Below are 112900 nucleotides of genomic sequence, written 5' to 3' on the forward strand. Positions count from 1 at the left end.
GTCGCGCTGCCCGATCTTGGCCGCGGCGCCCAGGAAGTCCGTCAGCGACAGCACGTAGACCAGCGACGTGTCCTGGAACAGGATGATGACGCGCGTCAGCAGCGCCGGCACCATGTTGCGCAAGGCCTGCGGCAGCACCACATAGCGCATGCCCTGCCAGTGGTTCAGGCCCAGCGCCATGCTGGCCGACACCTGGCCGCGGGCGATCGACTGGATGCCCGCCCGCATGATTTCGCAGAAATACGCGGCCTCGAACAGCGTGAACGTGATCACCGCCGAATTGAAGGCGCCCACCCGCAGGGGCGTGGGCGAGCCCACGATCCACGCAGCGATGTACGGCATCAGGAAATAAAACCAGAAGATCACCAGCAGCAGCGGGATCGAACGCATCACGTTCACGTAGATGCCCGCCGGCACCGACAGGAATTTGTAGCGCGACAGCCGCATCATCGCCAGGATCGTGCCCAGCGCCAGGCCCATCACCGCCGCCAGCACCGTCAGCGTCAGCGTGAACGTCATCCCTGTCTGGAACAGGTAGGGCAGCGAGCCCCAGATCACATCAAAATCGAACTTGCCCATGCTAGCGCCCCAATCCCGCGGGGACGTTCCGGGACGCCGACCCGATCAGGCCGGGCACGGCGACATGGCGTTCAAGCATGCGCATGCCCAGCACGACGATGCCGTTGATGATCAGGTAGATCACCGTCGCGGCCGAGAACGCCTCGAAGATATGGAAGCTGAACTCCGCCATGGAACGCGCCTGCCCCGTCAGTTCGAGCAGGCCGATGGTGAGCGCCACCGAAGAGTATTTGATGGTGCCCATGAATTCGGACGTCAAGGGCGGCAGCACGATGCGGTAGGCCTCGGGCAGGATGATGTAGCGGTACACCTGCGCTTCAGTCAGGCCCAGCGCGGTGCCCGCCTGGAACTGCCCGCGCGGCAGCGACTGGATGCCGGCGCGCAACTGCTCGGCCACCCGCGCCGATCCATAGAACCCCAGGCACAGCACGGCGGGCACGAACTGCCCCCACGGCTGCGGCATCTGCTTCATGGCCAGGCCCCAGGCGTGCGGCAGCAGCTCGGGCAGCACGAAGTACCACAGGAACATCTGCACCAGCAGCGGAACGTTGCGGAAGATCTCCACGTAGGTCGCGCCGACGGCATTCATCAGCCGCGACTGCGCCGTGCGCATCACGCCCAGCCAGGACCCCAGCAGCAGCGAGAAAACCCATGCGGTCAGCGCCAGCGCAAGCGTCCAGCCCACGCCGATCAGGATCGTTTCCAGGAAGGTATGCACGCCGTCCGGCGACATCTCCAGGAAGACGCTCCAACTCCAGTTGTAATTCATGCCCAGGCCCTTGATGGCGACGCCGGCCGCGCCGGGCGGCCGGTGTCAAAACTTCGATGTGCGCCGCGGGACGGCAGGCGCCCCGCGCGCAGACTGCTTACTCGTAGGCCTTGGGATCGCCCGAGTCGGTCGGCTTGGCCAGGGCGCGCTTGAGGGCGTCGCTCATGGGGTACTTCAGGTTGATCTGCTTGGGCGGGATCGGCGCATTGAAGTACTTGTCGTACAGCGCGGCGACCTTGCCGGTCTTGATCAGGTCCAGCACGGCGTCGTCCACGACCTTCTTGAAGGCCGGATCGTCCTTGGGCTGCATGATGCCGTAGGGCGCCATTTCCAGGCCCTTGGTGCCGATCACGAAGGCGTCGGGGTTCTTGGACGAGGCCACCGCGCCGTAGGCGATGCCGTCATCATTGGCCGAACCCGCGGCGCGGCCCGATTCCACCATCAGGATGGTTTCGGCCGTGTCCTTGGTGGGCGCCATGGAGATGCCCAGGTTGCCCTGCGCATTGAGCTGAGAGATCAGCTTGAACGTCTGGCCGCCCGCCTGCGCCGCGATGGTCTTGCCGCGGAACGACGCCAGGTCATTGGGGTTCACGCCGCCATCCTTGCGCGCCACCAGCACCACCTGCGCCACGAAGGTCGTGGGCGCGAAGGACACCAGCTTGTGGCGGGCTTCGTTATTGGTGGTATTGCCGCATTCCAGGTCGATCGTGCCGTTGGCCAGCAACGGAATGCGCGTGGCGGACGTCGTGGGGTTGTAGCGGACTTCCAGCTTGGGCAGCTTCAGCGCGGCCTTCACGTAATTGGCCACTTCCTGGCAGATTTCCACCGTGTAGCCGATCGGCTTCTGGTTGCCGTCCAGGTACGCGAACGGCACCGAGGTCTCGGGATGGCCGATGGTCAGAACGCCGGTTTCGCGGATCTTGTCCAGGCGGCTGGGGCCTTCGGCATGGGCGGACGCGGCGCTGCCGAGCAGGGCGGCGGCGACGGAGATCGCGGCAAGTGCTTTCATGTGATTCCCTTGGCGCCGTGCGTGCGGCGCATATTTATGTTTACGATCGGCGGTTCCAGACTGGTTGGCGACCGCCGCGTCCCGCGATGAGCCCCGCGGCTGGCAAAAAGTATCAACTAGCAGTATGGTTTTATCCAGTTCCAATCAGGTATTCCTCTATACGGATTTGATATGGCCATTCCACGGATGGGCTTGCGACACATCGAGGCGTTCCGCGCCGTCATGATGACCGGCTCGATGACGGCCGCGGCGCGGCGCGTGCATACCTCGCAGCCGCACGTTAGCCGCTTAATCGCGCAATTGGAAGCAATCACCCAGTTTCCCTTGTTCGACCGCAACGGCAGCCGCCTGAGCCCCACGCAGGACGGGTCGCGCTTCTTCCAGGAAGTGGAAAAGACCTTCATCGGACTGGCCGGCCTGGAGTCGGCGGCCGCCAGCATCCGTTCGTTCAGCGCCAGCCGCCTGAGCGTGGCGGCCATGCCGCGCCTGGCCGGCGGGCTGCTCGCGCGCATCGTCGCGGCCTTCAAGACGGAATATCCGGACGTCATGGTGGCGATCCATTCCGGAAACGCCAGCACCGTCCACAACTGGATCAGTTCGGGCTTTTGCGATACCGGCCTGGCCATGCTGTCGGGCGACGCCCCCGGCATCCAGGTGGAGCCCGTCCTCACGATGAATTGCGTGGCGGTGATGCCCCGCGGGCACCGCCTGACCAAACTGAAGAAGCTCAAGCCGGCCGACTTCGCCGGCGAACCCTTCATCGCCTTTCCCAGCGGCACGCCGCTGCGGGAACGCATCGACGCCGTTTTCAAGTCCGCCAAGGTCGAGCGTCACACCGTGGCCGAAGCCGGGCTGGGATCGTCGGTATGCGCGCTGGTGGGCGCGGGGCTGGGCGTGGCGCTGATCAACCCCCTGGCCGCGCGCGAGGAATACGAAGCGAACGGCGTCGAGGTCCGCCCGTTCAGCCCGGCGGTGCCGGTCACGGTTGCGCTACTGTACCCGCCGTATCACACGCGCACCCGCCTGGTCACGGTGTTCTCGCGCTATGCGCATCAGCTGATGCAGGAAGAGATGGGGGATCTGAAGGCGCGCCCGCCGCGGTAGCCATACGCTGCGGTGATGAACGTCGAGACGGTGTCTGGAGGTCTTGCGATGAGGTGTCCGACACCCTATGAGACACCGCCGCAAGCCGGCGACCGTCTCCCCAGCGTGTCAGACACCGTTGCCGCAACGGCATGCGGCATTTCGCCGTCACCCTAGGCGGGCGTCACCCGCCCATCACGGTGCAGCATCACAAGCTCACCCGTATCGCCCCGCATGGTCCGTACCGGCTCGCCCTTGTTCCACTGCTCGACAATCGCCGGCGGGCCGTTATAGACGCCCGCCGCCGTCTGCAGGGATTCCGGCGATCCGATCCAGGCGTAGACAGGTTCATGCAGCCAGTCGCCAACGGCGCTCGCCACGCCCACGTAGAGGCCGTCCACGTTGTGAGGGCAAGGCGCCTCGCCCGCGTGCAGCACCAGCCACCCATACCCGCCGTCCCACGCCAGCCCGAACGTCAGCACATGCCGGCAGGCCAGCACCTCGCGGCCCTCGGCCATGTCGTAGACGCCCTCCGCCCACGTCTCGTCGCCATCGTCATCGCGACCCACGTTCGCCAGGATCCGCGCATATCGCCCCGCCTGACCATCTGGCGCGGGCTCCAGGATGCCAGGCCGTGCCGACGGCAGCCAGCTCACCTCGCCGAGATCGCTGTAAACCATCGGCACCCGCACGACGCCTTCGCCATCCACCACGCCGCGTCGCGCATCCTGCGTCAGCACGCTAATCCGCATCAAGCCGTTTTTCCACGGCTCGGCGGCATCCGCCGCGGTATCCAGCGGCGCCAGCGCGGCAAAGCTCGCGTCCAGCACCGGGCGCCCCGACGCGTCGATCAGCCCCTGCATCCCATCACGCTCGGTGATGAACGCATGCAGGTCCTCGTCCCAATAAACGTCGTCCCACTCGGGCGCCGCCACCCAATCGCCACGCCGGTCGACGAGACCCCACGCCTGCGCCTCGAACGCGGGCGCCAGGCCCCCGGGGCAGAACGACCCCGCGTCCTCAAAGCGAGGCGTGATCGCCCAGCCGCCCGACTTATCCACAAAGCCCAGCCGATCCCCCACACGCGCCACCACCAGGCCTTGCGCGCAGTTCCAGGCCTCGTCCAGCGACGGCGGCAGGATTTCATGGCCATCCGCGGCGATCAGACCGACCTTGTCGTCGACCTGGACGCTCGCCACGTCTTCTTCAAAATCCCACACCGCGTCAAAGCGCGGCGCCACCAGCACGCGCGCGACGTTCTCCGCGACCTGCAGCAGCCCGGTGCGTCCTTCGCGGCTTATCCACAGCACGCCTTCATCGGACGCGCCGCTGGGCCAGATCGCATCCCACTGAGGCGCCATCACCGGCAGCCAGCAATCGTCGTCGTCGTCGGATCCGGATTCCGGATCGACCGCCCGCAGCCCCCACAAGTTGTCCACACGGTAGCGGTACAACCCGCCGCCGAGCCACGCGCCCTCATCGTCGCCACCCTCGGCCACGTAGTCCTCGAAACTGACCGTGCGAGCCGGCTCCTGTTCATGAAAGTAGGAATGCGACAGCCCGCCAAAGCCAAAGCGCCAGGCCCAGCCGGAGTCGTCGCCGGCGTCCTGCACGTCCAGCAGCTGGCAGATGGCGGCCACGTCGCCCGCCCGCATGCCTTGCTGCAACGCGTGCCAGCGTTCGTCGCACAGAGTTCGTGTCTGGTGAACGTAAGCCTGCGCGCCGCCCGCGTGCAGCCACGACAGTTCATTCAGATTCGCGCTTATCCACAACTCGCCTTCGCCGTCGTGTTCATCGATCAGCTCGTCCAGGTACCGCACGGCAGCATCGAACTGCAACACCAGCGGCGCATCGTCACGCTCCGCGTGCGACCGCATGAACGCCGCCAATTCACCCAGACGCGCGCAGGCGGCACGCGCATCGGCGGCAATGCCCGCTCCGTCGCCGTCGACATCACCAAGGAGGTCCTGGTCATCGGGCGCCGCACCGGGCTCGCCATTGGCCAGCAGCACCTGCCACAACGTCGGCAGGTTGCCGTTCGCGCTCGCGATCTCCGAGGGCGGCGCGCCTTCATCCTCGTCCGAGCACAGATACAGCCAGGCCCGATTTCCCATCTTCACTTCCTTTTATTGCAGAGGCGCCCGGGGCGCGTGATTGGTGACACCCGATCGCCGGATCCGGAAAGCCGAAGGCCAGCCCGGATCGGGCTGGCCTTCGATGTGCAATCACCTTCAATCCGCACGGCCTGTCGTCAGGTCTTCCTGACCGAAGTGTATTCGCGAATTCGCCGCGGGCGGATCTGCTGGCGTTCATTCAACCCGCGCTGCCGCCACCACCTGAGACGCAGCCAGCGCAACCGCCTTCTCAAAATTCTTGCCGTTTTCATTGGCAATGGCCTCTGCCAGTTTCATCATCATGGACATCAAAGACGAGTTCAACACCGCCACTTTCACCTGAAGGGCGGCCGTCAGCGCCGCCTTCTGCTTTTCATCCATGGTGGCTGACTGAACATCGCGCAACTCCTCCAGCGCTTGCGCAAGCTGCTTCTCCAATTGCGCGATCTGCTCCCTGAGCGACTCAAGCGATTCGCCTCCGTTCTTGGCGGGATCAGACTCCTGGCTCTGTTGCGCCGCCGACGTGTCGGCCGACGACGCGTCAGCATTTGTCTGCGACTCCGGCTCCGTGGCGCTGACTTCATTCACTTGAGTAGCGGGAGGGGGAGAGGGGGGTTCGTACCGCGAAACGACTGGCGTCGAACTGGCACTGCCGATCTCTACTATCATTTTTGGTGTCTCTGAAAATGCGGCTCGGAAAGCGGTTGAGGCGAACGCTCCCGCACTCGTCCGAACCACAGTCAAGGCAAAGGCATCCTGCAACACGCCAAAAATTCTAGTAGCGGGTCCGGGAAGCCAATGGCCGTTCTGCGCCACGGTGATTGCCTGGTTGCGCCACCTCTGGCTGCAGCCCCCGACCCTGACATCAGCGGCGCGGGCTCTCCACGACATGCCGGTGGCGAACCTAGGCCTGCCGGCGAAACTCGCCGGGCGTCAGCCCGCAGAACAGACGAAACTGCCTGACAAAATGCGATGCATCGCTATAGCCGCACCTGCGGCCAATCTCCGCGACACTCAAGGCGCGAAAGACACGACTGGAGAGCATTCGCTTCGCCGTCTCCAGGCGTATCTCGGCGATCGTCCGCGGAATTGATATCCGTAATCCGGACGTGTGCCGATACAAGGTACGCACGGAGATGCCCAGATCTGCCGCCACGTCTGCAGCCTTGAGATGGGATTCAACATGGCGGTCGAGCAGAACCTTCGTGATGCGTTCATACACACTTCTGGCGGCGCTGCGTGTCATGTCCGGAGCCTCCTCCACAGCAAGGCCGACGAGGGCGCCGAGTTGATCGACGAGCGTGCCCTGCATATCAACCGCTGCGCTCGCAAACTGCGAACATAGCTGCCGGACAAACGCGCATAACACACGAGACCAGCCCGTCGACGCATCCAATCGCACGCCGACGTGATCCTCAGGATCGGCTATCCACAGGCTGATCCAGGTGCTCGGAAAGCCCAGGGTAAAGACCTCCGAGTCATCCGGCAGGCGCAGCGTGTATTCCCGGCGGGAACTCAACAGAACAAGATCTTCAGGCTGCAAGCGTTGCGCCCGGCCACGAGTTCCCAACGACCACATGGCGCGGTATGACCCAACGAGGAAATAGCGCTCATGACGATCTTTGGCGATGTTGGCCGCAGTACGCCGGACCGTCACGCCCACGTTGGTTTCGGTCTTGCTGATGCGCAACACACCCATCTCACGCGATCGAAGTTCCGCCCGAAAGTGCGCATCGTCCGGGATGGTGATGTCGACCTTGTCGATTGACTGGCCGACCGCGTCCATCCAGTAATTCTTTTTGTGCGTCGCGGGAACGGTATCGGTCGACCACAACTGGACCAAGGCATCTGGATCATTCATGGGAAATTTCGTCTTGCCAACATCGGCATGCGCATCGCGCGGATGATCCCGCGCACCGCATGCCCGCTGCGCGCCTCAAGCCGTAACGACCTTGCTTCTGGGGTCATCCATGATCTGCCGCGCGACTTCATACCGGATTCCCTGCCGATCCAGAATCCGGACATGCTTGACGACATGCGCCAGCGCCGCAAGAAACGAAGGCGCGTGTTCGTGACGCTCGTAGGCCGCCTCATCCGCCCAGCCTTCCACCAGATGAAACAGGTTGGCGTCAGTCAGATCCGCGGCAAAGGCGTAATAGACGCAACCGGGCATTTTTCGGGCGGCCACCATGTCGGGAATGACGGCGTCAATGAATGACTGCCGGTCTTGCGGATGCACGCGGTAATAGGCCGCCACCACCACCGCTGTCGGCAGGTCTTTGTCATGGTCGGCTGGAGACTGGCCATGGTCGGGGAACTGGGCGCCGTAGGCGCCGGGTTGATGGGAGAGGTTCATATCAATCCTGTCGATGGTTCGTGTGACGGTTCACTGACCGGGATGCTTGGGATTCCACAGCCTGAGGCGGCTGCGGCGCTCGTATCCCTTGCCATTCGGGTAGCTGACGAGTTCCATGTCTGAACCCCAAGGCGAGCGAAAATGGACCCATGTCTCCCCTTCGGTATCGCCCGATGTCATCGTGACGGGTTTACCCAAAATGGTGATGCCTTGGGCCTTCAGATAAGACACCGCGCCCTCGATATCGTCGGTGTAGAACGCGATATGCGAGGCGCCGATATCCTCGGCACGAGGCATGGTCTTGCTGCCCCGCGAATTCTTGTATTCGAACAACTCGATGTTCGACCCTGCTCCGCAACGCAGCATGGCAATCGTGACGCTATCGGCGCGGGGCGCGAAGCCCGCAGCATCGGCCGGCGCCGACGGATCCAGCTGAAATGGCCCGATTCGGGTCACGGGTTCGCATCCGAAAGCGCTATCGAAGAAGGCCTCCGCCTGCTTCAGGTCGGGCACGTTGATACCCACGTGATCCACACCCGCGACCCGGATGCCAGCCGCCTGCGATGCCCCGCCTGCCAGAACGCCAATCGCGATGAAGCAAGAAGCCAGTAGTTTCATGATGCGTATCCCTCTTACGGACGATCGAGAAAGACGTGGGCACTCGCAAGCTTGCCGTCTTTGATGGTGAAGATGTCTTCGCCGTGCACCTGATCCGGATTGCTGCGCGGACCATAGCTCCAGACCACGCGGCCGACACCATGATTCCAAGTAATCGGCGCGGGCGAGAACCGGAATCCCGCATGGGCGCCTTGCAACTGCGCAATCAGGCGGTTCACTTCCGCGTAACCCGTAGCGACGCCGCTTTGATCGGCCACGAAGAAATCTTGCGTGTACACCTGGTCAAACTTCAATTCGCGGGAGTCGGAATTCGCGTCGTTCCATATCGAAAAATGGATGTCGATCAAGCGTTGCGCCACATCGGCGGCGTCGTGCATGTCGGGTTTCATGGGTGATATTTCCTGTGCGTGCGTATAAGGCGCGCCGCACATCGCAGCCAGCGCCAGTACGCAATGAGTCAAGGATTTCATGCTTGGGATGTCGCTATCGGAAGCGCAATGCGCTCAGACCTGCGCCATCCCGCCGTCGACAAACAGCTCGATGCCATTGACGAAGCTCGCCGCGTCGGAAGCCAGAAACGCCACGGCCTTGCCGATCTCTTGGGGTTCACCCAGGCGGCCCAGCGGCACCTGCGCGGCCAGATGATCGAACAGCCCCTGGCGGGCTTCGTCGGGAACCAGGCCGCCCAGGCCCGGCGTGCGGATCGGGCCGGGGCTCACGACGTTCACGCGGATGCCGCGCGGCTTCAGATCCAGTGCCCATGAGCGCGCGAAGTTGCGCACCGCCGCCTTGCTGGCGCTATACACGCTGAAATTTTCCGTGCCCTGGATCGATACGGTCGACGCGGTCAGGATTACGGAGGCGCCATCGACCAGCAACGGCAAGGCCTTTTGCACGGTGAACAAGGTGCCGCGCACGTTGGTGCCGAAGATGCGATCGAAATGCTCTTCCGTGATCGCGCCCAGGGGCATCATGTCGCCGCCGCCCGCGTTGGCGAACAGGATGTCGAGCTTGCCAGCGCTCTTGGCGATCTGGGCGTAAACGGCGTCCAGATCGCTCAACACCGACGCGTCGGCACGGATGCCCGTCGCCGCGACGCCGATGCTGGCCACGGCGGCGTCAAGTTCGGCCTGGCGGCGTCCGGTGATGAAGACGCGCGCACCCTGCGCGGCCAGTTCCTGGGCGGTCGCCAGGCCGATGCCCGTGGTGCCGCCGGTGACGAGTGCGATCTTGCCGTTGAGTTGCTGATTCATGACGAGCTCCAATTACCTGATAAGGAAGTTGTCAGTCAGCCGGCTAGGGAGGGAAGTCCCCTGAAACGCCGTGTTGACTGGGCATGGAGCTACTGTAGGCGTGCGGAAATAATGAATAAACCCTGCAAAATTGAAATAACTATCCATATTTATGGATAATCCGCGCGCTTGAGGGCAATACGCTGGGCATCGACGCCGTGTCAGCGTGGGTTCGAGACGCCGGGCACCAAAGAAAAAGGGGCTGCAAAAGCAGCCCCTTGTACGAACGCCGGATATCCCAAGAAAACTAGGTATTCACGGGATTCAACAGGATCAAGCGTCGATATTGCCCGCCGACAGCGCGTGCGTCTCGATGAAGTTGCGGCGCGGTTCGACGTCGTCGCCCATCAGCGTGGTGAAGACCTCATCGGCCGCGATGGCGTCCTCGATCTGCACGCGCAAGAGGCGGCGCACCTTCGGGTCCATCGTGGTTTCCCACAGCTGTTCCGGGTTCATTTCGCCCAGGCCCTTGTAGCGCTGCTTGGAGATGCTGCGGTCGGCTTCGCTGCGCAGCCACTGCATGGCTTCGCGGAAGTCCGACACGCTCTGTTCCTTGCGCTTTTCGCCTTCGCCGCGCGCGGCCAGCGAACGCGCGCCGACCTTGCCCAGGAAGCTCTTGGCGGCCTTGGACAGGATGGCGTAGTCCGAACCGTTGACGAAGTCGGCATCGATGATGCTGACGCGCACGTTGCCGTGGTGCATGCGTTGCACCGACAGGCGATGGCGCTCGGTGGCCTCGTCGAACTGCGCAACGACTTCCACGCCGTTGCCGTTGATGGGATCGCGCATGGCATCGGCCAGGCGCTTGGCCGAATCCGCGGTCGATTCGGCGGATTCCAGGTTGATCTCCACGCCTTCCGCCATGGCGGACAAGGCGCCCACGTCGAACACGCGCGACAGGCGCGCAATGACGCCGTCGGCCGCCACGTACTGGCGGGCCAGGTCGTTGAGCTCTTCGCCGCGGATGATGTTGCCGCCCGAGATGATCTCGGCATCCTTCAGGGCCAGCGACAGCATGAACTGCGCTTCTTCCTGGTCATCCTTCAGATAGCGCTCTTCGCGGCCGACCTTCACCTTGTACAGCGGCGGCTGGGCGATATACACGTAGCCGCGCTGCACCAGTTCAGGCATCTGGCGATACAGCAGCGTGAGCAACAGGGTGCGGATGTGCGCGCCGTCCACGTCCGCGTCAGTCATGATGATGAGGCGGTGGTAGCGCAGCTTGTCCACATTGAAGTCGGGGCCGATGCTGGTGCCCAGGGCCGTGATCAGCGTGGCGATCTGCTCGCTGGCGATCAGGCGGTCAAAGCGCGCCTTTTCGACGTTCAGCACCTTGCCGCGCAGCGGCAAAATGGCCTGGAACTTGCGGTCGCGGCCTTGCTTGGCCGAGCCGCCTGCGGAGTCGCCCTCGACGATGTACAGCTCGCACAGGGCCGGGTCCTTTTCCTGGCAGTCTGCCAGCTTGCCGGGCAGGCCGGCGCCTTCCAGAACGCTCTTGCGACGCGTCATTTCGCGCGCCTTGCGCGCGGCTTCACGGGCGCGGGCGGCTTCGACGATCTTGTTGCACAGGGCCTTGGCGTCGTTCGGATGCTCGAGCAGCCAGGTTTCCAGCGTGCGGGCCACGGCTTCTTCAACGGCCGGACGCACTTCGCTGGACACCAGCTTGTCCTTGGTCTGGCTGCTGAACTTGGGCTCGGGCACCTTCACCGACAGCACGCAGGCCAGGCCTTCGCGCATGTCGTCGCCGGACGTCTCGACCTTCGCTTTCTTGGCCAGCTCGTTGTCGGTGATGTACTTGTTGATGATGCGCGTCATCGCGGCGCGCAGGCCGGTCAGGTGCGAACCGCCGTCGCGCTGCGGGATGTTGTTGGTGAAGCACAGCACGCTTTCGCTGTAGCTGTCGTTCCACTGCATCGCCACTTCCACGCCGACAGACACGCCGCCTGCCGACGACTCGGTGCTGACCGAGAACACGTTCGGGTGCAGCACGGTCTTGGCGCGGTTGATGTATTCGACGAAGCCCTTCACGCCGCCGGAAAAGGCAAAGTTCTCTTCCTTGCCCTGGCGCTGGTCGATCAGGCGGATCTTCACGCCGTTGTTCAGGAACGAGAGCTCGCGCAGGCGCTTGGAGAGGATCTCGTAGTGGTACTCGATGTTGTTGAAGATGATCGGGTCGGCCAGGAAGCGCACTTCGGTGCCGCGCTTGTCGGTCGTGCCGGTCACGGCCAGCGGCGCGACGCGCTCGCCCTGGCGGAATTCCATCTGGTGCACTTCGCCGTTGCGGCGGATGGTCAGGCGCAGCCATTCGGACAGGGCGTTCACGCAAGACACGCCCACGCCGTGCAGGCCGCCCGACACCTTGTACGAGTTCTGGTCGAACTTGCCGCCGGCGTGCAGTTCGGTCATGACGATTTCCGCCGCGCTGCGATGGAATTCGTCGTCCTTGTGGATATCGGTCGGGATGCCGCGGCCGTTATCGGTGACGGAAATGGAGTTGTCGGTGTGGATCGTGACGACGATGTCGTCGCAATAGCCGGCCAGGGCTTCGTCGATGGCGTTATCCACAACTTCAAACACCATGTGGTGCAAGCCGGTGCCGTCGGACGTGTCGCCGATATACATGCCGGGGCGCTTGCGCACGGCCTCCAGCCCCTTGAGCATCTTGATCGAGTCAGCGCCGTAGCCGCTGGTCTCGGGAGTGGTGTTCTGCTGATCTGACATGTCTGTATCGATAACGCTTTAAAGAACGGCCTGGCGGCCGGACCGCCCGCGAACCGTCCGGTCCGCAAGCGGCACAAACCCACAAATGGGGCGCGGATCAGATCCGCATGGGCATGACGACGTACTTGAACTGGTCGTCTTCGGGCAGGGTGATGAGCGCGGACGCGTTGGCGTCGGGCATGACCGACCACTGGATATTGTCGACTTTCACGTTGGCCAGCACGTCAAGCAGATAGCCCACGTTAAAGCCCACGTCCAGCGCTTCGTGGCCGTAGTCGATGTCGATCTCTTCCTGCGCCTCTTCCTGCTCGGCGTTCGAAGACGAGATCTTCATCTGGTTCTGCGCCAGTTGCAGGCGCACGCCCTTGAACTTGTCCGTGGTCAGGATGGCGGCGCGCTGCAGGCTGCCCTGGAGCGCTTCGCGCCCGACCAGGAAGTGGCGCGTGTAGTTCGTGGGAATCACACGCGTGAAATCGGGGAATTTGCCTTCGACCAGCTTGGACACAAGTTCCACGTCGCCGAAGCGGAAGCGGATCTGGCCCGGCGCCACGTCGATGGAGACCACTTCGTCGGAGTCTTCCAGCAGGCGCTGCATTTCCAGCACGGTCTTGCGCGGCACGATCACTTCGTGGCGTTCGGCGATGCCGTCGGCTTCGGTGGAGCAGTGCGCCAGACGGTGGCCGTCGGTGGCGACGGCGCGCACGCGGCCCGGCTCGAACACCAGCAGCATGCCGTTCAGGTAGTAGCGGATGTCCTGCTGGGCCATGGCGAAGTGCACCATGTTGAACAGGTGGCGCAGGGTGCGTTGCGGCATGGTCAGCGATACGTCCCACTGCTCGGGCTGAGCGACGGTGGGGAACTCGCTGGCGGCCAGCGTCTGCAGCGCAAAGCGGCTCTTGGCCGACTGCACCGACAGCTTGTTGCTTGCCAGGGCCAGGCGCACATCGCCCGTGTCCGGCAGCGCCTTCAGGATGTCCAGCAGCTTGCGCGCGGCCACCGTGGTGGACTCGTTGTCCTGGCCCACGCCGAAGTCGGCGTGCGTGGTGATCTGCACTTCCAGGTCGGTCGCAATGAAGGCAACCTTGTTGCCTTCCTTGCGCATCAGGATGTTCGCAAGAATGGGCAGGGTATGGCGTCTTTCGACGATGCCCGCCACAGTCGACAGCGGTTTCAGCAATGCATCGCGTGTGGTTTGTACGAGTTGCATGTTCATCCTTTTAGAGTTTGTTCCAACACGTGCAGGGTATGGTTGAGCTCCGCTTGCTTGGCGCGGGCATCGGAAATCTTGCGAACGGCGTGCAGCACCGTGGTGTGATCACGGCCGCCGAACAAATCGCCGATTTCCGGCAGGCTTTTCTGGGTCAGCTCCTTCGCCAGGTACATCGCAACCTGGCGCGGCAACGCGATATTGGCCGGCCGGCGTTTCGAATACATGTCGGCCACCTTGATCTTGTAGAAGTCCGCCACCGTCTTCTGGATGTTCTCGACGGTGATCTGGCCGTTGGACACGGACAGCAGATCCTTCAGGGCTTCCTTGCAGACGTCGACCGTCAGCACGTCGCGGCCATGGAAGCGGGCGTAGGCCAGGACCTTGCGCAGCGCGCCTTCCAGTTCGCGCACGTTGCTGCGCAGGTGCTTGGCGATGAAGAACGCCACTTCCTCGGGCATGGGCACGCCTTCGGATTCCGCCTTGCGCAGCAGGATCGCCACGCGCATCTCCAGTTCGGGCGGCTCGATGGCCACCGTCAGGCCGGAGTCGAAACGCGAGATCAGGCGGCTGTCGATGCCGGACAGTTCCTTCGGGTACGTATCGCTGGTGATGATGATCTGCTTGCGCTGCGCCACCATCGCTTCGAACGCGTAGAAGAATTCTTCCTGCGTGCGGTTCTTGCCGGAGAAGAACTGGATATCGTCGATCAGCAGCAGGTCCAGCGAATGGTAGTAGCGCTTGAAATCGTCGAACGCCTTGCGCTGGTACGCCTTGACCACGTCGGACACGTATTGGTCGGCATGCACATAGCGCACGCGCACCCCGGTGCCCGCCGCCACCATCGCATTGCCGATGGCGTGGATCAAGTGAGTCTTGCCCAGGCCCACGCCGCCATACAGAAACAGCGGGTTGTACGAGGTGCCCGGGTTCTCGGCCACCTGCAGCGCGGCGGCGCGCGCCAACTGGTTGGCCTTACCCGTCACGAAGTTCTCGAACGTCAGGTCGGTGTTCAGGCGCGACCGCTCGTACACGATATTGGCCGCATCCGCGTTCACTGCCTGCGCCGCGGTCGTCGTCGCGGGAGGGGGTGGGGCGGTCGATACCGTGACGGTCACCGGCGGCGCGGCGCCGGAGGGTGGCGCAGCGGACAGGTGCGTCTGCTCGGGTTGCTGCGCACGCACGGGAGCGACCGGCATGCGCGGCACGGCTCCTTGGGTGGGCAGCTCGAACAGAACCTGCACCGGACGCTTGAACCACTCCGCGGCCAACGCTTCGATCTGGTGGGAGAAATTCTTGCGCACCCAATCCAGCTTGAAGCGGTTGGGCGCGGCAACGCGCAGCACCGCCTGCGTTTCGTCGTACGCAAGCGGGACCAGCGGTCGTATCCACGCGCTGATTTGTTGGGGGGGGAGTTCCTGCTCAAGACGACTGACGCAGGTCTGCCAGAATTCTTTCATGTCGCTCTTATTCAAACCTCGATTCTACCCTGCCTGGGCAGGGGTTATCCACAGGGAGGGCCATAAGCGCCTACACTTGCCAGGCTTAACTGTTTGACAAGACAGGGAAAACTTGCTGAAATGGTGGGCTTTTCCGAATTCTGTCTGTCAGAAGGTTTCGCAGAAGGCTAACCCGTGACTCGCTCTTTATGGGCAATCGTTGCGGTTTTTAGCTTTGCTGAATAGGTCGCCTGGGAAGAAATTCCCGGTCCAGAGCCCCGTCTAAGTGATGTTTTTTGCACCCGTTGCAACAATGCGCTTTAGATACCCGCTTCTGCATTGTGCGACGTGGAACCCTCCGGGCAGGTCCCTTCTGACTTTTGTTCTTTTTGTGGATCGTCCATGAAACGTACCTACCAACCTTCCGTTACCCGCCGCAAGCGCACCCATGGCTTTCGCGTGCGCATGAAAACCCGCGCTGGCCGCGCCATCCTGAGCGCCCGTCGCGCCAAGGGCCGCAAGCGTCTGGCCGTCTAAGTCCTGGTTTTCCGGTTTTCCGGAAACCTGACTACCTGCACGGACCGGCCATATTGCAAGACCTCTCGCAATCCTGTTCCGGTTCCGCGCAAACGCCTGACCCGCAGTCCATGCCGCGCTCCACGCTTCCCCCGGAGGCGCGGCTGCATCGCCCCTCCGAGTTTGCCGCCGCCCTTAAAGGCCGGCGTCTGGCCCGAGGGGCATTCTTCATTGTGAGCTCGGCTCCCAATGATCTGCCTCCCGGCCAGGATGCGTGTGCCCGCCTGGGGCTGGTGATCGCCAAGCGCTTCGCCGCCCATGCCAGTACGCGCAACGCCCTGAAGCGGGTCATCCGAGAGGCGTTCCGCCATCGGCGCCTGGCGCTGCCGGCAAAAGACTACGTCGTGCGACTGCACAGCAAGGTCGCTCCCGCCACGCTCACCGCGCTGAAACGCGCGGCCCGAGCCGAAGTGGACGCTCACTTTGAGCGGATCGCGCGATGATCAAGGCTCTACTCATTGCCCCGATCCGGTTCTACAGGTTTTTCCTGAGTCCCTGGATCGGCAGGCAGTGCCGCTTTACTCCCACTTGCTCGGCGTATGCGATCGAAGCGATCGAACGTCACGGCGCCTGGCGCGGCTTCTGGCTGGCGGTCCGGCGCATCGGCCGTTGCCATCCGTGGTCTCCGGGCGGGCTGGACCCGGTTCCGCCGTCCAAGGGAACCAATGACGCCCCGTGCTGCTCCCACAGCCACCGCATTGAGCACGATTGACGCTAAACTGGCGGGCTTTGCTGGCCCGTATTCACTTCAGTAGGCACCATGGATATCCGACGAACCGTCCTCTGGATGATTTTTTCCTTTTCGCTGTTGCTCCTTTGGAACAACTGGCAAATCCATAACGGCAAGCCGTCGCTGTTCGGGGGCCCCACGCCCGCGGCCAGCACGAGCCAATCGCAGGCTGGCGCCAACAACGCGACGCCTTCGGTGCCCAGCGCGCCTGCTCCCGCGGCCAACGCGTCCTCAGCGGTGCCTGGCGCCGCTACCCCCGTGCCGACGCGCTCCGAAGAGGTCGTCATCACGACCGACGTCCTGCGCCTGACTTTCGACACGATGGGCGCCCAACTGGTGCGCGCCGAGCTCCTGAAGTACCCGGCGACCGGCCAGCCCGACAAGCCCACGGTGCTGCTGGACCGCTCGGCCGGCCTGAACTATGTGGTGCAGACCGGTGTGGTCGGCGCCCCTGCTGGCCAGAGCTTCCCCACGCACCAGACGCCTTTCCGCCTGGTCTCCCAGGAACGCGAACTGACCGGCGACAACCTGGTCGTCACCTTCGAGGGCGAATCGGGCGGCGTGAAGGTCACCAAGACGTTCACCCTGCATCGCGGCCGCTACGACATCGACGTGCGCCATGACCTGGCCAACGTCGGCGCCGCCCCCGTGACGCCTTCGCTGTACCTGCAGATCGAACGCGACGGCAACGACCCGGCCGACACGTCCAGCTTCTATCACACCTTCACCGGCTTCGCCGTCTATTCGGAACAGGACAAGTTCCAGAAGAGCACGTTCAGCGACATCGAAAAGAAGAAGGCCAACTACATCAAGCAGGCGGACAACGGCTGGATCGGCGTGGTCCAGCACTACTTCGCCACGGCCTGGGTGCCCCCGCAGGGCAAGCCGCGCACCAATGAATTGCTGGAAGTGCAGAAGAACCTGTACGCCGGCCGCAGCATCGAAGCCGTCGGCGACATCGCCCCCGGCGCCGCCGCGCGCGTCGATTCGCATCTGTGGGTCGGCCCGCAGGACCAGAAGGCCATGGCGGCGCTCGCCCCCGGCCTGGAACTGGTCGTCGACTATGGCTGGCTGACCATCATCGCCAAGCCGCTGTTCACGCTGATGACGTGGCTGCACTCCATCCTGGGCAACTGGGGCTGGACGATCGTGGCGCTGACCGTCCTGATCAAGGCCGTGTTCTACCCGCTTGCCGCCGCCAGCTACCGCTCGATGGCCCGCATGAAACAGGTCGCCCCGCGCCTGCAGGCCCTGAAGGAAAAGTACGGCGACGACAAGCAGAAGCTCAATGCGGCCATGATGGAGATGTACCGCACCGAGAAGATCAACCCGTTGGGTGGCTGCCTGCCCATGGTGGTGCAGATTCCGGTGTTCATCTCGCTGTACTGGGTGCTGCTGGCCAGCGTGGAAATGCGCGGCGCGCCGTGGATCCTGTGGGTCCATGACCTGTCGGTCCGCGACCCGTTCTTCATCCTGCCCGCCATCATGATGGCCACCATGTTCCTGCAGATCAAGCTGAACCCCACGCCGCCGGATCCCATCCAGGCCAAGGTCATGATGATCATGCCGCTGGTGTTCGGCGGGATGATGTTCTTCTTCCCGGCTGGCCTGGTGCTCTACTGGTGCGTTAACAACACCTTGTCGATCGCGCAGCAGTGGTCCATCACGCGCGCCATGCAGCGCAAGACGGAAGCGGCGGCAAACCGCTGATCCGCGCTCCGCGCCAAGACAAAGCCGGCCCTCGTGGGCCGGCTTTTTTCATGGCCGCGCCAGCGGAAAAGAAAGGGCGGATCCGCAATTTTCATTCCCGGGACGACAAATCGATAGTTATTATTTATCAACAAAGCAAGATCAATCAACTTCACATTGATCTCGAGCGCCCCTATGATGAGTCTGAGTTTGCCGTCCGGCGGCCGCGCCGCCGGGCTATAGCTGCAACGCCGCGCGGCCCATCCAGCGGCCCGCGCAATCCAGGAATCACTTAGGGAGTGTGCCATGACCGACAAGAAGCCTCTGACCACCGCCTCAGGCGCGCCAGTGCCGGACAACAACAACACGCTGACCGCCGGCCCCCGCGGCCCCGCGCTGCTGGAAGACTTCTGGCTGATTGAAAAACTTGCGCATTTCGACCGCGAACGCATCCCCGAGCGCGTCGTGCACGCCAAGGGCTCCGGCGCCTACGGCACGTTCACCGTCACGCACGACATCACTCGCTACACCCGCGCCAATATCTTTTCCAAGGTCGGCAAGCAGACCCCGCTGTTCCTGCGCTTTTCGACCGTGGCCGGCGAACGCGGCGCGGCCGACGCGGAACGCGACGTGCGCGGCTTCGCCATCAAGTTCTACACGGAAGAAGGCAACTGGGATCTCGTGGGCAATAACACGCCGGTCTTCTTCATCCGCGATCCGCTGAAGTTCCCCGACTTCATCCACACCCAGAAGCGCGACCCCAAGACCAACCTGCGCAACGCCACGGCTGCCTGGGATTTCTGGTCGCTCAACCCCGAATCGCTGCACCAGGTCACCACGCTGATGAGCGACCGCGGCATTCCGGCCAACCTGCGCCAGCAGCACGGCTTCGGCTCGCACACCTTCAGTTTCATCAACAGCAACAACGAACGCTTCTACGTGAAATTCCACTTCAAGTCGCAGCAGGGCATCGCCTGTCTGACCGATGAGGAAGCGGCGCAAGTGGTGGCGCAAGACCGCGAAAGTTCGCAGCGGGACCTTTTCCACAACATCGAGGAAGGCAACTTCCCGAAGTGGACGCTGAAAGTGCAGATCATGCCCGAGGCCGAAGCGGCGACCTATCACATCAATCCGTTCGACCTGACGAAGGTCTGGCCCCACGGCGACTATCCGCTGATCGAGATCGGCGTCCTGGAGCTGAACAGGAACCCCGAGAATTACTTCGCCGAAGTCGAACAGGCGGCCTTTACCCCGGCGAACGTGGTCCCGGGAATCGGCTTCTCGCCCGACAAGATGCTGCAGGGCCGCATCTTTTCCTACGGCGACACGCACCGCTACCGCCTGGGCATCAACCACCACCAGATCCCGGTGAACGCGCCGAAGTGCCCGTTCCACAGCTATCACCGCGACGGCGCCGGCCGCGTGGACGGCAATGCGGGGTCGACGATCAATTACGAGCCCAACAGCGCCGGCGAATGGAAGGAAACCCCGTCGGCGGCCGAACCGCCCCTCGCGCTCGACGGGCAGGCCGCGGCGCGCTGGAATCACCGGGTGGACGATGACTACTACTCGCAGCCGGGCGCCTTGTTCCGCCTGATGACGCCCGCGCAGCAGGAGCTGCTGTTCGGCAACATCGGCCGCCACATGGCGGGCGTGCCCGAGGCGATCCAGCGCCGTCAGCTCGAACATTTCAGGCGCGCCGATCCGGCGTACGCCGAGGGTGTCGCCAAGGCGCTTGGACTGAAGCTGTAACCGTCAGGCCGGGCAATAAACAAGGGGCGGTCCGCGGACCGCCCCTTTTTTCTGTTCCCTGCAGCTTGGCCGGACCTCAGCGCTGCATGCCCCAGCGCCGGACCGTCAGGCGCTCGAGCGTATCGAATCCCAGGTTTTCCACAATCAGGCCGATGATGACCACCGCCGCCAGGCCGGCGAACACCCGGTCTGTGTATAACTCGTTGCGGTTCTGGAAGATGTACCAGCCCAGTCCGCCCTTGCCGCTGGAAGCGCCGAACACCAGCTCGGCGGCAATCAGCGTGCGCCATGCGAACGCCCAGCCTATCTTCAGGCCGGCCAGGATGGCCGGCAGGGCAGCGGGCACCAGGATCTGCAGCACATAGCGCAGCCCGGTCAGCCCATAGTTGCGCCCCGCCATGCGCAGGGTCTCCGACACGCCGAGGAACCCCGCATAGGTGTTCAGCGCCAGCGCCCACAGCACCGAGTGGATCAGCACGAACACCAGGCTGCCTTCGCCCAGCCCGAACCACAGCAGCGCCAGCGGCAGCAGGGCGATCGCCGGCAGCGGATTGAACATGGCGGTCAGGGTGGACAGCAGGTCACGCCCGAATCGGGTCGACACCGCCAGCGTGGTCAGCACGAAGGCCAGCGCCACGCCGGCCAGATACCCTTGCACCAGCACGCGCAGGGACTGCCCGGCGCGCGCCAGCAGTTCTCCGCTGGCAATGCCCTGCACGAAGGCCTGCGCGGTCTGCCAGGCGCCGGGCAGCAGCAGATCATTATCGGTATAGCGCGCCGCCAGTTCCCACAGACCAGCCAGCAGCGCCAGGATCACCAGCTTGCGCAGGCTGGCGTGCTGCCACAGGCGTTCGTGCCAAGGCAGCGGCGTTTCGGCGGCCTGCGGCGGCAGCGGCGGCAGGTCGTACTCCACTTCGGGACGGACAGGGACGGAACCGGCGTACGTGCTGTTCATGCGTATTCCTTCACGCCGCCGCGCGCTCGGCCCGCGCAAGGGACGGGCTGTCGAACAGCAGATCATGGATGCGCCGCGACGCCGCCTGGAACGCGGCGGAACCCTGGCTATGCAGGTCGAAGCCATGCGCGTTGAGTTCGGCGCGCACGCGGCCGGGATGCGGCGACAGCAGCAGTATCCGGCTGCCCAGCACCAGCGCCTCTTCGATCGAATGGGTGACGAACAGCAGCGTGAAGCGCACGTCTTCCCACAGCGCCATCAACTCTTCCTGCATGCGCCGCCGCGTCAACGCGTCCAACGCCGCAAAAGGTTCGTCCATCAGCAAAACGCGTGGCTGCATCGCCAGCGCCCGAGCAATCGCCACGCGCTGCTTCATGCCGCCGGAAAGGGTGTGGGGATAGGCATCGGCAAACGCCGACAGCCCCACCTTGTCCAGATAGTGCATCGCGCGCTCATCGGCTTCTCGCCGGTTCAGCTTGCGCGAGGCGACGAGCGGAAAGGCGACGTTCTGGCGCAGCGTCTTCCAGGGGGGAAGCTGGTCGAATTCCTGGAACACCACGATGCGGTCGGGGCCCGGGCCCCGCACCGCCTTGCCGTCGACCTGGATCCTGCCTTCGGTGGGTTCGATGAATCCGGCAATGGCCTTGAGCAGTGTCGACTTGCCGCAGCCGGACGGTCCGAGCAGGATGAAACGCTCGGCGCCGTGCACATCGAAACTTACCTGGTGGGTTGCGCGGACGCGCCGTTCGCGCGTCTTGTATTCGATCGACACCTTATCCACAGCCAGCAGGGGCGTGGCCTTTTCGATCTTATCCACAGGGCCGGCGGCGTGCAGCGTCATGATCAGCTTCCCTGGGCGGTGACCGGATCATCGAAGAAGTAGTCGCGCCAGCTGGCCGGCGCGTTCTTGATCGCGCCCACCTTGTGCATGAACTCGGCCAGCGCAAACGTGTTCTGCGGTTCCAGCTTGAACTGCACGTCGGGGTTCTTGATCACTTTGATCAGGAAGTCGCGATCCTGCTTGGCGCCCGTGACGCGCAGGTAGATGTCCGCCGCCTTCTCGGGGTTGGCGGCGGCAAAGCCGGCCGCCTCCTTGAGCGCTTCCTGGAAGGCCCTGTAGGTCTTGGGATTGTCGCGCCGGAACTTCTCGGTGGCGAACAGCACGGTGGATGAACTGGGGCCTCCCAGCACGTCATACGAATTGAGCACGATGCGGGCCTTGGGGTTCTCGGCCAGTTCCTGCTCCTGGAAAGGCGGATTGCCGAAATGCCCGGTGATTTCCGTGCCGCCGGCAATGATGGCCGCAGCCGCATCCGGGTGCGGCAGCGCCACCGAAATCCTGTCCAGCTTGTTGAATTGCGCATCGCCCCACAGCTTGGCCGAGGCCAGCTGCAGCACACGCGACTGCACCGACACGCCCACGGCCGGCACCGCGATGCGGTCCTTGTCCGTGAAATCGGCGATCGTCTTCACGTTCGGGTTGTTGGTAACCAGGTAGTAGGGAAAATTGCCCAGCGACGCCACGCCCTTCACATTCTGCTTGCCGTGCGTGCGGTCCCAGATCGTCAGCAGCGGTCCCACGCCCGCCCCCGCGATATCCACAGCGCCGGAGAGCAGGGCATCGTTCACGGCCGAGCCGCCAGACAGCTTGGCCCATTCGACCGAGATATCCACACCTTCGGCCTTGCCGTGCTTTTCGATCAATTGCTGATCGCGCGCCACGTTCAGCAGCAGATAGACGATGCCGTACTGTTCGGCGATGCGGATGCGCCCTTCGGCCATCGCAGGCGTGGGCGAAGCCAGCGCAAGCACCGCAAGAATCAGCGCCAGGCCGGCGCCGGTGGCGGTCTGGACCAGTCGATCCCGTAGTGTGGAGGACAAACGCATGGCGTTCCTTGTGGATAAGTGGTGGCGACGGTGGAAGGACCGGTTTTCAGAAGGGCACATCGCCCTCGATGGTCGTGCGGTAGAGCTTGCGGCGCAGATGGTCCGGCGTGCCGCCCGCCAGGTGGATCAACGAGCGGTTGTCCCAGAACACCAGGTCATGCGGCTGCCATTTGTGCCGATAGATATGCTCGGGACGAACGCTGTGCGCAAACAGCTCGCTCAGCAGGGCGCGGCTTTCGTCTTCCGGCAGGCCCTCGATGCGCGTGGTGAAGCCTTCGCTCACGAACAGCGCGCGGCGCCCGTTTTCCGGGTGCGTACGCACCACCGGATGCACCACTTCCTGAACCTGCGCGATCTGCTGCGCGCTCAGGTTGGGACGCCAGTTGCCTTCCTTCTGCAGTTGTCCGTACTGCGCCAGGTACGAATGCACGCCACGCTTGCCCTCGATCGCGGTCTTGAGCGCCGCGGGCAACGTGTCATACGCAAGATGCATGTTGGCGAACAAGGTGTCTCCGCCCTCTGAAGGAAGCTCCTGCGCATGCAGCAGCGACCCCAGGCTGGGCAGCTCCTTGTACGAAATGTCCGAGTGCCAGTACTTGCCCGCATCGCCCAGTCCGATCGGCTTGCCGTCTTCCAGGATGTTGGAAACCGTCAGGATCTCCGGATGGCCGGGCAAGTGGAACTGGTGCAGCACGTGGATCATCAGGCGGCCGAAGCGGCGGCTGAAGTCGATGTGCTGCTGCGGCGTGATGCGCTGGTCGCGGAACACCAGCAGATGGTGGTCCAGGTGCGCCTTGTGGACACGCGCGAAATCGGCGGGCGTCAATTCGCGCGACAGGTCCAGCCCGATGATCTCGGCGCCGACGGGGCCGGGCAGGGGGCGCAGTTCAAACGACTGCGCCTGGGGGAAGGGGGCGGCGTCTGCTTCGCGCCGCAAGGCGTTGCTCTGGGACATCGATCGCTCCGGTTCGCCTTGCGGCATTTCTGGAACGGTCGATTATGGAAACCGCGTCTTCTATCTCAAACGAAGTTATCGGCGTTTGAACAAAGCTTCACGTCATATAGCAGGAAGCCGCGGGGGAATGCCCGCGGCTTCCTGGCGAACCGCATATAAGCAAATAGCGTATCGGTCCTTACGAGGCCGGCATGAACGCTTCCACCAGCTTCACCCAGTAGGTTGCGCCCACGGGCAGCAGCGCGTCATTGAAGTCATAGTTGGGATTGTGCAGCTGGCAAGGCCCCATGCCGTGATAGCTTTCCATGCGGTGGTCGCCGTCGCCATTGCCCAGGAACAGGTACGACCCCGGAATGGCCTCCAGGAAGAAAGAGAAGTCCTCGGCGCCCATGAAGGGCGGCATGTCGCGCAGCACGTTTTCGGCGCCGAAGGCGTCTTCCGCCACCTTGGCCGCAAAGGCCGTTTCCTTTTCCCAGTTCACCAGCGGCGGATAGGCCCGCACGAAGTCCAGCTCGCCCGTGCCGCCGTAGACCTGCGGCAAGGTGGTGGCGATGCGCCGCATGTCTGCTTCGATCTTGTCCAGGGTCTCGACCGAATAGGTGCGCACCGTGCCGCGCAGCACCGCCTCGCCGGGAATCACGTTGTACGCGTCGCCGGCGTGGATCTGCGTGATCGACAGCACCGCCTGTTCAAGCGGGTTCTTGCTGCGCGAGATCACCGTCTGCAGCGCATGCACCATATCCGCGGCGACGATGATGGGATCGACCGACGCATGCGGCTGGGCGGCATGGCCGCCCACGCCCTTGATGACGATATCCCAGCGATTGCTCGACGCCATCGTCGGCCCCGAACGGAAGCCGAACTGATTGACGGGCATGCCAGGCATGTTGTGGATGCCGAACACCGCGTCGCAGGGGAACTTGTCGAACAGCCCGTCCTTCATCATGGCCCGCGCGCCGGCGTTGCCGCCTTCTTCGGCGGGCTGGAAGATGAATACCACGGTACCGTCGAAATTTCGGTGCGTGGACAGATACTGCGCCGCGCCCAGCAGCATCGTCGTGTGCCCGTCATGGCCGCAGCCATGCATGCGGCCGCTGATGGTGGACTTGTGGGCGAAGCGGTTGTGTTCGGGCATCGGCAGCGCGTCCATGTCGGCGCGCAGGCCGATGGTCTTCTTGCCGCTGCCCGCGCGCAGGATGCCGACCACACCGGTTTTCCCCAGGCCCGTGTGGACTTCCAGCCCCCACTCGCGCAGGCGCTCGGCCACCAGGCTGGACGTGCGCGTTTCCTGGAATGCCAGTTCGGGATGCGCGTGGATGTCCCGGCGCAATGCGGTGAGATCACCGTGCACCCGTTCGATTTCGGCTATGGTTTTCATGGCTGTGGATAAGCAGTATTGGTTGATGGATGGCGCGTGCCCTGACGGCCTGCCGATGCGGGAATTCTCGCGCCGCGCCCCTTGCCGCGTCCAGCCCTTTTTTGGAGCAGGCCTCAGGCAAGGTCATTCAAATGGCACGCGCTGTGCTGCCCCGGCGCGATCTCGCGCAGCAGCGGGCGCTCTGCCTTGCAGCGCGGCATCGCATGGGGACAACGCGGATGAAACGCGCAGCCGGTGGGCGGATCCAGCGGCGAAGGCAGTTCGCCCTTGATCGGCTGATACGTGCGCCGCCCCGGCGTCAGCGTCGGAAGTTCCTTCAGCAAGGCCTGCGTGTAAGGATGATTGGCGCGCGTGAATACCGTGTCGGTCGGGGCCAGTTCCACGATCCGGCCCAGGTACATGATCGCCACCCGGTCCGAAATATGGCTGACCACGCTCAGGTTGTGGCTGATGAAGAGATAGGTCAGGTCGAGGTCGGAACGCAGTTGTTCGAACAGATTCAGCACCTGCGCCTGGATCGACACGTCCAGCGCCGCCACGGCTTCGTCGCAGACGATCACCGAAGGCTTGAGCGCCAGCGCCCGCGCAATCCCGATGCGCTGGCGCTGGCCGCCCGAGAACTGGTGTGGATAACGCTGGGCAAAACTCGGATCCAGCCCGACCTGGCGCATCAGGCCGGCCACGTACTCTTCCTTGTCGCGCGATCGGATCAATCCGTGCGCCGCCGGCGCTTCGCCGATGATCTCGCGCACGCGCATGCGCGGGTTCAGGGACGCATACGGATCCTGGAAGATCATCTGCACGCCCAGCTCGTACGCGCGCCGCTCCGGGCCGGTCATGCCCTGCACGGGCTTGCCGCGGTAGTGCACCTGGCCGGCGGTGGGCGGCAGGATGCCCGACACGATGCGCCCCAGCGTGGATTTTCCGCAGCCCGATTCGCCGACGATGCCGATCACTTCACCGGGCTTGACCTCCAGGTCCACCCCGGCCACCGCGTGCACGACCTGCGTCTTCAGGCCGGCTCCGAGCAGGTTCGCAATGCGGCCGGCCAAGTCCACCGGCTGCACGAAGCGCAGTTCGACCTCGCGCAATGCGAGGATAGGGGTTGGGTCGCGCTGCACGATGCTCATCTGGCGTCAGGGCCTCCGGCGTGCCAGCAGCGCACCCATTGCGCCGGGCGGACTTCCACCGGCATCGGTTCGACCAGACAGGCGTCCGTCGCGCGCGGACAGCGTCCGCGAAACGCGCAGCCCTGCGGCAGGTTGAGCAGCGACGGCGTCATGCCGGGAATCGGCACCAGCGGCTTTCCGCGGGATTGCGGCGTGGGGATGGACGCGATCAGTCCATGCGTATAGGGATGCATCGGATGGCTGATGACGGCTTCGGTGCTGCCCGTTTCCACGACGCGCCCGGCGTACATGACCGACACCCGATCAGCCAGGCCCGCCACCACCGCCAGGTCGTGCGTGATCCATATCAGTCCGGTGCCGGTTTCGCGGCACAGCTTCTGCACTTCGAAAAGAATCTGGCCTTGTATCGTGACGTCCAGCGCGGTGGTGGGCTCGTCCGCGATGATGAGGCGCGGCGAATTCAGCAGTGCAATCGCGATCGCGACGCGTTGCCGCATGCCTCCCGACAACTGGTGCGGATAGGCGCGCAGGCGTTCCTGCGGCGACGGTATGCCCACCATCGACAGCGTCTGCAGGGCGCGCTGGCGCGCCGCCTCGCGCGATGCCTTGCCGTGCGCCTGCACCGCTTCGATCATCTGCGTGTCCACGCGCAAAACCGGATTCAGAGTCATCATCGGGTCCTGGAAGATCATTGCGATCTCCTTGCCGCGAAGCTGCCTCCAGCGCGCGGGCGAAGCCGCACGCAGGTCTTCTCCGTTAAGCAGCAATTGGCCGTCGACAATGCGCCCGGGCTCGTCCAGCAGGCCCATCAGCGAAAAACCGGTAATGCTTTTTCCGGATCCCGATTCCCCCACCAGCCCCAGGATCTCTCCTTCGGCCAGGCTGAGGTCCACGCCGTCGACGGCTTTTACCACGCCGTTGCGCGTGAAGAAGTGCGTCTTCAATCCCCGCACTTCCAATATGGGCTTGGGACTGGCCGAGGGCTGTTGCACCGCCTGTGTAAGCATCGACCCCGTCCTTAGTTCGCGTGCCGCGGATTGAGCACATCGCGCAGGTGATCGCCCACCAGGTTGATCGCGATAATGGCCAGCGCCAGCGCAATGCCGGGAAAGAAGGAAATCCAGTACTGGCCGGACAACAGGTATTCGAAGCCGTTGTAGATCAGCATGCCCAGCGACGGCTCGGTCACCGGAACGCCCACGCCCAGGAACGACAGCGTGGCTTCCAGCGCGATCGCATGGGCCAGGTCGATCGTGGCGATCACGATGAGCGGCGGCATGCAGTTCGGCAGCACATGGCGAAACAGCACGCGCCCCCACGACAGCGACATGCAGCGCGCCGCCTCCACGTATTCCTTGCCGCGCTCCACCAAAGCGGCCCCTCGCGCCGCTCTTGCGAAGTAGGCCCATTGCACGACGATCAGCGCGATGATCACCTTATCCACACCCTTGCCCAGAATGGCCAGCAGCATCAGCGCGACCAGGATGGCGGGGAACGACAACTGGATATCCACAATCCGCATCAGCAGCGCATCGATGCGCCCTCCAAAGTAGGCGGCGATCAGGCCGACGGTGGCGCCGATGCCGAACGCCGCCAGCACCGACACTGCCGCCACCATCAGGCTCGTGCGCATGCCGTAGAGGATGGCGGAGAACAGGTCCCGCGCCAGACCGTCGGTGCCCAGCCAGTGGCGCATCGAACCGTCGCCGCTTTCGCTGCCCGGCTTGAGCTTGGAGTCCATGATGTCCAGGCTCGCGAGATCGTAGGGATTCTGCGGCGCGATCCAGGGGGCGAGCAGCGCTGCCCCGACGATGACGACCAGCATCACCAGGCCCAGCGTGGCCAGCTTGCTGGCAAAGAAGTCCGATACGAATCGGCGCCAGGGCGACTGTTCCTTGGCGGGGACGGGCGGCGCGGCGGCGGCGGCGGGCGTGGTCATCGGCGGCTGTCCAGGCGTACGCGGGGATCCAGCACCGTATAGATGATGTCCACCACGAGATTGAGCATGACAAGGAAGAACACGATGAGCAGCAGGTAGGCCACCACCACGGGCCGATCCAGATTGATGATGGAATCGATCAGCAGCTTGCCCATGCCGGGCCACGAAAACACGGTTTCCGTCACCACGGCGAAGGCCATCACCTGGCCGAACTCCAGGCCCGCCACGGTCACCACGGGAATCAGGATGTTCTTGAGCAGATGCACGCCCAGCACGCGCCTTTCGGACAGGCCCTTGGCGCGCGCGAACTTGATGTAGTCCATGGGCAGGGCCTCTCGCGTCGCGGCGCGCGTGACGCGGATGATCATCGCGCACTTGGCGAAGGCAATGGTCGCGGCCGGCAGCGCCAGGCTGAGCCATCCGTCGAAAGTCAGCACGCTCAGCTGCAGCGAGCCGATGCTGACGGTTTGCCCGCGGCCGCCGGCCGGCACCCAGCCCAGCATCACGGCAAACACCATGATGAGCATCAGGCCGACCCAGAAGTTGGGAAGCGAAAAACCCAGCACGGATCCGGTCATGATGGCGCGCGATCCCACCGCCGCGGGCTTGAGGCCCGCAAGAATTCCCAGCGGCACGCCGATCAGGACGGACAGCAGCATCGCCACACAGGCCAGCTCCACCGTTGCCGGCATGCGCTCAAGGATCAGGTGCATGGCCGGCTCGCCGGTCAGGAAGCTGTTGCCGAAGTCGCCGCGCACGGCCTGGCTCATGAAGATCAGGTACTGCCGCCACAGCGGCTGGTCCAGGCCCAGCGACGCGCTGATCGCGGCGCGCTGCGCTTCCGTGGCTTCCGGGCTGGCCAGCATGGACACCGGATCGCCCACCATGTAGATGCCTGCGAAGACCAGCGCCGACATGGCGAGCATGACGACGATGGTCTGCAGGAGCCTTCTTACTATCGTTGCAAGCACGAGTTGTCGCCCGCCCCGCGCGCTACTTCTTCAGCGTGGCGAACTGCGCCAGCGTGACCTGATCGGGACGGCCCTGATAGCGGATGTCGTTCTTCATGGCCCATACCGACAGCTCGAAATGCACGGGCAGCATGGCGAAGTCGTCCATGGCGATATTGCTGGCCTTGGACAGCAGTTCGGCGCGCTTGGCGTCATCCATGGTGGACGACGCTTCCTTCACCAGATCATCCATCTTGGGGTTGGAATAGCGGCTGCGGTTGGTGGTGCCCTGGCCGGCTTCGGGATTGCGCGTCATCAGCAATGACGTCAGCGCATTGGACATCTCGCCGCTGGTCACGGACCAGCCCGCCAGGTAGGCCGAAAACGCGTAGCTGTCGCGATTCTTGAAGAACACCGGCGGGGCCATCGCGTCCACGCTGGTCTTCACGCCGATGCGTGTCCACATCGAAGCGATCGCCTGCGCCACCTTGGAATCGTTGACGTAGCGGCCGGATGGCGAACCCAGCGTGATCGAAAACCCGTTCGGATACCCCGCTTCCTTCAGCAGCGCCTTGGCCTTTTCGACATCGGCCTTGGGGGCCTTGGAATGTTCCTTGCTGGATCCGAACATCGGATAAGGCAGCAGGTTGCCCGCGGGCAGCGCCACGCCGCCCATCACGCGTTCCACCAGCGCATCGCGATTGATGGCCAGCGACAGCGCCTCGCGCACGCGCTTGTCTTTCATCGGGTTCTTATCGGTGCCCTGAATGCCGGGCGAGGGCTCGGCATACTGATCCAGCGCCACATACACCACGCGCACGGACGGCGTCTCTTCGACGAACAGCTTCTTGTCGCCCTTGAGCTTGGGCAGGTCGTCGGTCGGAGGATCCTCGATCATGTCGACGTCCCCCGCCAGCAGGGCCGCCACGCGTGCGGCGGCGTTGCTGATGGGTCGGTAGACCACGCGGTCCCATTCGGGTTTCTTGCCCCAGTAGTTGTCATTGCGGGCCAGGACGAATTCCGCGCCGCGCTTCCAGGACACGAATTTATAGGGACCGGTTCCGACCAGGCCGTCGCCGCTGTTCAATTCCGTGGTGGTCTTGCCTTCGGCCGCGGGCCCGGACGCCGCCTTCTTGGACATGATCGGCAACTGCGCCAGGTTCACCAGGAGGTTCGGCGCGACATCCTTGGTGGTGATGCGCACGGTCATCGGGTCGACCGCTTCGGTCTTCGCGACGGAACCCAGGTACAGCGTGAACGGCGACGGACTGTTCGGCACCTTGGGCACGCGGTCATAGGTGAATACGACGTCTTCGGCCGTGAACGGCGTGCCGTCGGAGAACTTCACGTTGGGCCGCAGCTTGAATGTCCACACCTTGCCGTCCACGGTCCATGATTCGGCCAGGGAGGGCTGCGGCTTGAGTTGCGCGTCGGTCGCAACCAGGGTGTCGAAGATGGTCTGGGAGATCTGCGTGTTGGGCGTCAGCGCGTGATACTGCGGATCCATCGAAGACGGCTCGGTCTTCAATGCGATCACCAGATCGCGGGCCATGGCCGAACTGAATGTGCCGAAGGCCAGCATTACCGCGGCCGAGCCGCAGGCCAAGACACGCGAAAACCGAGATGCCATCGTGATCTCCCAGAGTTGTTTCGGGTTTTGAACCTCGGGGCCACAGTAACCAGCAAACAACGCGCCGCGCAACAGTTATATTCCCCTATTGTTCTTGCCTTGCCATAGCCCCTGATATGTCCGCTTACGCCCCCATTGCCGCCATTGCCACCGCCCCCGGAAGAGGCGGTATCGGCGTCGTGCGCATTTCTGGTGCGGACCTGTCCGGATTGGTGCGACGCCTGTTCGAGCGCGAGCTGACGCCGCGTCACGCGCATTTCCTGCCGTTCAAATCGATGGCCGGAGAACTGCTGGACGAAGGCATCGCGCTCTACTTTCGTGCACCGCATTCCTACACCGGCGAGGACGTGCTCGAGCTGCAGGGCCACGGCGGCCCGGCCGTGCTGCGCCGCATCCTGGACAACTGCCTGGCCGCCGGCCGCGACCTGGGCCTGCGGCTGGCGGAACCCGGCGAATTCACGCGCCGCGCATTTCTGAACGACCGCATGGACCTGGCGCAGGCCGAGGCCGTCGCGGATCTGATCGAGGCCTCATCGGTGGCGGCCGCGCGCGGCGCAATGGCATCGCTATCGGGCGAATTCTCGGCACGCGTCAACGACCTTTCCGACCGCATCATTCACCTGCGGATGCTGGTCGAGGCGACGCTCGACTTCCCCGAGGAAGAAATCGATTTCCTCGAAAAATACCAGGCGCGTCCCACACTGGACGCGTTGACGGCAGACCTCTGCGCCCTCATCGCGCAGGCTCGCCAGGGCGTAATCCTGCGCGAAGGCCTGCACGTGGTACTGGCGGGCCAGCCCAACGTGGGCAAGTCCAGCCTGCTCAACGCGCTGGCGGGCGACGACGTCGCCATCGTTACCCCCATCGCCGGCACGACACGCGACAAAGTGGTGCAGGAGATCCACATCGATGGCGTTCCCTTGCATATTGTCGACACGGCCGGCCTGCGCGAAACCGAAGACACGGTGGAAAGCATCGGCATCGCCCGCACCTGGCAGGAAATCGAACGCGCCGATGTCATTCTGCATCTGCAGGACGCCACCCAGCCCGGCGACGAACTCGACGCCCAGATCACGGCGCGCCTGCCGGCCCGCACGCCCGTCCTGAAGGTGTTCAACAAGGTGGATCTGCTGGCTACGCCGTTCGCGGCGAGTCCCGGCGAACTCGGCATCTCGGCCAAGCGCGGCGCCGGCCTGGACGGCTTGCGCGCGGAACTTCTGCGCATCGCGGGATGGAATCCCGGGGGCGAATCGCCTTGGCTGGCGCGCGAGCGCCATCTGCACGCCCTGCAGGACGCGGCGGAACACCTGGAACTGGCTGGCCAGCACGCAAGCCAGGACGACCGGGTGCTGGACCTGTTCGCCGAAGAGCTGCGCCTGGCCCACGACAGCCTGTCCAGCATCACGGGAAAGTTCACCAGCGACGATCTGCTGGGCGAGATTTTTTCCAGCTTCTGCATCGGGAAATAGCGCAACGGAGCGACCATGCAGGCGAACCCAGATTCCCTCCGGATCCGGTCAGCCACCCGCCAGGACGTGGCTGCCGTCGAGCGCATCGTGAACGACGCGTACGCGCACTACATTGCCCGCATCGGCGCAACGCCTGGCCCGATGCTCGACGACTACCCGGCTCGCGTCGCCCAAGGCGTAGTCCATGTGCTGGATACGCCCAGCGGCGTCCAGGGCGTGATCGTGCTGATTCCCGAACCGGATTCGTCCTGCATGCTGCTGGACAACATCGCCGTGGCGCCCCAGGCGCAGGGCAGGGGATATGGGCGCCAGATGCTGCAGTGGGCCGAAGACGTTGCGCGTCGGGCAGGCTGCACTCATCTTCGCCTGTATACGCAAGAGAAAATGACGGAGAATCTTGCCATTTACAAGCGGCGCGGATACGTCGAGACCCATCGCGCCAAAGAGATCGGACTGAATAGAGTCTTCATGAAAAAGCCCCTTTTTTAAGGGGTTTTTCTTATGCAAGAACATATCTTCCGACATCCTTGGAATGCCATTTCGCGCCGACTCGTAAAATATGAGCATTTGCTCGCTATTTATCTTGGCCTGTTTTCCCGACCAGGAATCAGCCCGGAAATTCGGTTGTTCGCCAACGATTTCGCATAGACCGATTCTGGCCGGATACGCTGCGCGATGACATAGCCCGTCATGCATGCCAGCATCAGCGGCAGCATGACTTCGTAACTGAGCGTCATCTCGAAAATCATCAATATGGACATCAGGGGCGCATGGGTGGTTGCGGCCAGCAGCGCCCCCATGCCCACCACCGCATAACTGGACACCGCCGACAGGCTGCCCGCGGGAAACAGGGTCTGCAGGCCGGTGCCGTACAGGGCGCCAAGCGCCGCGCCGACAAAAAGAGTGGGTGTGAAAACGCCGCCCACGGCGCCGGACCCGACGCTGGCCGCGGTCGCCAGAATTTTCAGAAACAGGAGAGCGGCAACAGCCTGCCAGGCCCATTGCGTGTGCAACATGCTGTTCACCACGCTATAGCCGTTGCCCCAGACCGCGGGATTGACCACGGAAAGCGCGCCCACGATCAATCCGCCCGCGGCCATCCGGATCCATAGCGGCGACGGCATCCTCCGGAACGCCGTGCGCGAGGCGTCAAGGAACCTCAGGAATTGCGGGGCCGCCAGCCCGGCGATCAACCCCAAGCCCAGGTAGTTGATCACTTCCCAGCCGGACACGAATTCAAAATGCGGCATATGGAAGACCGCGTCATAGTGCAGCACTTGACGGGTGACGATGTTGGCAACCACGGACGCCACGGCCAGCGGAACCAGCGTCGCGGATGAAATCGCGCCGTAGACGATCTCGGAAATGAACAGAGCGCCCGAAATGGGCGCGTTGTACGCGGCGGTGATGCCCGCCGTCGCGCCGCAGGCCACCAGAAGGCGCAAATGGCGAGGCGGAAGCACCAGGTAGCGGCCCGCCAGCGAGGCGCACATCGCCGCCAATTGCACCATCGGGCCTTCCCGCCCTATGGAAGCCCCGGATCCTATGGAAAAAATGGATGACAGGCTGCGAGCGACAGTCTGGCGAAATCCGACGACGCCCCGGCCGACCGAGATCGCCTCCATGTAGTCGGCCGCTCCGCGCCTGGGCAGCCATCTGGAAGCCAGTTGCAGGATCGCGCCGGCTATCGCGCCCCCCGCGGCTGGCATCAGAAAGCGCTGCCAGGGGTCCAGGCCTCGGGCCAGGGACACCATTCCGTGGGGAATGTCGCCTCCGCCCAGCAGTGTCTGTATCCAGCCCAGCAGTTCGCGGAACACCACTGTCGCAAGCGCGCCCGCCAGGCCCATCAATCCTGCCACGCACAAGGTCACGGCCAGGTTTTCGGCCAGAAGACCGCTTCTCAACTGCCTTGCCCACCCGGGTTTTCTGATTCTGAAGTCTCGTTCCATGGCGGAATTCTACGGCGGATGCTGATCACTTTTTGTTCAGTCCCCTGTAAAGAAAGCACCAACGCCTCCCCTCGAATCCCCACTTTCGGCGACGCCTCTGAGGCCCGTTTAGGCCCCTTGCAAGGGCAAAAATCCGGGTAGGCGGATGCGTGATTTCCGGGGTAAAAGTGCCGCTTTGACCCTCGGTTTGCAGGAAAGGGCCTGTGGATAACTCCTAAGGCGACAGCTTGTGCACATGTTGTGGAGGCAAGTTGAACAAGCAGGGGTTTCGGACCAGGTCCAAAATCTTGTCCAACTTCAGCTTTTTTCCCACACAGAGTTATTGCACAGGCAAAAACGGCTGCAAGCCGATGAAAAAAAAGAGGTTTTCAAGGTTAAGGTAGTTATCCACAGGCCTTATTAATCATTAGTCTTTATATAAAGAAAAAAAAAGGAAAAGCCAAACATGCTTTCCCATTCCGCCCAGCCATCGCCCCCCGGACTGCGTCCATGCGTATCCTCTTGATCGAAGATGAAGCTGAACTTGCCCGATGGCTTTCCCGAAGCCTGGCAAGGCATGCCGGCTTTGTCGTTGAATGGGCTGATGACGGATTGGTCGCCGAAAGAAGGTTGGCAATCGAAGAATTCGATGCGGTCGTCCTGGATCTCGGACTTCCCGGCATGGATGGCCATACTTTGCTGGCCAAGATTCGCGCGCGGGACGACCGTACGCCGGTGCTGGTCTTGACCGCGCGCGATTCACTGGCCGAAAAAATCGGAACCCTGCACCAGGGAGCGGACGATTTCCTGCCGAAACCGTTTGTTGTGGAAGAGTTGGAAGCGCGCCTGATTGCGCTGATCCGGCGCAGCCGCGGACGTGAACATCCCCGGCTTGCCCTGGGAAACCTGGTTTTTGAGACTTCCGCGCAAAAATTCACGGTCGATGGGCAGCCCCTGCAGTTATCCCCACGTGAACACGCGGTCCTTCGGGTTCTGATCCAGAAAAGCGGGGAACCCATCAACAAGCAGCAGATTCTTGACCGCATCCTTACCGACGATGCGGACATCAACCTGGAGGCCATCGAGGTGCTGGTCCACCGGTTGCGCAAAAAATTGGCGGAAAGCAGCGTTCAGATCGTGACCATGCGAGGCATGGGCTACTGCCTGGAGAACCTTGTTGACAACTAGAAGTCCGGAAAAAAGCGCCGATTTCGCGCCCAAAAAACACGGCCGGACACTGAAAACCCAGTTGCTCTGGTGGCTGATTCCCACCCTGGTCCTGGTGATGATGGGCGCGCTATGGCTGTCGAACCACCAGTTGCGCAACCAGGTCGACATTGCCTACGACCGCTCCCTTTCCGGAGCGCTGCGCGCGATCGACCACAACATATCCACAGCCAGCGGTGGATTAGCCATGGAGCAGCCCTACCTGATGCTGGAATTTTTCGAGCTGACGGCCAATGGCAGCGTGTTCTACCGGGTGGCAACCGAGGACGGGCTGGCCGAAATCGGGCATCCCGACCTGCCGTTGCCTGAGCAGCCGCTGGTTTCCGGCGAGCCGCGCTTTTTCTACGCGACCTACCAGGGAACGCCGGTCCGGGTGGCGGCGCTGGCGCGGCCCATGGATCCGCCCTTGTATGCCAACAAAGGGGGACGGGTTATCGTCCAGGTCGCGGAAGGCCTGGAAAGCCGCCAGGCATTTCTCCACAAGGTCCTGGTACGTTCGGTGGAACGCGACCTTGCCGTGATCCTGATCAGCGTTTTTGTGATCATCCTGGGCGTTTTCATGGCCCTGCGCCCCCTCGAAAGACTCCGGCAGGAAGTCAAAAGCCGTTCTGCGGACGATTTAAGCCCCGTCAGCGCTTCGGACATGCCAGGGGAGGTCCTACCCCTGGTCGCGGCTGTAAACCTCCATATGGCCCGTTTTGCGGCGCTTGGGAGGGTCCAGAGTCAGTTCCTGGACGATGCATCCCACCAATTGCGTACACCTTTGTCCGTTTTGCGGACCCAGACCGCATACGCCTTGCGTGAAACAGACCCCCAGGAGGTCCGTACAGCCCTTCTGGCGATGCAAGAGGGGTTGGACAGGGCTGTACGCACCACCAACCAGATGCTCGCCCTGGCGCGCGCTAAGGACGCTTCCCTGGCCGAAGGGGGATTTACCGCCGAACCGGTGGACCTGGCGGAGCTGGCTGACGGGGTGATCCGTACCCTTTTGCCATCCGCCCGCGCCCGGCAACTGGATATCGGCCTGGAGGCCAACCCTGGACCGGCCATCGTCAGCGGGGCCGAATGGCTGTTGCGGGAGGCGATCAGCAACCTGGTGGACAACGCCATCCGCTACGCCGCCCTGGGCGGTGTCGTCACCGTGAGGATCGAAACGGCGCCCGGAGAACTGCGGCTGGCGGTGGAAGACGACGGACCCGGGATGTCCGAAGAAGACATCGCCCGGGCATGCGTCCGGTTCCGGCGCGGCGCGGCAGGCAAGAACACGTCCGGCGCCGGCCTGGGGCTGGCCATCGTGGGGACGATCGCCGAAATCCTGGGGGCGCGCCTGGTCCTGGAGAATCGGTCGGGGCAGCCGGGACTGCGCGCGGCATTGGTGTTTTCCCTGGAAGCGCAGGCGGATGCTGCGCCGCGGCACGAAATCGGCCGGAATTGAAAGCTTATGGAAAGCTTCGGTTTTGTACGGTTGCCACCACTGGAGCCGCCAAGACGACAAAACCCGTTTGGCGCGGCCTCCAGCAATACCTAGACCAATAAATCCTGGAGACGCAAGAATGCAGACAAGTCTGAAGCTGCGCATCGCCGCCGTCGCGGCGCTTGGCGCTGTCACCCTTTCCCTGGGGATCGCCCAGGCCGCCGACGAACCCCGCCGTCCGGAGTGCATTGCGCCGGCCCAGCCCGGGGGCGGCTTCGACCTGACCTGCCGTCTGGCCACCGAAGGCCTCAAGCAGAGCGGAGCGCTCAAGAACGCGATGCGCATCGTCTACATGCCCGGCGGCATCGGCGCCGTGGCGTACAACAACATCGTGGCCCAGCATCCCAACGAACCCGGCACCATCGTCGCGTTCTCGGGCGGTTCGCTGCTCAATCTGGCCCAGGGCAAGTTCGGCAAGTACAACGTCAATGACGTGCGCTGGCTGGCGGCCATCGGCACGGACTACGGCGTGGCCGTGGTGCGCAACGATTCGCCGTATACCGACCTGAAAGGGCTGATGGACGCCTTCAAGCAGGATCCGACCAAGATCGTGCTGGGCGCCGGCGGCACCGTGGGCAGCCAGGACTGGATGAAGGCCGCGCTGACCGCCAAGGCGGCCGGCGTCGATTTCAAGAAAATGCGCTTCGTGGCGTTTGAAGGCGGCGGCGAGGCCGTGACCGCGCTGCGCGGCGGCCATATCCAGGCCTACATGGGCGACGCGGCCGAAGCCTTCACGATGCTGGAAGGCGGAGCGCCCATCCGGGTGCTGGCGGTGTTCAATGACCAGCGGCTGCCGGGCAAGCTGGGCACGGTGCCCACCGCCAAGGAGCAGGGCTACGACATCGTCTGGCCGATCATCCGCGGCTTCTACGTGGGGCCCAAGGTGTCCGACAGCGACTACCAGTTCTGGGTAGACGCGTTCAACAAGACGACGGCCGCCCCCGAGTTCGAAAAGCTGCGCCAGCAGCAAGGCCTGTTTCCGTTCAACAAGACCGGGCCGGACCTGGACGCCTACGTGAAAAACCAGGTCAAGCAGTACGGCGAACTCGCCGACACGTTCGGCCTGATCAAGAAGTAAGCGGCCCGCAAGGACCATCCTCCCGATCGCGCCCGCACGGGCGATCCCCCGCCGGTCAGTCCGGCGGCGGATCGCCGCGCCGCGCGCGGCGACTACAACGGACAAGTGGATCATGAATGATCGAATTCTGGGCATTGCAGCCCTGGCGCTGGCCGTCTTCATGACGGCCGCCGGATGGGGAATCGAGGCGCCATTCGCCTACGAGCCTGTCGGGCCGCGGGCCTTTCCCCTCCTGGTGGCGCTGATCATCGGCCTGTGCGGCTTGTGGCTCGTTTATAAGGGCGGCCACACCGTCGAAGCGAATCCCGCGGGCGCCAACGCCCGCATCGCGCTGATGGTCGTGTTCGTCACGGTCTATGCCTTCCTGTTCCAGTGGCTGGGGTTTGTCATCGCTACGTCGCTGATGACGGTCTTCGTGGGCCGCCTGTTCGGGGGCGGATGGGCCAAGTGCGCCCTCGGCGGCGTGGTGATGAGCCTTTTCTTTTTCGTGCTGTTCGACAAGGTGCTGGACGTGGTCCTGCCGGGCGGACTGCTGGAGAACCTGATATGAGCGGCATTCTCGATCATCTTTCGATAGGCTTCGGCGTCGCCTTTTCGCTGACGAACCTTCTGGTGGCCGCGATCGGCTCGTTCATCGGCACCATGGTGGGCGTGCTGCCCGGGCTGGGCCCGGTGAACGGCGTGGCGATGCTGATACCCATTGCGTTTGCGATGAACCTCCCGCCCGAGACGGCGCTGATCCTGCTGGCGGCCGTGTACGTCGGCGCGGAGTACGGCGGCCGCATCACGGCCATCCTGTTGAACGTTCCCGGCGAGGCCAGCGCGATCATGACGACGCTGGATGGTTATCCGCTGGCGCGCCAGGGGCTGGCTAACGTGGCGTTGTCGCTCTCCGCTTGGTCGGCGTTCTTTGGCGCCATCGTGTCTGTCGTGGGCATCATCCTGCTGGCGCCGATGCTGGCCAAATGGGCGCTGGCGTTCGGTCCGGCCGAATACTTCGTGCTGATGATCTTCGCGTTCTGCTGCCTGACCAGCCTGCTCGGCAAGCAGCCTGTGAAGGGCGTGCTGGCGGCGATGATCGGCTTGTCCATCTCGGTGGTGGGCGTGGATGCGAATTCGGGCGTTTACCGCTACACCTTCGAATCCGTGCACCTGGCCGATGGCGTTGATTTCGTCGTTGTCGTGATCGCGCTGTTTGCGGTCAGCGAGATGCTGGAAATGCTGGAGAAGGTGATGGCCGGACACAGCGTCGAGGTCAAGCCCAGCGGCCGCAAACTGTTCAACCTGAAAGAGATGGCGCTCACCTGGTGGAGCGTCGTGCGCAGCGCGCTGGTGGGTTTTGGCGTGGGCGTGTTGCCGGGAGCGGGCGCGAGCGTGGCCGCGGCCGTCGCTTACTCGCAGGAAAAGCGCATCATCGAGGCCAAGGATCCCGACGCCAAGTTCGGCAAGGGCGACATGCGCGGCCTGGTGGCTCCGGAAGCCGCCGCGACTGCTTCTGCCATCGGTTCGTTCGTTCCGATGCTGACGCTGGGCGTGCCGGGATCGGGAACCACCGCGGTGATGATGGGGGCGTTGACGCTCTACAACATCACGCCGGGTCCGGTGCTGTTCGATACCAAGCCGGAACTGGTCTGGGGGCTTATCGCGTCGCTGTTCGTGGCCAACGTCCTGCTCTTCGTCATGAACGTTCCGTTGGTCCGGTTCTTTTCGAAAGTGCTGTCAGTGCCCGGCTGGCTGATGGTGCCCGGCATCCTGTGCATCAGCTATATCGGCGTGTACGCGATCAACGCGGGCACGTTCGACCTGCTGCTGGTGGCGGGCATCGGCACGCTGGGATACTTCCTGCGCAAGTTCGGCGTGCCCATGGCGCCGCTGGTGCTGGGCGTGGTGCTCGGGAACATGATGGAGCAGAATCTGCGCCGTGCGCTGTCAATGACGGACGGCGACGTGGCGGTGCTGTTCGCGAGTCCCGTGTCGATCGCCTTGTGGTCGGGGGCGGCGGCGGTCGTGATCCTGCCGCAGATCTTGCGCAGGGTCCGCGCCGCACGAAAGGTCGCCGCCGGACAGGCTTGATCCGGCGCATGGCTGGCGCTTGCCGCAAGGCAAGCCGTCTGCGGTTTCATCAGGGCCGGAAAGCAGAAGGGGCGCCTGTGGCGCCCCTTCGTGCTGCAGCTAGTAAGTCCAAAACGACGGAATCAGAAATACGAGCTTTTACTCATAAATTTGAGTTCAAACCTGCTGCAGGCGTTCCTGCGCCGCATCCAGCGTCGCATCCTTTTTCGCGAAGCAGAAGCGCACGATGCGGTGGTTGGATTCGGGGGCATCGGGTTGGCGGTAGAAGGCCGAAACCGGGATCACCGTCACGCCATGCTTTACCGTCAGGTCGCGCGCGAAATCCGCTTCGCTCTGCTTGGAAATCTGGCTGTAGTCGGCCAGCAGGAAGAACGTGCCGGGGCTGGGCAGCGGACGGAAACGGGTCTTGGCCAGGCCTTCGGAAAGGCGGTCGCGCTTGGCCTGATAGAACTTCGGCAGATCCAGGTAGGGCTTGGGATCCCGCATGAATTCGGCCAGCGCGAACTGCATCGGCGAAGGCACCGTGAACACCATGAACTGATGGACCTTGCGCAGCTCGGCGCTGAGTTGCCGGGGGGCGCAGCAGTAGCCGATCTTCCAGCCGGTGGTGTGGTAGGTCTTGCCGAACGAGGAAATCACGAAGGCGTGTTCGGCCAGCAGGGGGCGGCGCGCGACGCTGGCATGGGGTTTGCCGTCGAACACGATGTGTTCGTAGACCTCGTCGGACACCAGCAGCACGCCGGTGTCGCGGACGATGGATTCCAGCGCATCCAGATCGCTTTCTTCGAGCACGGCCCCGGTAGGGTTGTGCGGGAAGTTGAGCATGAGCAGTCGGGTCTTCGACGTGATGGCGTCGCGCACGCGCTGCCAGTCGATCCGGTAGTAAGGGTCCGCTTCGGTGGGGGCGCGCAAGGGCACCGGCACCGCGGTGCCGCCCGCCAGACGGATCGCCGGCAGATAGGAGTCGTAGCAGGGTTCGATCACGACGACCTCGTCGCCGCTGCCCACGGCGGCCAGCACGGTTGCCATCAGGGCTTCGGTCGCGCCGCTGGTGACGGTGATCTCGGTCTCGGGATCGTAGGCATGGCCGTACAGTTCGCGCGTCTTTGCCGCGATGGCTTCCCGCAGCGGCGCCACACCAGGCATGTAGGGATACTGGTTGTGGCCATCGGCCATTGCCTTGGTCACCAGCGCGCACAGCGCGGGGTCCGGATCGAAATCAGGAAAGCCCTGGCCAAGGTTGATGGCCTTGTGTTCGATGGCCAGGCGGCTCATCACGGTGAAGATGGTGGTGCCGACGTCGGGTAGTTTGGATCGGATCATGTTGGACGCGAAGGTGAACGCTGGTAGGCAAAGAAAGTTTTCGTAAGTATCCCACTAACTCATAATTCGTTTTACATGAGCTTCTAACGTGGATGGGATTGTGGGTCAGAACATGCTGGCGCGGGTAGCGGGTGGATTCGGGATAGCGCTGGCCGGCGCTTTGCTTGCGGTATGGGCGCATATGCCTTTGCCATGGATGCTGGGAGCCCTGCTGTTGACGGCCGCCACGCGCATAGGCGGCTTGGGAACCGCGTGCCCCAGACCGGCACGCAATGCGGGACAGTGGGTGATCGGCGCCTCGCTCGGTTTGTACTTCACCCCGCAAGTCATCGGCCACATCGGCAGCAATGCGGGGCCCATCATCGTCGGGATGCTCTTCGCGCTTGCGCTTGCGTTCATGGGGACGGCCATCCTGCGCCGCTATACCGACGTCGATTTCAAGACGGCGTGGTTTTCCTCGGCTATCGGCGGTGCCAGCGAGATGGCCAGCCTGGCCGAACGGCACGGCGCAAGGATCGACCGCGTGGCGACGGCCCACAGCGTGCGCGTGCTGCTGGTGGTGGTGACGGTGCCCTTTATCTTCCAGTGGTGGGGCGTGGCCGGGCTGGATCCCACGGTGCCGGGTCCCAAAGTCGTGCATGGTCTGGGGCTGGCCGCGCTCGTGGCGCTCACCATTGTCGGCGGCCTGGCATTCGCGAAGCTGCGCCTGCCCAATCCCTGGGTGCTGGGGCCCATGCTCGTGGCCATGGTGCTGACCGCATCCAGCGTCGAACTGTCCGCCTTGCCGGATTACGTCCCGAAGGCGGGCCAGTTGTTGATCGGCTGGTCCCTGGGAGACCGGTACCGGCCGGATTTCTTCCGAGCCGCACCCCGCTTCATTGCCGCCGTCGCGGGCTTTACGGTTCTGGCGTTGACGCTGGCGTTCGGGGTTGGGGCGCTGCTGTCCTTGTGGTCTGCCGCGCCCATCCCGACGCTTATTCTGGGGACGACTCCTGGGGGCATCGCCGAGATGGCGATCACGGCAAAAGTATTGCAGCTGGGCGTTCCCGTGGTCACGGCGTTTCATGTCACGCGCATGGTTTTCGTCGTGATCGTCACCGGGCCGGTCTACGCGTTCCTGGTGCGCCGACAGCGGAATTCCGCCTAGCGGTATTGCTGTTCCAGTGAAAAAAACGCCACATTGGGGTAAACAACTATATGAGTCTGTAATGCGGGATGAGTATGCTGATTCCGCAGTTGATTCAAGCAGCGCGCGGACTCGTTCTGCCGCACTGGCGACAAGCGGGAACACAGGTTTTGCACCGATCGTTCAGTTCGCACGGCGTCCTTGATTCATTGCATTTCGATTTATTTACAGGACGCTAGAAAAAATGGCTCAGAAGGGCAAAGTCAAATGGTTCAACGCTGACAAGGGCTTCGGCTTCATTACGCCGGATGTTGGCGGCACCGATGTTTTCGCACACTTTTCCGCCATCCAGGGCCGCGGCTATCGCAGCCTGAACGAAGGCCAGGAAGTCGAATTCGAAGTTAAGGATGGTCCGAAAGGACCTCAAGCGGCCGAAATTCGCCCGCTCTAAATCGGGAAATCCCAATTTCCCGTCAGCCAGGCTCGGCCTGGCTACAACGCCCCAAGACCTCCGGGTCTGGGGCGTTGTGTCTTTTGGCGAGGCCATCTGCAGGCTCGCCCGCCACAGCAGTTAGTGTTCACTAACATATTCTCCAGCACTGGATAACTCTGTGGATAATTATTTCCGGGTATGAGCATTTCGGTGCTCAGTAATGAAGCAAATGGATTTGCCGACACCCGGTTTTACACAGTTTTCCAGTTAATGGTTTGCCGCTCGCTCGGTGCTGCTTTAATGCCGCAGCGTTGAGTTTCCCGGTGCTTGAATTCCTGGGTTTCCTGGCGTTTCCCCAGGGAAGTCCGGTAGTTAGCGCGTATTTTCCCTTTTCCTATCCTTGCTCCCCGTCCTGGAAACGGCCGTTTTGTGCTGCCGATTCGTCTGATTTTCTGTCCGCCCGGCATGGTTGTTCACAAAGATATCCCCATCCCGGTTATGCACAGAATTAGTCCCCTGGATATCCAAAATGGGGGGTGCGAGCCTGTGGATAGAAATGGGGATATCAGAAGTCGGGGGCGCCCAAATCGGTGGGGATGCTTCGAGCGGATCTTGGGATCGCGGCGGAAATGGTGGACAGCCCATCGTGTTGCTTTGCCCGGACAGGCGTCGAAATCTGTCGGTCGAGTTTTCCACAGCGTTTCACATGAAGCCTTGGCGTCTCGGCCATATGGATGATGGCGCGCCAGTGGCGGAGCGAGCAAGATGATTGTCGGGTCAAGGAACTTATCGTTTCGACCTGGCGCGCCAATCGCCCGCTGAATAACGTTGTGGATAAATTGCGGGCAGTGAATCCGGCGCGGTTGGACTGAATCCGACTTTAGTAGTTCCCGAGGGTCGCTGGGGCACTTAACGTAACGGGCCCGGGAAGCGGCGCCAATGCAGCTTGGAAATATCTGAGAGGCAGCGGTTTCCCGCAGTTGATCGCAGGTGATTATTTATCTGCAAAGGGCCGCCGGGTTTTGAATGGTTGGATTACGCGCCAGGCCGATGACTCGGCATCGCCACCTTGGGGATATTTCGCTGCATGCAGCCCAGAGCATTCTTTTCACGTTGAACAGATCTCGCCGCTCGCCTGGATCAAGAGACCGGGCTGTTGATAAAAATGTGCGTAACCCTAAGTTTTCGGCTGTAGATCTGGCTGTTTCCCTGCGAGAAGTGCCTTTTGCGTAGTCTGTGGATAAGACGGGATTTCCCGTCGCTGCCGCGCCGGATTAGTGGGCCGATGGCGATAGTGGGGTACAAATTTTCCGCGTCGAAATGGCAGTTTAAGAATGCTTGTTGGGGTTGGGTTCAACCGCTGAGTGCATAGGCTTTCGCAATGGTGAGTGTTCGCCGCGTTTTTTCGATCCAACCTATCGTGCCCGATTCCTGCCGATGAGCATCGATATCGAACGAAAATTCTGATTTTTTGGGCAAGGGGTAGGGTAGGGTGGAATAAATCGATATTTTTCCTATTTCTTACCTTTTCGTTAAGGCGGCGGGGTTGCCGCGTTTATCTCTTTCTGGCTGATGGTGATTTGGGGAGTTGCTTTCTTCGAAGCTCCTGGCACCGCACTTCTCCGGTGTGGCCGGAAAGTTTCACGTGGAACATAGGCGCGGTGGGCAGCAACTTGTGCAGACCACATACCCTAGGGCCGTTGTTCCACGTGAAACATCAGAACAGGCCGGCCGAAACGCATTCGTCTAGCAGATGGGGTTCCCAAACGGCCTTCCGCGATTGCTAATCAGTCCGGATTATTCAGCATGCAGATGGCATGTGAAGACCCCATGGCCTGGCATGGTGGAGGCCCAATTCATGATTATTGGTTGATACGTACGGGAAGTGCGGTTTCGGGAGCGGGGCCGTTTCGGTCTGAAGGCAATCACAGCTGATCAGTGTTTCACGTGAAACGTCGTCCGCCAACATTCTCGGGGGCTCCAATTTTCGTCGCCACCGCAGTGGATGCCGCTCCTTCTCGTTGTTTCACGTGGAACAGACTTGGCGCTCAGGCGGTGCCGACGGTTTGTACCCGCAAAAAATGCCCACCTCATTCCCACATTCTTACCGCTAATAGCAGGGGAAGGATGTATTCGGTACCAGTGGCCACGAAGGCGGTTGGGACTCTTTTTGAAGGCGTCGGATGTCGTTCGTGGACCGACAAGTTCACGAAGCACGATGAAACTGCGCCCGTTCTTTGGCGACGGTGTTTCACGTGAAACATCGTGGTCAGATGGAGCGAATCTTCTCTGCATGACGCCCATGCTTGGGGATGTTCCACGTGAAACACTCCATGGAAAACACCGGCAGATGCCGATACCTTGAGGCCAGCTCTAACCACACAGCACGAAAGCCCGGGAGCGTGTGGTCTGTTCGCGTCGAAAGCGAACCTGGCACATGTTTCACGTGAAACATGCAACCCCTGCCTCTATAATGAGCGCCGAACGCTCTCTTTTACCTCCCCCCATCATGGACTATCCCCGCGAATTCGATGTCATCGTCGTCGGTGGCGGCCACGCCGGCACCGAAGCGGCATTGGCTGCGGCCCGCACTGGCGCCCAGACTCTGCTGCTCACGCACAACATCGAAACCCTAGGCCAAATGTCTTGCAATCCCTCCATCGGCGGGATTGGCAAGGGCCACCTTGTCAAAGAAGTCGACGCGCTTGGCGGGGCCATGGCGCTGGCGACGGACGAGGCGGGGATTCAGTTCCGCATTCTTAACGGATCCAAGGGGCCGGCCGTGCGTGCTACGCGCGCTCAGGCGGACCGCGTGCTGTACCGGAAGGCGATCCGTGGCCGTCTGGAGAATCAGCCAAACCTCTGGCTGTTCCAGCAGGCCGTGGAGGATCTGATGGTGGAGGGCGACCGCGTGGTCGGTGCGGTTACTCAGGTGGGTTTGAAGTTCCGTGCCAAGACGGTCGTCCTGACCGCAGGCACGTTCCTCAATGGGTTGATCCACGTGGGGCTGCAAAACTATTCTGGCGGTCGCGCCGGTGATCCGCCCGCAATTTCGCTGGGCCAGCGCCTGAAGGAGCTGCAGCTTCCGCAGGGCCGCCTGAAGACGGGGACGCCGCCGCGCATCGACGGGCGCACGATCAACTACAGCATTCTGGAAGAGCAGCCTGGCGATCTGGACCCGATTCCCGTGTTCTCGTACATGGGCAACGTGGCCATGCACCCGCGTCAGTTGCCGTGCTGGATCACCCACACCAACGCCCGCACGCACGACATCATCCGCGGCGGGCTGGATCGTTCGCCGATGTACAGCGGCGTCATCGAAGGCGTGGGGCCGCGATACTGCCCGTCGATCGAAGACAAGATTCACCGTTTCGCGGACAAGCAATCGCATCAAGTCTTTCTCGAGCCGGAAGGGCTGGACACCCACGAGGTCTATCCGAACGGCGTGTCGACCAGCCTGCCGTTCGATGTGCAGCTGGACCTGATCCACTCCCTGCCGGGATTGGAGAACGCGCACATCATGCGGCCCGGCTACGCCATCGAATACGACTACTTCGATCCACGTGGATTGAAGAGCACCCTCGAGACCAAGGCGATCGGCGGCTTGTACTTCGCCGGGCAGATCAACGGCACCACCGGCTACGAAGAGGCCGCCGCCCAGGGCCTGCTGGCTGGTGTGAATGCGGCGCTGCAGTCCCTGGACCGCGAACAATGGACTCCTCGCCGGGATGAGGCCTATCTTGGCGTGCTGGTGGATGACCTGGTCACGCGCGGCGTGACCGAGCCCTACCGCATGTTCACCTCCCGCGCCGAATACCGATTGAGCTTGCGCGAAGACAACGCGGATCTACGCCTTACGGAAATCGGGCGCCAGCTCGGTATTGTCGACAATATGCGCTGGGATGCCTTCAACCGTAAGCGCGACGCCGTCGCCGCCGAAGTCGAACGCCTCAAGTCATCATGGGTCAATCCTCGTTTGCTGCCGGTCGAGGTTGCCGAACCCTTGCTGGGCAAGGCAATTGAGCGTGAGTACTCACTTGCAGACTTGCTGAAACGGCCGAATGTTTCCTATGAAGCCCTGATGGCCGCTCGCAATGTCGACGGGTCGCTGCTGGCCGGGCCCGGCGTGGCGGACGATGAAGTCCTGGCCGAGCAGGTCGAGATCCAGGTGAAGTACGCGGGCTACATCGCCCGTCAGCAGGACGAAGTGCAAAAGCACATCGCCCACGAACAGCAGGCGATCCCCGCGGACGTCGACTACGACGCCGTGACCAGCCTCTCGTTCGAGGTGCGCCAGAAGCTCAAGACCCATCGCCCGGAGACCATCGGCCAGGCCGCGCGGATCTCCGGCGTGACGCCGGCAGCCATTTCGCTCCTGCTCATTCACCTGAAGCGCCTGCACTACGGCTCGCGCAAGCAAGCGGCATGAGCGCGCCCGCCAATCAGGCCGGCATGGACATGGCCGGCCGACTAACTCGCGCATGCGAACTGCTGGGCCTGGGCGTCGACGACGCCGCGATGGCCAAGCTGTTGAATTATCTGGCGCAGATGCAGCGCTGGAACCGCACGTACAACCTCACCGCTATCCGGGATCCCCAGCAGATGCTGGTGCAGCATCTGTTCGACAGCATGGCTGCCGCAGGACCCTTCAGCGAGGCGCTGGCGGCGCCAGATGCAGCCGCCAAGGTCTACGACGTGGGCTCGGGCGGCGGCTTGCCTGGCGTCGTCCTGGCGATCCTGCGGCCGCAGTGGTCCGTGACCTGCATCGACGCCGTCGAAAAGAAGACCGCATTCGTGCGTCAGATGAGCGGCGCACTGGGCCTGCCCAACCTGCAGGCGCGGCATGCGCGCATCGAAACGCTGGAACCCGCCGAGTGCAACATTGTCACGTCGCGAGCTTTTGCATCATTAGATGATTTTGCGCAACTCGCGGGTCGCCACGTAGCCAAGAATGGTACCCTCGTCGCCATGAAGGGCAAGGTCCCCGAAGAAGAAATCCAGGCGCTGCACGCGCGCGGGGAATGGCAAGTCGACCATATTCAGCCGCTCCAAGTCCCGGAGCTGCAAGCAGAACGCTGTCTGATCTGGATGCGCCGCAGTCAAGGAACCCTATGAAGAACATACCCCCCAGCACATCCGCCCGCGTCTTCTGCATTGCCAATCAAAAGGGCGGCGTGGGCAAGACCACCACCGCCATCAATCTGGCGGCGGGTCTTGCCACGCATAACCAACGCGTGCTGCTGGTGGACCTGGACCCGCAAGGCAACGCAACGATGGGCAGCGGCATCGACAAGAATTCGCTGGAGTCGAATCTGTACCAGGTGCTGATCGGCGAATCCTCCATCGAACAGGCGCGCGTGAAATCCGAATCCGGCGGCTACGACGTGCTGCCCGCCAACCGCGAGCTGTCCGGCGCCGAGATCGACCTGGTGCAGATGGATGAACGCGAACGGCAATTGAAGGCCGCCATCGACACGGTTTCCTCGCAGTACGATTTCGTCCTGATCGATTGCCCGCCCACGTTGTCGCTGCTGACCCTCAATGGCCTGGCCGCGGCCCATGGCGTGATCATCCCGATGCAGTGCGAGTACTTCGCACTCGAAGGCCTGTCGGATCTGGTCAACACCATCAAGCGCGTGCATCGCAACATCAATGACGACCTGCGCGTCATCGGATTGCTGCGCGTGATGTTCGATCCGCGCATGACGCTGCAACAGCAGGTGTCCGCGCAACTCGAGGCGCACTTCGGCGACAAGGTCTTCAAGACCGTCGTGCCGCGCAATGTGCGCCTGGCGGAAGCACCCAGTTACGGTATGCCAGGTGTGGTGTATGACAGAGGGTCACGCGGCGCGCAGGCGTATATCTCGTTCGGCGCTGAAATGATCGAGCGCGTCAGAAAGGACTTGAACTAGTCGCATCAAATGTCCGACGCCGCGTTCTTTTTCCCCACACCAACGCTTGCCCGCACGCCGCCCGCCGACGTGCGCGATGCGTTGCGCGTCCGCCTGGAAGAGGCTGCGCTCAATGCCACGGCGGTGGGTGCGCAGGTGCTCTATGATGGCTGGCTGGTGCGCTTTGCACACTCGCCGGCCAAGCGTGTCCGCAGCATCAATGTGCTGGGGTTATCCACACGTCCGCTGGACGAGCGGCTGGCGTATTGTTCATCGTTGTATGCGCGCCATGGCCTGCCCATGGTGTTGCGCATCACCTCCATCGGCCCCGATTTTTCGCTCGACGCCGAACTGGAGTCCCGCGGTTATATCTACACCGGTGAGACCCGAGTCATGAGCACGCCGCTCGCCCCCCGGACAAGCGCCAGGGGCGATCTGCTCTTCAGGATCGTCGACGCCGAACGCTTCGCGGCGGCGGTGGGGACCATGCGCGGTTCTTCCGCCGTGCACATCGGGGAACATCAGGCACGCCTGCAAGGCCTGGCTGTGGATAAGCAGCCGGTGCTCGCTTTTGACGCAGCCGGGCAATGCGTCGCCGCGGGCCTGGCCGTCCACGACGGCGATCTGCTTGGCCTGTTCGACATCGTCACGGATCCAGGACAACGGCGCAAAGGCTACGCCGCGGTCCTGGTGGAGCATTTGATGGCCGAAGGCGCCGATCGCGGCGCCGGCACGGCCTACCTGCAGGTCGAGCCTGAAAACATTGCCGCGCGCGCGCTGTATGGCCGCTACGGTTTCAAAGACTGTTACGCGTATTGGTACCGCCTGCCCGCCGAGCAGACGGACGCCTGAGCTGCGGCTCGGGATACAAAGACAGAAGGAAAGAGGATTTAATTATGGCCACCAAGAAACCCAAGGGATTGGGTCGCGGACTGGACGCCTTGCTGGGCGCGGACGCGCCTGCCATCGACAACATCGGCAAGGCCGCGGCCAAGCCCGAGGGTCCGCCGTCCACCCTGCCCATCTCGAAGATGCGCGCCGGCAAGTATCAGCCGCGTACGCGCATGGACGAGGGCGCCTTGGGCGAGCTGGCCGAATCGATACGCACGCAAGGCATCATGCAGCCGATTCTCGTGCGCGCCCTGGGCGAGGCCGCGCCTGGCCATTACGAAATCATCGCGGGCGAACGGCGCTTTCGTGCCGCCCAGCTGGCGGGCCTGAAGGAAGTGCCCGTGCTGGTGCGCGAAGTGGCGGACGAGAACGCCGCGGTGATGGCGCTGATCGAAAACATCCAGCGTGAAGACCTGAATCCGCTTGAAGAGGCGCACGGCGTGCGCCGCCTGCTCGACGAGTTCGGCCTGACGCACGAACAGGCCGCGCAGGCGATCGGCCGTTCCCGCTCGGCCACCAGCAACCTGCTGCGCCTCTTGAACCTGGCCGCTGCCGTGCAGACCATGCTGCTGGCGGGCGACGTCGACATGGGCCACGCGCGCGCGCTGCTGGCTGTCGATGCCGCGACCCAGATCCAGTTGGCCAACCAGATCATCGCGCGCCGCCTGTCGGTGCGCGAAGCTGAGAAGCTCGTCGCCAAGACCGCCAAGGAAGCGGAAACGTCGGCGTCCCCCAAGAAAAAGGCGAACGGCGTCTCGCGGGACCTGACCCGCCTGGAGGAAGCCCTGTCCGACCATCTGGGCACGCGCGTCGCGCTGAAGGTCGGCGCCAAGGAAAAAGGACAGATCGTCATCGACTTCCACGGCTGGGAACACCTGAATTCGCTGCTGGAACGCCAAGGCCTGTCCGGAGCGGTGGATGCCTGAGATCGCGTTGCCTGTCATCGCGGTGCTGGCGACGGGCGGCACGATCGCGGGCGCCCAGGCCGATGCCACCTCCGCGGGCTACAAATCCGGTTCGTTCTCCGTGAACGACCTGCTGGCCGCCGTGCCACAGCTGGCGGGCATCGCCGAGATCCGCGCCGAGCAGGTCGCCAATGTCGGCAGCCAGAACATGACGCACGAGGTGTGGCGCGCGCTGGCCCAGCGCGTGGACGTGCTTTGCCAGGACGCCTCGGTGGCCGGCATCGTCATCACGCACGGCACCGACACGCTTGAAGAAACCGCTTATTTCCTGAGCCTGGTGATCCGCCACGACAAGCCGGTCGTGCTGGTTGGCGCCATGCGGCCCGCGACGGCGCTCGGCGCGGAAGGCCCCGCCAACCTGTACAACGCCGTCGCGCTGGCGCGCCATCCCGATGCGCGCGGCCGCGGGCCGCTGGTGGTCATGAACGAAGACGTGCATTACGCGCGCGAGATCCAGAAGATCGCCAGCGCCGGCTTGTGCGCGTTTGCTTCGCCCAATCGGGGCCGGGCGGGCGTCATGCATGGCGGGTCGCCGTGCTTTTACTCGCGCAATGCCACCACGCATACGTCCCAAAGCGAGTTTTCACTCGCATTACTGGAAAAGGCCGGCTGGCCCCGCGTCGACATCGTCTACGCCTACGCCAACCTGCAGGCCGACCTGATCGATTTCCTGGCTGGCGCGGCCGACGGCATCGTGCTGGCCGGCGTGGGCGACGGCAATGCCACGGACCTGGCCATCGAAGCCCTGCGCCGCGCCTCCGATGATGGCGTGGCCGTGGTGCGTTCCAGCCGCACTGGCAGCGGCTTCGTTGCACGCGATGTGGAAGTCGATGACGCCAGCCTGGGTTTCGTCGCCGCGCGCGACTTGAATCCGCAGAAGGCGCGGGTGCTGCTGATGGTCGCGTTGTCGGTGACTCGCGATCCAGCTGCCTTGCAGCAGATATTCGATCGCTATTGAACCGCCGGACGCGACGGCGCCGCCGCCGCGTCTCCTTGCTGCGCCAGGCCCAGATTGGTTCTCAGCATGTCGTACACCTGGCGCGTCAGCGGATTGATCAGGTCGCGCCTTATCCACAGGAAATAGGTCACGTCCGGCAAGGGCGGCAACCCGTCCTTTTCTCCCAGCACGCGCATTTCCGGCCCAAGCAGCTCCACGCTGCGGGCAGTCACGCCCAGGCCCGCACGCAGCGCGGCCTTTATCCCCACCAGATTCGGCGCCACGTAATTGGTGTGCCAGCGCACCTGCGCCTGCTCCAGCGCGTTGAGCGCCAGGCGGCGAAAGATGCTGGGGTCATCCGCCAGCACCAGTGGAACCGGGGCATGCGGGTCGTGGACGTAATCCGCGGAGGCCAGCCATACCGTGGGCGAAGTGCGCAGCGCCACGCCTTCGAAGTCCTGGTCGAATCGGGTCGAGATGGTCAGGTCGATTTCGCCCGCGCGCAGCGCATCCATCAGGAAGGGACTCCGATCCACGCGGATCTCCAGCTTCACCCGCGGCGCTACCCGCGCGATATGGGTAAGCAGCGTGGGCAGGATGGTGTCCGCCACGTCCAGCGGCGCGCCCAGCCGCAGGTCGCCTTCCAACGGACCGTCCTGCAGCGCGCGCAGCGCTTCGTCATTGATGGCCAGCATGTGACGGGCGTATTCGACCAGGCGTCTGCCATGCGACGAGAGGTGCTTGTTGCGCCCCTGCTTTTCGAATAAGGGCAGGCCGATCATCGATTCCAGCCGCTGCATCTGCTGGGTGATGGCCGATTGCGTCTTGTGCAGCCGGTTGGCGGCCTCCGAGAACGTTTCATGCTGGGCGATCGCCGTCAGCGTGCGCAGCAGGTCCAGATCGAGATTGCGCATCCTGGCTCGCAAAGAAGGTGAAATGCGGATTGGGGATAACCCAAAATATTAGCAATGCTAATGGAAGCTTAAATCAATTTAAATTGTTGGGCTGGAGTGCGGCGGATACAGTAAGTGCAATAACTCATGAAACAAGAGGGAAAGCCAAGTGACCTCCGCACATCCTCATCAAACCGGCATTGACGCCGCCGTCGGAAATATTAAAAAAACTGTAGGAAATAAGGGGCTGAACCGGGACAGCCTTGAGGCCGTGCTGGCCGAACTCGTCGCCCTGGCCGGCAACACCGCATGGTGGGGCGCCGACCGCTATCCGCCGCCTGAAGGCGACGAACGGCAGGCCCGCTACCTCATCGCGGAAGATGCCGACAAGAGCTATGCGCTCTATCTGAATGTGATGCGCCCCGGCAAGAAGATCGTGCCGCACAACCACACCACCTGGGCCTGTATCGCCGCCGTCGAGGGCGTTGAATACAACTACGTCTACGACCGGACCGACGACGGCTCCGTGCCGGGCGTGGGCACCCTGGAAAAGACCGGAACCGTGGTGGTGGGGCCCGGCGCCGGCATCGCCCTGATGCCCGACGACATCCACGCCGTGGAAATCCAGGGCGACAGCGTCATCCGCCATCTCCACATGTACGGCCGAGCGCTGGAAACGCTGAATGAACGCCTGGGCTTCGACCTGGAGGCCGGCACCTGCAAGATCATGCCGATCGGCGTCCAGACGCGGCGCTGATCATGGGCAAGCCCTATCGCTCCTCGACGCGCCTGCTGCGCGCAGGCCGGCCCCATCAAGGCTGGGTCAATACGCCGGTCACGCGCGCCAGCACCTATGTCTTTGAAAACGTGCAGGCGTGGCGCGATACGCGGGCCCGCCGTGAGGAAGAGCGCCTGCCGTCCTATGGCGCACGCGGCACCGACAGCACCCACGCGCTCGAGGATGCGCTGGTCGAACTGGAGCAGGGCTACCGCGCGAAACTCTATCCCACGGGCCAGGCCGCGATCGCCACCGTGCTGCTCGCCTTTCTGCGCTCGGGCGACCACGTGCTGCTCACCGATGCCGTGTACGAACCCGTGCGCAGGTTCTGCGCGGAACATCTTGCGCGCCTGGGCATCGAGTTCACGTACTACGCGCCAGACGGGGCCGGCATCGAAACCCTCATCCGGCCCAACACCCGCATGATCTATGCCGAGTCGCCGGGCTCGCTGACATACGAAATGCCGGACCTCACCAGGTTATCCACAGCTGCGCGAAAACACGATTGCAGGCTGGCTGTGGATAACACGTGGGCGTCCGGTTTGGTGCACAAACCCCTCACGCTTGGCGCCGATATCTCCATCCTGGCGGCCACCAAATATCTGGGCGGCCATGCCGACGTCATGATGGGCGCGGTCGTATCCAACCAGCGCGCCTGGCCGGCCCTGGAGCGCGCCACCATCGACTTTGGCCAGACGGTCGGCGCCGACGACGCCTTCCTCGTGCTGCGTGGCATGCGCACGCTGCCGCTGCGCATGGCGCAGCACGCCAGCAGCGCCTTGCAAGTCGCCAACTGGCTGCTTGCGCGGCCGGAGGTAGGCCGTGTGCTGTGCCCGGCCTTGCCTGGCGACGCGTCGCACGCGATCTGGCGGCGCGACTGCACCGGTGCAAACGGTCTGCTGACCGTCGAGCTGGCGGACACCTATACCGAAACCGATGCCGAGCGCCTGATCGACAGCCTGCGGCTCTTCGGCATCGGCGCGTCATGGGGCGGCTTCGAAAGCCTGGTGATTCCGGTGCAGTTGCGCACATGCCGCGCGCTGCCCGGCAGCGTTCCGCGCGGCCCGATGCTGCGCCTGCACATTGGCCTGGAAGATCCCCAGGACCTTATCGCCGATCTCGAACGCGGACTGTCCGCGCTCGCCCAACCTCTCCGTACCCTTCGAATCTCATGATGCAGCCCAACACCGCCCCTTCCTTCGCCGACGTCGACGCGCATACGCTCAAGCAATGGCTGCACGACGGCCGCGAGATCGCGCTGCTGGATGTGCGCGAGCACGGCCAATACGGCGAGTCCCATTTGTTCTACGCCGCGCCCGTGCCATACAGCCGGCTCGAGGCGGACATCGTGAGGCTGGCGCCGCGCCGCGGCGTGCGGGTCGTCGTCTACGACAATGGCGACGCGGATGACACGGCCGCGCGCGCCGCGATTGCGCTGACAGCCCTCGGCTACACACAGGTGCACCGCCTGGCGGGCGGCATCGCGCAATGGCGGCAGCAGGGCTACGCGGTTTTTGCAGGCGTGAATGTGCCGAGCAAGACGTTCGGCGAACTGGCCGAAGAAGTTTTCCACACCCCGCGCATCGGCGCGCGCGAACTGGCCGAACGCCAGCGCCGCGGCGACGACCTGATCGTTCTGGACGGCCGCCCGTATGCCGAATTCCAGAAGATGAGCATCCCCGGCGGCATCTGCTGCCCCAACGGCGAACTCGCCCTGCGGGCCCATACCCTGGCAGCCAGCCCCGACACCACGATCGTGGTCAATTGCGCCGGCCGCACGCGCAGCATCATCGGCGCGCAGACGCTGATCAACCTGGGCGTTCCCAATCCTGTCTACGCGCTGGAGAACGGAACGCAGGGCTGGTACCTGGAAGACCTGCAACTGGAGCACGGCGCGCGCCGCCGCTATCGCGACGATGTCGCGGAGCAGGACCTGCCCGCACTGGCGCAACGGTCCGCGCGGCTGGCCGAACGCCACGGCGTGCCCACGGTCGGCGCCGCCCAGGTCCAGGCCTGGCTTGACGACGCCGAGCGCACCACATTCCTGTGCGACGTGCGCAGCGCCGAAGAGTACGCGCAAGGGTCGCTGCCCGGCGCGCAGCATGCGCCGGGCGGCCAACTGGTCCAGGCAACCGACCAGTACCTGGCCGTGCGCGGCGCGCGCATCGTGGTGTTCGATGCCGAAGGCGTGCGCGCACCCGTCATCGCCAGCTGGCTGAGGCAGATGGGCTGGGACGCCAGCACGCTGCGCGAGGGCACATACGCAGGCCTGTCCCAGGTGTCGCCAGCAGCGCCGGCGCCAGCCGTCTCGGTCCTGTCCGACGCCGCGCTTGCGCAAGCGATGGCGCATGGCGCGCAATTGGTCGATATCCGTTCCAGCATGCGTTATCGCGCCAGCCACCTCGCCGGGGCGCGCTGGTCCATCCGTCCGCGCCTCGCCGGCCTTGCGCTGGATGCGGCGCGACCGGTGATCCTGCTGGCGGAAGACGCCGCGGTGGCGGCCTGGGCGGCGGCCGAGTTGCGCGCGCTGGGCATCGCGGACGTCAATGTGAACATGGGTACGCCCGAAACCTGGGCCGCGCAGGGACTCGCGCTGGAGTCCACGCCCGCCGAGCCGGCAGACCGCGATTGCATAGACTACCTGTTCTTCGTGCATGACCGCCATGACGGCAACAAGGCCGCGGCGCGGCAATACCTGGCTTGGGAGACCAACCTGGTCAAGCAGATCGACGAGCGGGAGCGCGCGGCCTACCGGTTCCCGCCCCACTGATCCCGGCGCGAACCACGGCGCCTCCCGCGGCGCGACAGACGCTTCAACCTGATCATTACGCCCCGGCGGCATTTGCCGGCGGGGTGCGGACGGTTCATGGCGAACCGGAATGCAAAGGACGGCCGAGTATCCGGCCGCCAACACAAGGGGAAATCCAGATGAAGCAACATGCATTGCACGCTTGCAGGACCGCCGCCGCGGCGATGGCCGCCTTGCTGATGGGCGCCGCTGCCCACGCCCAGGCGCCCGCGCCCCTGGCTGACTTTCCGAAGCAGGCCATCACCGTGGTATCGCCGTTTCCACCCGGGGGCGGGAACGACGGCGTCGCGCGCCTGATTGCGCAGGAACTGGGCGCCATCACGGGGCAGAGCGTCGTCGTCGAGAACCGCTCGGGGGCGGGAGGCAATGTCGGCACGGCGCAGGTCTCGCGCGCCAAGCCCGATGGCTACACGCTCGTCATGTCCCAGACCAGCGTCATGGCCGTCAATCCACGCCTGTACAAGAACGTGGGCTTCGATCCACTTAAGGACTTCGTGCCGATCTCGCAGATCACGTCCGCGCCCCTGGTGCTGGTGGCGCGCGCCGAAAGCCCGTACAAGTCGCTGGACGATTACCTGGCGGCCGCGCGCAAGCAACCGGGCGTCATCACCTATGCAACTCCGGGCAACGGCACCATGAGTCACCTGATGGGGGCGCTCGTGTCGCAGAAGGCGAGCGTCAAGCTGGTGCATGTGCCGTATCGCGGCGCGGCGCCGGCCATCACCGACCTGATGGGCGGCACGGTCGACATGCTGATCACCTCGCCGGCCTCCGCCGAGCCCATGGTGGCCGCCGGCAAGCTGCGCATCCTGGCGATGAGCCATGGCGACAGCGTCGGCGTATTCAAGGGGGCGCCCACGCTGCAGCAAACGGGATTGCAGGGCATCACCGCCGACGACTGGTATGGGCTGTTCGCGCCGGCAGGCACGCCGCCCGAGCGCATCGCATACCTGGCGCAGGCCGTGGACCAGGCCATGAAGTCGCCCGCCGTGATCGCCAAGATCAACAGCGGCGGCAGCCAGCCGGTCGGCAGCGCGCCCGCCGCATTCAAGACCCGCCTGCAGCAGGACACGGCGTATTGGGCGGAAATGGTGAAGACGTCCGGCGTGTCGCTGGACTGAGCGCAACCCGCGCCGTGGGCTATACCGCCAGCGTATTGCCCACGGCCGACTCCAGCGCGGCGAAGGCGGGCGAGTTCCGCGCGCTGCCGTTGGTGACCAGGTGGTCGATCTGGTCCGCGCCGCAGTACGACACGCGGCTGCACAGGCCGATCTTGCTGAAGTCGGCCAGCAGCACCAGCTGCTTGGCATTGGCGGTCATGGCGCGCGCGACCTCGGCTTCGCGCAGGTCGTAATTGGTTGCGCCGCATTCGACGTCGACACCCACCGGCGACAAGAGTGCAAAATCGGCACGATAGCGGTGGATCTCGGTGATCGTGATATCGCCCGACGTGGCGCACACCGGGCCGCCGACGGAGCCGCCCAGCATGAGCAGCTGGTTGGCGCCGTTGCCGGCCGCACCCACCTTCAATGCGACGTCGAACGAATTGGTGATGATGGTCAGGCCCGACAGCTTGGCCAGTTCATCGGCCAGCACGCTGGTCGTGCTGCCCGCGTCCAGGAACAGTGTCTGGCCGCTGGAAACCAGGCCGGCCGCCGCCCGCGCGATCGCGCGCTTGTACTTCACGCGCGTATGCACGCGTTCCGCGATGGGCGGTTCGTTGTGCACGGGCACGGCGCCGCCGTGCACGCGGCGCAGCTCCCCCAATGCTTCCAGTTCTAACAGATCCCGCCTGACGGTCTCCCGGGAAACCCCGAGCTCGCCGACGATGCGGTCGGTCGATACCTGCTGCAATGAAGACAGCAGGGCGCGGATTCTCTGATACCGCTCTTCTTGCCACATGTCCGTTGCTTCCCAGTCCTAGTCCATGCGCCGCCGCGCGGCGCCGGCGATCAGCGCGCGCATCGCCAGTAGCGAGCCCCCTACGACCAGCATGATAAGGGTTGAATATGCCGCCGCCTGTGAAACAAAGCCGGCCTCGTCCAGCCGCAGCACCGACACCGGCGCCACGCTGACCGACGGCGTGACCAGGAAGATCACCGCGGACAGGGTCACCATCGATCGCATGAACAGGAAGAAAAAAACGCCCAGCACCGTCGGCGCAATCAAGGGCAGCACCGCGTCGCGCAGCACATGCAGGGTGCCTCCGCCGATGCTGCTCACGGCTTCCTCCAGGGCCTGCGGCACCGCCCGCATGCCGGTCATCATCGTCAGGAAGCCCTGGGTGTGATAGTGATAGAAGTTGCACAAGGCGATCAGCGCGGCGCTGCCGTACAGCGCATACAGCGGCGTGCCCGGCGCGTTGAATGCAAAGATGTACGCCAGGCCAAGAACCAGACCCGGCACGCCGACGGGCAGGACGGACACCATGTAGACCAGCTTGGCCCACGAGCGTGGAATCCGGCACACGCCGAACGACAGGAAGAACAGCAGCAGCACGCCAGCTCCGGCCGCGGCGAGCGACAGGTACAACGAGGTCCACAGGGGCGCATAGCCGCCGCTGACCGTGATGTCGTAGTGCTTCAGCGTCCATTCCATGCGATAGGGCCAGAGCCGCATGAAGCTGGCGAACACGACGGTGCCGACCGTGACGATGATCGCGCCGACGATCAGCAGCACTCCCGCACTGAACAGGGCGTCGCGTCCGCGCGACGGCTGCGGCGCCACCCTCAGGCTGCCGGCGGATGCGGATCCGAACTGGCGCTGCGAGGCCACGCGCTCGATCTGCACCGAGACCAGCGAAGGCAACAGCAACAGGATGCCCACGACCGACCCCATCCCGAAATTCATCTGGCCCGACACCTGGCTGTAGATCTCGGTGGCCAGCACGCGGTAGTTCCCACCGATCACCGCCGCATTCCCGAAATCGGTGATCGTGATGACGAACATGACGAAACCCGCGCTGAGCAGGCCGAATTTGCAGTTGGGCAGGGTGATGTCGAAGAACTGCCGCGCGCCCGACGCGCCCATGACTTGCGCCGCGTCGTAATAGCGGGCGTCCATGTTGCGCAGCGCCGCCTGCAGGATCAGCACCGCCTGGGGCAGGGCGTAGAACACGTTGGAGATCAGCAGGCCCCAGAAGCCGTAGATGTCGATCTCCCATCCGGTCCACCGGTGCACCAGGCCGTTGCGTCCCAGGATGAAGATGAGGCCCAGGCCCTGCACCAGCGACGGCGCCAGCAGCGGCAGCACCAACGCCAGTTGCACGATCGGCTTGCCGCGCATGCAGCTGCGGTCCAGACCGAACGCGATGGCAAAGCCCAGTGCGAGGCTTATCGCGGTGGTGGCGGCGCTCATCGCCAGGCTGTTCAGTGTGGCGGTGAGAATGCCGCGCGTGGCGAAGACCTCGGCATAGTTGCCCAGTCCGATGGAGCCGTCTTTTTCGACCAGGCTGCGCCATGCCACGGTGGCCAGCGGATACAGGAAGAAGAGCGCCAGGCCCGCCAGCGGAACCGCGACGCAGGTCCACAGCAGCAGGCGGTCGGCCGACCAGGGCGCGCGGCCCGCCGGCGCAACCAACGCCGCGCTCGCTTGCGCGCTGCTCATGCAACGCCTCCGCCTCGCGTGCTCATGTGCTTACCCAGGCGCACAGGCCGGGCTCGGCGGCAAGGCGGACGGGGGCGCCTTGGGACAACCCGGCCGCGCCGTGTTGTTCCACCATCAGTTCGCGCCCCATCCACGCCACGCGCAGGCGCGTGAGATTGCCCATGAAGATAAGGTCCTGGATGCGGCCCGGACCCTGTTCGTCCGCGGCGACGCGCAGGTTTTCCGGCCGCAGGCAGGCCTCGTAGCGTTCGCTGGCGCCGTCGGGGCGCGTCGCCAGCAGCTCGGGCATGGCTTGGCTTACCCAGTCGGTGGGCAGCAGATTGCTCAGCCCCACGAAATTGGCCACGAAGCGCGTGCGCGGGCGCAAGTACAGGTCGGAAGGCGATCCCATCTGTTCAATCCGCCCGTCGTTCATGCAGACGATCTTGTCCGCCAGCGTCAGCGCTTCTTCCTGATCATGCGTCACCATGATCGTGGGGATCTTCAGCCGGCGCTGCACGTCGTGTATTTCGGCTCGCATATCGGTGCGCACGCGCGCGTCCAGCGCCGACAGGGGTTCATCCAGCAGGATCAGCGCCGGATCCACCGCGAGCGCGCGCGCCAGGGCGACGCGCTGCTGCTGTCCCCCGGAGAGCTGATGCGGGTAGCGCGCCGCAAGGTCTGGCAGCTTGATCAGCGCCAGAAGTTCCCGGACCCTGGCTGCGATGCGTTCGCGCGTTTCGCCACGGATGCGCAGTCCGTAGCCCACGTTCTGGGCCACCGTCATGTTGGGGAACAGCGAATAAGACTGGAACACGATGCCGAAGCCGCGCTTGCGCGCGGGCACCAGGCTCAAGTCCTGGCCGCCCAGCGTGATCGTTCCGCGGTCGGCGGGCAACAATCCCGCGACGATGCGCAGCAGGGTGGTCTTGCCGCAGCCGCTGGGCCCTAGCAGGCAGACGAATTCATGTTCGCCGACCGACAGGTCGATGTCGTCCAGCGCCAGGGCGCCATCGAAGGCCTTCCGTATCCCACGCAGTTCCAGATACATCATGTCTCCAGGATGGCCCGCGGCCGGACGCAACCGGCCGCGGCCCGGTCAGCGCTTGATGGTGTTCTGCCAGGTCTTGATCGTCGCATCGCGTTCCGCGGCGGACTTCTGAAAGTCCACGGGATACAGCACGGCGGTCAGGTCCTTGGGCAGTCCCGCCGCCTCGGCCGCTTTGTTGGGGGCGGAGCCGGGCAGGGTGACCAGTTCCTTGTACTTGCTGTACAGCCCGCCCGCCTGCGCCGACAGGGTCCAGTCCAGGAAGCGCTTGGCGTCTTCGGGATTCTTGGCCGTCTTCATCAGGCCGGATGCTTCCAGCTCGTATCCCACCCATTTGGATGGGATCACCATCTTGACGGGGAAGCCTTCCTCGATGGACTGCATCGCAGGAAAGGCGAACGACACGCCGATGGCGTACTCGCCGGCCCGCGCCATCTTGCAGGGCCGAGAACCCGAGGGCGTGTACTGGGCGACGTTCTTGTCCAGATCCTTCAGCAGAGCCCAGCCTTTTTCCGGGCCCAGGCCCTGCAGCAGCGCGACGATCTGCAGGTAGCCGGTGCCGGATGCCGCGGGGCTGGGGATGACGATCTCACCTTTGTATTCGGGCTTGGTCAGGTCTTCCCAGGACGTGGGCATCGGCAGGTTCTTGGATTTGAGCCTGTCGGTGTTCACACAGAAGGCCGCCACGTAGCCGGTGGCGGCAAACCATTTGTCGTCTGCGCCGCGGTACTGCGAGGGCAGGGTGTCCATGCCCTTGGCCTTGTACGGGGCAAGCAGGTTCTGCAGGCGAGGGTCCAGCATGTTGCTCACCGCGAAGCCCCAGATCACGTCCTGCTGGGGATTGGCGGCCTCGGCGATGAGGCGGGCGCCCAGATCGCCCGTCGACAGCCGCAGCACGTTGACCTTCAGGTCAGGCATCGCCGCGTTGGCGGCCTTCAGGTACGCCGCGATCTCGTCCTCTTCCAGCGCGGTATAGACGGTGATGGCGCCGGCGTGCGCCTGCGCGCAACTTAGGGAAATTACTGCAACCACAACACTGAGCTTCTTCATACATTGCATGATGGGACTCCGGTGGGGAATACACGGCAACGGTGGCAAGCTGCATATGCGGACAGCGACCCGCCCGGATTCGGGACGTGGTTGCAGTTTTGAGCATATTTGCAAATTTGTGGCAACGTGTCTAGACTGGGAAAACCTGCACGCAGGAGCTTGACTGGCGTAGTCGCACCCCACGTTCGCCACTCTGGAAGCGCATCGATGCCATCCTCATCCCCGTTGTCCGCGCAGCAGCTGGCTGCCTTCGCAGCTTTCGCCCAGACCTTGGCGGACAGCGTCCGCCCCTTGTCCAGAAAGTGGTTTCGCCATCCGCTCGCCGTCGACACCAAGGCGGACGAAAGTCCCGTCACGCAGGCGGACCGGGAAGTCGAGGCCGCCCTGCGCGACGCCATCGCCCGCCATCATCCCCAGCACGGGATCTTCGGCGAAGAGTTCGGCGCGTCGCATGCCGGCGCCGAGTTCGTGTGGTCGCTGGATCCCATCGATGGCACGCGCGCCTTCATTTCCGGCAATCCGCTGTGGGGCACCCTGCTCGCGTTGCTCCATCAAGGCAAGCCAGTGCTGGGCGTCATCGACATTCCCATGCTGGATGAACGCTGGATTGGCGCCGCCGGTTCTCCCGCGCGCCTGAACGGCCAGGAATGCCGCGTCAGCGCCTGCTCCGAGCTGCGCAACGCCATTCTCTACGCCACTTCGCCAGACATCTTCGAAGGCGCGGAGACCGCCGCGTTCGACGCCCTGACGGCGGCCGTCCGCATGCGCCGCTACGGCGGCGACTGCTACAGCTACGGGCTGCTCGCCAGCGGCCACGTCGATCTCGTCGTCGAGGCCGGCCTGCAGCCGTACGACTATCTGGCGCTGCAGCCCGTGATCGAGGGCGCGGGCGGCGTCATTACCGATTGGACGGGGCAGCCGCTCAGCCTCGAATCCCAGGGCCGCGTGGTTGCGGCCGCCACGCCGCAGTTGCATCGCCAGGCGATGCAGGTGCTGGGGGCGGCCATGACCTGATCGTCGCGCCGCCCGCCCGCAGTTCCACGCAACGCTTCAGCCACAAGGTGAACAAGCATGCATGCACTAGGGGTAGCAACGGTGGAAGACGCAGAGCGTCTGGTGCAATCCAGCCCGCTCTCGCATATCAAGGTGGGTCTGTCCGACGTGGACGGGCTGATGCTGGGCAAGTATCTGCGGCGCGACAAATTCCTGGGCGCCCTGCGCTCGGGGCTGGCGTTCTGCGACGTGGTGTTCGGCTGGGACATCGACGACCAGCTCTACGACAACACCAAGTACACCGGCTGGCATACCGCCTATCCCGACGCCAAGCTCAGGATCGTGCCGCAGAGTGCGCGCCGGCTGCCGCTGGAGCAGGGGCCGGGCGGCGAAGACATGCTGCTGTTCCTGGCGGAGTTTGAAGGGGGAGCGGGCGCGATCTGTCCGCGTCGCTTGCTGCACCGCGTAATCGACCGGGCGGCCGGCATGGGCTACGACGCGTACGCTGCGCTGGAGTACGAATTCTTCATGTTCCGCGAGACGCCGCACTCCGTGCGCGCCAAGCACTACCGCAACATGGAGAACTGGACGCCGGGCAACTTCGGCTACTCCATGCTGCGCAGCACGGTGGAGGGCGATTTCTACCGCAAGCTCCTGGATATGTGCGAACGCATGGACATGCCCATCGAGGGCCTGCACACCGAGACAGGGCCGGGCGTCCTGGAAGCGGCGATCGCCGTGGACCTGGCGTCCGCGGCGGGCGACAAGGCGTTCCTGTTCAAGACATTCGCCAAGGCGCTCGCGCAGCAGAACGGCCTGATGGCGACGTTCATGGCGAAGTGGTCCTCCGACCACCCCGGGCAGAGCGGCCACATCCACCTGTCGCTGCGCGACCGCAAGACGGGACGCTCCGCGTTCTACGACGAATCGCAGCCGCACGGCATCAGCGGCACCCAGTCATCCTTCATGGCCGGGGTGCAGCGCTACCTGCCCGAGTTCATGGCGCTCTACGCGCAAACCATCAATAGCTATTCGCGCCTGGTGCCCGGCTACTGGGCGCCGTTGGACGCCACGTGGGGCATGGAAAACCGCACGACGGCGCTGCGCCTCATTCCGGGCAGCGACAAATCGCAGCGCGTCGAGGTGCGCATCGGGTCCGCCGACGCCAATCCCTATCTCGCGCTGTCCGCGGCGCTGGCCTCCGGCCTGTACGGCATCGAACAGGGGTTGACGCCCGAGCCGATGGTGCAGGGAAACGCCTATACCCAGCAATTCCCCGAGCATCTGCATCTGCCCGCGACCTTGTGGGAAGCGGCGCAGCGCCTGCGCGGCTCCGAGGCTGCGCGCCTGTTGTTCGGAGACGCGTTCGTCGAGCACTACGCCGCGACGCGCGAATGGGAAGAAAGGCAGTTCCGGCGCCACGTGACCGACTGGGAGCTGGCGCGCTACTTCGAAATCATCTGACCTCCGTTCAATCCGCATTTCCGGGTCCCGCCATGACCGATGAACTCATCACCATCAGCCCGATCGACGGGCGTGAAGTCGTACGTCGCGCCTATGCCAGCGAAGCGCAGGTCGTCCAGGCGCTGGCCGGCGCGCAGGCCGCGCAAGGGGCCTGGAACGCCTTGGGCACCGAGGCGCGGGGGCGCATCGTGACGGAAGCCGTCGACCGCTTTGTCGCGGCCAAGGATGAAATCGCGCACGCGATCACGATCCAGATGGGCCGGCCCCTGCGATACGCCCCGTCCGAAGTGGCGGGCTTCGAGGCCCGCGCGCGCCACATGATCGCGATCGCCGGCCAGGCCCTGGCCCCCATCCAGGCGCCCGCGCAGGCAGGGTACACACGATTCATCAGCCGCGAGCCCATCGGCGTCGCCCTGACGATCGCGCCGTGGAACTATCCCCTGCTGACGGCCGTGAACAGCATCGTGCCGGCATTGATGGCGGGCAACACGGTCATCCTCAAGCATTCTGACCAGACGCCCTTGTGCGCGGAACACATCGAGCGCGCATTTCGCGAGGCCGGCGCGCCGCCTGGCGTGTTCCAGTATCTGCACGCCAGCCACGACATCGCGCAGCGGCTGGTGCGCGCGCCCGAGATCGGCTATGTGTCCTTTACCGGTTCGGTGCGCGGGGGGCGCGCCGTGGAAGAGAGCGCGGCGGGCCGGTTCATCGGGGTGGGCCTGGAACTTGGGGGAAACGACCCCGCGTACGTCCGGGCAGACGCCAACCTGGAGCACGCGGTCGAAACCCTGGTGGACGGCGCCTTTTTCAATTCAGGCCAGTCCTGCTGCGGCATACAGCGCATCTACATCGCGCGTACGCGCTACGATGAGTTCGTCGAACGCGCCGCGGCGTTGACCAACCAGTACGTGCTGGGCAACCCGCTGGATCCCGAGACCACCCTGGGGCCCGTTGTTCGGGCTCGCGCGGCTGCTGAAATCCGAGCCGTCATCGACGAGGCGGTCGGCGCCGGCGCCAGGAATGCGATTGATCCATCACGTTTCAAGAATGCGAGTAAAGGCTCGCCTTATGTCGCGCCGGCGCTGTTGACCCAGGTCGACCACCGCATGCGCATCATGAACGACGAATGCTTTGGCCCGGTCGTTGGCGTCATGCCGGTGGATACCGACGAGCAGGCCATTGCGCTGATGAACGACAGCCCCTACGGGCTGACAGCCGCCGTGTTCACCCGGGACGAAGAGGCCGCGCTGCATGTCGGCCGGCAGATCCGGACCGGCACATTTTTCATGAACCGCTGCGACTATCTGGATCCGGCGCTCGCCTGGACGGGTGTCAAGAATTCGGGCCGCGGCGTATCGCTATCGGCCGTCGGATACGAGCAGCTTACGCAGGCCAAATCCTTCCATCTGCGCAGCGTCTGACGCGACGCCCCGGGGAATCGAACCATGACAGTGCCCTCCGTCAACTGGAACTACCCAACCGCCATCAAGGCCGGACCTGGCCGCGTGAGCGAACTCCCGCAGTGGTGCCGCGAACTGGGCATGGCGCGCCCATTGCTGGTGACCGATCCTGGCCTGGCCGGATTGCCGATGATCGCCGACGCAGTGCGCGCCTGCCGCGAGGCCGGCCTGGAATGCGCCGTGTTCCACGACATCAAGGGCAACCCGACGGGCACCAATGTCGAGCATGGGGTTGCCGCGTTCAAGCGCGGGCGCCACGACGGCGTGATCGCGTTCGGAGGCGGCTCGGCGCTGGACGCCGCAAAGGCCGTCGCCCTGATGGCGGGCCAGAACCGGCCCTTGTGGGACTTCGAAGATATCGGCGACAACCACCTGCGCGTGAACGTGGCCGGCATGGCGCCCGTGGTGGCCGTGCCGACGACGGCGGGGACGGGTTCGGAAGTAGGGCGCGCGTCCGTCATCACTGACGAGGCCGCGCAAGTTAAGCGCATCATTTTCCATGCGCGCATGCTGCCTTCCGTCGTGATCCTGGACGCCGAGCTCACCGTCGGACTGCCACCTCGAATCACCGCCGCCACCGGCATGGATGCGCTGTCGCACAACCTCGAGGCCTATTGCTCGCCGTTCTTCCATCCCATGGCGGCCGGCATCGCACTCGAGGGCATGCGCCTGATCAAGGAATACCTGCCTCAGGCGGTCGCGGACGGGTCCGACCTGCAGGCGCGTCAGCAGATGCTGGTGGCATCCAGCATGGGCGCCACCGCATTCCAGCGCGGCCTGGGCGCCATGCATGCGCTGGCGCATCCGCTGGGTGCGCTGTATGACGCGCATCACGGCCTGCTCAACGCCATCCTGATGCCGTACGTGCTGAAGGCAAACCAGCAGGCCGTCGCGCCGCGCCTGGAAGCACTGGCGCGCTACCTGGGGCTGCCGCAAAGCGGGCCAGGGGCGGTTCTCGACTGGGTGTTGGGCCTGCGTGAGGCCGTGGGCATCCCGCACACGCTGGCGGAGATCGGTCTGGACGAGGCCGAAGCGGACCGGGTGGGGCGCATGGCCAGCGAGGATCCGTCGGCCGGCACCAACCCCGTCAATTTCTCCGCGGAAAAATATTCTCAGCTTTTCCGTGCAGCAATTCGCGGAAACCTGTAAGCTTCGCCCCCTCTGCGCGGAAACGCGGCGGTGGCAGAACAGAAATTTTGAATTTTTCGTCCGAATGGTTTGACAGCGGATTTGAAAGTGTTCATAATCTCAAGTTCTCCGCTGGAGGGGTGCCCGAGTGGTTAAAGGGGGCAGACTGTAAATCTGTTGGCCTTGCGCCTACGTTGGTTCGAATCCAACCTCCTCCACCAGAGACCCATACCTAAATCCAGGCGCGGTTTGCCTGGATTTGCAATGTAAGGCCTAGAGATCTGGGCGGCCTTCGCAAAGAAGGCTGTAAGGTTTCTCAGGCCTTGATTTCGAAGGGTTTGGGAAAGAGAAGGTGAAAGGGTTTGCCGCGGGTGTAGCTCAATGGTAGAGCAGAAGCCTTCCAAGCTTACGACGAGGGTTCGATTCCCTTCACCCGCTCCAAGATTTTTAAATGCCCATGTGGCTCAGTGGTAGAGCACTCCCTTGGTAAGGGAGAGGTCGCGCGTTCGATCCGCGCCATGGGCACCACAAATTTCCAAAGTTCTTTTCTTCAGTCCGAAGCGCAATCCAGGTCAGGAGTCAGCCATGGCAAAAGGCAAGTTTGAACGTACCAAGCCGCACGTGAACGTGGGTACGATTGGTCACGTTGACCACGGCAAAACGACGTTGACGGCGGCGATCACGACCGTTCTGTCGAACAAGTTTGGCGGCGAAGCCAAGGGCTACGACCAGATCGATGCGACTCCTGAAGAAAAGGCTCGCGGCATCACGATCAACACGGCTCACGTCGAGTACGAAACGGAAGCGCGTCACTACGCGCACGTTGACTGCCCGGGCCACGCTGACTATGTGAAGAACATGATCACGGGCGCCGCGCAAATGGACGGCGCGATCCTGGTCGTGTCGGCCGCTGACGGCCCGATGCCGCAAACGCGTGAACACATCCTGCTGAGCCGCCAGGTTGGCGTGCCGTACATCATCGTCTTCCTGAACAAGGCTGACATGGTTGACGACGCCGAGCTGCTCGAGCTGGTGGAAATGGAAGTTCGCGAACTGCTGTCCAAGTACGACTTCCCGGGCGACGACACCCCGATCGTGAAGGGTTCGGCCAAGCTGGCGCTGGAAGGCGACAAGGGCGAACTGGGCGAGCAGGCCATCATGGCCCTGGCCGCTGCGCTGGATTCGTACATCCCGACGCCTGAGCGTGCCGTTGACGGCGCGTTCCTGATGCCGGTTGAAGACGTGTTCTCGATCTCGGGTCGCGGCACCGTGGTGACCGGCCGTATCGAACGCGGCATCATCAAGGTCGGCGAAGAAATCGAAATCGTCGGTCTGGTTCCGACGGTCAAGACGACCTGCACCGGCGTGGAAATGTTCCGCAAGCTGCTGGACCAAGGTCAAGCCGGCGACAACGTGGGCATCCTGCTGCGCGGCACCAAGCGTGAAGACGTCCAGCGCGGCCAAGTTCTGGCCAAGCCGGGCTCGATCACCCCGCACACGGACTTCACGTCCGAGGTCTACATCCTGTCCAAGGAAGAAGGCGGCCGTCACACCCCGTTCTTCCAGGGCTATCGTCCCCAGTTCTACTTCCGCACGACGGACGTGACGGGCACGATCGAACTGCCGGCCGACAAAGAAATGGTCCTGCCGGGCGACAACGTTGCCATGACCGTCAAGCTGCTGGCTCCGATCGCCATGGAAGAAGGTCTGCGTTTCGCCATCCGTGAAGGCGGTCGTACCGTCGGCGCCGGCGTCGTCGCCAAGATCCTGAAGTAAGCAATACCCGGATGGGTAGGGTGGGCTTTATGTCCCCCTATCCATCTTTGCTGTAAAAGTAGTACTATGTATGGTTCCGCAAGCCAGTACATGCGGAACAAGTGCAAAGCAGTAGTGCCGAAGCGCAAAGTCGACGTAAGTAGTTAGCGACTGTGCAGCAAGTTTGAAGTGTTTAGGGGCATAGCTCAATTGGCAGAGCGTCGGTCTCCAAAACCGAAGGTTGTAGGTTCGATTCCTACTGCCCCTGCCACCGCCAGGATAAACCCGCGGGAGATCATCGCGAGTTACGCATTCACGGCGGCTCGCGTCGCAATATGTCTAATACCAGCGTTGAAACCGTAACCAGTACCGCCGACCGGGTCAAGCTCGGGCTGGCGGTTCTCGTCGTTATTGCTGGCATCGTCGGGTTTTCCGTGCTCAGCGCACAGCCGATGCCTGCACGTATCGGCGTCTTTGTCGGCGGCCTCGTGATCGCAGCCGCGATCGCCTGGTTCAGCGAACCCGGCCGCCGCACCCTGAGCTTCGCCAGCGAGTCCTACAACGAAGTCAAGCGTGTCTCGTGGCCCACCCGCAAGGAAACGACCCAGATGACGGGCATCGTTTTCGCGTTCGTGGCGATCATGGGCATTTTCATGTGGGTGCTCGACAAGGGCATCGAATGGATTCTCTACGGCCTGTTGTTGGGCTGGAAATAAGGACGGCAAATGAGTAAGCGTTGGTATGTCGTCCATGTGTACTCCGGCATGGAAAAGAGCGTGCACAAGGCCCTGAACGAGCGCATCGAGCGCGCGGGCCTGCAAACCTCTTTTGGCCGCATTCTTGTGCCCTCCGAGGAAGTCGTCGAGGTCAAGGGTGGCCAGAAGTCGATCACCGAGCGCCGCATTTTCCCCGGTTATGTCCTGGTTGAAATGGACCTGACCGACGAAACGTGGCACCTGGTCAAGAACACCAACCGCGTCACCGGCTTTTTGGGTGGCTCGGGCAACCGTCCGACCCCGATTTCCGAAAAGGAAGTCGAGAAGATCCTCTCCCAGATGGAAGAGGGTGTCGAGAAACCCCGCCCCAAGATCCTGTTCGAAGTGGGCGAGATGGTTCGGGTCAAGGAAGGTCCGTTTGCAGACTTCAACGGCAACGTCGAAGAAGTCAATTACGAAAAGAGCAAGGTTCGCGTGTCCGTCACCATTTTTGGTCGCGCCACGCCCGTCGAACTCGATTTCAGCCAGGTCGAAAAGACCTGAATTTAACCCCCGGGGAGCCCTGTCCGCATAGGCCGGGGCGATATAACCCGCAAGGAGCAAAGCATGGCGAAGAAGATCGTCGGCTTTATCAAGCTGCAAGTACCGGCTGGTAAGGCTAACCCCTCCCCCCCGATTGGCCCGGCACTGGGTCAACGTGGCCTGAACATCATGGAATTCTGCAAGGCGTTCAACGCCAAGACCCAAGGCATGGAGCCGGGTCTGCCGATCCCCGTGGTGATCACCGCTTTCGCGGACAAGAGCTTCACCTTCATCATGAAGACCCCGCCCGCGACGGTCCTCATCAAGAAGGCCGCCGGCGTGCAAAAGGGTTCGGCCAAGCCGCATACCGACAAGGTCGGCACGCTGACCCGCGCGCAAGCTGAAGAAATCGCCAAGGCCAAGGGTCCCGACCTGACCGCCGCTGATCTGGACGCCGCCGTGCGCACGATCGCTGGCAGCGCCCGCAGCATGGGCATCACGGTTGAGGGGATCTAATCATGGCAAAGTTGTCCAAGCGCGCCGCCGCTATTGCTCAAAAGATCGACCGCACCAAGCTGTACCCGGTCGCTGAAGCCCTGACCCTGGTCAAGGAAACCGCCGTCGCCAAGTTCAATGAATCCATTGACGTGGCCGTGCAACTCGGCATCGACCCGAAGAAGTCGGACCAACTGGTCCGCGGTTCGGTCGTGCTGCCCGCCGGCACCGGCAAGTCGGTCCGCGTGGCCGTGTTCGCCCAAGGCGACAAGGCTGAAGCCGCCAAGGCCGCCGGCGCCGACATCGTCGGTCTGGATGACCTGGCTGACGCGATCAAGGCCGGTCAAATGGACTTTGACGTCGTCATCGCCTCGCCCGACACGATGCGTGTCGTCGGTGCCCTGGGCCAGATCCTGGGCCCGCGTGGCCTGATGCCGAACCCCAAGGTCGGCACCGTGACGCCCGACGTCGCCACCGCTGTCAAGAACGCCAAGGCCGGTCAGGTTCAGTACCGTACCGACAAGGCCGGCATCATCCACGCAACGATCGGCCGTGCGTCGTTCGGCGTGGAACAGCTGCAAACCAACCTGGCCGCTCTGGTCGACGCCCTGCAAAAGGCTCGCCCCGCAGCTGCCAAGGGCATTTACCTGCGCAAGCTCGCCGTTTCGTCCACGATGGGCGGCGGTGCGCGCGTGGAAATTGCCTCGCTGTCGGCTTCCAACTAAGCCAACAGCAGTAAACGTACTTTGGGCTGCATCCGGATTCCTCCGGATGTTGCTGTCAAAGACCGCTGGAGCAGGGTAGTGGAAGGGGCTTCCCTTCCGTATGGAAAGCAGCATCCCCGCTGCCCCGCTTAATCCCGGAGCTCACACAGTCCGGATCCAGCGTAGACGGCGTCCCCAGGAAGATTTCTTTACACGAAGAACTCGACCAGGCGCCGCATTCGGTTGACGCGCAAGGCTCAGGCCCCAGGCGTCTTTTGATGGAGTGTTCAAACCGTGAGTCTCAATCGTCAAGAGAAAGCGGTGGTGATCGAGGAAGTCTCGGCGGAAGTCGCCAAGGCCCAATCGATTGTTATCGCTGAGTACCGTGGTCTGGACGTCGCCTCTGTCACCGTACTGCGCAAAACTGCGCGTGAATCGGGCGTGTATCTGCGTGTTCTGAAGAACTCGCTGGCCCGTCGTGCTGTTGCCGGCACGGCTTTCGAGCCGTTGGCCGAGCAACTGACCGGTCCGCTGATCTATGGCATCAGCGCTGATCCGGTTTCGGCGGCCAAGGTCATTGCTGGTTTCGCGAAAAGCAACGAAAAGCTGGTCATCAAGGCGGGCGCACTGCCCAACAACCTGTTGAACCAAGAAGGCGTGAAGGCCCTGGCCACCATGCCCTCGCGCGAAGAGTTGCTGTCGAAACTGCTTGGCACCATGCAAGCCCCCATCGCGCAATTCGTGCGTACGCTCAACGAAGTTCCGACCAAGTTCGCCCGTGGCCTCGCGGCTGTGCGCGACCAAAAGGCAGCGGCTTAATAGCCCTGCTGTCCGGAATTCGCTGAACGACGAAGCGACACCCAAACCCTGGCATTACCAAAATATTTGGAGTTCTGAAAAATGGCACTTAACAAAGCTGAAATCCTTGACGCCATCGCTGGCATGACCGTGCTCGAGCTGTCCGAGCTGATCAAGGAAATGGAAGAGAAGTTCGGCGTGTCGGCTGCTGCCGCTGCCGTCGCTGTCGCTGCTCCCGCCGCTGGTGGCGCTGCCGCCGCTGCTGAAGAGCAAACCGAGTTCACCGTCGTCCTGCAAGAAGCCGGCGCGAACAAGGTCAGCGTCATCAAGGCCGTGCGCGAGCTGACCGGTCTGGGTCTGAAGGAAGCCAAGGACCTGGTCGACGGCGCTCCGAAGCCCGTCAAGGAAGCTGTGGCCAAGGCTGACGCCGAAGCCGCCAAGAAGAAGCTGGAAGAAGCTGGCGCCAAGGTCGAAGTCAAGTAAGACCTGCGTCAACTGCCCGGGGACAGCACAGTTTGCAGTCCCCGGGCTTTTGCGTTTCCAGGAAACCCCTACTGGGGTCATGCCCATTCAGTGGGGTTTCCTGGAGTCGTATCACCTGGGGCCGTGGTTGACGGCCCATGCAACCTCGAGTCGGAGTGCTCATGCCTTACTCGTACACCGAAAAAAAGCGCATCCGCAAAAGCTTCGCCAAGCGTGAAGACGTTCAAAACGTTCCTTTCCTTTTGGCGACACAGCTTCAATCCTACCTAACTTTCCTGCAGGCGGATACCGCCCCGTCCGATCGCGTAGCCGACGGTTTGCAGGCGGCGTTCTCGTCGATTTTCCCGATCGTTAGTCACAACGGTATGGCGCGCTTGGAGTTCGTGAGCTATGTGCTCGGCGAACCGGTGTTCGATGTCAAGGAATGTCAGCAACGTGGCCTGACCTATGCCTCGCCCCTGCGAGCCAAGGTCCGCCTGGTGCTGCTTGACCGCGAAGTCAGCAAGCCCACCGTGAAGGAAGTGAAGGAACAGGAAGTCTACATGGGCGAAATTCCGCTCATGACGGGCACTGGTTCCTTCGTCATCAACGGCACCGAGCGTGTCATCGTGTCCCAGCTGCACCGTTCGCCTGGCGTGTTCTTCGAGCACGATCGCGGCAAGACGCACAGCTCCGGCAAGCTCCTGTTCTCGGCCCGCGTGATTCCTTACCGCGGCTCGTGGCTGGACTTCGAATTCGATCCGAAGGACGTCCTGTTCTTCCGCGTCGACCGTCGTCGCAAGATGCCTGTCACGATCCTGTGCAAGGCCATCGGCATGACGCCGGAATCCATCCTGGCCAATTTCTTCGACTTCGACAACTTCGAACTGAAGAGCGAAGGCGCGATGATGGAATTTGTGCCGGAACGCTGGAAGGGCGAAATGGCCCGTTTCGACATCGCCGACCGTTCGGGCAAGGTGATCGTCGAGAAAGACAAGCGCATCAATGCCAAGCATCTGCGCGACCTGGCTGCCGGCGGCATCCAGCGCATTTCCGTGCCGGAAGACTTCCTGTACGGTCGCGTGCTGGCCAAGAACATCGTTGACGAAGATACGGGCGAAGTCATCGCCAACGCCAACGACGAGATCACGGAAAGCGTGCTGGGCGCCCTGCGCGCCGCGAACGTGCACGACATCCAGGCCCTCTACACGAACGACCTGGACCGCGGTCCCTACATTTCGCAAACGCTGCGCACCGATGAAACCGCCGACCAGATGGCCGCGCGCGTTGCCATCTACCGCATGATGCGTCCTGGCGAGCCGCCCACCGAAGAAGCGGTGGAAGCGTTGTTCCAGCGCCTGTTCTACAGCGAAGAAACGTACGACCTGTCGCGCGTTGGCCGCATGAAGGTCAACAGCCGCCTGGGCCGTGGTGAAGACATTACCGGCCCGATGACGCTGACCAACGAAGACATCCTTGAAACCATCAAGGTGCTGGTCGAGCTGCGCAACGGCCGTGGCCAGATCGATGACATCGATCACTTGGGCAACCGTCGCGTGCGTTGCGTTGGCGAACTGGCCGAAAACCAGTTCCGCGCCGGTCTCGTGCGTGTCGAACGCGCCGTCAAGGAACGTCTGGGCCAGGCCGAGACGGAAAACCTGATGCCGCACGACCTGATCAACTCCAAGCCGATCTCGGCTGCCATCAAGGAGTTCTTCGGTTCGAGCCAGCTGTCGCAGTTCATGGACCAGACCAACCCCCTGTCGGAAATCACGCACAAGCGTCGCGTTTCCGCCCTGGGCCCGGGCGGTCTGACCCGCGAGCGCGCCGGCTTCGAAGTCCGCGACGTGCACCCGACCCACTATGGCCGCGTCTGCCCGATCGAAACGCCGGAAGGCCCGAACATCGGTCTGATCAACTCCATGGCGCTGTACGCTCGTCTGAACGAGTACGGCTTCCTGGAAACGCCGTATCGCAAGATTATCGACGGGCGCGTCAGCGAGCAGATCGATTACCTGTCAGCCATCGAAGAAAGCCACTACGTCATCGCGCAGGCTAACGCCGCGCTCGACGAAGAAGGCCAGTTCGTCGATGACCTGGTCGCTTGCCGTGAAGCAGGCGAAACGATGCTGACCTCCCCGGCCAACGTGCACTACATGGACGTTGCTCCGTCGCAGATCGTGTCGGTCGCCGCATCGCTGATTCCGTTCCTGGAGCACGATGACGCGAACCGCGCACTGATGGGCGCCAACATGCAGCGTCAGGCCGTGCCTTGCCTGCGTCCGGAGAAGCCGGTCGTCGGTACGGGCATCGAACGCACCGTGGCCGTTGACTCGGGCACCACCGTGCAAGCGCTGCGTGGCGGCCTGGTCGATCACGTTGACGCCGAGCGCGTCGTGATTCGCGTGAACGACGAAGAAAACGTCGCTGGCGAAGTCGGCGTCGACATCTACAACCTGATCAAGTACACGCGTTCCAACCAGAACACGAACATCAACCAGCGTCCCATCGTCAAGCGCGGCGACAAGGTCGCCAAGGGTGACGTGCTGGCCGACGGCGCATCGACCGACCTGGGCGAACTCGCTCTGGGTCAGAACATGCTGATCGCGTTCATGCCCTGGAACGGCTACAACTTCGAAGACTCGATCCTGATCTCCGAAAAGGTTGTGGCTGACGATCGCTATACCTCGGTGCACATCGAGGAACTGACGGTTGTTGCCCGCGACACGAAGCTCGGTCCGGAAGAAATCACCCGCGACATCAGCAACCTGGCTGAAACGCAGTTGAACCGCCTGGACGATTCCGGCATCACGTACATCGGCGCCGAAGTCAGCGCCGACGACGTGCTGGTCGGCAAGGTCACGCCGAAGGGCGAAACCCAGCTGACGCCGGAAGAAAAGCTGCTGCGCGCCATCTTCGGTGAAAAGGCGTCCGACGTTAAGGACACCTCGCTGCGCGTGCCCTCGGGCATGACCGGCACCGTGATCGACGTGCAGGTGTTCACGCGTGAAGGCATCGTGCGCGACAAGCGCGCCCAGTCCATCATCGACGATGAACTGCGCCGCTATCGCCAGGACCTGAACGACCAGCTGCGCATCGTTGAAAACGACCAGTTCGACCGTATCGAAAAGATGCTGGTCAACAAGACCGTCAACGGCGGCCCGCGCAAGCTGGCCAAGGGCGCCACGATCACCAAGGCTTACCTGGCTGATCTGGACCGCTGGCAGTGGTTCGACATCCGTCTGGCCGATGAACCGCACGCTGTCGTGCTGGAGCAGGCCAAGGAATCGCTCGAGCAGAAGCGCCACCAGTTCGACCTCGCCTTCGAAGAGAAGCGCAAGAAGCTGACGCAAGGCGACGAGCTGCCCCCGGGCGTGCTGAAGATGATCAAGGTCTACCTGGCCGTGAAGCGTCGTCTGCAGCCTGGCGACAAGATGGCAGGCCGTCACGGCAACAAGGGCGTGGTCTCGCGCATCACGCCGGTGGAAGACATGCCGCACATGGCTGACGGCACGCCGGCCGACATCGTTCTGAACCCGCTGGGCGTGCCCTCGCGGATGAACGTCGGCCAGGTGCTGGAAGTTCACCTGGGCTGGGCTGCCAAGGGCGTCGGCCATCGCATCGCCGATATGCTGCGCGACGAGCGCACCGCGCAGGTCAAGAACGTCCGCGCCTACCTGGACAAGGTCTACAACACGACCGGCACGGGTGCGCGCATCGACGAGCTGACCGACGAAGAAGTCATGGAAATGGCCCAGAACCTCAAGAACGGCGTGCCGTTCGCGACGCCCGTCTTCGACGGCGCGACCGAAGAGGAAATCACCACGATGCTGGAACTGGCCTATCCGGACGACGTCGCCAAGCGCATGGCGTTGACGCCTTCGCGTACGCAGGCATGGCTGTTCGACGGCCGCACGGGCGAGCAATTCGAACGCCCCGTGACGGTCGGCTACATGCACTACCTGAAGCTGCATCACTTGGTCGACGACAAGATGCACGCGCGTTCCACCGGCCCGTACTCGCTGGTGACCCAGCAGCCGCTGGGTGGCAAGGCGCAGTTCGGCGGTCAGCGTTTCGGGGAAATGGAAGTGTGGGCGCTGGAAGCATACGGCGCCGCCTACACCCTGCAGGAAATGCTGACGGTGAAGTCGGACGACATCAACGGCCGTACCAAGGTTTACGAAAACATCGTCAAGGGCGACCACGTCATCGATGCCGGCATGCCGGAATCGTTCAACGTGCTGGTCAAGGAAATCCGCTCGTTGGCCCTGGACATGGATTTGGAGCGTAACTAATGAAAGCGCTACTCGACCTCTTTAAGCAAGTCTCGCAAGACGAGCAATTCGATGCCATCAAGATTGGCATCGCCTCGCCCGAGAAGATCCGTTCGTGGTCTTACGGCGAAGTTCGCAAGCCCGAGACCATCAACTACCGCACGTTCAAGCCTGAGCGTGACGGCCTGTTCTGCTCCAAGATCTTTGGCCCGATCAAAGACTACGAGTGCTTGTGCGGCAAGTACAAGCGCCTGAAGCATCGTGGCGTGATCTGCGAAAAGTGCGGCGTTGAAGTTACCGTTGCCAAGGTTCGCCGTGAACGCATGGGCCACATCGAGCTGGCCAGCCCCGTCGCGCACATCTGGTTCCTGAAGAGCCTGCCGTCGCGTCTGGGCATGGTGCTCGACATGACCCTGCGCGACATCGAACGCGTCCTGTACTTCGAAGCCTGGTGCGTGATCGAACCCGGCATGACGCCGCTCAAGCGCGGCCAGATCATGTCGGATGACGATTTCCTCGCCAAGACCGAAGAGTACGGCGACGACTTCCGTGCCCTGATGGGCGCGGAAGCCGTGCGCGAACTGCTGCGCACCATCGACATCGATCGCGAAGTGGAAACGCTGCGCGGCGAACTGAAGGCCACCAGCTCGGAAGCCAAGATCAAGAAGATCTCCAAGCGCCTGAAGGTGCTGGAAGGCTTCCAGAAGTCGGGCATCAAGGCCGAGTGGATGGTCATGGAAGTGCTGCCCGTGCTGCCGCCGGACCTGCGTCCGCTGGTGCCGCTGGACGGCGGCCGCTTCGCGACCTCCGACCTGAACGACCTGTACCGCCGCGTCATCAACCGCAACAACCGCTTGAAGCGCCTGCTGGAGCTCAAGGCGCCGGAAATCATCCTGCGCAACGAAAAGCGGATGCTGCAGGAAGCCGTCGACTCGCTGCTGGACAACGGTCGTCGCGGCAAGGCCATGACGGGCGCCAACAAGCGCCAGCTCAAGTCCCTGGCCGACATGATCAAGGGCAAGAGCGGCCGTTTCCGCCAGAACCTGCTGGGCAAGCGCGTCGACTACTCGGGCCGTTCGGTCATCGTGGTGGGTCCGCAGCTCAAGCTGCACCAGTGCGGCCTGCCCAAGCTGATGGCCCTGGAACTGTTCAAGCCGTTCATCTTCAATCGTCTGGAGATGATGGGCCTGGCCACGACCATCAAGGCTGCCAAGAAGCTGGTCGAAAGCCAGGAACCGGTGGTCTGGGACATCCTGGAAGAAGTCATCCGCGAACACCCGGTCATGCTGAACCGTGCGCCCACGCTGCACCGTTTGGGCATCCAGGCGTTCGAGCCGGTCCTGATCGAAGGCAAGGCCATCCAGCTGCACCCGTTGGTTTGCGCGGCGTTCAACGCCGACTTCGACGGCGACCAGATGGCCGTCCACGTGCCGCTGTCGCTGGAAGCCCAGCTGGAAGCGCGCACGCTGATGCTGGCTTCCAACAACGTGCTGTTCCCGGCTAACGGCGAACCGTCGATCGTGCCGTCCCAGGATATCGTGCTGGGTCTGTACTACACGACGCGCGAGCGCATCAACGGCCGCGGCGAAGGCATTTTCTTCACCGACGTCGCTGAAGTTCAGCGCGCCTACGACAACGGCGAAGTCGAGCTGCAAAGCCGCGTCACCGTGCGCCTGAAGGAACACGAGCGCGACGAGGCCGGCGAATGGCAACCCGTGATCCGCCGTCATGAAACGACGGTCGGCCGCGCGCTGCTGTCCGAGATCCTGCCCAAGGGCCTGCCCTTCACCGTCCTGAACAAGGCGCTGAAGAAGAAGGAAATCTCGCGCCTGATCAACCAGTCGTTCCGCCGTTGCGGCCTGCGCGACACGGTTATCTTCGCCGACAAGCTGATGCAGTCGGGCTTCCGCCTGGCCACGCGCGGCGGTATCTCCATCGCCATGGGCGACATGCTGATCCCGACCGCCAAGGAAGGCATCCTGGCCGAAGCCAGCCGCGAAGTGAAGGAAATCGACAAGCAGTACTCGTCGGGTCTGGTCACGTCCCAAGAGCGCTACAACAACGTTGTGGACATCTGGGGCAAGGCTGGCGACAAGGTCGGCAAGGCGATGATGGAACAACTGGCCACCGAGCCCGTGACCAACCGTCACGGCGAGGAAGTGCGCCAGGAATCGTTCAACTCCATCTACATGATGGCTGACTCGGGCGCCCGCGGTTCGGCTGCCCAGATCCGCCAGCTGGCCGGCATGCGCGGCCTGATGGCCAAGCCGGACGGCTCCATTATCGAAACGCCCATTACCGCGAACTTCCGTGAAGGTCTGAACGTGCTTCAGTACTTCATCTCCACTCACGGCGCGCGTAAGGGTCTGGCCGATACGGCACTGAAGACGGCAAACTCGGGCTACCTGACCCGCCGTCTGGTCGACGTGACGCAGGATCTGGTCATCACGGAAGACGACTGCGGCACTTCGCAGGGCTACAACATGAAAGCCCTGGTCGAAGGCGGCGAAGTCATCGAGCCGCTGCGCGACCGCATCCTGGGCCGCGTGGCCGCCGTCGACATCGTCAACCCGGACACGCAGGAGACGGCCATCGTCGCCGGCACCCTGCTGGACGAAGACCTGGTCGACACCATCGACCGCATTGGCGTGGACGAAGTCAAGGTCCGCACGCCGCTGACGTGCGAAACGCGTCATGGCCTGTGCGCCCATTGCTACGGCCGCGACCTGGGTCGTGGTTCGCCGGTCAACCAGGGCGAGGCAGTCGGCGTTATCGCTGCCCAGTCCATCGGTGAACCGGGCACGCAGCTGACGATGCGTACGTTCCACATCGGTGGCGCGGCCTCGCGTTCGGCGCTTGCCAGCGCGGTGGAAACGAAGTCCACCGGCGTCGTCGGTTTTGCCAGCACGATGCGCTATGTCACGAACGCCAAGGGCGAACGTGTGGCGATCTCGCGCTCCGGCGAACTGGCGATCTTCGACGACAACGGCCGCGAACGCGAACGCCACAAGATCCCGTACGGCGCGACCGTGCTGGTGGGCGACGGCGAAGCCGTGAAGGCCGGCGCTCGTCTGGCGACGTGGGATCCGCTGACCCGTCCGATCGTGTCGGAATACGGCGGCGCCGTCCGCTTCGAGAACATCGAAGAAGGCGTGACCGTTGCCAAGCAGGTGGACGAAGTCACCGGCCTGTCGACGCTCGTCGTCATTACGCCCAAGACCCGTGGCGGCAAGATCGTCATGCGTCCGCAGATCAAGCTGGTCAACGAAAACGGCGAAGACGTCAAGATCGCCGGCACCGATCACTCGGTGAACATTTCGTTCCCGGTGGGCGCGCTGATCACGGTGCGCGATGGTCAGCAGGTTGCCGTGGGTGAAGTCCTGGCGCGTATTCCGCAAGAATCGCAAAAGACCCGCGACATTACCGGCGGTCTGCCGCGTGTGGCTGAACTGTTCGAAGCCCGTTCGCCGAAGGACGCTGGCATGCTCGCCGACGTTACCGGCACGGTGTCGTTCGGCAAGGACACCAAGGGCAAGCAGCGTCTGGTCATCACCGACCTGGAAGGCGTGAGCCACGAGTTCCTGATTCCGAAGGAAAAGCAGGTTCTGGTGCACGACGGCCAAGTGGTGAACAAGGGCGAAATGATCGTGGACGGCCCGGCCGATCCCCACGACATCCTGCGCCTGCAAGGCATCGAAAAGCTGGCGACCTACATCGTCGACGAAGTCCAGGACGTGTACCGTCTGCAAGGCGTGAAGATCAACGACAAGCACATCGAAGTGATTGTTCGTCAGATGCTGCGCCGTGTGAACATCGTCGATGCGGGCGATACCGAGTTCATCCCGGGCGAGCAGGTCGAGCGCTCCGAGCTCCTGAACGAGAACGACCGCGTCACGGCTGAAGATCGCCGTCCGGCCAGCTACGACAACGTGCTGCTGGGTATCACGAAGGCTTCGCTGTCGACCGACTCGTTCATCTCGGCTGCTTCGTTCCAGGAGACCACCCGTGTCCTGACCGAGGCCGCCATCATGGGCAAGCGCGACGACCTGCGCGGCTTGAAGGAAAACGTCATCGTCGGCCGCCTCATCCCGGCGGGTACCGGCCTGGCTTACCACCATGCGCGCCGCGACAAGGAAGAACTGGAGGCGGCGGAACGCGAAGCCGCTCGCCAGCAGGCCAACCCGTTCGAAGACTCGCCGGTCACGGTGGGCTCGGACGCCGACGCCCCGGCTTCCGACATCGGCACCGAGGATTCCGCCGAATAAGCGGAGTACCCCGTACAGGTTTCCCCGCACGGTCGCGGGGAAGCCTGAAAAGCAAAAGGCCGCTGATGCGAATCAGCGGCCTTTTTTTGCGTGGCCTGACCTGCGCAAGCAAGGGTGCAGGAAGACTACTTGGCTGTCTGCGCCCGAGCGCGCTGGAAGGCGGGCCCCCAGACCGGATGGCCGGCTTCGTTCGCGGCAAGTTCGAAAGCAGGATCCAGGGCCAGGATGCGGGAGAAACTGTCTTCGCAGAGCTGCGCATAACGGCTGACGCAGTAGCTGAAAGCCTGAAGCTTGTAGGCCTCGATGCGTACCGCTTTGGACGAGGTCGCCAATGCGTCGGAAGTGGCGACGCCGCGGATCACTTCGCCGTAGCGGCCCGCGCTGTATTGGTCTCGCACTTGTTGCAGCTGGTCCAGTGCTTCGGCGGTGGGCGGGCTCTCGGGCTGCAATGTGGAGACGCCGGCGCAGCCAGCCAGAAGGGCCGAAAAGCCGAGCAGACTGCTCAGGATGCGAATTTTCATGGCTTCCAAAGATGTAGAGTGGTGAGGCGGTACGCTATCGTGCCACAGCCTGATGCGCTCGGACATTTTCGGCAATGTCCTAATGTTGCGGATTGGATAATATTCCGCCTAAATAATCCATAAACCCGTTTTGGCGCACAGGCGCAGCTTCGATCATGTCTTCTTCCGCCGGCCTGTTGACGCCGCGTGGCCCATTTTCCGGCGCCGCGCCGCTGGCATTGCGTCCCTTGAGCGCCATCTCCGCAAGCGCGGCCGGTGGCGTTCCGGAATCGCGCATCAAGCGCCTTCTGTCCGACCTCCTGCCTTCCCTGATCGCATTGCATGCGCAGGGCGAGATCTGCGGCGATATCTCCCTTGAAACCGTCGGCATGGACGAGGGCGCCCGCGCCCACCTGTTGCCGGAACTGGTGGTTGCGCGTTCGCGCCGAGCCAGCAGGACGCCGGCGGCCGGTTTTGCACCGTTCGAGCTGTACACCGATTCGATGGAGTGGCCGCGCGGTCCCTGGAGCGATATCTACTCCTTGTGCGCGGTGGCCTATGTGCTCGTGACCGGCAATCGGCCGCCGCCGGCCCCCGAGCGCCGGGCCCATGATGCTTATGAGCCCCTGGCGTCGCTGGGCCTGTCCAAGTATGGCCAGGACTTCCTTGGCGTCATCGACTCGGGCCTGTCGATGGATCCGCAAGACAGGCCTCAAACGCTTGCCGCTCTGGCCGGCCTGCTGGGCGTGGCCGCGTACGCCGAACCGGATCCCCCCGTCGAGGATGTCGCCGATACGGCCAGGACCGCTCCGGCGGCGGGCATGCCGACCCGGCGTGAGCCCGCGCGCCGCCGCCGGCCCTTGCTCGCGCTGCTGCTGTTGGTGGCGCTGATAGGCGCAGGTGTGTACGCCTGGTTCCAAGCCGGCATGGGGACACCCAATGCGCTCATTACCCGTTCCGAAGTCGTGCAGCCCAATCCGCCGGTCGTGCATCCGCTGCCACCGCCGGCCGCGGCGCCTGCGGCCCCGCCCGCGGCCCAGGTTCCCGGCGACCTGCCGCCATTGATTCCGGGCGGCTCGGGTGCGGCGCCGGCCGCGCCGGCGGCGACACCCGCCGAGCCGGTTGCGACGCCTGCGCCGCCCGCGCCTTCGCCTCAGGCCCCCGTGGCGCAGGAATCCGCGCAGGCGCCGGCCCCTGCCGACGAGGCGTCCAAGCCCAAGCCTGTTCCTGTCAGTGTGCGACTGGACATCCAGCCGTGGGGCGAGGTGTGGATCAATGGCGTGGCGCGCGGCGTCAGCCCGCCTGTGAAAGAGCTGAAACTGATTCCAGGCAAGTATCAGGTGGTCGTGCGCAATGCCGACCTGCCGCCGCTGCGCATGACGCTGGACCTGAAGGCGGGCAAGCCCGCCGTCATTGCGCATACCTTCAAGTAGCGGGGCCGCGGCAGCCTTGCCGGTTTTCGCGGGCGTCAGGCTCCGGGAAACGCCGGCGAGGTCACGCCTTTGGCAGGCGCAGCGTGAATGTTGAGCCGGCGCCCGGCTGGCTGCGGACGTCGACGGAGCCGTTGTGCCGTTCGGCCACGGTGCGCACGAACGCCAATCCCAATCCTGCGCCGCCCACATCGCCGCGGGACTCGACACCCAAGCGCGCGAATGGCTCGAACAACCGGGCCAGGTCTTGCGGCGCTATGCCTTGGCCCTGGTCGCGAATGGTCACCAGCCAATGGCCGGGATCCTCCTGAATGCGGCATTCGATCCGCGTGTCCGACGGGCTGTATTTGATCGCGTTGTCGACGAGGTTGCACAGGGCGCGCATCAGCAGCGTCTGGTCTCCGCGGGCATATGCGACCGGTATGGGCGCCTGCACCTCGAGCAGGATGCCGCGCTTGTTGGCGGACGGCCAGAGATCATCGACGGCGTCCTGCAGCAGGCTGCCCAGATCAAGTTCCACCGAGCTTATCGCCATGGATTCGGCCCGCGTCAGATGCACGAAGTCGTCGACCAGCCGCAGCGTGCGAGCAGCCAGCATTGCGATGCGCTTGAGCGTGTCGTCCTGAACCCCTGGCGCAGGTCCCTCCTGCGCCATTTCCACCAGCGCCAGGATGGAGCTTTGCGGAGCGCGCATGTCGTGGGAAATGAAGCGCAAGGTCTCTTCGCGCTGGCGCTCGGCCTGGCGGATGCCGGAAATATCGGTCAGTGTGACGACGTTGCCGGCGAAGTGGCCCTCGGCCGTATGGATGGGGGCGCATTTCAGGATCATGTCGCGTCCCGCGTGGTCGCGCACTTCCAGGTCGGCGCTCCAGGGCGACGTGGCGTCGGCGGGGCTTCGACCGCTGAGTGCCTCGGCCACCCGGAGCCGGGTGGCCGCGTCCGACAAGGTTCTTTCAAGCAGATGGGCCGCCGGGCGGCCTACGCGGGGAGGCCGGATGCCGAGCCGCTGGAAGTACATGATGGCGGCCTGATTGCGGAATCGCATACGGCCGTCCTGGTCGAAAACCAGCGTTGCGTCCGGCATGCCGTCCAGACCGTCGGCCAGGAAGCGACGCAGGTTGCGCACACGCGCCAGCGCGCGCCGCAACTCGCCCACCCGGCTTTCCAGGGACGCATTCGGATTGGCAAGGGGCACGCGCGCTTCGTTGAGAATGGGCGGGTATTCGCGCTGCAGGCGGCGCAGCTCATTGTCCATGTAGCGCAGCGCGGCTTCCTGGCTGCGCCAACTCCATAGCGGATAGCACAGCGCCACGCCCGCCAATGCCGCCGTTGGCGCAAACCACAGGTTGGCGTAGGCCAGCAGTAGCCACGCGGCCAGCGGAATGCCGGCAAGCAGGGCAAGGCTGACCAGCAGCGCCTGCTTTGGAGACAGGCGCCACAGGGCCAGGCACGCCAGCAGGACGGGCAGGGCGGCAAACAGCGCATTCCACCAGGCCGACGGACGCTGGTAAGCGATGTCGGAGCGCGCCGCCTGCAGGACGTTGGCGATGATCTCCACGCCGGATATGCCGCTGACATCGTGCGACACCGGCGTCGGATAGTCGTCGCCCATACCGGTTGCCCAGGCGCCCACCAGCACGTACTTTCCTTGCAGTTCCTCCGGCGGCAGGTCGCCGCGCAGCACGGACAGGTAAGACACCGTGCGCATGTGCGCGGGCGGTCCGGCATAGGGAATCAGGATCCGGCCTTCGGGATCCGCGCGTTTCAGCAAGCGCCGGGCGCGGTCGGGTTCCCCGCCGACCTCCAGCATCGAAATGGCCAGGTGGTTGCGGCGGTCGCCGGCGAATTGCGCAGTCAAGGCGGCTTCGCGCACCACGCCGTCGGAATCGATCAACGCATTGATGAAGCCGGTCGAAGCCGCGGCCCGCGCCAGCTCGGCAATGGGCAAGCCCATGGCGCTCGGATTCCTGATGTGGTCAAGAACCACCGGCAGCACCGTTCGGCCGTTGCGCCGGATGCTGTTGGCCAGGATTGCGTCGTCGCCGGGGTTGACGGTGTCGGGCTCGGCGAAGATAAGGTCCAGGCCCACGGCACGGGCGCCGCTCAGCCGGTCGATCAACGCGGCGTGGATGGCGCGTCGCCAGGGCCAGCGTCCCAGCGCCTCGATGCTCGCGTCGTCGATCGCCACGACCAGGATGTCCGGGTCGGCGGCGCGTCCGGTCATCATGACGGCGCGGTCATAAATGACCTGGTCCAGCCGTCCAAGGCCGTTGAACGATCCCAGGAACGCGGCCAGCGCCGCCAGCGCCAGCGTCAGCCACAATCCGGAGCGCGAGGGCCGTTCCTGGGAGTCGGCGGGATCGGCCATGAAACGGGCTCTAGTACTCTGTCAGGGTCACGAGTCCGCCGGCGCCGCTGGTGACGCTCAATCCGAACGAGGTCAGCAGCATGTTCGCGCCTTCGAAGGCGCGGACCGAATCCTGTCCGTGCAATCCCAGGCTGTCCACCGCGCGTACCGACACATAGAAAGTGCCGGGGCCTGGAGCGGTGAACCGGATGTCGGTGCCAGGGAAGCTGGCCGACGACACGGGCAGGGTGCCGTCGGCGTCCCGCGAGACGCGTACCAGATAGCTCTGCGCACCCGGCACCGGGGCGAAGGCGCTGGTCCAGGCGCCGCCGGCGCGAACCGGGTCGCCCAGTTGCGGCGCGGTCAGTAGCGGTCGAACGCCGGAAACCGTGCCGTCGGCGCCGACCGCCGCGCCGTGCCCGCCAGTCACCGCAACCGGTTTGGCCGGGGGCGTGGCGCCGGGCGCATGCGGCTGTAGCCGCACGCTTCCTTCCAGCACTTCGCTGCGGACGCCTTCGCTGCCGCTTTGCACCCGGAACCGGGTGCCGCGCACGCCGGTCACCGCGACTGGCGTGCGGATTTCGAAACGCCCCACACCATTGCCGGCGGGAGCGACGGTCGATTCAACGCTGCCGCGGCGCACGTTGATGACTGAATCGGTCAACGCCGTGCCTTCAAACTGGCGCAGGCGGGTCAGTTCCACGGCTCCGCTGGACGGGAGGGTGAGCTTGGATCCGTCGGCCAGTTCCAGCGTGACAAAGCCGTTGGGCGAGGTTTCCAGCGTGCTGCCTTCCGACACTGCGGTTCCGGGTTGCGGAGCTTTCCCATCGAGCGCAGCCTGACCGCTGACATGCACGATCCTGGCTTGCGCATCGCGCACGGGAATCATCGACAAGGGGATATGCAATTCCAGGCCGATGGGCAGGGCTTCGGGCGTCACCACGCTGTTCAGCGTCTGCAGCCGCGTCCAGTTCGCCTGGTTGCGCGTATAGCGGGCAGCCAGGTCGATCAGCGTGTCGCCCGGGCGGACGCGATGGATGAAGTCCTCGCCCAAGGCGCCGGCCGGCTGGCCGAACGCGGGGGCGCCAAGCGTGATGCAGGAAAGCAGGACAAGCAGGGGAAGCGCGCGGCTGCGGCTCATGGCGATGGGTTCTCCAGGGGGGCAGGCTGCACCGCTATTGCGGACTGTTCTGGCTGTCTTCCGACGGGCTGACCACTTCGAGCCGGTAGCCGAGCGCGTACGAGGACGTCAGACGCACGCCATGCTGGGGACGCAGTTGCAGCTTCTGCCGGATGTTCGACAGATGCGTATCCAGCGTGCGCGACGTGGCCGGAATCTCGCGGTTCCAGACGCACTCGGCCAGCACGTCGCGCGACATCAACCGGCCCAGGTTGCGGAAAAACAGCAGCGCGAGTTCGTACTCCTTGGGCGCCAGCGAGACTGCAACACCGTCCAGCATGATGGCGCGAGCCGTGGGTTCGATGCGGTAGCGCGCGACCTCAAAGATGTCGTCGGCGGGTTCGGCGATCTGGCTGCGCCGCAGCAAGGCCGCGACGCGTGCCAGCAATTCCAGGGGACGCATCGGCTTGACGATGTAGTCGTCCGCCCCGGCGCGCAGGCCTTCCACCAGATCGTCTTCGGTTGACCGGTTGGTCAGGAAGATGACCGGAATGCGAGGGCCGATGTTGGTGCGCAGCCAGCGGACCACGTCGTCGCCGTCGATATCGGGTAAATGCCAGTCGAGCAGCACCAGATCGAAGGATTCGTTGCGCAACGCTGCCAGAAGATCCCGGCTCTGGTGGTAGCTGGTGCAAGCGTAGCCGGCGGTTGTCAGAACTTGCTGGATGCGCCGAGCCTGGTCCAGGTCGTCTTCCAGCGACGCGATTTTCATCAGACGAGTTCTCGCGAGGATTTGCAGCGCAGGCGCGCTCTGTGGCGTCCTATTGCAATAGGGTGGGGGGTATGTGTAATCGAATGATAACTCGGTAGACCCCCTTGTCGGCAACGTTATGGCAAGAACTGTCAAACATTGCAAAGTTGACGAATCTTGACTGGAGTTGTTGCATTACGGCGCGCCAAACTGTCTCAACCATTACACGAGCCGGCGGAAACAGCAGGCAGTGCAAGGGGCGGATCGCAGACCGGAAAAGCTATGAATCAATTGCGCATACTTATGATGTCCTCGGAGGAAGCCGTTTGCAGCACGGCGGTGTCGGCGTTGTTGCAGGCCGGAATATCGGCACGGGGCTGTTCGACATCGCTTGAATTGTTCGGATTGCTCAACAGTGGCCACTACGATGCGGTCGTCCTGGACGTAGGAGCCTCGGGTGAAATGGGCTATGCGCTGGTGGCGCGCCTGCATGGCTCGGCGCCTCTCGGCATCGTGGTGATCGGCCGCGGCATGTCCGTGGACGCCCGCTTGCGCTGCTTGCAAAGCGGGGCGGATGCGTGCCTGCCGGATCCGCAGGATCCGCGGGAACTCGTTTGCATCCTGCTGTCCTTGGCCCGCCGGCTACCCGCTGAAATGGATTTGTCCCCGACAGAAGAGCTCGCTGTGGGCAAATGGGAATTGCGTGACCAGGGGTGGACGCTTCTGGCGCCCTCGGGCGCGACCCTGTCGCTGTCGGCCAACGAGCGCCTGGTCGTGCGTGCATTGCTGGATGTGGCGGGCCGGGCGGTGGGCCGCGAGGCGCTCGGGAGCGAACTGCAAGTGGAGGGCAGCGCGGTGCGTTCCAGCAGCGCGCGCAGCATTGACGTCATCGTCAGCCGCCTGCGCCGCAAGGCGGAACAGGCAGGATTGATCCTTCCGATCCGCACGGTCTACGGCAGCGGTTACCTGTTTACAGACCAGTAGCGCTCCTGAACGCAGTACACTCCAGCCGACGCAATCAGGGCAGGGATTGCCCGTAGAAGGCCGTCGGCATGGGGGCGTGGCGCAGCCCGTCGTCCGCCAGTTACGTGGCCCCAATTTTCGCTAGCCGCGCGCAAATCCCCTTCTTCTGCCGGCAACATGCGACTTGGCAACGCTTACAAAAAACTTTGACAGCAAGCCTTGATCTCAGTTATGCTAAAGGGCTTACTGCTTTATTTCGCGCGCAAAATCAGCACGTTTTAGGCAAACAGTCGAGGGCCCGGAAACCAAGGTGCGTCACGAGCCTTTTGTTTTTCGAATCCATCTGTACGACTGTTTTCCGGCTGCATCCGGTTTTGTGCGTTTGTCATGGTTTGTTGGCAAGCCCGCTCTTTTACGTATATGAACGTTTGAGGCGGTTTTGCGCGAACCGCCTTCTCCGAAAGCTCACTGCTCGACGAGACGAGTACGTATGTACTTACCAGTGGTACGTAAAAGGGATTTCAAAGGTCATGCCTACCATTAGCCAACTCGTGCGCAAGCCGCGCGAAGTCAGCATCATCAAAAGCAAGAGCCCCGCGCTCGAAAACTGCCCGCAACGCCGCGGCGTGTGCACTCGCGTGTACACCACCACCCCCAAGAAGCCGAACTCCGCTCTGCGTAAGGTTGCCAAAGTGCGTCTGACCAACGGTTACGAAGTCATTTCGTACATCGGCGGTGAAGGCCACAACCTGCAAGAGCACTCGGTGGTTCTGGTGCGTGGCGGTCGTGTGAAGGACTTGCCCGGTGTGCGTTATCACATCGTGCGCGGTTCCCTCGACCTGCAAGGCGTCAAGGATCGTAAGCAAGCCCGCTCGAAGTACGGCGCCAAGCGCCCGAAGAAGGCTTAATAACGAGTCAGCAGTACCCCCGCGTGGCGGAAGTCCGTCACCAGGGAAGTGCGACCGCGCCATCCAGATGATGGGAAGGTGCGCGGCACGTAAGGGGTCGTCCCAATGGGCGGCCATGGCCGTGTAATGAAACACGGTTCAACTGAACAGACACAAGGAAGCAACAATGCCCCGTCGTCGCGAAGTACCCAAGCGCGAGATTCTGCCCGATCCCAAGTTCGGCAGCGTCGAACTCGCCAAGTTCATGAACGTCGTCATGCTGGACGGCAAGAAGGCCGTCGCCGAGCGCATCGTCTATGGTGCCCTCGAGCAAGTGCAAACCAAGACCGGCAAAGAGCCGATCGAAGTTTTCAGCCTGGCGATCAACAACATCAAGCCGATCGTCGAAGTCAAGAGCCGCCGCGTTGGCGGTGCCAACTACCAAGTGCCGGTTGAAGTGCGCCCTGTGCGCCGCCTGGCCCTGGCTATGCGTTGGCTCCGTGAAGCCGCCAAGAAGCGTGGCGAAAAGTCGATGGATCTGCGTCTTGCTGGCGAACTGATCGACGCCTCCGAAGGTCGTGGCGCCGCGATGAAGAAGCGCGAAGACACGCACAAGATGGCAGAGGCCAACAAGGCCTTCAGCCATTTCCGCTGGTAATTTAAGGACTAATCCACCATGGCCCGCAAAACCCCGATCGAGCGCTATCGCAACATTGGTATCTCTGCGCACATCGATGCAGGGAAAACCACCACGACCGAACGTATCCTGTTCTACACCGGCGTCAATCACAAGATTGGCGAAGTGCATGATGGCGCAGCCACCATGGACTGGATGGAGCAAGAGCAAGAGCGTGGCATCACCATTACGTCGGCTGCTACGACGGCGTTTTGGCGTGGCATGGCCGGCAACTACCCCGAGCACCGCATCAACATCATCGACACCCCGGGACACGTGGACTTCACCATTGAGGTGGAACGTTCCATGCGCGTGCTGGACGGTGCTTGCATGGTCTACTGCGCGGTGGGCGGTGTTCAGCCCCAGTCCGAAACCGTGTGGCGTCAAGCCAACAAGTACGGCGTGCCGCGTCTGGCCTTCGTCAACAAGATGGACCGCACTGGCGCCAACTTCTTCAAGGTCTATGACCAGCTGAAGAACCGCCTGCGCGCCAATCCCGTGCCGATCGTCATTCCCATTGGCGCCGAAGACACGTTCCAAGGCGTGGTCGACCTGGTCAAGATGAAGGCGATCATCTGGGACGAAGCCAGCCAAGGCACCAAGTTCGACTACAAGGACGTTCCGGCCGAGTTGGAAGGTCTGGCGAACGAATGGCGCGAGAAGCTGGTTGAAGCCGCCGCCGAGTCGTCGGAAGAGCTGATGAACAAGTACCTGGAAACGGGTTCCTTGGAAGAAGCCGAAATCAACCTGGCCATCCGCCAGCGCACCATCGCCGGCGAAATCCAGCCGATGCTGTGCGGCACCGCCTTCAAGAACAAGGGCGTGCAGCGCATGCTGGACGCGGTCATCGACTACCTGCCTTCGCCCGTGGACATTCCCCCGGTCGACGGTCAGGACGACGATGGCAACGCCATCAAGCGCAATGCCGACGACGGCGAGAAGTTCTCGGCTCTGGCATTCAAGCTGATGAGCGATCCGTTCGTGGGTCAATTGACCTTCGTGCGTGTGTACTCGGGCGTCCTGAAGTCGGGCGATACGGTCTACAACCCCATCAAGGGCAAGAAGGAACGTATCGGCCGCATTCTGCAGATGCACGCGAACAACCGCGAAGAAATCAAGGAAGTGTTGGCGGGCGACATCGCCGCCGTGGTCGGCCTGAAGGACGTGACCACCGGCGAAACGCTGTGCGACATCGACTCCCACATCCTGCTCGAACGCATGATTTTCCCGGAGCCCGTGATTTCGCAGGCCGTCGAACCCAAGTCGAAGGCTGACCAGGAAAAGATGGGTCTGGCGCTGTCGCGTCTGGCTCAGGAAGATCCGTCGTTCCGCGTGCGCAGCGACGAAGAATCCGGCCAAACCATCATTTCCGGCATGGGCGAGCTTCACCTGGAAATTCTGGTCGACCGCATGAAGCGTGAGTTCGGCGTTGAAGCCAACGTCGGCAAGCCGCAAGTGGCCTACCGTGAAACCATCCGCAAGACCTGCGAAGAAGTCGAAGGCAAATTCGTCAAGCAGTCGGGCGGTCGTGGTCAGTACGGTCACGTGGTGCTGAAGGTCGAGCCCCTGGCTCCTGGCGGCGGCTACGAATTCGTGGACGCCATCAAGGGCGGTGTGGTTCCTCGCGAATACATCCCCGCGGTGGACAAGGGCATCCAGGAAACGCTGCCTTCGGGCATCCTGGCCGGCTACCCGGTCGTGGACGTCAAGGTCACGCTGTTCTTCGGTTCGTACCACGACGTGGACTCGAACGAAAACGCGTTCAAGATGGCCGGCTCGATGGCATTCAAGGAAGGCATGCGCAAGGCTAGCCCCGTGCTGCTGGAACCGATGATGGCCGTTGAAGTCGAAACGCCCGAAGACTACGCTGGCACCGTGATGGGCGATCTGTCCTCGCGTCGCGGCATGGTTCAAGGCATGGACGACATGGTTGGCGGCGGCAAGACCATCAAGGCCGAAGTGCCCCTGGCCGAGATGTTCGGTTACGCCACGAACCTGCGTTCGCTGACGCAAGGCCGTGCCACGTACACGATGGAATTCAAGCATTACTCCGAGGCCCCCAAGAACGTCGCTGACGAAGTCATCGCCGCTCGGGCCAAGTAAATAACCCTTGCCAGGTCCGCCCAGTCGGGCGGCCCTGGCAGAAATCAAGTTTCCTTGAAAGTCAAAGGATAGAGATCATGGCAAAAGGCAAGTTTGAACGTACCAAGCCGCACGTGAACGTGGGTACGATTGGTCACGTTGACCACGGCAAAACGACGTTGACGGCGGCGATCACGACCGTTCTGTCGAACAAGTTTGGCGGCGAAGCCAAGGGCTACGACCAGATCGATGCGACTCCTGAAGAAAAGGCTCGCGGCATCACGATCAACACGGCTCACGTCGAGTACGAAACGGAAGCGCGTCACTACGCGCACGTTGACTGCCCGGGCCACGCTGACTATGTGAAGAACATGATCACGGGCGCCGCGCAAATGGACGGCGCGATCCTGGTCGTGTCGGCCGCTGACGGCCCGATGCCGCAAACGCGTGAACACATCCTGCTGAGCCGCCAGGTTGGCGTGCCGTACATCATCGTCTTCCTGAACAAGGCTGACATGGTTGACGACGCCGAGCTGCTCGAGCTGGTGGAAATGGAAGTTCGCGAACTGCTGTCCAAGTACGACTTCCCGGGCGACGACACCCCGATCGTGAAGGGTTCGGCCAAGCTGGCGCTGGAAGGCGACAAGGGCGAACTGGGCGAGCAGGCCATCATGGCCCTGGCCGCTGCGCTGGATTCGTACATCCCGACGCCTGAGCGTGCCGTTGACGGCGCGTTCCTGATGCCGGTTGAAGACGTGTTCTCGATCTCGGGTCGCGGCACCGTGGTGACCGGCCGTATCGAACGCGGCATCATCAAGGTCGGCGAAGAAATCGAAATCGTCGGTCTGGTTCCGACGGTCAAGACGACCTGCACCGGCGTGGAAATGTTCCGCAAGCTGCTGGACCAAGGTCAAGCCGGCGACAACGTGGGCATCCTGCTGCGCGGCACCAAGCGTGAAGACGTCCAGCGCGGCCAAGTTCTGGCCAAGCCGGGCTCGATCACCCCGCACACGGACTTCACGTCCGAGGTCTACATCCTGTCCAAGGAAGAAGGCGGCCGTCACACCCCGTTCTTCCAGGGCTATCGTCCCCAGTTCTACTTCCGCACGACGGACGTGACGGGCACGATCGAACTGCCGGCCGACAAAGAAATGGTCCTGCCGGGCGACAACGTTGCCATGACCGTCAAGCTGCTGGCTCCGATCGCCATGGAAGAAGGTCTGCGTTTCGCCATCCGTGAAGGCGGTCGTACCGTCGGCGCCGGCGTCGTCGCCAAGATCCTGAAGTAATTCGGATCCGTTAAGCAGCACCCAACCAGCGAGGGCGTGATCCCGCCCTCGCATCTCGTTCTTTAGGAAACGCCATGAAAAACCAAAAGATCCGTATCCGCTTGAAAGCCTTCGATTACAAGCTGATCGATCAATCGGCCGCTGAAATCGTCGACACCGCCAAGCGTACGGGCGCTGTTGTCCGCGGCCCGGTGCCGCTGCCCACGCGTATCCGTCGCTACGACGTTCTGCGTTCGCCGCACGTCAACAAGACCTCGCGCGACCAGTTCGAAATCCGTACCCATCAGCGCCTGATGGACATCGTTGATCCCACCGACAAGACCGTTGACGCCCTGATGCGTCTGGACCTGCCGGCCGGCGTCGACGTCGAGATCGCACTGCAGTAATGACCCCCGGACCTGCTACCTTCGCCGGCAGGTTCGCAAAAGATGGCCGCACTCCCCAGGGATTGCGGCCATTTTTTTTGGCGCGCCAAGGCGTCGACGCCAACTGTGTTAGCGGGCGCTCACTGTCTGCGTAGCGGTTGACAGTCTGCCGCCGTCCGCGCACGGGGCTCGGACCGTGGCAAAAACGCCCGCACCAGGCATGCTCGAATGGGCTAAGTGCTTGTACTGCCTGAAAAAAACATGCTAATATGCGAAGCTTGCCATTTTGTGGCAAGTCTGACTATGGACAAAGCGCAGGCCGTTTGCTTTTTTGGTGGCCCGTCTTAGTCCAGGTTGAACATAGTCGTAGGGCAAAGGCCGTTACCTTTTGCCTGATTAGCCCCGACCAATCGCAGTCGGGAATGGAGAAAACGATGTCGAATTCGACACCCACGCCCGCCGCTCACCGGCTGGGGCTGGTGGGTCGCAAGGTCGGCATGACCCGCATTTTTACCGAGGAAGGTGAATCCATCCCGGTGACCGTGCTGGACGTGTCTAACAACCGCGTGACCCAAGTTAAGTCGCTGGAAACCGACGGCTACGCCGCGATCCAGGTGGCTTATGGCACTCGTCGTGCCTCGCGTGTGGCTCAGCCGCAAACGGGCCACTATGCCAAGGCCGGCGCTGAAGCCGGTAGCATCCTCAAAGAATTCCGCCTTGATCCCGCTCGCGCCGCTGAATTTGCGGCCGGTTCCGTGATCGCCGTGGAATCCGTGTTCGAAGCCGGCCAACAGGTCGACGTCACGGGCACGACCATTGGTAAAGGCTTTGCCGGTACCATCAAGCGTCACAACTTCGGCTCGCAGCGCGCTTCGCACGGTAACTCCCGTTCGCACCGCGTTCCCGGCTCGATTGGTCAGGCACAAGATCCGGGTCGTATTTTCCCGGGTAAGCGCATGGCTGGTCACCTGGGTGATGTCACCCGCACCGTTCAAAACCTCGACGTCGTTCGCGTTGACGTTGAGCGCGGCCTGCTGCTGGTCAAGGGCGCTGTCCCCGGCCACGCTGGCGCCGACATCGTCGTGCGCCCGGCCATCAAGGCCCCGGCCAAGAAGGGAGCGTAAGTAAATGGATCTCAAGCTCCTGAACGACCAAGGTCAGGCTGCCGCTACGTTCAGCGCGCCCGACACTATCTTCGGCCGCGACTTCAACGAAGCGCTGATTCATCAGATCGTGGTGGCTTTCCAAGCCAATGCCCGTGCCGGCAACCGCGCTCAGAAGGATCGTGCTGAAGTCAAGCACTCGACCAAGAAGCCCTGGCGCCAGAAGGGTACCGGCCGCGCTCGCGCCGGTATGACTTCGTCGCCGCTGTGGCGTGGCGGTGGTCGGACTTTCCCGAACTCGCCCGAAGAGAACTTCAGCCAGAAGGTCAACAAGAAGATGTACCGCGCCGGGATCCGCTCGATCCTGTCGCAGCTGGCTCGCGAAGACCGCATCGCCGTCGTCGAATCGTTCGATCTGGAATCGCCCAAGACCAAGGCTGCCGCTGCAAAGCTGAAGAGCCTGGGCCTGGACTCGGTCCTGATCATCACCGACAGCGTTGATGAAAATGTTTACCTCGCCACCCGCAACCTGCCGCACGTTGCTGTTGTCGAGCCCCGTTATGCCGATCCGTTGTCGCTGGTCCACTACAAGAAAGTGCTGATCACCAAGCCGGCCATCGCTCAACTCGAGGAGATGCTGGGATGAACGCTGAACGCTTGATGCAAGTCATTCTGGCTCCGATCGTGACCGAAAAGGCCACGTTCGTCGCTGAGAAGAATCAGCAAGTCGCTTTCCGTGTCGTGGCTGATGCTACCAAGCCGGAAATCAAGGCTGCCGTCGAACTGCTCTTCAAGGTGCAGGTCGAGTCCGTGCAGGTCCTCAACCGTAAGGGCAAAGTCAAGCGCTTTGGCCGATTCGTTGGCCGTCGCCGTAATGAGCGCAAGGCTTACGTGTCGCTCAAGGACGGCCAGGAAATCGACTTTGCGGAGGTGAAGTAAATGGCCCTCGTAAAAGTTAAGCCGACTTCGGCTGGCCGCCGTGGCATGGTGAAGGTTGTCAGCCCGAACCTGCACAAGGGTGAGCCCTACGCGCCGCTGCTCGAAAAGAAGACCCGTGGTTCTGGCCGTAACAACAACGGTCACATCACGATCCGCCACCGTGGCGGTGGTCACAAGCAGCACTACCGTGTCGTCGACTTCCGTCGCGACAAGGACGGCATCCCGGCAAAGGTCGAGCGTCTGGAATATGACCCCAACCGTACGGCGCACATCGCTCTGCTGTGCTACGCCGACGGCGAACGTCGTTACATCATCGCTCCGCGTGGTCTGGAAGTCGGTTCCACCGTGCTGTCGGGCACTGAAGCTCCGATTCGCGCTGGCAACACGCTGCCGATCCGCAACATCCCGGTGGGTACGACGATTCACTGCGTCGAAATGCTGCCTGGCAAGGGTGCCCAGATGGTCCGCTCGGCTGGCGCTTCCGCCGTCCTGCTGGCTCGCGAAGGCATCTACGCTCAAGTGCGTCTGCGCTCGGGTGAAGTCCGCCGTGTGCACATCGAATGCCGTGCCACCATCGGTGAGGTCGGTAACGAAGAACACAGCCTGCGCCAAATCGGCAAGGCCGGTGCAATGCGTTGGCGCGGTGTCCGCCCGACCGTTCGTGGCGTTGCCATGAACCCGGTGGATCACCCGCACGGTGGCGGCGAAGGCCGTACCGGTGAAGCACGCGAGCCGGTCAGCCCGTGGGGCACTCCGTCGAAGGGTTTCAAGACCCGTCGCAACAAGCGGACGAACAATATGATCGTCCAACGGCGCAAGCGCAAGTAAGAGGCGAACACTATGTCACGTTCGATCAAGAAAGGCCCGTTTGTCGATGCTCACCTGATCAAAAAGGTGGACACGGCCGTTGCGGGCAAAGACAAGAAGCCGATCAAGACCTGGTCGCGTCGTTCCACGATCCTGCCCGAGTTCATCGGTCTGACGATCGCTGTGCACAACGGCAAGCAGCATGTTCCCGTGTACATCAACGAGAACATGGTCGGTCACAAGCTGGGCGAGTTCGCGCTGACCCGTACGTTCAAGGGTCACGCCGCGGACAAGAAGGCGAAGAGGTAAGCGATGGAAACTACTGCCATTATCCGTGGGGTTCACATCTCCGCACAGAAGACCCGTCTGGTTGCGGACCTGATCCGCGGTCAGAAGGTCGGCCGTGCGCTGGAGATCCTCACCTTCTCGCCGAAGAAGGCTGCCGTCATCCTGAAGAAGGCTGTCGAGTCCGCCATCGCCAACGCCGAGCACAACGACGGCGCCGATATCGACGAACTGAAAGTCACCACGATTTTTGTGGACAAGGCTCAGTCGATGAAGCGCTTCTCCGCTCGCGCCAAGGGCCGCGGCAACCGTATCGAGAAGCAGACCTGCCACATCACGGTCAAGGTCGGAGCTTAAGGAGTCACGATGGGTCAGAAAATTCACCCCACTGGGTTCCGTCTCGCGGTCACCCGTAATTGGTCCTCGCGTTGGTTCGCCGACGACAAGGCCTTCGGCACGATGCTTGCCGAAGACATTCGCGTTCGCGAGTACCTGAAGAAGAAGCTCAAGAGCGCCTCCGTTGGTCGCGTGATCATCGAGCGTCCCGCCAAGAATGCCCGCATCACCGTCTACTCGGCTCGTCCGGGCGTGGTGATCGGCAAGCGCGGCGAAGACATCGAAAGCCTGAAGGCTGATCTGCAGCGCCTGATGGGCGTGCCCGTGCACGTCAACATCGAAGAAATCCGCAAGCCGGAAACCGATGCTCAACTGATCGCCGATTCGATCTCGCAACAGCTCGAGAAGCGCATCATGTTCCGTCGCGCCATGAAGCGCGCGATGCAGAACGCCATGCGTCTGGGTGCCCAAGGCATCAAGATCATGAGCTCGGGCCGTCTGAACGGTATCGAAATTGCTCGCACCGAGTGGTATCGCGAAGGCCGTGTGCCGCTGCACACCCTCAAGGCCAACATCGACTACGGCACCTCCGAAGCCCACACCACGTACGGCGTGATCGGCATCAAGGTCTGGGTCTACAAGGGCGATATGCTGGCCAACGGCGAATTGCCGCCGGAAACCGCAGCCCCGCGTGAAGAAGAACGTCGTCCGCGCCGCGCTCCGCGTGGCGATCGTCCGGACGGTGCTCGCACCGGTCGTCCGGGTGGTCGTGGCCGCGCTCCCCGCAAGGCGGATGCTGCTCCGGCGCCTGAAGGAGAATAACCATGCTGCAACCCTCTCGCAGAAAGTATCGCAAAGAGCAGAAGGGCCGCAACACCGGTCTGGCGACCCGTGGCACCCACGTGTCGTTCGGCGAGTTCGGCCTGAAGGCCACGGGCCGTGGCCGTCTGACCGCTCGTCAGATCGAAGCTGCTCGTCGCGCCATCAATCGTCACATCAAGCGTGGCGGCCGTATCTGGATCCGCATTTTCCCGGATAAGCCCATCTCGCAGAAGCCTGCCGAAGTCCGTATGGGTAACGGTAAGGGCAACCCGGAGTACTGGGTTGCTGAAATTCAGCCCGGCAAGGTGCTCTACGAAATGGAAGGGGTTAGCGAAGAGCTCGCGCGTGAAGCTTTCCGCCTGGCCGCTGCCAAGCTGCCGATTTCGACCACGTTCGTCGCGCGTCATATCGGTGCTTAAGGAGTACTAACATGAAAGCTAGCGAACTCCGTTCGAAAGACGCCGCCGAGCTCGGCAAAGAGCTCGAAAGCCTGCTGAAGGCACAATTCGGTCTGCGTATGCAGAAGGCCACGCAGCAACTGGCCAACACCAGCCAGCTGCGCAACGTGCGTCGCGACATTGCGCGCGTTCGTACCTTGCTGACCGAGAAGGCAGGGAAATAAAGATGAGCGAAACTCAAAACACCCAAGTGGCCAAGCGCCAGCGCACGCTGGTTGGCAAGGTCGTCAGCAACAAGATGGACAAGACTGTCGTGGTTCTGGTTGAACGCCGCGTCAAGCACCCCATCTTCGGCAAGATCATCATGCGCTCCGCGAAGTACAAGGCGCACGATGAATCGAACCAGTACAACGAAGGCGATACGGTTGAAATCGCTGAAGGCCGTCCCATCTCGCGCTCGAAGTCGTGGCGCGTGGTGCGTCTGGTTGAAGCCGCACGTATCATCTAAGTGAAAGCAGGGCATCGGAACGGTTCGCCGTTCTGATATAAAGCGGCAAGGGCTAATCCCCTTGCCGTTTTTTTTCGTCGTTCGCCTGCGGCGAAGCAGAGGAAACATGCACCGGTTCATGAAATTCCGTCGATTGGCCTGGCTTGTCGCCTGTGGCTTTGCGATGGCGAACACCGCGGCGCTGGCCCAGGACCAGGCGGCGGCGACGTCGCGTTCCCAGGCAACAGAGCCGCACGTCGGCGCGGCGTCGCAACCTGGCAATGGCGTTGCGACGCCGGACGCCGCCGCGACACCGGCGGCTGCTTCGGATCCCGCGTCGATCGGCCATGCCGTGCTGAATGCGGGTCCGGACCCGCGCGTCAATCTGGACGGACTGTCGCGCGATCACGCGGCGATCTTCGGATCCGACGATCCGGATGAACGGGCGCTGCTCGACCAGGAGCGCGCGCTGCAGGCGCAACGCGATCAGTTGCGGGTGCTGGAGCGCGTGCTGAACGCGACGCCGCAGGGCAGGGACCCACAGCCCCCGGCCATGATTCCCCTGACCTCCGGTGCGCCCATGAATATGCCCAGGCTGGCGCCGACGCCATCCGGGTCTCAACTGGATCAGGCGGGAGGCAATTCGCGCCAGAGCATTGATGAGATGCAGCGCCGCGTCAACGCGCTGCGGCGCGATGCGGATGCGTTGAGGCAGGGCGGGCGTTAGGGCAGGCCGTGGGATTTCGGATGCGCGGAGCGTCCGACGGGGCGTCGCGCGAACTCCCGCAGCCATCCTGCGATGCCTGTGGGAAAGTAATACACCGACAGCACGAACAGGATGCCCAGCCACAACAGCCAGCGGTCCGGCTCGAACAGCAGGGCCAAAGGCGCGACGCCAGACACGACCTCGTGCACGGCGTGCAGCCCGTCCTGCAGGTAGCTCTGCGCGAACACGAAGAGGCTCGCGCCAATTACCGCGCCGTACATGGTTCCCATGCCGCCGATCACCACCATCAGCAGGATGTTGAGCATGATCTCGAACGACAAGGTCGTATCCGGGCCGTTGTAACGCAGCCATAACGCGTACATCGCACCGGCCAGCGTCGCGAAGGCGGCCGCCAGAAGATTCGACAGGCTGCGGTACAGCACGGTCCGATAGCCAATGGCTTCGGCGCGGAACGGGTTTTCGCGGATGGCCTGCAGCACGCGGCCGAATGGGGAGTTCACGATGCGCAACAACATCAGGAATAGGACCACACAGACCGCGGCAATCAGGTAGTAGGTGATGATGCGCCCGTCGACAGTCACGCCGAACAAGGGTTCCGACAAGGGGCGAAAGGCGGGCCGCAGCATCTGCGGCACCTTGAAATTCAGGCCGTCCTCGCCGCCCGTCAGGTCTGAGAGCTGCGAAACCAGTGTCTGGAAGGCGGCGGCCACGGCCAATGTGATCATGGCGTAGAAGATGGCGCGCACCCGCAGGCTCGCAAGACCGATCAGCAAGGCAAACGCCAGCGAAACGGCCAGCCCGCCCGCCACCCCCGCGAACACCGCGGTCCACCCTGGTTCCATGCGCATGCTGGCAATCGCCACGCCATAAGCGCCTATTCCGAAGAACATGGTGTGCGCGAAACTCACGATGCCGGTGTACCCCAGCAGCAGGTCATAGCTGGCAACCAGAATGATGAAGACAAGAATCTTCGCGGCCACGGCCAGCGCCTTCGGGCCCGGAAACAGGAACGGTGCCGCGGCCAAGGCGGCCACGATCGCCATGAGCAGCAGCGCCAGGATCGCGCTGCGCGGAGGGTCGCCGGAAAGCAGGCGAAACGACATGTCGACGGCTCCTAGCGGTTCGTGACGGGATACACGCCTTGCGGGCGCCACAGCAGAATGGCGACCATCAGCGCGATGTTCGAGAACAGGGCTGCCTTGGGCAGCAGGAAACCCGTGTAGTTGGCCATCAGGCCGACCAGCAGCGCGCCGATGAGGCAGCCAACGGTCGAGCCAAGTCCGCCGATCATGATGACGATGAAGATCAGCACGTTCACCTGGGCCCCCAGCTGCGGCACGATGGACTGCTGGTACATGCCCCACAACACGCCGCCCAATCCCGCCAGCATCGAACCCGCGACGAACACGCCCACGAAAAGATGGCGGATCCGGTAGCCCAGGCTCTCGACCATCTCGCGGTCTTCGACGCCCGCGCGGATCAGCAGGCCCAGCTTGGTGCGGTTCAACACCCACAGCATGCCGCCCAGCACCAGCACGCCCACCAACAGGGCCACGACGCGGTATTTCTCGATGGCGGCATCGCCCAGCAGGAAGGCACCACGCAGCGACTCCGGCAGCGGCAGCGTGATCGTCTGCGGGCCCCACATCATCTTGATGATCTCTTCGCCGATGATCATGCCGCCCATCGTGATGAGGATCTGCTTCAGATGCTGGCCGTAGACGGGCCGCACGATCACGCGTTCAAACGCCAGGCCAACCGCGCCGGCCACCAGCATGCCCACGATCATCGCGGGCAGCACCGCGACAAGGTTGGCCCACAGGCTGCCGGACTGCGTCCAGTCGGCCATGGAGCCCAGGACGGTGGCCGCCATGTAGGCGCCTATCGCGATGAAAAGGCCATGCCCGAAATTCAGCACGTCCATCAGGCCGAAGACCAGCGTCATTCCCGATGCGACGATGAAGATGATCATTCCCATCGCCAGACCGGCAAAGGTCAGTGTGACCCAGGTGGAGAATGACCCGACCAGCGGCAGGGCGATGGCGGCCAGCGCCAGCACCAGCAGCACGGGCAGCAGATCGGTGCGCGCACGGGGCAGCGGAGCGTCGATGTCGAGCGTACTCATTGGTGGCTTCCCAGTGACAGGCCCAGCAGGCGTGTCTGCAGTGCGTCGTCCGCCGCCAGGTCTTCCATGGCGCCGGCATGCACGACCTTGCCGTTGTCCATGACGGCGGCGTAATCGCCGACACGGCGGGCGAAATTGAAGTTCTGCTCGACCAGCAGGATGGTCGTGCCGGTTTGCTTGAGCTCGATGAAGGCGTCGATCATGTTCTGAATGATGGCCGGCGCCAGCCCCTTGCTGGGTTCATCCACCAGCAGCAGGCGGCGCGGCTCGATGATCGCGCGCGCCATGGCCAGCATCTGCTTTTGCCCGCCGGATAGTTTGCCGGCGGGATGCAGCCAGAACTTCCGCAGCGCCGGAAAGAAGCCGAATATCCACTCCAGCCGCGCGGTATCCAGATGATTGGCATTCCGTGCGCTGCGTGCCGCAAGCAGGATGTTCTCCTTCACGGAAAGGTCGCCGAAGATGCCCATGTTCTCGGGCACGTATGCCATGCCCATGCGCGCCATGTCGGGCGGCGACGTGCGCGCGCCGGGCCCCCCGATCGCTGCGCCGTCGAAAGTCACCTGGCCTTGCGAGGCGCGCCATAGCCCCATGATCGTACGCAATGTGGTGGTCTTGCCTGCGCCATTCCTGCCGAGCAACATGGTGACGGCGCAAGGCGCAACGCTGAGGTCCACGCCATGCAGGATGTGATACGCGCCGATATGCGTATGCACGTCCTTCAAATCCAGAAGCGGGGGCGGCGTCATGCAGCCTTCTCCGGCGGGCTCACGCCCAGGTAGGCCTGCTGGACGATGGGCGACGCGATGACGGTGGCGGGGTCGCCGTCCGCCATCAACTGGCCGTTGTGCAGCACGACGATACGGTCGGCAAGCTCGCGGACGACATCCATCTTGTGCTCCACGAGCAGGATGATCTTCGAGGGATCGGTCTTCAGTTCGCGGATCAGGTCCAGCACGACGGGAACGTCGTCCACGCTCATGCCGGCGGTGGGTTCGTCAAACATGAACACCTTCGGCTCCAGTCCGATAAGCATGGCGATCTCCAGCTTGCGCTGATCGCCATGCGGCAGGTCCGCCGCAGCCTGATCACGGCGGGCCGTGAGCCGGGTGCGATCGAGCAGGGCGTCGGCACGCTCCATGAGGCCGCGGTCATCGTCCCAGGTGCGCCAGAAGCGGATCTGCCGCCAGCTCATTCCTTGTTGGCGCGACTGCAGCGCGAGCCGGACGTTTTCGTGCACGCTCAGGCGCGGGAACAGCTGCGTCAGCTGGAACGCGCGCCCCAGCCCCGCGTGCATGCGGGCCGGTGCGGCCAGCGAGGTAAGGTCCCGTCCGTCCAGGCGCACCGTGCCGGCGCTTGCGCGCAACTGGCCGGAGATGAGATTGAAGTACGTGGTCTTGCCCGCGCCGTTCGGGCCGACGATGGCTGTCAGGCTGCCAGGCGCGTAGGCGCAGCTGACATCGTTGACAGCCACGTGTCCGCCGAACCGGATCGTGAGCGATTGTGTTTCCAGCATGGGAGGCGCCGGATCAACGCTTGTTCTGGATCGGAACCGCCATCTGGTCGGGCGTGATTTCCTTGACCAGGTCCTGCACCGCCCAAGGCACGGACGGATCGTTCTTGATCCGGAAGTGGTACATGGACTGCATGGCTTGGTGATCCTCGGGGCGGAAGGTCATCTTGCCCTTGGGGGTGTCAAAGCTCATGCCTTCCATGGCCTTGATCAGCTTGTCGGTGTCCGAGTCGCCGGCAGTCTTGTTCAAGGCCGCCACGATGGCGATGCCGGATGCCATGCCGCCGGCCGTGAAGAAGTCGGGCGGCTGGCCAAAGCGCTTCTGGTGTTCCGCGACGAGCCAGTCATTGACCGGATTCTTGGGGATCCCGTAGTAGTAATAGGTGGCGCCTTCCATGCCGGCCAGCGACTTGAGCGGCGTCATCGCGGTCAGCGTGTTGCCGCCCGTGGCGATCTCGATGCCGTACCGCTTGGGATCCAGGTCGGCGATCTTGAACGGGTTGCCCGCGCCCGCCCAGAGGATGAAGATGATCTTGCGGCCCGGCTTGTCCTTCAGCGCGTCGAACAGGCGCTGCGCGCCCGCGGTGAAGTCGGTGGCGTTGGCGGGCAGGTACTCCTCGTGCACGATCTTGGCATTCTTGAGCGCGCCCTTGAAGGCCTTGACGCCATCGCGGCCGAACGCATAGTCCTGCGCAAGCATGGCGATCGACGTGCCGGCCTGGTCGAAGGCCACGGCGTTGGCGATGGCGTCCTGGGACGAGTTGCGGCCGGTGCGGAAGATGTACTTGTTCCACTTTTCGCCGGTGATCGAATCCGCGACCGCGGGCTCCACCAGCAGGATCTTTTCGTACTCCTCGGCGATCGGCAGCATGGCCAGCGCCACGCCCGAGGACGTGGGGCCCACCGCGATGTCCGCGTTGTCGTCGGCGTAGGCCGAGGCCAGCTGCGCGCGGGCCACGTCGGGCTTGCCCTGGTTGTCCTTTTCGATGACGCGGATCTTGCGGCCGGCCACCGTCATGGTGCCCTGGGTGGCGTATTCCAGGCCCAGCATCAGCCCGTTCTGGGTCTGTTTGGCATAGGCCTCCAGCGGTCCCGTCTTGTCGTAGACATGCGCCACGACAAGGTCTTTGGCGGCGGCCCCGGAACTCATGCACAGGCTGGCCAGCGCGGCGAGCAGAACGCGTTTCATGAAAGTCTCCTGTTGTCAGTGGGCGTACGCGGCCGTGTCGTCCGGCCTGGCAAGGAATTGGCGGATGGGGTCGATCTGGGCCGGCACATTCAAGGCGGGGGCGTGGCCGCAGTCGGGAAAGTCGATGCGTTGGGCGCGAGGGCCGCGTTCGGTCATCGCATGGGCGACCTCGGGCAGGAGGAGGTCGGAGTCGGCGCCGCGAAGCAGCAGCAACGGCATGCGCAGCGAGTCGTAGCCGCTCCAGCGGTCATAGTCGCCGGGGTGGTGGCTGAACTGCCCCACGATGGCGGGGTCGTAGTGCGTGGTGACACGGCCGTCGGGCAGCCGGCGCACCGAGGTCTCGGCCATCCTGCGCCATTGTTCGTCGCTTTGCCAGCCGTAGGGCTTGTAGGCGGCGCGCAGCCAGGTTTCCAGTTGCGTGACCGTATCGAACGCCGGCGGATTGCCGGCATAGGCAAGGATGCGCTCGATGGCGGGCTGCGGCAGTTCGGGTCCGATGTCGTTGACCACCAGATGCGAGATCCGGTCACGCAGGGTGGTGGCCGCCGCATGCATGCCGGTCGCGCCGCCCATGGACGTACCCACCCAGCGTACGCGCGCGAGCGACAGGCCATCCAGCAGGGCGCGGGCCAGCTCGGCGTAGAAATCCAGCCGGTATTCGGCTTTCGGGTCCGGGCTCCACTGGGACAGGCCGCGCCCGATCGTGTCCGGACAGATGATTCGGTAGTCGCCGGCCAGCGACTGCGCCAGCTCGTCAAAGTCGCGGCCCGTGCGGGCCAGGCCATGCCACATGACGATCGGGGGCGCATCGGCGGCGCCCCATTCCGTGTAGTGCAGCTCGCGGCCCGCGCAGCGCAGGTAGCGCGACACCGGCGTGGGGCGGGGGGCCGCCTCGCTTGCCTGAGCCATGAGTCTCCTCCCGGGTTGTCCAGGTTGTGTGCTTATCGGGCTGAATATAGACTTGCGGCAGGCGCCTTCACAACGCGCCATCCGCCCCAGAGCAGGGTGAGTCAAGAATATGTAGACGCAAGATCAATTTGCGCACCCGTGCACCAGGAGACCGTGCCATGCCCGATACGCAATTCGCCATTTCGGCCAGCGCCGGCGCCGACCGGCGCGATCAGTGGCGCGCGGCGCTGTCCGATGCCTTCGGGCCGTTCGAGGTGCATGGCGGGAAACCCGACCATTTCGCAGGCCACGTGCGCTATGCGCGCCGCGCCAGCCTGCAGTTCAACGATCTGCACTATCAGGGCCAGCAGCTTGAACGCACCGCGGGCAATGTGTCTCGCCTGGACCAGGAGTTCTACACATTTGGACTGCCGCTTGCAGGCCCGCTGGCAGTGCGCCAGCAGGGACGGGAATTCCAGGTGGAACCGGGTTGCGTGTACCTGATGAACCAGAGCCTGCCTTACCAGGCGACGGCGCAGGGTGCGGCCGGTTACCGCAGTCTGAGCGTGTCGTTTCCGCGCAGCGCCTTGTCGCAACGCGATTCGCGCGTCGGCGCCTTCTACAAGCTGCGCATCGACGACGGGTCGCCTCGCGGGGCGCTGCTGGCCGGTTACATGGATCACCTGTTCAAGGGGATGGACGCCTGGTCCGACGCCGAGGCCGCCGAACTGGGCGAGCGGCTCATCGACCTCATCGTCCTGTTCCTGGTGCAGCCCGGGCAGGGGCAGGTGTCGGAAGCCGACAGCAGCGTCACGGTGGCGCATCGCGCACGCGTCCTTGCGTACATCCGCCAGCATCTTGCGGATCCCGACCTGGCGCCGTCGCAGGTTGCACAGGGCTGCGGCGTGTCGGTGGCCTATCTGCACCGTATCCTGCGCGCGGGCGGCCTGTCGGTGGAATCGTTCATCTTCGAGCTGCGGCTGGAGAAGTGCCGCGAATTGCTGCTGGATGCGCGGCATCGCCATCGCAGCATCGCGGAGCTGGCTTACCAGGTGGGCTTTTCCCATCCGTCGCATTTCAGCCGGCTGTTCAAGCAGCGCTTCGGCATGACGCCGCGGGACCTGCGCGCGGGCGGCAGGGCGACGCAAGCCTGACCGGTCCACCCGCGGTAAAACCGGAGAGCCAAATCGAAACGGCCCGCCTTGTCGGCGGGCCGTCGGCCTTTCAAGTCGAACGTACCCGGCCTAGAACGGCGAGGGCTGGCTCGACAGGTTGACGATGCTGTTGGTCGTCAGGTCCAGCCGGATATGCTCCGACGGCGCGCCGTTCGCCAGCTTGAGCATGATCGCCATCAGCGGCTTGAAGCGCGCCTTGAACAGGTCGGCGGGCGTATTGGCGTTGCTGACGCTGTTGCCGTTCATTTGCACGGCGGCGTTGGTGTGGCTCAAGGCCTGCGCCAGCAGCTTGTACTGGTTGGCGCGTTGGGCCGGAATGTCCGCGAACGCCAGATCGCCCGCGTTGGCCAGGCGCACGAAATCGCCCGCCATCTCCAGGGCCGTCCATTGCGCAAAGTCCGACAGCTGCATGCCATTGGCCTGGGCCAGGGCCTGGGCGCGAGTCTGGGCATCTGCCGCATCCGCGGCATAGGCCGCATTGCTGGCGCCGCTGCCGCCGCCGTCCGACAGGCAGGCAAAGAACGCCGGCGTCAGGTTGTTCTGGTTGCCGGTGTTTGCCAGCTCCTTGAGCGTCACGGTTGTCTGCAGTTGCGACAGGGCGAGCAGGTCGGCGCCCGTCAGGGGACTCTTCACCAGCTCGCGCATCTCGCAGCGCCAGTCGTCGTTGAGCAGGCGCAGGCGCACCAGTTCGCTCATGTAGCGGTAGGTGAAGTCGCCGTAATCCTTGGCGTCCAGGATGGACACGTCCCAGCGCGGCGGCACGTCGTAGGCGTTCTCGGCCCGGTAGAGGTCGAACAGCTCGTCGAAGCGCGGCACCTTGTCCAACCGGATGGTCTGGACTTCGATCTCCTCCGCGCTTTGCAGCGTCATGAGCTTGTATGCGGGCACGTAGGCCGCCATGGAGGGCGCCTGGATATTGAACAGCGCGTGGTCCCCGCCGTAGTTGCGCAAGGCCATGTCGTTGAAGTGCATGTGGCCGCCCACATGCACCTTCAAGCCGGTCTCGGCCAGGGCGCGGGTGGTGTTTTCCGCCGGGCGGCGGATCATCTGCATCTTGTTCGCGCCCAGCAGCGCCTCGATGTCGTCCGACGCGCCGTTGAAGAACTCCGACATCGGGAAGTGGCTGAAGGCGATGACCTGCTTGCCCTGCGCCTTGCCGCGGGCCACGACGTCGGCCAGCCACTTGATGACGTGGCTCTTGTGGGTGAGCATCTTGTTATAGCCCTGGTCGCCGGAGCCGGTGAAGTCGTTCGCGCCGGGACCGGTCGGCACATAGACGTTGGCGTCCAGGCCCACCAGCCACACGCCCTTCACGGGTTCGACCACGTAGGACGTGTCGGGCACCATCTTGCACAGGGTGTAGTTTTGCGGCTTGTCCGGGCCGCCGGTGCCTTCGGCGCAGATCTCGTACTGGCGATTCGTCCAATTGGCCTGCGCCAATGCGGTTGCGTGGTCGTAGTCTTCGTACTTGTAGGTGCTGTACGGGGTCTCGTAGTACAGGTTCTCCGGCTGGGGCATGAAGCCGTGCCGCTCCAGTACGCCGGTGATCCCGGCGTAGCCCATGTGCAGCACTTCCTCGGTGCAATACGTATTTCCTATGCGGGCCCAGTCGCCGCTGTAGGGCGCGGTGCACGCGTTGGCGCCGCGGCTGTAGATCGGCTGCGAAAAGCCGATCACGCCCGTCACGGGGTCCAGTCCCAGATAGTCGCTTTTGCCGGCCGGCTGGTTGAATGGGCGGTTGGGATCATGGTTGCCAGGCGCGGCGAAGAACTGGATGCCGTGCTTCTTCGAATACTCGTCCATGATCTTGACCAGGCCGCGCATGTGCACGGGTTGGCCGTCATCCGAGAAGTCGCCCGGCAGCGCGATGTATTTCACGCCGCGCTTCACGGCGTCGTCCAGCGCGGCAAGGAACGCGAAGTAGTTTTCGTTGAACAGGCGCGTGGACGTCAGCTGCGCGTACATCGTCCGGATGGTGGCGTTGTCGCCGGCCTTCGGATTGGGAATGCCCGGGAACGAGCCATCCTTGAAATCGGCGTAGACGTCATGGAAGTGGATGTCAGGCATGAACGCCACCTGCACGGGGGCGGGCGGCTGGGCGGGCGTCTCCGTCGCCGGGGGCGCTTCGGCCACCGGGGGCTTGTCGTCGTCCTTGTCGCCGCCGCAGGCGGCGAGCAGGGCAACAAGAAGCATGGAGCCGGCGGCTCGGGCGTAGCGTGAATGGGGCGTCATCGGGGAGGGATTCCTGGAACCGTTTTGCTGCGGCAGCCGTTCCTCCTTTCCGGGGTCAGCTGCCTGTAAGCGGGGGCCAATGCTCACCGACGCGGATGACACCTTTATGAATCGAATTCGAGCCGCGTACTCGCGGGCAAGAAAAAAGCCCCGCGAGCGGGGCTTTGCCGGGATGCAGGCGTGGGGGTCAGATGTGCGTGATGAACTTCGTGACCAGATAGCCTTCGAACGTTTCCGTTCCGCCTTCGCTTCCGATGCCGCTGTCCTTGATGCCGCCGAACGGCGTCTCGGCCAGCGCGCTGCCGAAATGGTTGATGTTGACCATGCCGGCCTCCAGGCCGTTGGAGACCTTGGTCGCCGTCTTGAGCGAGTTCGTGAACACGTAGGACGACAGGCCGAAGGGCAGGCTGTTTGCGCGGCGCAGCACTTCATCGGTGTCGGTGAAGCGCACGACGGGCGCGACCGGGCCGAAGGGTTCTTCGGTCATCAGCATGGAGTTGTCCGGCAGATCCGTGACGACCGTCGGGGCGAAGAAGAAGCCCTTGCGGTCCAGAGGGCCGCCACCCACCACCACCTTGGCGCCGTGCTTGCGGGCGTCGTCGATGAAGGCGCTCATGGCGGGCACGCGGCGCTCGTGCGCCAGCGGACCCATTTCGGTGCCGGCTTCCAGGCCGTCGCCGACCTTGATGTTCTTCAGCACGTCCGAGAACTTGGCCAGGAACTGTTCGTATGCGCCGTCCTGCACATAGAACCGGGTGGGCGACACGCAGACCTGGCCGGCGTTGCGCACCTTGAACTTGGCCAGCATTTCGGCGGCGCGGTCGATGTCGGCGTCGTCGAACACCAGCACGGGCGAATGGCCGCCCAATTCCATGGTGACGCGCTTCATGTGGGCGCCGGCCAGCGCGGCCAGCTGCTTGCCCACCGGCACGGAGCCGGTGAAGGACACCTTGCGCACGATCGGCGAACGGATCAGGTAGTCGGAGATCTTGGCCGGCTCGCCCCAGACAATGTTCAGGCAGCCCTTGGGCAGGCCCGCATCGTGGAACATGCGCGCAATCGCCATGACGGCGCTGGGCGAATCCTCGGGACCCTTGAGCACCACGGTGCAGCCGGCGCCGATCGCGGCGGCGATCTTGCGGATCGCCTGGTTGTACGGGAAGTTCCAGGGCGTAAAGGCGGCGCAGACGCCGATGGGCTCACGCACCACGATCTGGCGGACATCAGGATTGCGGGGCTGGATCACGCGGCCATAGATCCGGCGGCACTCTTCAGCGTGCCAGTCGGCATGCTCGGCGCAGGACGTGACTTCGCCCACGGCTTCGGCCAGGGGCTTGCCCTGGTCCAGGGTCATGTTGCGGCCAATTTCCTTGGCGCGCTCGCGCGACAGCGTGGCGACCTTGCGCAGGATGGCCGAGCGGTCCATGGGCGAGGATTTCTTCCACGATTCGAAGGCGCGCTGGGCTGCGGCAAGCGCGCGATCCAGGTCCGCTTCCGTGGCGTGGGGCAGCTGGCCGAGTACTTCGAGCGTGGCCGGATTGATGACGTCCTGGGTGCGCCTGCCCTCGCCGGCGACGAATTCGCCGTCGATATACAGCGCCAACTGTTCATACATGCCTGTCGTTCCTTGCGAAATAGGAGTGGATGGCGACCGCGGTCGCCCACGGCAGTCTAAACCAGCTTCCCGCGCGCCGGGAGGACCACTCCCGGGTGCGGACTTGGGGCCAATGGATTGCCTGGAAGCTTGCGCGCGCGCCGCGCCATGGACAAAATGGGGAATCTTCGGCTGTCCCCCGTCTACCTATCGTGCAACCCGTCGATGCGCGTCCGGCCGCCAAGCCCAGTATCTATTCCCGGGTGTTCTTCCGGTTCATCGACTGGCTGCGCCAGCGCATCGCGCAGGCCTCGCTGGTGGGAGACAAGCCCATATTCGACAGCAGCCAGTTTCCCTGGATTGCCGCCCTGGAAGATCGGGCGCCGGGCATCCGGGCTGAACTGGCCGAGCTGCTGGCCGACCGCCAGCAATTGCCGGCATTTCACGAGATTTCGCCGGACGTGGGCATGATCACATCCGACGACCAATGGAAGACCTTTGTCTTCATGGGCTATGGCTTGCGTTCCGAGCGCAACCTGGCGCGCTGCCCGGCCACCGCGCGGGCGCTGCAGGATATCCCCGGCCTGCGCACCGCCTTCTTCTCGATTCTCGAAGCCGGCAAGCGCATACCGCTGCACACGGGGCCGTATAACGGCGTGCTCCGTCTGCACCTGGGCCTGGTCGTGCCGCAGCCCCCGGAGCGGTGCTGGATCGAGGTGGGCGGGGAACGCTACAGCTGGCGGGAAGGGCAGGCGGTCGTCTTCGACGACCTATATCCGCATCAGGTGCACAACGACACCGACGGACTGCGGGCCGTGCTGTTCGTGGACTTCGAGCGCCCCTGCCGCGCTCCTGTAAAATGGCTCAATCGCCTGGTGCTCATGGCCGCGCCGTTCACGGACGAAATCCGCCGCGGCAAGGCCAATCATGACGCCTGGGAGAAGGGCTACTACCGCCAGAAATAGGGGCGGATGGCCCGCAAAACGCACCCTTTGTCAGCGGGTGTGGTGTTTTTCGCGCGACTCCAACAAAGTGCTTGCGCTCAAAATTTAACCACGTTAGAATTATCAGCTTTCCCAGATTGTCGATTCATCTAGCCGAACGTTAGGTGAGCGCGTCGGGGGGAATACCCGCAGGATTTCAACCCAGGGTCGTTGCGTTGCCAACCAGTTGCTGGTCCAGATGTCGTGGACTTGCCGACAAAAAGCAGGGCGGCTGACCTGACGGGACCAAAACTGGCAGGAATTGCAGTGTTCCCTTGTTGGGAAAACCGTATTTCCAGTTAAGTTGGAACAGGAAAAATCATGATCCAAATGCAGACCACGCTGGACGTGGCCGATAACACTGGTGCGCGTCATGTCATGTGCATTAAGGTGCTCGGTGGCTCCAAGCGCCGTTATGCCGGTATCGGCGACATCATCAAGGTGAGCGTCAAAGATGCGGCTCCGCGCGGACGCGTCAAGAAAGGCGAAATTTACAATGCCGTGGTGGTTCGTACCGCCAAGGGCGTGCGCCGTAAAGACGGTTCGCTGATTCGTTTCGGTGGCAATGCCGCCGTGTTGCTCAACGCCAAGCTGGAGCCCATCGGCACCCGCATCTTCGGACCCGTTACGCGTGAACTGCGTACCGAGAAGTTCATGAAGATCGTGTCGTTGGCCCCGGAAGTGCTGTAAGGAGCCCTACGATGAACAACATTCGTAAAGGCGACGAAGTCATCGTCCTGACCGGCCGCGACAAGAAGCGTCGCGGTACCGTGCTGGCCCGCGTTGACGCCGACCACGTCCTGGTCGAAGGCGTCAATGTTGCCAAGAAGCACGTGAAAGCCAACCCGATGGCTAACAACCCGGGCGGGATTGTCGAAAAGACCATGCCGATCCACATCTCGAATGTGGCGCTCTTCAACCCCGCAACCGGTCGTGGCGACCGCGTGGGCGTTCAAGAAGTCGACGGTCGCAAGGTCCGCGTGTTCCGTTCCAATGGTGCCGTTGTCGGCGCCAAGGCGTAAGGGGCGATAGACATGTCTCGTTTGCAAGATTTCTACAAGAGCAAGGTCGCTGGCGACCTGCAGGCCAAGTTTGGCTACAAGAGCGCAATGGAAGTGCCGCGCATCACCAAGATCACCCTGAACATGGGCGTCTCGGAAGCGGTCTCCGACAAGAAAGTCATTGAACACGCTGTGTCGGATCTGACCAAGATCGCCGGCCAGAAGCCTGTCGTGACGAAGACCAAGAAGGCTATCGCCGGTTTCAAGATCCGCGAAAACTACCCGATTGGTTGCATGGTCACGCTGCGTGGTCAACGCATGTACGAATTCCTGGATCGCCTGGTGGCGGTTGCGCTGCCTCGCGTGCGCGACTTCCGCGGTATCTCGGGTCGTGCGTTCGACGGCCGTGGCAACTACAACATCGGGGTGAAAGAGCAGATCATTTTCCCCGAAATCGAGTACGACAAGATCGACGCGCTGCGTGGGCTGAACATCAGCATCACCACCTCCGCGAAGACCGACGAAGAAGCCAAGGCGCTGTTGACGGCCTTCAGCTTCCCGTTCCGTAACTAAGGGGCTGATGACGTGGCTAAACTTTCCCTCATCAATCGCGACATCAAGCGCGCCAAGCTGGCTGACAAGTTCGCTGCCAAGCGCGCTGAGTTGAAGTCGATCATTGACGACCAGTCGAAGACCGACGAAGAACGTTACCAAGCTCGGCTCAAGCTGCAACAGCTGCCGCGCAATGCCAACCCGACGCGTCAACGTAACCGTTGCGTGGTCACCGGTCGTCCTCGCGGTGTGTTCCGCAAGTTCGGCCTGACGCGCCACAAACTGCGTGAAATGGCGATGAAGGGCGAAATCCCCGGCATCACCAAGGCCAGCTGGTAGGAGAAACAATATGAGCATGAGCGATCCCATCGCCGATATGCTGACCCGCATTCGCAATGCGCAGCAAGTGGACAAAGTTACGGTGAACATGCCCTCCTCGAAGCTGAAGGCGGCCATTGCCGCTGTGCTGAAGGACGAAGGCTACATCGACAGCTTTGAAGTCAAGGGTTCCCAGGCCAAGCCTGAACTCGAGATCACCCTGAAGTACTACGCTGGCCGTCCG

At 63.4% G+C, this 112900-nt stretch carries 106 protein-coding genes and 4 tRNA genes (2 of these 110 only partly in view); 68 read left to right on the forward strand and 42 right to left on the reverse strand.

The annotated features are described in order from the left end of the window. The 3 genes from ABE485_RS00545 to ABE485_RS00555 form a co-directional block, all read right to left on the reverse strand. Window positions 1–579, reverse strand: partial view of an amino acid ABC transporter permease gene (locus ABE485_RS00545; RefSeq protein WP_346512717.1) — the 5' portion only. 111 nt of this gene lie to the left of the window's left edge; the window shows 579 of its 690 coding nt (coding positions 1–579); it begins with the start codon at window positions 577–579; its stop codon lies off the left edge, out of view. 1 nt (window position 580) lies between these two features. After that, window positions 581–1348 carry an amino acid ABC transporter permease gene (locus ABE485_RS00550; RefSeq protein ID WP_346512719.1) on the reverse strand — a complete coding sequence of 256 codons (768 nt, stop codon included), beginning with the start codon at window positions 1346–1348 and terminating at the stop codon, window positions 581–583. 97 nt (window positions 1349–1445) lie between these two features. Next, window positions 1446–2357 (reverse strand): amino acid ABC transporter substrate-binding protein, encoded by a 912-nt coding sequence (locus ABE485_RS00555; RefSeq protein WP_346512720.1) that lies wholly within the window; start codon window positions 2355–2357, stop codon window positions 1446–1448. Window positions 2358–2528: 171 nt separating this feature from the next. Here ABE485_RS00555 and ABE485_RS00560 point away from each other — a divergent pair, with 171 nt between their 5' ends. Next, the gene (locus ABE485_RS00560; RefSeq protein WP_346512722.1) at window positions 2529–3461 is read left to right on the forward strand and encodes a LysR substrate-binding domain-containing protein; all 933 of its coding nucleotides are present in this window, start codon (window positions 2529–2531) and stop codon (window positions 3459–3461) included. A 152-nt stretch (window positions 3462–3613) separates the two neighbouring features. Here ABE485_RS00560 and ABE485_RS00565 read toward each other — a convergent pair whose 3' ends face one another. The 10 genes from ABE485_RS00565 to dnaA all read right to left on the reverse strand — a co-directional run bounded on the left by ABE485_RS00565 (window position 3614) and on the right by dnaA (window position 15208). Next, window positions 3614–5554: a WG repeat-containing protein gene (locus ABE485_RS00565; protein ID WP_346512723.1), complete on the reverse strand. Its 1941-nt coding sequence runs from the start codon at window positions 5552–5554 to the stop codon at window positions 3614–3616. A 195-nt stretch (window positions 5555–5749) separates the two neighbouring features. Beyond that, on the reverse strand, window positions 5750–6142 hold the full coding sequence (locus ABE485_RS00570) for a hypothetical protein (RefSeq protein WP_346512725.1): 393 nt from the start codon (window positions 6140–6142) through the stop codon (window positions 5750–5752). 316 nt (window positions 6143–6458) lie between these two features. After that, a complete protein-coding gene (locus tag ABE485_RS00575) occupies window positions 6459–7415 on the reverse strand; it encodes a helix-turn-helix domain-containing protein (protein ID WP_346512727.1) in 957 nt (318 codons plus the stop codon). 75 nt (window positions 7416–7490) lie between these two features. After that, window positions 7491–7910, reverse strand: coding sequence for a putative quinol monooxygenase (locus ABE485_RS00580; RefSeq protein WP_346512728.1), 420 nt, complete (start codon window positions 7908–7910; stop codon window positions 7491–7493). Between the two features lie 30 nt (window positions 7911–7940). Then, window positions 7941–8528, reverse strand: a complete 588-nt coding sequence (locus tag ABE485_RS00585) for a VOC family protein (RefSeq protein ID WP_346512730.1) — start codon at window positions 8526–8528, stop codon at window positions 7941–7943. A gap of 14 nt (window positions 8529–8542) precedes the next feature. Beyond that, complete coding sequence (locus tag ABE485_RS00590) at window positions 8543–8917, reverse strand: nuclear transport factor 2 family protein (protein ID WP_346512731.1); 375 nt, start codon at window positions 8915–8917, stop codon at window positions 8543–8545. Between the two features lie 114 nt (window positions 8918–9031). Next, a complete protein-coding gene (locus ABE485_RS00595) occupies window positions 9032–9781 on the reverse strand; it encodes an SDR family NAD(P)-dependent oxidoreductase (RefSeq protein WP_346512732.1) in 750 nt (249 codons plus the stop codon). A gap of 312 nt (window positions 9782–10093) precedes the next feature. Next, a complete protein-coding gene (gene gyrB, locus ABE485_RS00600; RefSeq protein WP_346512734.1) occupies window positions 10094–12541 on the reverse strand; it encodes a DNA topoisomerase (ATP-hydrolyzing) subunit B in 2448 nt (815 codons plus the stop codon). Window positions 12542–12638: 97 nt separating this feature from the next. Further along, window positions 12639–13748 carry a DNA polymerase III subunit beta gene (gene dnaN, locus ABE485_RS00605; RefSeq protein WP_171666047.1) on the reverse strand — a complete coding sequence of 370 codons (1110 nt, stop codon included), beginning with the start codon at window positions 13746–13748 and terminating at the stop codon, window positions 12639–12641. A 2-nt stretch (window positions 13749–13750) separates the two neighbouring features. Beyond that, window positions 13751–15208 (reverse strand): chromosomal replication initiator protein DnaA, encoded by a 1458-nt coding sequence (dnaA, locus tag ABE485_RS00610; RefSeq protein WP_346512736.1) that lies wholly within the window; start codon window positions 15206–15208, stop codon window positions 13751–13753. 381 nt (window positions 15209–15589) lie between these two features. Here dnaA and rpmH point away from each other — a divergent pair, with 381 nt between their 5' ends. The 6 genes from rpmH to ABE485_RS00640 all read left to right on the forward strand — a co-directional run bounded on the left by rpmH (window position 15590) and on the right by ABE485_RS00640 (window position 19934). Then, window positions 15590–15724 (forward strand): 50S ribosomal protein L34, encoded by a 135-nt coding sequence (rpmH, locus tag ABE485_RS00615; RefSeq protein WP_006228069.1) that lies wholly within the window; start codon window positions 15590–15592, stop codon window positions 15722–15724. A gap of 110 nt (window positions 15725–15834) precedes the next feature. Beyond that, window positions 15835–16206 (forward strand): ribonuclease P protein component, encoded by a 372-nt coding sequence (locus ABE485_RS00620; RefSeq protein WP_171666587.1) that lies wholly within the window; start codon window positions 15835–15837, stop codon window positions 16204–16206. Further along, on the forward strand, window positions 16203–16475 hold the full coding sequence (gene yidD / locus ABE485_RS00625) for a membrane protein insertion efficiency factor YidD (protein WP_008157530.1): 273 nt from the start codon (window positions 16203–16205) through the stop codon (window positions 16473–16475). Before ABE485_RS00620 ends, yidD begins: the two co-directional genes overlap by 4 nt. A 48-nt stretch (window positions 16476–16523) precedes the next feature. Next, entirely contained in the window at window positions 16524–18203 is a 1680-nt protein-coding gene (yidC, locus tag ABE485_RS00630) for a membrane protein insertase YidC (protein WP_346512738.1), read from the forward strand. A 50-nt stretch (window positions 18204–18253) separates the two neighbouring features. After that, complete coding sequence (locus ABE485_RS00635) at window positions 18254–18478, forward strand: hypothetical protein (RefSeq protein ID WP_346512740.1); 225 nt, start codon at window positions 18254–18256, stop codon at window positions 18476–18478. Window positions 18479–18488: 10 nt separating this feature from the next. Continuing rightward, window positions 18489–19934 (forward strand): catalase, encoded by a 1446-nt coding sequence (locus tag ABE485_RS00640; RefSeq protein ID WP_346512742.1) that lies wholly within the window; start codon window positions 18489–18491, stop codon window positions 19932–19934. Between the two features lie 76 nt (window positions 19935–20010). Here ABE485_RS00640 and ABE485_RS00645 read toward each other — a convergent pair whose 3' ends face one another. From ABE485_RS00645 to ABE485_RS00690, 10 genes are all read right to left on the reverse strand, one after another. Further along, window positions 20011–20889 (reverse strand): ABC transporter permease, encoded by an 879-nt coding sequence (locus ABE485_RS00645; protein ID WP_346512744.1) that lies wholly within the window; start codon window positions 20887–20889, stop codon window positions 20011–20013. A 10-nt stretch (window positions 20890–20899) separates the two neighbouring features. Continuing rightward, window positions 20900–21730, reverse strand: coding sequence for an ABC transporter ATP-binding protein (locus ABE485_RS00650; protein ID WP_346512745.1), 831 nt, complete (start codon window positions 21728–21730; stop codon window positions 20900–20902). 2 nt (window positions 21731–21732) lie between these two features. Further along, window positions 21733–22776: an ABC transporter substrate-binding protein gene (locus tag ABE485_RS00655; protein ID WP_346512747.1), complete on the reverse strand. Its 1044-nt coding sequence runs from the start codon at window positions 22774–22776 to the stop codon at window positions 21733–21735. 46 nt (window positions 22777–22822) lie between these two features. Beyond that, window positions 22823–23731 carry a TauD/TfdA dioxygenase family protein gene (locus tag ABE485_RS00660; protein WP_346512749.1) on the reverse strand — a complete coding sequence of 303 codons (909 nt, stop codon included), beginning with the start codon at window positions 23729–23731 and terminating at the stop codon, window positions 22823–22825. Window positions 23732–23909: 178 nt separating this feature from the next. After that, entirely contained in the window at window positions 23910–25109 is a 1200-nt protein-coding gene (locus tag ABE485_RS00665; protein ID WP_346512751.1) for a M20 aminoacylase family protein, read from the reverse strand. Between the two features lie 113 nt (window positions 25110–25222). Continuing rightward, entirely contained in the window at window positions 25223–26239 is a 1017-nt protein-coding gene (locus ABE485_RS00670) for an ABC transporter ATP-binding protein (protein ID WP_346512753.1), read from the reverse strand. Next, on the reverse strand, window positions 26236–27246 hold the full coding sequence (locus ABE485_RS00675; protein WP_346512755.1) for an ABC transporter ATP-binding protein: 1011 nt from the start codon (window positions 27244–27246) through the stop codon (window positions 26236–26238). The genes ABE485_RS00670 and ABE485_RS00675 overlap by 4 nt, the downstream gene beginning before the upstream one ends. An 11-nt stretch (window positions 27247–27257) precedes the next feature. After that, window positions 27258–28178 (reverse strand): ABC transporter permease, encoded by a 921-nt coding sequence (locus ABE485_RS00680; RefSeq protein ID WP_346512757.1) that lies wholly within the window; start codon window positions 28176–28178, stop codon window positions 27258–27260. Continuing rightward, a complete protein-coding gene (locus tag ABE485_RS00685; RefSeq protein WP_346512759.1) occupies window positions 28175–29149 on the reverse strand; it encodes an ABC transporter permease in 975 nt (324 codons plus the stop codon). Before ABE485_RS00685 ends, ABE485_RS00680 begins: the two co-directional genes overlap by 4 nt. A gap of 22 nt (window positions 29150–29171) precedes the next feature. Next, window positions 29172–30758 (reverse strand): ABC transporter substrate-binding protein, encoded by a 1587-nt coding sequence (locus tag ABE485_RS00690; protein ID WP_346512761.1) that lies wholly within the window; start codon window positions 30756–30758, stop codon window positions 29172–29174. Between the two features lie 116 nt (window positions 30759–30874). On the opposite strand from ABE485_RS00690, the gene mnmE reads away from it, so the two are divergent. Then, window positions 30875–32227, forward strand: a complete 1353-nt coding sequence (mnmE, locus tag ABE485_RS00695) for a tRNA uridine-5-carboxymethylaminomethyl(34) synthesis GTPase MnmE (protein WP_346512763.1) — start codon at window positions 30875–30877, stop codon at window positions 32225–32227. A 15-nt stretch (window positions 32228–32242) separates the two neighbouring features. Then, on the forward strand, window positions 32243–32716 hold the full coding sequence (locus ABE485_RS00700) for a GNAT family N-acetyltransferase (RefSeq protein WP_346512765.1): 474 nt from the start codon (window positions 32243–32245) through the stop codon (window positions 32714–32716). Between the two features lie 89 nt (window positions 32717–32805). Here ABE485_RS00700 and ABE485_RS00705 read toward each other — a convergent pair whose 3' ends face one another. After that, window positions 32806–34176 carry a ClcB-like voltage-gated chloride channel protein gene (locus tag ABE485_RS00705; RefSeq protein ID WP_346512767.1) on the reverse strand — a complete coding sequence of 457 codons (1371 nt, stop codon included), beginning with the start codon at window positions 34174–34176 and terminating at the stop codon, window positions 32806–32808. Between the two features lie 489 nt (window positions 34177–34665). Between ABE485_RS00705 and ABE485_RS00710 the strand changes: the two genes are divergently transcribed. The 5 genes from ABE485_RS00710 (at window position 34666) to ABE485_RS00730 (ending at window position 40007) form a co-directional block, all read left to right on the forward strand. Beyond that, on the forward strand, window positions 34666–35343 hold the full coding sequence (locus tag ABE485_RS00710) for a response regulator (RefSeq protein ID WP_346512768.1): 678 nt from the start codon (window positions 34666–34668) through the stop codon (window positions 35341–35343). Continuing rightward, a complete protein-coding gene (locus tag ABE485_RS00715) occupies window positions 35333–36817 on the forward strand; it encodes a sensor histidine kinase (RefSeq protein WP_430795374.1) in 1485 nt (494 codons plus the stop codon). The genes ABE485_RS00710 and ABE485_RS00715 overlap by 11 nt, the downstream gene beginning before the upstream one ends. Window positions 36818–36935: 118 nt before the next feature. Beyond that, window positions 36936–37934, forward strand: coding sequence for a Bug family tripartite tricarboxylate transporter substrate binding protein (locus tag ABE485_RS00720; RefSeq protein WP_346512770.1), 999 nt, complete (start codon window positions 36936–36938; stop codon window positions 37932–37934). A 112-nt stretch (window positions 37935–38046) separates the two neighbouring features. Next, complete coding sequence (locus tag ABE485_RS00725) at window positions 38047–38484, forward strand: tripartite tricarboxylate transporter TctB family protein (RefSeq protein ID WP_346512771.1); 438 nt, start codon at window positions 38047–38049, stop codon at window positions 38482–38484. Continuing rightward, complete coding sequence (locus ABE485_RS00730; protein ID WP_346512772.1) at window positions 38481–40007, forward strand: tripartite tricarboxylate transporter permease; 1527 nt, start codon at window positions 38481–38483, stop codon at window positions 40005–40007. The genes ABE485_RS00725 and ABE485_RS00730 overlap by 4 nt, the downstream gene beginning before the upstream one ends. Window positions 40008–40163: 156 nt before the next feature. On the opposite strand, the gene ABE485_RS00735 is transcribed toward ABE485_RS00730, so the two are convergent. Further along, complete coding sequence (locus tag ABE485_RS00735; RefSeq protein ID WP_346512774.1) at window positions 40164–41330, reverse strand: pyridoxal phosphate-dependent aminotransferase; 1167 nt, start codon at window positions 41328–41330, stop codon at window positions 40164–40166. A 112-nt stretch (window positions 41331–41442) separates the two neighbouring features. Here ABE485_RS00735 and ABE485_RS00740 point away from each other — a divergent pair, with 112 nt between their 5' ends. The 8 genes from ABE485_RS00740 to ABE485_RS00775 all read left to right on the forward strand — a co-directional run bounded on the left by ABE485_RS00740 (window position 41443) and on the right by ABE485_RS00775 (window position 51594). Continuing rightward, window positions 41443–42477: an AbrB family transcriptional regulator gene (locus ABE485_RS00740; protein ID WP_346513087.1), complete on the forward strand. Its 1035-nt coding sequence runs from the start codon at window positions 41443–41445 to the stop codon at window positions 42475–42477. Between the two features lie 223 nt (window positions 42478–42700). Beyond that, a complete protein-coding gene (locus ABE485_RS00745; RefSeq protein WP_008157480.1) occupies window positions 42701–42907 on the forward strand; it encodes a cold-shock protein in 207 nt (68 codons plus the stop codon). 2491 nt (window positions 42908–45398) lie between these two features. After that, window positions 45399–47318: a tRNA uridine-5-carboxymethylaminomethyl(34) synthesis enzyme MnmG gene (gene mnmG / locus ABE485_RS00750; protein WP_346513088.1), complete on the forward strand. Its 1920-nt coding sequence runs from the start codon at window positions 45399–45401 to the stop codon at window positions 47316–47318. Further along, window positions 47315–48004 carry a 16S rRNA (guanine(527)-N(7))-methyltransferase RsmG gene (gene rsmG / locus ABE485_RS00755; protein WP_346512775.1) on the forward strand — a complete coding sequence of 230 codons (690 nt, stop codon included), beginning with the start codon at window positions 47315–47317 and terminating at the stop codon, window positions 48002–48004. Before mnmG ends, rsmG begins: the two co-directional genes overlap by 4 nt. After that, the gene (locus ABE485_RS00760) at window positions 48001–48801 is read left to right on the forward strand and encodes a ParA family protein (protein ID WP_346512776.1); all 801 of its coding nucleotides are present in this window, start codon (window positions 48001–48003) and stop codon (window positions 48799–48801) included. Before rsmG ends, ABE485_RS00760 begins: the two co-directional genes overlap by 4 nt. Window positions 48802–48810: 9 nt before the next feature. Beyond that, window positions 48811–49632, forward strand: a complete 822-nt coding sequence (locus tag ABE485_RS00765) for a GNAT family N-acetyltransferase (RefSeq protein ID WP_346512778.1) — start codon at window positions 48811–48813, stop codon at window positions 49630–49632. Window positions 49633–49676: 44 nt separating this feature from the next. Further along, complete coding sequence (locus ABE485_RS00770) at window positions 49677–50597, forward strand: ParB/RepB/Spo0J family partition protein (protein ID WP_346512779.1); 921 nt, start codon at window positions 49677–49679, stop codon at window positions 50595–50597. After that, window positions 50590–51594: an asparaginase gene (locus ABE485_RS00775; RefSeq protein WP_346512781.1), complete on the forward strand. Its 1005-nt coding sequence runs from the start codon at window positions 50590–50592 to the stop codon at window positions 51592–51594. The genes ABE485_RS00770 and ABE485_RS00775 overlap by 8 nt, the downstream gene beginning before the upstream one ends. On the opposite strand, the gene ABE485_RS00780 is transcribed toward ABE485_RS00775, so the two are convergent. Further along, window positions 51588–52487: a LysR substrate-binding domain-containing protein gene (locus tag ABE485_RS00780; protein ID WP_346512782.1), complete on the reverse strand. Its 900-nt coding sequence runs from the start codon at window positions 52485–52487 to the stop codon at window positions 51588–51590. The two genes, ABE485_RS00775 and ABE485_RS00780, sit on opposite strands and share 7 nt — an antisense overlap. A gap of 148 nt (window positions 52488–52635) precedes the next feature. Between ABE485_RS00780 and ABE485_RS00785 the strand changes: the two genes are divergently transcribed. The 4 genes from ABE485_RS00785 to ABE485_RS00800 all read left to right on the forward strand — a co-directional run bounded on the left by ABE485_RS00785 (window position 52636) and on the right by ABE485_RS00800 (window position 57174). Then, on the forward strand, window positions 52636–53223 hold the full coding sequence (locus ABE485_RS00785; RefSeq protein WP_346512783.1) for a cysteine dioxygenase family protein: 588 nt from the start codon (window positions 52636–52638) through the stop codon (window positions 53221–53223). Window positions 53224–53225: 2 nt separating this feature from the next. Then, on the forward strand, window positions 53226–54419 hold the full coding sequence (gene metC / locus ABE485_RS00790; protein ID WP_346512784.1) for a cystathionine beta-lyase: 1194 nt from the start codon (window positions 53226–53228) through the stop codon (window positions 54417–54419). Beyond that, window positions 54416–56014: a rhodanese-like domain-containing protein gene (locus ABE485_RS00795; RefSeq protein WP_430795375.1), complete on the forward strand. Its 1599-nt coding sequence runs from the start codon at window positions 54416–54418 to the stop codon at window positions 56012–56014. The genes metC and ABE485_RS00795 overlap by 4 nt, the downstream gene beginning before the upstream one ends. A gap of 158 nt (window positions 56015–56172) precedes the next feature. After that, on the forward strand, window positions 56173–57174 hold the full coding sequence (locus ABE485_RS00800) for a Bug family tripartite tricarboxylate transporter substrate binding protein (RefSeq protein ID WP_346512786.1): 1002 nt from the start codon (window positions 56173–56175) through the stop codon (window positions 57172–57174). A gap of 19 nt (window positions 57175–57193) precedes the next feature. Here the strand turns inward: ABE485_RS00800 and ABE485_RS00805 are convergent, their stop codons facing one another. The 4 genes from ABE485_RS00805 to ABE485_RS00820 are packed head-to-tail and all read right to left on the reverse strand — an operon-like array spanning window position 57194 to window position 61745. After that, on the reverse strand, window positions 57194–57955 hold the full coding sequence (locus tag ABE485_RS00805) for a DeoR/GlpR family DNA-binding transcription regulator (RefSeq protein ID WP_346512787.1): 762 nt from the start codon (window positions 57953–57955) through the stop codon (window positions 57194–57196). A gap of 18 nt (window positions 57956–57973) precedes the next feature. After that, window positions 57974–59659, reverse strand: coding sequence for an ABC transporter permease subunit (locus ABE485_RS00810; protein WP_346512788.1), 1686 nt, complete (start codon window positions 59657–59659; stop codon window positions 57974–57976). Window positions 59660–59681: 22 nt separating this feature from the next. Beyond that, window positions 59682–60689: an ABC transporter ATP-binding protein gene (locus tag ABE485_RS00815; RefSeq protein ID WP_346513090.1), complete on the reverse strand. Its 1008-nt coding sequence runs from the start codon at window positions 60687–60689 to the stop codon at window positions 59682–59684. Window positions 60690–60737: 48 nt separating this feature from the next. Beyond that, entirely contained in the window at window positions 60738–61745 is a 1008-nt protein-coding gene (locus ABE485_RS00820) for an ABC transporter substrate-binding protein (RefSeq protein WP_346512790.1), read from the reverse strand. Between the two features lie 198 nt (window positions 61746–61943). Between ABE485_RS00820 and hisN the strand changes: the two genes are divergently transcribed. The 17 genes from hisN to rpoC all read left to right on the forward strand — a co-directional run bounded on the left by hisN (window position 61944) and on the right by rpoC (window position 80772). Further along, the gene (gene hisN, locus ABE485_RS00825; protein WP_346512791.1) at window positions 61944–62750 is read left to right on the forward strand and encodes a histidinol-phosphatase; all 807 of its coding nucleotides are present in this window, start codon (window positions 61944–61946) and stop codon (window positions 62748–62750) included. A 57-nt stretch (window positions 62751–62807) separates the two neighbouring features. Beyond that, the gene (locus ABE485_RS00830) at window positions 62808–64193 is read left to right on the forward strand and encodes a glutamine synthetase family protein (RefSeq protein ID WP_346512792.1); all 1386 of its coding nucleotides are present in this window, start codon (window positions 62808–62810) and stop codon (window positions 64191–64193) included. A gap of 32 nt (window positions 64194–64225) precedes the next feature. Next, complete coding sequence (locus ABE485_RS00835; RefSeq protein WP_346512793.1) at window positions 64226–65614, forward strand: aldehyde dehydrogenase family protein; 1389 nt, start codon at window positions 64226–64228, stop codon at window positions 65612–65614. Window positions 65615–65638: 24 nt separating this feature from the next. Then, complete coding sequence (locus ABE485_RS00840; protein ID WP_346512795.1) at window positions 65639–66802, forward strand: iron-containing alcohol dehydrogenase; 1164 nt, start codon at window positions 65639–65641, stop codon at window positions 66800–66802. Window positions 66803–66915: 113 nt separating this feature from the next. Further along, a tRNA-Tyr gene (locus tag ABE485_RS00845) sits at window positions 66916–67002 on the forward strand. A gap of 146 nt (window positions 67003–67148) precedes the next feature. Beyond that, window positions 67149–67222, forward strand: a tRNA-Gly gene (locus tag ABE485_RS00850). 12 nt (window positions 67223–67234) lie between these two features. Next, window positions 67235–67309: transfer RNA gene (locus ABE485_RS00855), tRNA-Thr, on the forward strand. Window positions 67310–67366: 57 nt separating this feature from the next. Then, entirely contained in the window at window positions 67367–68557 is a 1191-nt protein-coding gene (gene tuf / locus ABE485_RS00860) for an elongation factor Tu (protein ID WP_346512796.1), read from the forward strand. Between the two features lie 174 nt (window positions 68558–68731). Next, window positions 68732–68807: transfer RNA gene (locus tag ABE485_RS00865), tRNA-Trp, on the forward strand. Between the two features lie 64 nt (window positions 68808–68871). Then, window positions 68872–69252, forward strand: a complete 381-nt coding sequence (secE, locus tag ABE485_RS00870) for a preprotein translocase subunit SecE (RefSeq protein WP_346512797.1) — start codon at window positions 68872–68874, stop codon at window positions 69250–69252. 9 nt (window positions 69253–69261) lie between these two features. After that, on the forward strand, window positions 69262–69795 hold the full coding sequence (gene nusG, locus ABE485_RS00875; protein WP_006389586.1) for a transcription termination/antitermination protein NusG: 534 nt from the start codon (window positions 69262–69264) through the stop codon (window positions 69793–69795). A 63-nt stretch (window positions 69796–69858) separates the two neighbouring features. Beyond that, window positions 69859–70290 carry a 50S ribosomal protein L11 gene (rplK, locus tag ABE485_RS00880; protein ID WP_006227005.1) on the forward strand — a complete coding sequence of 144 codons (432 nt, stop codon included), beginning with the start codon at window positions 69859–69861 and terminating at the stop codon, window positions 70288–70290. Window positions 70291–70292: 2 nt separating this feature from the next. Beyond that, window positions 70293–70994: a 50S ribosomal protein L1 gene (gene rplA / locus ABE485_RS00885; protein WP_171667612.1), complete on the forward strand. Its 702-nt coding sequence runs from the start codon at window positions 70293–70295 to the stop codon at window positions 70992–70994. Between the two features lie 273 nt (window positions 70995–71267). Continuing rightward, window positions 71268–71792, forward strand: coding sequence for a 50S ribosomal protein L10 (gene rplJ / locus ABE485_RS00890; RefSeq protein ID WP_008157775.1), 525 nt, complete (start codon window positions 71268–71270; stop codon window positions 71790–71792). An 81-nt stretch (window positions 71793–71873) separates the two neighbouring features. Next, window positions 71874–72254 carry a 50S ribosomal protein L7/L12 gene (gene rplL, locus ABE485_RS00895; RefSeq protein WP_008157777.1) on the forward strand — a complete coding sequence of 127 codons (381 nt, stop codon included), beginning with the start codon at window positions 71874–71876 and terminating at the stop codon, window positions 72252–72254. 161 nt (window positions 72255–72415) lie between these two features. Then, window positions 72416–76528, forward strand: coding sequence for a DNA-directed RNA polymerase subunit beta (rpoB, locus tag ABE485_RS00900; RefSeq protein WP_346512798.1), 4113 nt, complete (start codon window positions 72416–72418; stop codon window positions 76526–76528). Further along, window positions 76528–80772, forward strand: a complete 4245-nt coding sequence (gene rpoC / locus ABE485_RS00905; protein ID WP_346512800.1) for a DNA-directed RNA polymerase subunit beta' — start codon at window positions 76528–76530, stop codon at window positions 80770–80772. Before rpoB ends, rpoC begins: the two co-directional genes overlap by 1 nt. 125 nt (window positions 80773–80897) lie before the next feature. Here rpoC and ABE485_RS00910 read toward each other — a convergent pair whose 3' ends face one another. Continuing rightward, on the reverse strand, window positions 80898–81293 hold the full coding sequence (locus ABE485_RS00910) for a TssQ family T6SS-associated lipoprotein (protein ID WP_346512801.1): 396 nt from the start codon (window positions 81291–81293) through the stop codon (window positions 80898–80900). Between the two features lie 155 nt (window positions 81294–81448). On the opposite strand from ABE485_RS00910, the gene ABE485_RS00915 reads away from it, so the two are divergent. Beyond that, entirely contained in the window at window positions 81449–82705 is a 1257-nt protein-coding gene (locus tag ABE485_RS00915; protein ID WP_346512802.1) for a serine/threonine protein kinase, read from the forward strand. A gap of 61 nt (window positions 82706–82766) precedes the next feature. On the opposite strand, the gene ABE485_RS00920 is transcribed toward ABE485_RS00915, so the two are convergent. From ABE485_RS00920 to ABE485_RS00930, 3 genes are read right to left on the reverse strand one after another with little or no spacing between them, the layout of a single operon-like run. Continuing rightward, a complete protein-coding gene (locus tag ABE485_RS00920; RefSeq protein ID WP_346512803.1) occupies window positions 82767–85070 on the reverse strand; it encodes a CHASE2 domain-containing protein in 2304 nt (767 codons plus the stop codon). A gap of 10 nt (window positions 85071–85080) precedes the next feature. Next, window positions 85081–86190: a FecR domain-containing protein gene (locus ABE485_RS00925; RefSeq protein ID WP_346512805.1), complete on the reverse strand. Its 1110-nt coding sequence runs from the start codon at window positions 86188–86190 to the stop codon at window positions 85081–85083. Window positions 86191–86224: 34 nt separating this feature from the next. Beyond that, window positions 86225–86941, reverse strand: coding sequence for a response regulator transcription factor (locus tag ABE485_RS00930; protein ID WP_346512806.1), 717 nt, complete (start codon window positions 86939–86941; stop codon window positions 86225–86227). Window positions 86942–87202: 261 nt separating this feature from the next. Here ABE485_RS00930 and ABE485_RS00935 point away from each other — a divergent pair, with 261 nt between their 5' ends. The 17 genes from ABE485_RS00935 to ABE485_RS01015 all read left to right on the forward strand — a co-directional run bounded on the left by ABE485_RS00935 (window position 87203) and on the right by ABE485_RS01015 (window position 99086). Next, window positions 87203–87904 carry a response regulator transcription factor gene (locus tag ABE485_RS00935; protein WP_346512807.1) on the forward strand — a complete coding sequence of 234 codons (702 nt, stop codon included), beginning with the start codon at window positions 87203–87205 and terminating at the stop codon, window positions 87902–87904. Between the two features lie 509 nt (window positions 87905–88413). Further along, window positions 88414–88791 carry a 30S ribosomal protein S12 gene (gene rpsL / locus ABE485_RS00940; RefSeq protein WP_005017264.1) on the forward strand — a complete coding sequence of 126 codons (378 nt, stop codon included), beginning with the start codon at window positions 88414–88416 and terminating at the stop codon, window positions 88789–88791. Between the two features lie 166 nt (window positions 88792–88957). Further along, window positions 88958–89428, forward strand: coding sequence for a 30S ribosomal protein S7 (rpsG, locus tag ABE485_RS00945; protein WP_006216561.1), 471 nt, complete (start codon window positions 88958–88960; stop codon window positions 89426–89428). Between the two features lie 18 nt (window positions 89429–89446). Then, entirely contained in the window at window positions 89447–91549 is a 2103-nt protein-coding gene (gene fusA / locus ABE485_RS00950) for an elongation factor G (RefSeq protein ID WP_346512809.1), read from the forward strand. Between the two features lie 77 nt (window positions 91550–91626). After that, entirely contained in the window at window positions 91627–92817 is a 1191-nt protein-coding gene (gene tuf, locus ABE485_RS00955; RefSeq protein ID WP_346512796.1) for an elongation factor Tu, read from the forward strand. Window positions 92818–92891: 74 nt separating this feature from the next. Then, entirely contained in the window at window positions 92892–93203 is a 312-nt protein-coding gene (rpsJ, locus tag ABE485_RS00960; protein ID WP_003806903.1) for a 30S ribosomal protein S10, read from the forward strand. 413 nt (window positions 93204–93616) lie between these two features. Continuing rightward, window positions 93617–94306: a 50S ribosomal protein L3 gene (gene rplC / locus ABE485_RS00965; RefSeq protein WP_008168945.1), complete on the forward strand. Its 690-nt coding sequence runs from the start codon at window positions 93617–93619 to the stop codon at window positions 94304–94306. A 4-nt stretch (window positions 94307–94310) separates the two neighbouring features. Beyond that, complete coding sequence (gene rplD, locus ABE485_RS00970; protein ID WP_129242249.1) at window positions 94311–94931, forward strand: 50S ribosomal protein L4; 621 nt, start codon at window positions 94311–94313, stop codon at window positions 94929–94931. Continuing rightward, window positions 94928–95224 (forward strand): 50S ribosomal protein L23, encoded by a 297-nt coding sequence (gene rplW, locus ABE485_RS00975; RefSeq protein ID WP_006216557.1) that lies wholly within the window; start codon window positions 94928–94930, stop codon window positions 95222–95224. The genes rplD and rplW overlap by 4 nt, the downstream gene beginning before the upstream one ends. Further along, window positions 95225–96052, forward strand: a complete 828-nt coding sequence (rplB, locus tag ABE485_RS00980) for a 50S ribosomal protein L2 (RefSeq protein WP_346512812.1) — start codon at window positions 95225–95227, stop codon at window positions 96050–96052. Between the two features lie 12 nt (window positions 96053–96064). Continuing rightward, a complete protein-coding gene (gene rpsS / locus ABE485_RS00985; RefSeq protein ID WP_006216555.1) occupies window positions 96065–96340 on the forward strand; it encodes a 30S ribosomal protein S19 in 276 nt (91 codons plus the stop codon). 3 nt (window positions 96341–96343) lie between these two features. After that, window positions 96344–96673, forward strand: coding sequence for a 50S ribosomal protein L22 (gene rplV / locus ABE485_RS00990; RefSeq protein ID WP_006227021.1), 330 nt, complete (start codon window positions 96344–96346; stop codon window positions 96671–96673). Between the two features lie 9 nt (window positions 96674–96682). Beyond that, the gene (gene rpsC, locus ABE485_RS00995) at window positions 96683–97474 is read left to right on the forward strand and encodes a 30S ribosomal protein S3 (RefSeq protein WP_056571007.1); all 792 of its coding nucleotides are present in this window, start codon (window positions 96683–96685) and stop codon (window positions 97472–97474) included. Window positions 97475–97476: 2 nt separating this feature from the next. Beyond that, entirely contained in the window at window positions 97477–97893 is a 417-nt protein-coding gene (gene rplP / locus ABE485_RS01000; RefSeq protein WP_006389610.1) for a 50S ribosomal protein L16, read from the forward strand. A gap of 11 nt (window positions 97894–97904) precedes the next feature. Further along, a complete protein-coding gene (rpmC, locus tag ABE485_RS01005) occupies window positions 97905–98096 on the forward strand; it encodes a 50S ribosomal protein L29 (RefSeq protein WP_003806912.1) in 192 nt (63 codons plus the stop codon). Window positions 98097–98098: 2 nt separating this feature from the next. Further along, entirely contained in the window at window positions 98099–98380 is a 282-nt protein-coding gene (gene rpsQ, locus ABE485_RS01010) for a 30S ribosomal protein S17 (RefSeq protein ID WP_006216549.1), read from the forward strand. 106 nt (window positions 98381–98486) lie between these two features. Further along, entirely contained in the window at window positions 98487–99086 is a 600-nt protein-coding gene (locus tag ABE485_RS01015; protein ID WP_346512814.1) for a hypothetical protein, read from the forward strand. On the opposite strand, the gene ABE485_RS01020 is transcribed toward ABE485_RS01015, so the two are convergent. The 6 genes from ABE485_RS01020 to ABE485_RS01045 are packed head-to-tail and all read right to left on the reverse strand — an operon-like array spanning window position 99083 to window position 104822. Continuing rightward, window positions 99083–100189: a branched-chain amino acid ABC transporter permease gene (locus tag ABE485_RS01020; RefSeq protein ID WP_346512815.1), complete on the reverse strand. Its 1107-nt coding sequence runs from the start codon at window positions 100187–100189 to the stop codon at window positions 99083–99085. The genes ABE485_RS01015 and ABE485_RS01020 overlap by 4 nt on opposite strands. An 11-nt stretch (window positions 100190–100200) precedes the next feature. Continuing rightward, window positions 100201–101211: a branched-chain amino acid ABC transporter permease gene (locus ABE485_RS01025; protein ID WP_346512816.1), complete on the reverse strand. Its 1011-nt coding sequence runs from the start codon at window positions 101209–101211 to the stop codon at window positions 100201–100203. Continuing rightward, window positions 101208–101960 carry an ABC transporter ATP-binding protein gene (locus tag ABE485_RS01030; protein ID WP_346512818.1) on the reverse strand — a complete coding sequence of 251 codons (753 nt, stop codon included), beginning with the start codon at window positions 101958–101960 and terminating at the stop codon, window positions 101208–101210. Before ABE485_RS01030 ends, ABE485_RS01025 begins: the two co-directional genes overlap by 4 nt. Beyond that, a complete protein-coding gene (locus tag ABE485_RS01035) occupies window positions 101957–102727 on the reverse strand; it encodes an ABC transporter ATP-binding protein (protein ID WP_346512820.1) in 771 nt (256 codons plus the stop codon). Before ABE485_RS01035 ends, ABE485_RS01030 begins: the two co-directional genes overlap by 4 nt. A 13-nt stretch (window positions 102728–102740) precedes the next feature. Continuing rightward, window positions 102741–103913: a substrate-binding domain-containing protein gene (locus ABE485_RS01040; RefSeq protein WP_346512822.1), complete on the reverse strand. Its 1173-nt coding sequence runs from the start codon at window positions 103911–103913 to the stop codon at window positions 102741–102743. A gap of 15 nt (window positions 103914–103928) precedes the next feature. Then, a complete protein-coding gene (locus tag ABE485_RS01045) occupies window positions 103929–104822 on the reverse strand; it encodes an alpha/beta fold hydrolase (RefSeq protein ID WP_346512824.1) in 894 nt (297 codons plus the stop codon). 158 nt (window positions 104823–104980) lie between these two features. On the opposite strand from ABE485_RS01045, the gene ABE485_RS01050 reads away from it, so the two are divergent. Next, window positions 104981–105955, forward strand: coding sequence for a helix-turn-helix domain-containing protein (locus ABE485_RS01050; RefSeq protein ID WP_346512826.1), 975 nt, complete (start codon window positions 104981–104983; stop codon window positions 105953–105955). A gap of 90 nt (window positions 105956–106045) precedes the next feature. On the opposite strand, the gene ABE485_RS01055 is transcribed toward ABE485_RS01050, so the two are convergent. Together ABE485_RS01055 and ABE485_RS01060 are read right to left on the reverse strand one after the other, a co-directional pair. Beyond that, entirely contained in the window at window positions 106046–108208 is a 2163-nt protein-coding gene (locus ABE485_RS01055) for a metallophosphoesterase (RefSeq protein WP_346512828.1), read from the reverse strand. 187 nt (window positions 108209–108395) lie between these two features. Further along, window positions 108396–109823: an NAD-dependent succinate-semialdehyde dehydrogenase gene (locus ABE485_RS01060; protein ID WP_346512830.1), complete on the reverse strand. Its 1428-nt coding sequence runs from the start codon at window positions 109821–109823 to the stop codon at window positions 108396–108398. Window positions 109824–110014: 191 nt separating this feature from the next. Here ABE485_RS01060 and ABE485_RS01065 point away from each other — a divergent pair, with 191 nt between their 5' ends. The 6 genes from ABE485_RS01065 to rpsH form a co-directional block, all read left to right on the forward strand. Next, complete coding sequence (locus tag ABE485_RS01065; protein WP_346512832.1) at window positions 110015–110767, forward strand: aspartyl/asparaginyl beta-hydroxylase domain-containing protein; 753 nt, start codon at window positions 110015–110017, stop codon at window positions 110765–110767. Between the two features lie 339 nt (window positions 110768–111106). After that, window positions 111107–111475 (forward strand): 50S ribosomal protein L14, encoded by a 369-nt coding sequence (gene rplN / locus ABE485_RS01070; RefSeq protein WP_006216531.1) that lies wholly within the window; start codon window positions 111107–111109, stop codon window positions 111473–111475. An 11-nt stretch (window positions 111476–111486) separates the two neighbouring features. After that, window positions 111487–111807, forward strand: a complete 321-nt coding sequence (gene rplX, locus ABE485_RS01075; RefSeq protein ID WP_006216530.1) for a 50S ribosomal protein L24 — start codon at window positions 111487–111489, stop codon at window positions 111805–111807. Window positions 111808–111819: 12 nt separating this feature from the next. Next, window positions 111820–112359 (forward strand): 50S ribosomal protein L5, encoded by a 540-nt coding sequence (gene rplE / locus ABE485_RS01080; protein WP_008168978.1) that lies wholly within the window; start codon window positions 111820–111822, stop codon window positions 112357–112359. 12 nt (window positions 112360–112371) lie between these two features. Next, entirely contained in the window at window positions 112372–112677 is a 306-nt protein-coding gene (gene rpsN / locus ABE485_RS01085) for a 30S ribosomal protein S14 (protein ID WP_006227037.1), read from the forward strand. Between the two features lie 10 nt (window positions 112678–112687). Continuing rightward, on the forward strand, window positions 112688–112900 hold the 5' portion of the coding sequence (gene rpsH, locus ABE485_RS01090) for a 30S ribosomal protein S8 (RefSeq protein WP_346512835.1). 183 nt of this gene lie beyond the right edge of the window; the window shows 213 of its 396 coding nt (coding positions 1–213); it begins with the start codon at window positions 112688–112690; its stop codon lies off the right edge, out of view.

Origin of the sequence: Achromobacter spanius, assembly GCF_039673305.1 — a bacterium.
In the GTDB taxonomy this organism is placed as follows: Bacteria; Pseudomonadota; Gammaproteobacteria; order Burkholderiales; family Burkholderiaceae_B; genus Achromobacter; species Achromobacter spanius_F.

Coding starts and splice junctions, on each gene's coding strand:
- ABE485_RS00550 (WP_346512719.1), bottom strand. CDS start 1,348: ATGAATTACAACTGGAGTTGGAGCGTCTTCCTGGAGATGTCGCCGGAC.
- ABE485_RS00555 (WP_346512720.1), bottom strand. CDS start 2,357: ATGAAAGCACTTGCCGCGATCTCCGTCGCCGCCGCCCTGCTCGGCAGC.
- ABE485_RS00560 (WP_346512722.1), top strand. CDS start 2,529: ATGGCCATTCCACGGATGGGCTTGCGACACATCGAGGCGTTCCGCGCC.
- ABE485_RS00565 (WP_346512723.1), bottom strand. CDS start 5,554: ATGGGAAATCGGGCCTGGCTGTATCTGTGCTCGGACGAGGATGAAGGC.
- ABE485_RS00575 (WP_346512727.1), bottom strand. CDS start 7,415: ATGAATGATCCAGATGCCTTGGTCCAGTTGTGGTCGACCGATACCGTT.
- ABE485_RS00580 (WP_346512728.1), bottom strand. CDS start 7,910: ATGAACCTCTCCCATCAACCCGGCGCCTACGGCGCCCAGTTCCCCGAC.
- ABE485_RS00585 (WP_346512730.1), bottom strand. CDS start 8,528: ATGAAACTACTGGCTTCTTGCTTCATCGCGATTGGCGTTCTGGCAGGC.
- ABE485_RS00590 (WP_346512731.1), bottom strand. CDS start 8,917: ATGAAACCCGACATGCACGACGCCGCCGATGTGGCGCAACGCTTGATC.
- ABE485_RS00595 (WP_346512732.1), bottom strand. CDS start 9,781: ATGAATCAGCAACTCAACGGCAAGATCGCACTCGTCACCGGCGGCACC.
- gyrB (WP_346512734.1), bottom strand. CDS start 12,541: ATGTCAGATCAGCAGAACACCACTCCCGAGACCAGCGGCTACGGCGCT.
- dnaN (WP_171666047.1), bottom strand. CDS start 13,748: ATGCAACTCGTACAAACCACACGCGATGCATTGCTGAAACCGCTGTCG.
- dnaA (WP_346512736.1), bottom strand. CDS start 15,208: ATGAAAGAATTCTGGCAGACCTGCGTCAGTCGTCTTGAGCAGGAACTC.
- rpmH (WP_006228069.1), top strand. CDS start 15,590: ATGAAACGTACCTACCAACCTTCCGTTACCCGCCGCAAGCGCACCCAT.
- ABE485_RS00620 (WP_171666587.1), top strand. CDS start 15,835: ATGCCGCGCTCCACGCTTCCCCCGGAGGCGCGGCTGCATCGCCCCTCC.
- yidD (WP_008157530.1), top strand. CDS start 16,203: ATGATCAAGGCTCTACTCATTGCCCCGATCCGGTTCTACAGGTTTTTC.
- yidC (WP_346512738.1), top strand. CDS start 16,524: ATGGATATCCGACGAACCGTCCTCTGGATGATTTTTTCCTTTTCGCTG.
- ABE485_RS00635 (WP_346512740.1), top strand. CDS start 18,254: ATGGCCGCGCCAGCGGAAAAGAAAGGGCGGATCCGCAATTTTCATTCC.
- ABE485_RS00640 (WP_346512742.1), top strand. CDS start 18,489: ATGACCGACAAGAAGCCTCTGACCACCGCCTCAGGCGCGCCAGTGCCG.
- ABE485_RS00645 (WP_346512744.1), bottom strand. CDS start 20,889: ATGAACAGCACGTACGCCGGTTCCGTCCCTGTCCGTCCCGAAGTGGAG.
- ABE485_RS00650 (WP_346512745.1), bottom strand. CDS start 21,730: ATGACGCTGCACGCCGCCGGCCCTGTGGATAAGATCGAAAAGGCCACG.
- ABE485_RS00655 (WP_346512747.1), bottom strand. CDS start 22,776: ATGCGTTTGTCCTCCACACTACGGGATCGACTGGTCCAGACCGCCACC.
- ABE485_RS00660 (WP_346512749.1), bottom strand. CDS start 23,731: ATGTCCCAGAGCAACGCCTTGCGGCGCGAAGCAGACGCCGCCCCCTTC.
- ABE485_RS00665 (WP_346512751.1), bottom strand. CDS start 25,109: ATGAAAACCATAGCCGAAATCGAACGGGTGCACGGTGATCTCACCGCA.
- ABE485_RS00670 (WP_346512753.1), bottom strand. CDS start 26,239: ATGAGCATCGTGCAGCGCGACCCAACCCCTATCCTCGCATTGCGCGAG.
- ABE485_RS00675 (WP_346512755.1), bottom strand. CDS start 27,246: ATGCTTACACAGGCGGTGCAACAGCCCTCGGCCAGTCCCAAGCCCATA.
- ABE485_RS00680 (WP_346512757.1), bottom strand. CDS start 28,178: ATGACCACGCCCGCCGCCGCCGCCGCGCCGCCCGTCCCCGCCAAGGAA.
- ABE485_RS00690 (WP_346512761.1), bottom strand. CDS start 30,758: ATGGCATCTCGGTTTTCGCGTGTCTTGGCCTGCGGCTCGGCCGCGGTA.
- mnmE (WP_346512763.1), top strand. CDS start 30,875: ATGTCCGCTTACGCCCCCATTGCCGCCATTGCCACCGCCCCCGGAAGA.
- ABE485_RS00700 (WP_346512765.1), top strand. CDS start 32,243: ATGCAGGCGAACCCAGATTCCCTCCGGATCCGGTCAGCCACCCGCCAG.
- ABE485_RS00705 (WP_346512767.1), bottom strand. CDS start 34,176: ATGGAACGAGACTTCAGAATCAGAAAACCCGGGTGGGCAAGGCAGTTG.
- ABE485_RS00710 (WP_346512768.1), top strand. CDS start 34,666: ATGCGTATCCTCTTGATCGAAGATGAAGCTGAACTTGCCCGATGGCTT.
- ABE485_RS00720 (WP_346512770.1), top strand. CDS start 36,936: ATGCAGACAAGTCTGAAGCTGCGCATCGCCGCCGTCGCGGCGCTTGGC.
- ABE485_RS00725 (WP_346512771.1), top strand. CDS start 38,047: ATGAATGATCGAATTCTGGGCATTGCAGCCCTGGCGCTGGCCGTCTTC.
- ABE485_RS00730 (WP_346512772.1), top strand. CDS start 38,481: ATGAGCGGCATTCTCGATCATCTTTCGATAGGCTTCGGCGTCGCCTTT.
- ABE485_RS00735 (WP_346512774.1), bottom strand. CDS start 41,330: ATGATCCGATCCAAACTACCCGACGTCGGCACCACCATCTTCACCGTG.
- ABE485_RS00740 (WP_346513087.1), top strand. CDS start 41,443: ATGCTGGCGCGGGTAGCGGGTGGATTCGGGATAGCGCTGGCCGGCGCT.
- ABE485_RS00745 (WP_008157480.1), top strand. CDS start 42,701: ATGGCTCAGAAGGGCAAAGTCAAATGGTTCAACGCTGACAAGGGCTTC.
- mnmG (WP_346513088.1), top strand. CDS start 45,399: ATGGACTATCCCCGCGAATTCGATGTCATCGTCGTCGGTGGCGGCCAC.
- rsmG (WP_346512775.1), top strand. CDS start 47,315: ATGAGCGCGCCCGCCAATCAGGCCGGCATGGACATGGCCGGCCGACTA.
- ABE485_RS00760 (WP_346512776.1), top strand. CDS start 48,001: ATGAAGAACATACCCCCCAGCACATCCGCCCGCGTCTTCTGCATTGCC.
- ABE485_RS00765 (WP_346512778.1), top strand. CDS start 48,811: ATGTCCGACGCCGCGTTCTTTTTCCCCACACCAACGCTTGCCCGCACG.
- ABE485_RS00770 (WP_346512779.1), top strand. CDS start 49,677: ATGGCCACCAAGAAACCCAAGGGATTGGGTCGCGGACTGGACGCCTTG.
- ABE485_RS00775 (WP_346512781.1), top strand. CDS start 50,590: ATGCCTGAGATCGCGTTGCCTGTCATCGCGGTGCTGGCGACGGGCGGC.
- ABE485_RS00780 (WP_346512782.1), bottom strand. CDS start 52,487: ATGCGCAATCTCGATCTGGACCTGCTGCGCACGCTGACGGCGATCGCC.
- metC (WP_346512784.1), top strand. CDS start 53,226: ATGGGCAAGCCCTATCGCTCCTCGACGCGCCTGCTGCGCGCAGGCCGG.
- ABE485_RS00795 (WP_430795375.1), top strand. CDS start 54,416: ATGATGCAGCCCAACACCGCCCCTTCCTTCGCCGACGTCGACGCGCAT.
- ABE485_RS00800 (WP_346512786.1), top strand. CDS start 56,173: ATGAAGCAACATGCATTGCACGCTTGCAGGACCGCCGCCGCGGCGATG.
- ABE485_RS00805 (WP_346512787.1), bottom strand. CDS start 57,955: ATGTGGCAAGAAGAGCGGTATCAGAGAATCCGCGCCCTGCTGTCTTCA.
- ABE485_RS00810 (WP_346512788.1), bottom strand. CDS start 59,659: ATGAGCAGCGCGCAAGCGAGCGCGGCGTTGGTTGCGCCGGCGGGCCGC.
- ABE485_RS00815 (WP_346513090.1), bottom strand. CDS start 60,689: ATGTATCTGGAACTGCGTGGGATACGGAAGGCCTTCGATGGCGCCCTG.
- ABE485_RS00820 (WP_346512790.1), bottom strand. CDS start 61,745: ATGCAATGTATGAAGAAGCTCAGTGTTGTGGTTGCAGTAATTTCCCTA.
- hisN (WP_346512791.1), top strand. CDS start 61,944: ATGCCATCCTCATCCCCGTTGTCCGCGCAGCAGCTGGCTGCCTTCGCA.
- ABE485_RS00830 (WP_346512792.1), top strand. CDS start 62,808: ATGCATGCACTAGGGGTAGCAACGGTGGAAGACGCAGAGCGTCTGGTG.
- ABE485_RS00835 (WP_346512793.1), top strand. CDS start 64,226: ATGACCGATGAACTCATCACCATCAGCCCGATCGACGGGCGTGAAGTC.
- ABE485_RS00840 (WP_346512795.1), top strand. CDS start 65,639: ATGACAGTGCCCTCCGTCAACTGGAACTACCCAACCGCCATCAAGGCC.
- tuf (WP_346512796.1), top strand. CDS start 67,367: ATGGCAAAAGGCAAGTTTGAACGTACCAAGCCGCACGTGAACGTGGGT.
- secE (WP_346512797.1), top strand. CDS start 68,872: ATGTCTAATACCAGCGTTGAAACCGTAACCAGTACCGCCGACCGGGTC.
- nusG (WP_006389586.1), top strand. CDS start 69,262: ATGAGTAAGCGTTGGTATGTCGTCCATGTGTACTCCGGCATGGAAAAG.
- rplK (WP_006227005.1), top strand. CDS start 69,859: ATGGCGAAGAAGATCGTCGGCTTTATCAAGCTGCAAGTACCGGCTGGT.
- rplA (WP_171667612.1), top strand. CDS start 70,293: ATGGCAAAGTTGTCCAAGCGCGCCGCCGCTATTGCTCAAAAGATCGAC.
- rplL (WP_008157777.1), top strand. CDS start 71,874: ATGGCACTTAACAAAGCTGAAATCCTTGACGCCATCGCTGGCATGACC.
- rpoB (WP_346512798.1), top strand. CDS start 72,416: ATGCCTTACTCGTACACCGAAAAAAAGCGCATCCGCAAAAGCTTCGCC.
- rpoC (WP_346512800.1), top strand. CDS start 76,528: ATGAAAGCGCTACTCGACCTCTTTAAGCAAGTCTCGCAAGACGAGCAA.
- ABE485_RS00910 (WP_346512801.1), bottom strand. CDS start 81,293: ATGAAAATTCGCATCCTGAGCAGTCTGCTCGGCTTTTCGGCCCTTCTG.
- ABE485_RS00915 (WP_346512802.1), top strand. CDS start 81,449: ATGTCTTCTTCCGCCGGCCTGTTGACGCCGCGTGGCCCATTTTCCGGC.
- ABE485_RS00920 (WP_346512803.1), bottom strand. CDS start 85,070: ATGGCCGATCCCGCCGACTCCCAGGAACGGCCCTCGCGCTCCGGATTG.
- ABE485_RS00925 (WP_346512805.1), bottom strand. CDS start 86,190: ATGAGCCGCAGCCGCGCGCTTCCCCTGCTTGTCCTGCTTTCCTGCATC.
- ABE485_RS00930 (WP_346512806.1), bottom strand. CDS start 86,941: ATGAAAATCGCGTCGCTGGAAGACGACCTGGACCAGGCTCGGCGCATC.
- ABE485_RS00935 (WP_346512807.1), top strand. CDS start 87,203: ATGAATCAATTGCGCATACTTATGATGTCCTCGGAGGAAGCCGTTTGC.
- rpsL (WP_005017264.1), top strand. CDS start 88,414: ATGCCTACCATTAGCCAACTCGTGCGCAAGCCGCGCGAAGTCAGCATC.
- rpsG (WP_006216561.1), top strand. CDS start 88,958: ATGCCCCGTCGTCGCGAAGTACCCAAGCGCGAGATTCTGCCCGATCCC.
- fusA (WP_346512809.1), top strand. CDS start 89,447: ATGGCCCGCAAAACCCCGATCGAGCGCTATCGCAACATTGGTATCTCT.
- tuf (WP_346512796.1), top strand. CDS start 91,627: ATGGCAAAAGGCAAGTTTGAACGTACCAAGCCGCACGTGAACGTGGGT.
- rpsJ (WP_003806903.1), top strand. CDS start 92,892: ATGAAAAACCAAAAGATCCGTATCCGCTTGAAAGCCTTCGATTACAAG.
- rplC (WP_008168945.1), top strand. CDS start 93,617: ATGTCGAATTCGACACCCACGCCCGCCGCTCACCGGCTGGGGCTGGTG.
- rplD (WP_129242249.1), top strand. CDS start 94,311: ATGGATCTCAAGCTCCTGAACGACCAAGGTCAGGCTGCCGCTACGTTC.
- rplW (WP_006216557.1), top strand. CDS start 94,928: ATGAACGCTGAACGCTTGATGCAAGTCATTCTGGCTCCGATCGTGACC.
- rplB (WP_346512812.1), top strand. CDS start 95,225: ATGGCCCTCGTAAAAGTTAAGCCGACTTCGGCTGGCCGCCGTGGCATG.
- rpsS (WP_006216555.1), top strand. CDS start 96,065: ATGTCACGTTCGATCAAGAAAGGCCCGTTTGTCGATGCTCACCTGATC.
- rplV (WP_006227021.1), top strand. CDS start 96,344: ATGGAAACTACTGCCATTATCCGTGGGGTTCACATCTCCGCACAGAAG.
- rpsC (WP_056571007.1), top strand. CDS start 96,683: ATGGGTCAGAAAATTCACCCCACTGGGTTCCGTCTCGCGGTCACCCGT.
- rplP (WP_006389610.1), top strand. CDS start 97,477: ATGCTGCAACCCTCTCGCAGAAAGTATCGCAAAGAGCAGAAGGGCCGC.
- rpmC (WP_003806912.1), top strand. CDS start 97,905: ATGAAAGCTAGCGAACTCCGTTCGAAAGACGCCGCCGAGCTCGGCAAA.
- rpsQ (WP_006216549.1), top strand. CDS start 98,099: ATGAGCGAAACTCAAAACACCCAAGTGGCCAAGCGCCAGCGCACGCTG.
- ABE485_RS01015 (WP_346512814.1), top strand. CDS start 98,487: ATGCACCGGTTCATGAAATTCCGTCGATTGGCCTGGCTTGTCGCCTGT.
- ABE485_RS01020 (WP_346512815.1), bottom strand. CDS start 100,189: ATGTCGTTTCGCCTGCTTTCCGGCGACCCTCCGCGCAGCGCGATCCTG.
- ABE485_RS01025 (WP_346512816.1), bottom strand. CDS start 101,211: ATGAGTACGCTCGACATCGACGCTCCGCTGCCCCGTGCGCGCACCGAT.
- ABE485_RS01030 (WP_346512818.1), bottom strand. CDS start 101,960: ATGACGCCGCCCCCGCTTCTGGATTTGAAGGACGTGCATACGCATATC.
- ABE485_RS01035 (WP_346512820.1), bottom strand. CDS start 102,727: ATGCTGGAAACACAATCGCTCACGATCCGGTTCGGCGGACACGTGGCT.
- ABE485_RS01040 (WP_346512822.1), bottom strand. CDS start 103,913: ATGAAACGCGTTCTGCTCGCCGCGCTGGCCAGCCTGTGCATGAGTTCC.
- ABE485_RS01045 (WP_346512824.1), bottom strand. CDS start 104,822: ATGGCTCAGGCAAGCGAGGCGGCCCCCCGCCCCACGCCGGTGTCGCGC.
- ABE485_RS01050 (WP_346512826.1), top strand. CDS start 104,981: ATGCCCGATACGCAATTCGCCATTTCGGCCAGCGCCGGCGCCGACCGG.
- ABE485_RS01055 (WP_346512828.1), bottom strand. CDS start 108,208: ATGACGCCCCATTCACGCTACGCCCGAGCCGCCGGCTCCATGCTTCTT.
- ABE485_RS01060 (WP_346512830.1), bottom strand. CDS start 109,823: ATGTATGAACAGTTGGCGCTGTATATCGACGGCGAATTCGTCGCCGGC.
- rplN (WP_006216531.1), top strand. CDS start 111,107: ATGATCCAAATGCAGACCACGCTGGACGTGGCCGATAACACTGGTGCG.
- rplX (WP_006216530.1), top strand. CDS start 111,487: ATGAACAACATTCGTAAAGGCGACGAAGTCATCGTCCTGACCGGCCGC.
- rplE (WP_008168978.1), top strand. CDS start 111,820: ATGTCTCGTTTGCAAGATTTCTACAAGAGCAAGGTCGCTGGCGACCTG.